This window comes from Vibrio splendidus 12E03, assembly GCF_000272105.2.
Taxonomy (GTDB): Bacteria; Pseudomonadota; Gammaproteobacteria; order Enterobacterales; family Vibrionaceae; genus Vibrio; species Vibrio splendidus_I.
Window position 1 is genome coordinate 1 of record NZ_AJZD02000360.1, and the last position, 84,588, is coordinate 84,588.

An 84,588-nucleotide genomic window follows, 5' to 3' on the forward strand; every position below is an offset into this window, starting at 1 on the left:
ACCGACTCGAAACCATTATCTGACTCTATTATTCGCGCGCGTACCATTTATCATTACAACAAGACAATATGTTAATTTTCAATGGTTAATCAATTTTATAAAACCTTGGCATATATCTCATATTTGAATAAATGCCATAGAGTTATAACTCCAATGTCATAACTCTTGACTACGTTATTCTAGACATCAATCAATAAGGATAACGTAAACGATGAAAACTCAATGGACTTGGTTAGCTGCACTTGTGGCATCCACATCAATCGCTTCGACCTCTGCCATAGCAGACACTGACGTGTATCTCACCAATAACACCAATCAAGTAATGACCATTCAAGCCAACCACAGCGGTACCGACCTGCTTCAACTCGGTGATGAGTGGCAACAGCATGTTGAACAGATTGGTCCTTGGGAGACGAAGAAGCTGATCAGTTTTAACCGCTGGACTGGTGTGAAATCTGGGAAGACCTATGAGTTTGACACTGTGGTATCGAACGCTGTGGGTGAGAGTGTCACGCTCAACCAAACCATGAAGGGACATTGGTATAACTCGACACTGCAACATGGTTTGAGTGCCGCAGACGTCAACCTAACGTTGCATGACGACCGTAATATTCATCGCAGCACCACCGATGCGTTCGGGGTCAATGCAGAGCTAGCACTTAAAGCCGATTCTACGGCGCGTTATGATGATATTTATTACACCATCACCCCGTCAAAAGTGGATGAACAACCAGAGCCGGATGCCAATACACTGAAAGTCATGACTTACAACATCTGGGCGCTGCCTGCTATCGCGTCGCATATTGGTGACCGCTACGATCTTCTCCCTCAATATGTAAAAGGCTACGACGTGTTGGCGCTTCAAGAAGTGTTTGCTAACGGCAGAGATGAATTCTTGCGTGAACTTGCGAAAGAGTATCCTTATCAAACTAAAATGCTCGATAAAGATGGGATTAACATATACGACGGTGGTGTGATCATTGTCAGCCGCTACCCTATCGTTAACGAAGCTCAGTATGTTTTCCCTGATTGTACGGGCACTGATTGCTTTGCAGATAAAGGCGTTAACTACGCGGAAGTGATCAAGAATGGTCAGGCTTACCATGTTTTCGGTACCCACACGGCATCATTCGATACGGACACCGCTCGTGATTACCGACAACGTCAATTCAAGCAGATGCGTGCACTAGCTCAGTCTCTGAATATCCCGGCATCAGAAACTGTGGTTTACAGCGGTGATTTCAACGTGAACAAGCTCAAGTTCCCAGGCGACTACCAACAGATGTTTGCTAACCTGCAGGCTGATGAACCAACATACTCAGGTTACACCGCTTCTACCTTTGACCCACGCATCAACAACTTTGCGGGTGAGCCTATGTCGGGTGGCGAGAACGTTGAGTATCTCGATTATGTGGTAGTGAGCTCAGAGTATGCAGCTAAAGCGCATAACGACAATCGCGTGGATGTCCCAAGATCAACAAGCAGTGAGTTATGGAAACACTACAACCTTTCAGACCACTTCCCTGTTAGCGCCGTGATCAAGTAACTCGGTGAACCAATAATGCATCGAGTTATATTAATCCTAATGCTCGTCTTAACGGCGAGCATTATTGGCTATTCGTGGTCATCAAAAACGAACGAAACAGCGCTATCTTCTGCTCAACACACAGAACCTAAGCCGCGTGTTTCTACGACAACCGATGACGATAATTTCACACCAACTGCAACCACCAGTTCGGGAAATTCAGCATCGCACAGCAATCAAGCCCAAGCTAGAGCACTGGACGGGAAAATTCTTGCTGAAAACTTGAGCGAACTTGAAGGTAAAGCTTTATTCGATGAACTCGATGGATTCTGGGCGCTTTGCCAACAACGCGATGACTGCACTGAGCAACTAGCACGATTGAAATCAGAGTTGCCGAGCATATGGTTTGAGTTACTGAGCGACTATCCGCAGCTATCAGCCGACTGGCAATTAGCCCAAAGTACCATCCCACTTGAATCCATAGAGACTCTTGAAGATCGTGTTGCCCTATTCAAACAATCTGCACAGCAAGTATGGGTAGAGTTGACCCACCAGCTATTCGCCGATCAGTTTGCGCATCTGGATTTTACGCTTGACGCCAACACCCTTGAAGAGAATGAAGCGAGCCAGTTTTTGGCCAACTATCAAGATTTGCTTAGTGAATGGCAAAACAATACGGGCACGTTGAACGCCGAAACACAGCTTCAAAAATATGAACTGGCAGTATCTTTGATACCCAGCAGCTATAGCCCTGCTGAAGTAGCATCAGTCAAAGCCGACCTCCAAGATGCCTACTTAGATGAAGCGCAGGCCAGCAACATTGCCTCGCGAGAACAACAAGTCGCACAACAGCAACAAACCGTGATGAGTTATCACGAGCAACTGGATCAGCTCAAAGCGACCTTAGACTCTCAGCGTTCCTCAAGTTATGCCACTTGGACTCAACAAGATTGGGACAGTTACTATCAGCAGCAAGTATCCGATTTCAGGGAGCAATTTTTTAGCCAGTAACGTTTTAACTTAAACCGTCACGAAACTGCGCAGGTGTTTTATTGAGCCAACCTTTAAACGCCCTTCTGAAGTTTGCGGGGTCGCTATAACCGAGCCTTTCACCGATGTCATCGATACTCATGGTTGTGCCGAGTAACAGCTCTTTGGCCAGTTCCACTCGAACTTCGGTCAGCAACACTTGATAACTGGAATCATGAGTGATCAGCTCTCGCCTGAGTGTACGAGAGCTACAACCAAACTCATCCGCGAGTTGTTCTATAGTCGGGAAACTGCCTGCGGTTTGATAAAAGATCGTTTTGATTTGGTTAGTCAGCAGATGCTCAGAGTCCAACGTTTCGACTATCGACTGACAAGACGCAAGATAGCGCTTCAGTGTCGCGGCATCATGAGTCAATAAGGTTTGCGACACAACCGATACATCAAAACGCAGTTCACAATGGTTTTGTTCAAAAATCACAGGACACTGGAAACGGTCGTCATAGAGCTTGGCGTAATTGGGGCGAGCATAAGGCAAAGCCAAAGTGTGAATATCCAACTCATGGCCAGTCAGTTCTTTGAACAAAGAGACGATTGAACTCAAGAAATACTCACTACAGAAAGGGAGCAGCTCGCCCACTTCCAAGGTGTTCTCAATCTGAATCACTGCTTGCTCGGAATCTAGGAACAATTTAACCGAGAAGATAGGACCATTCAGGCGCAAATACTTGAAGCCCGACTTAATGGCCTCCCCGACATTTTGACTGGTCGATAGCGCATAACCCAACACACCAAATTGGCTCAAACTAGCGTATTTTCCCAGCCAAAGTCCTAAGCCATCGTGAGGGAAGCTCTGATTCGCCGCACTAAACAACGCAAGCTTATCAGCGTAAGTCAACTTTCCATTCGGATCTCGCCAATCCATGTTCGGCAAACCCACATCATTGAGTAGCCTTTCAATATCAACGCCTCGTTGCTCTAGCGTATTCAACAGCAGCGCGATATCTAAAGTGCCCAACTGATGCCGATGTTCGGTCGGCTTATACTCCGCGATAATCTCCAATCGTCTCTCCTTATATCGAGCCCATTCCCATCAACATGACTACTCACCTTCAACAGCACATGCTGACAAAATCGTGATTGGTAACGCGCTCTTGTCCGAATATGACCTCCCAATTCTACGCGACTCATCGCACAATGGCTTTAGTTGTTAAAATAATGTGAACCATCGCAATGATAAAAACAAACCCAGCCCCACACAGTTTGATTGATTCTAATGGTCAGCCGATCATTGGGCATTTCGATGGCATCCCCAAGCACCTGAACATCCAGAACTTTGACTACCGAAACTCGATGGATTCAAAAGCGAACCCTTGGCAGAAGCTCTTCCACTATAAGCAATTCCAGTTTGTCAGCATCGTCTCCGACACGCACATTATCGGCGTAGCTATCGCGGATATTCGCTATTTGGGCTCGGCATTTTGTTATCTGTACGATATTGAAAACAACCATCTAGAAGAGTCATCTTGGTTGAGGCCATTAGGGTTTGATAAACAAGTTACCGCTTCGCCATTTGACGGCACGACAAACATTGCAGGCCAAAGCATCACCTTTAATATTGAAGGCGGGCAATGGCAAGTTCGCTTGAATACCAAACTCATCAAGGCCGATATCGCTTTAGAGCCTAAAGCCGACAGCTTGCCCTTGGCGATGTGCAGCCCAACGGGTTATTCAGGTTGGACTTACACCCAAAAGCACAATGCTTTGCGCATCAGCGGTGAAATCCAAATCAAGGGAGAATCACTCGTTCTCGAACAAGCTCGTGCTGGTTATGACTTTTCAGCGGGCTACATGAGACGTGAAACCAGTTGGCGCTGGGCAAGCATCAATACGCAATCCAATGGCACAGGTATTGGCCTAAACCTCGCGGCGGGCGTTAATGAAACCGGAGGCTGCGAAAACGTGTTATGGGTAAATGGAACCAGACACTTGCTTAACCCGGTACAGTTTACGTTCAGTCGCCAAAACACGAACTTGCCTTGGCAGATAACATCACAAGATGGACGTATAAACCTGACCTTCACGCCCTTAAATAACCGCAGCGAAAAGCTCAATTTATGGCTGTTAAAGAGTAACTTTCGTCAGTTCATTGGTCACTTTTCTGGCTCGATTGAAGACAACAATGGAGTGATACATCAACTCGATGGTGTTCTTGGCCTAACAGAAGATCACTTTGCTCGCTGGTAGCGAAACTCTGCTGACTGAATTTCAGGCGCTCAAGTCTAAGTAAACTTGATACTAAGAACGCGTATGGTGTCTCAACAAGGATAAAACATGAATATCGACGCATTAATCAATCACCCAGAATGGCTACTGCTAGTATTAGCGCCCTTATTCATGGTGTGCATGTTGGCTGAGTATTTTATCGGTCAGAAACAAGGTCGACTGCCAGATAATTCTAGCTATAAGCTTTCAGAAGTAATGTGTAACTTCACGCTTGCAGGAATGCATCAACTCTCCGATTTACTCACCGGGTTATTGGTCGTTCAGCTGTATATCTGGATGTTTGGTTGGCGTTTAATGGACATTGAAATGGGCGTGCTGAGTTTTGTTGTATTGATGGTGTTACAAGACTTTTTCTATTATTGGTTCCATAGAGCAAGCCATCGTATTCGCTGGATGTGGGCGGCACACGTAGCACACCACAGTTCAGAAAGCATGAACTTCAGTACGGCTTTCCGTCAAAGCTTAATGTATCCACTTGCGGGTATGTGGTTGTTTTGGGTACCGTTAGTCATCATAGGTTTTGACCCTAAATGGGTGATCTTTGTGGTGCTTCTGAATCTAGGTTTGCAGTTCTTCGTCCATACACAATGGATACGAAGCTTGGGGCCACTTGAATACATCTTTAACACCCCTTCGCATCATCGAGTACATCACGGTCAAAACCCGCAATACATCGATAAGAACTACGCCGGTGTTTTGATCATTTGGGATAAGTTGTTTGGTACGTTCGAGCCTGAAGTTGAAACCGTGCGTTACGGCGTCACTAAACCAGTAAACAGTTTTAACCCGATAGTCGTCACCTTTCAAGAATGGAAGGCTATATTCAAAGATTTAAAGAACCGAGAACTAACCATAAAACAAAAAGTACAGCTGATACTTTCACCTCCATCTGATTAGGTGAGAGATTATGATTACTAAGAAATAGCCACGATTAGATTCAAAAGCATACCCATTGACTCGATTGAATAGTAAAGCACCGTTTTCCGACAATTTATTTGTGATCTGGGTTGCGCGCGTACCGCATACTATCAGATACTGAACAAAACTAACCTTCAGCCACAGTAAACGTTCCGCGCTTGCTGTTCAGGAAATTCAATGAGTTCAGATAATCAGTCGACCTACTTCTTTTTCGATTACGAAACGTGGGGCGTTAGCCCAGCAAAAGACCGTCCGAGTCAATTTGCGGGTGTTCGTACCGACCAAGATTTCAATGTTATTGGAGAGCCTCTCGTTATCTATTGCCAACCTCCTGCTGATTACCTCCCTGCGCCTGAAGCTGCACTGATCACCCGTATCACACCACAAAAAGCGGCTTCACAAGGTCTTCCTGAGCCGGAGTTTATTGCTAAGATCCATGCTGAGTTAGCCAAACCAAACACCACAAGCCTTGGCTACAACAGTATTCGATTCGATGACGAAGTAACGCGTTACACCTGTTACCGAAACTTCATCGACCCATATGCGTGGAGTTGGCAGAACGGTAACTCACGTTGGGATCTATTAGATGTAATGCGCGCTGTTCACGCCCTGCGTCCTGAAGGCATTGTTTGGCCAGAGAACGAAGAAGGTTATCCAAGCTTCAAACTGGAACACCTATCTGTGGCAAACGGCATTGAACACGAAAACGCGCACGATGCGATGGCCGATGTTATTGCGACCATCGAGTTAGCGAAGAAGCTGAAAGCTGCACAACCTAAGATGTTCGATTACCTCTACAACATGCGTCATAAGCGTAAGCTGAATGACCTGGTTGATATTGTAAACATGACACCATTGATGCACGTTTCGGGCATGTTTGGCCGTGACTGCAACTACACAAGCTGGATTGTGCCTATGGCTTGGCACCCAACCAATCAAAATGCCGTTATCGCGGTTGATTTAGCCAAAGATCCAAGCCCACTGTTAGAACTGGATGCTGATGAACTCAGAGAAAGGCTCTACACCAAACGCAGTGATCTGGGTGAAGACGAGCTGCCCGTACCAATCAAATTGGTTCAACTGAACAAGTGCCCTATTCTTGCTCCAGCCAAAACGCTGACGGCTGAAAATGCCGAAACCATCGGTATCGATCGCCAACAATGCTTGAAGAACTTGGCACTGCTGCGCGAACATCCAGAGATCCGCGAAAAACTGATCGGCCTGTACTCACAAGAACGCGAGTACGAAAAGAGTGATGATGTTGATACACACCTTTACGACGGTTTCTTTTCACCTGCTGATAAAACAGCGATGAACATCATTCGTGAAACTGACCCGAACAACTTGGCAGCTTTGGATATCACCTTCAGTGACGAACGAATTAAACCGTTACTGTTCCGTTACCGTGCACGTAACTTCCCATGGACGCTCGACGAAGCTGAGCAATTGAAATGGGCGAACCATTGTCGTGAGTTTTATGAGTGCCGTTTAGAAGAGTACATGCTCAACCTTGAAAACCTCGCACACGAGCATGAAAGCGACGAGAAGAAAATGGCTATCTTGAAGGCGGTTTATCAGTACGTAGAAAAGTTAGCTAGCTAATTCCATTATCAAGAGACGTAACACTTTGAAAGAAAGATTGCTCCAACTGGTTTACTGCTTAATCTCCTTCACCTTAATCATAGGTGCACTTACAGCAGGTAACGCGTTACAACACTTTTTGGATACCTCAATCCCAGGCAGTATTTTTGGCATGTTGATTCTGTTTGCCGCCATGGTGATTGGTATTGTTCCTTCGCACTGGGTACAACCCGGTGCAAGCTTGATTATCCGCCTAATGATCTTACTGTTTGTTCCGATCAGTGTTGGGTTGATGGATCACTTCGACATGCTCATCGCGAACGCATTGCCAATTATGGCGAGCGCCGTTGGTGGCACGTTGCTGGTGTTGGTGTCCTTATCATGGTTTTTAGACCGCTTGCTTTCGAGAGGTAACTGATCATGTGGATTCTACTCACCATCGTGGTATTCCTGTTTGCTCGCTGGGTAAGTCAAAAAGTAAACTCACCGCTGTGTAATCCCCTGCTGATCAGCATTGGTATCATCATTCCGATACTCACGTTCTTCAAAGTACCGTTTGAGACTTACTATGCAGACAACACCTGGATTACCTACATGCTGCAACCTGCGGTTGTTGCCCTTGCTTATCCGCTTTACGAACAGCTACCTCAAATCAGAGCCAACTGGCGCATCATCACCTTTGCTTGCACGCTAGGTAGTGTGATGTCGATGACAACGACAGCATTAATCGCAGTGGCTTTTAAAGCGGACTTAACTTTGATTGCGAGTTTATTAGGTAAGTCAGTCACCACGCCAATTGCTATGGAAGTGTCGAGCCATTTAGGTGGTGAAGCAGCAATTGCGGCAATACTAGTATTGATTGTCGGTCTGTTTGGGGCAATTTTTGCTTACCCAATCTACAATCTCATTGGTATTAAGAGCCCTATCGCGCGTGGTTTAACCATGGGTACCGTGTCTCACGCTTTAGGTACTGCGACCTGTGCTGAAAAGAATCAGGAAGATGCTGCATTCAGTTCGTTGGCATTGGTTCTTTGTGGGGTTATCACCTCAATCATTGCACCGAGTATATTTTCGCTCGTGGTTTGGTTCTATTCTTAACCACTTTGATTACAGTTTATACGCGATCTAATCGATGAGTTGGTAAATAGCTAAACTCACTGGTTCGCGACTTTTAAGCGTTACAGATATCAATAAGCCCAAGCATAACCTGATTATTTCAGTGATAGCTTGGGCTTTTTTCTCTCATTTATTCATCAATACGTGACAAACCAAACTCAATTTCAAGCAATAAGTGCGATATCAATGGTAGTTTTTGCTCTTGCAATCGATTTCATCTGTGACCTCACTCTAATTATGCAAGACAATGTAACAACAACAACTCATTAGTGATCAAAGTCACAGAAAATTCCTGAGCATTGCATAGAATTAAAGCCTAAGGTCAATTAAGGATTCAACATGAACAGTCGTATTACCCTGGCGCTGGAAAGTGCTCCAACAGCAATCAAAGCACTTTTGAGTGACATCGTATTAGCAGACAACTTTGACGCGACATTGTCTCCAGAACAATTTGCTAGCCTACTACAAGTAAGTGGTTTAGCGGATGACGAGCTACGTATTGCGCTACTTCCTTTTGCCGCAGCGTATTCTTACGCTCCGTTATCTGACTTTTATGTTGGTGCAATCGTGCGTGGTTTGTCTGGTACTCTGTATTTTGGTGCAAACCTTGAAATCGCTGGTGCTCAACTTGGCCAAACAGTACACGCAGAGCAATCTGCAATCAGCCATGCTTGGATGAAAGGCGAACAAGGTATCTCAGATATCACGATCAACTTCAGCCCTTGTGGTCACTGTCGTCAATTCATGAACGAACTGACAACAGCAAAAGAACTTAAAGTTCAGCTGCCACAACGTGATGAAATGTCTCTGCAAGAGTACCTACCAGACTCATTCGGCCCTGCTGATTTAGGTGTGACAACTGGCCTAATGACAAAGCTTGATCATAAGTACACGACCGAAGAAACAACGCCTATTGTTGTCGAAGCGCTAGCAGCACTAAACCGCAGCCATGCTCCTTACACCAAAAACCTAAGTGGTGTTTCGCTACAACTGACGTCAGGTGAAATTTTTACGGGTGCTTACGCTGAAAACGCAGCGTTCAACCCGAGCCTACCACCTCTGCAAGTCGCGTTAATTCAACTTAAACTGGCTGGCTTCGATTTCGAACAAATTGAAAGTGCTGCTTTGGTTGAAATCGCGGAAGGTAGCATCAGTCACCTAGCGGATACGCAATCTACATTAGAAGCGATTAATCCCGACATTCCAGTGACTTACTTAGCAATCTAAGTACATATAATTAACAAAAATTTAAATAAGCAGCCCTAATTAACAGGGCTGCTTTTTTTATGCCTGTAATTAACGCAACAACGTGCGCAAACGTTTGCTTTTGTCATTGAAATAAGTATGATCACCCCGTTTTCAATCAATCGTTCAAAAGATCGGAAGGAATTTCTATGTTTGGTACTGCTACTCGTGAAAATGCTACTCGTGTACTTCTATTAGGTTCAGGTGAACTCGGCAAAGAAGTTGCTATCGAGTGCCAACGTTTAGGTTTGGAAGTTATTGCTTGTGACCGTTATGCAGACGCACCAGCGATGCAAGTTGCGCATCGTAGCCATGTATTAGACATGTTAGACGGCGATGCACTTCAAGCGATCATTGAACTAGAAAAGCCAGATTATGTGGTTCCTGAAATTGAAGCTATTGCCACCAGCAAACTGGTAGAACTAGAAGCGCAAGGCTTAAATGTCGTTCCAACTGCGAATGCGACCAAGCTAACGATGAACCGCGAAGGTATCCGTCGCCTAGCTGCAGAAGAGCTAAAACTGAGCACTTCTCCTTACCGCTTTGCAGATACCTTTGAAGATTTCTCAGCAGCCGTTGAATTTGTTGGTATGCCTTGCGTTATTAAGCCAGTAATGAGCTCTTCAGGTAAAGGCCAAAGCGTCATCAAAACAGAAGAAGACATTCAGAAGTCTTGGGACTACGCACAAGAAGGCGGTCGTACTGGCGCGGGTCGTGTAATCGTTGAAGGCTTCATCGACTTTGATTACGAAATTACGTTACTTACCGTTCGCGCTGTTGATGGTGTGCATTTCTGTGCGCCTATCGGTCACCGCCAAGAAGACGGTGATTACCGCGAGTCATGGCAGCCACAAGTGATGTCAGACAACGCACTTAAAGCCGCGCAATACACGGCAGAGCAAGTGGTTAACGCTCTAGGTGGTCACGGTATCTTTGGCGTCGAACTGTTTGTTAAAGGCGATCACGTTATCTTTAACGAAGTATCCCCTCGCCCACACGATACTGGCTTAGTGACATTGATGTCTCAAGACTCATCTGAATTCGCACTGCACGTACGCGCCTTTACCGGTATGCCGATCAAATCCATCACGCAATACGGCCCGTGTGCTTCAGCGGTTATCCTTGGCCAAGGCACTTCAACCAACATTCGTTTTGAAGGTCTTACAGAGGCGCTAGACGCACCACAAACACAAGTTCGCCTGTTTGGTAAGCCTGATATCGATGGCCGCCGTCGTCTAGGTGTGGCGCTTACTCGTCGCAGCAGCACTGAGACAGCGATTGAAGATGCAATTGAGAGCGCGTCAAAAGTAAAAGTGATTTACTAACCTGCTATTCAATTCTGAACAATCACGAGTTCAAATCCGAACCATAAAAAAGACGGGCTATCGAGCCCGTCTTTTTGTTGGTGTTATCTGTTGGCTTAACTAAGCAGACTGAACTTAAGCGTCTGACTCAATCAAATACACTTCTTCACAGAAGCGAGACAAACCTTTCTTCGCAATCTTGGGATGTTCATCGTCCGCTATATCTTGATTCAACAATGTGATTTTGTATCCAGCGAACAACTGAGTGATCTCTAGTTTAGGCACGCTAAACGGAGGGCCCACCATCTCGCTTTGGTCATAATCTAGAGTCACCAGAAGGATCTTACCACCCGGTTTCAGCAGTTGTTTTAAACGCTCTACATACTGCACTCGCATCTCTTCAGGCAATGCGACTAAAGACGCGCGATCATAAATGGTATCGACAGGCTGGATTGGCGCTGTAAAGTAATCGCCCGTGTAGATGTTCAGTTCATCGAATTGGTAGAGCTCGTGCTGACCGCTAATTTGAGTCACAGTCGGGGTGTAAAGGTGCTCTGCAAAAAATGCGCGAACCGCAATCTGGCTTAACTCGACACCTTGAACATCCTCATGCTTTGAAGCTAGCCAAATCAGATCTTCACTTTTGCCACAAAGTGGAACAAACACACTCTTCTCGTAGCTAGGCTCAGTCTTTTCCCAAAATTTAATCAGAAGTGGGTTTACATCTTCGAGGTGGAAACCAATTTGGTTGGCTGCCCATTTATTGTGCCAAAATTCAGGATTATTCATCTTTCGTTCATGTTAAACAGTCATAATGCAAGGGTACAGTATAGAGAAGTAAGAGCAACCTTAGCTTGGTTTAAAGTACCAAATTGGTTTCGATAAAATCAGAAACTGGCTAAGTTCAAAGTTCTGATAATTGCGGAACTAACGCTTGGATTATTTGTCTATATCTTCACATTTTAAAGCAATATTAAACGTTAGAGTTGGTTTCTGTCTTAGCTAGCCCCATTTAATATGTAGTGAGTTTAGTTAAGCTGTTTTTACTCTTGTGCGTTACTGGTTACCCCTTTTGACTACCCGTTTTTTGTAACCTTGTATTTTGGAGTTTGAATGAGTGTATTTCTCCGTACGACGGCCCTAATGCTTCTAGTATTGAGCCGAGCGCCTGCATTCGCAGCAGCACCTGTTTCAACAAGTTCAACTGATCAAACGCGCACTCCTGCGCAAAACCAAGTTTCATCAAATGTATTCCGCCATAGCCTAAGCGGCTTGTATGGCATTAAAGCATTCGACTCACGTCCGACTCAACCTTATACCGACTTCGATATTCTGTACAGCAAAGCGCATCAAGGCCAAGCTGAACTAGAAACTATCTGTAAAAGCACAGCCCTACTCACCAATTCTGAAGCGCTCTTTGCTGGCGTTAAATCTCAAGCTCGTGCAGAAGAAAAAATCGCTCTTGAGCTTGATGGTGACGTAACAAAAATTACCGACTTAGCCCGTGCAACTATCATCGCGAACGATGTAGAGAGCTTGGTTGAAGTTTACGAAGCGCTAAGCCGCGAAGCAGACGTTGTTAAGCTGAAGAACAAGTTTAAATCACCAGCTGACTCTGGCTACCGTGACCTTAACTTATTGGTTCGCTTACCTAAAACCAACATCATTGCAGAGGTTCAACTTCACTTAAAAGCGATTGCTGATGTGAAAAGTGGCCCTGAGCACGAGCTGTACGAAATTATCCAAGGTATTGAGCGTCACGCAATTGCAGAACATCGCCCCATCAACGATATCGAAGCGGCACAAATTAATAGCCTAAGACGCCAATCTTTAGAGCTTTACCAACAAGCATGGCAACCGTACATTACAACGCACATTAAAGCGGCTTAACTGACTAAGCTATCATAAACAAGAACGACAAAGGGCTGCATAATCGCAGCCCTTTTTAGTATTTGTTGAGTAGCCTCTACACTTCCTATCCCAAATAATCAGATCGTTTAAATTTAGATCTCAGTCTCTTTTCTCCGTCGAACATTTCTGTTTCTATGGCGAATAAGCTTCTGACAAGAAAAGGAATTACGTCAATGCAGAATAACAAATCCATGCTTTCAATCGCGCTACTTGCTGCGTTTTCTGCACACGCTAGTGCTGACGAATGCGGAAAGATGACCATTGCAGACATGAACTGGAACTCGGCGAGCCTTATTGCTCGTGTCGACCAATTCATTTTGAATAACGGCTATGGCTGTGAAGCGGATTTGATCCCCGGTGATAGCGTCCCTACAGGCACGTCAATGATTGAAAAAGGTCAACCTGATGTTGCGCCAGAGCTTTGGACTAATGGCATCAAAGAAGCGTTGGATAAGGGCGTTACGGATATGCGTCTACGTTACGCAGGCAAGTCTTTGGTCAACGGCGGTGAAGAAGGTTTCTGGGTACCAAACTACCTTGTTGAACAGTACCCAGAGCTTACAACCATTGAAGGTGTCATCAAACACGCTGAGTTATTCGAACACCCAGAAGACGATGAAAAGTTCGCATTCTATAGCTGCCCGGCAGGATGGACATGTCAGATAACTTCCGAACACTTGTTTAATGCGATGGGTTTAGATAAACATGGATTTGAAATGGTGGATCCGGGTTCAGGTGCTGCACTGGCAGGAACCATTGCCAAAGCTTATGAACGTGGGAAACCATGGTTTGGTTACTATTGGTCACCAACACCTGTGTTGGGTAAATACGATATGGTGAAGGTTGATTTCGGAAGTGGTACCGACATTCAAGAGTTCCGTAACTGTACGACACAACCCGATTGTGAATCTCCTAAAGTGACCATGTATCCACCAGCACCGGTTCACACAATCACCACAGAAGCCTTTGCTAATAACGAACCTCTTGCCTACCAATACTTTGAAAAGCGTGGTTTTACCAATAAACAAATGAGTGAGTTGCTGGCCTGGATGGAAGACAACCAAGCCGACGCCGAAGAAGCCATGTATTACTTTCTAGAAAGCTCACCACAGGTATGGAAGCCTTGGGTGTCTGAAGACATCGCAAGTAAGGTTCAACAAGCCCTTTAGAGTGAAGATTCAAAGTCAGAGGCCTAGCCTCTGTTTTCGCATCTAAAGCAAGTTCTTACAGGACAGTAAATAGATGGAGTTTGAGAAAGGTTACTAAAAGTTAAAGAAATGCGTTTAGCTTAAACTCTATGCAGATACAAAAAGACCACGCTAGGCGTGGTCTATTGCTTGGCTACTTCTCGATTTTAATATTTTCGACACGGGCCTTTAGTTTTTGTCCCGGTCTAAAAGTAACAACACGTCGAGCAGAAATTGGAATGTCTTCACCAGTTTTCGGGTTACGACCAGGTCGCTCGTTTTTCTCGCGAAGATCAAAATTACCAAAACCAGACAGTTTTACCTGTTCGCCATTTTCGAGCGCCTTACGAACTTCTTCGAAAAACACTTCCACCGTTTCCTTGGCATCCCGCTTGCTGTATCCGAGTGTCTCAAACAGGTTCTCAGCCAAATCGGCCTTCGTGAGTGCCATAAAACTTTCCTCAAAGCTATGTTAAACATTGCTACCATCGCCAGTAGCGCCAAAGCATTTACCCTATTCAATCAATGAGATAAGGTCATTTACAAGGAAAGTGTATGCCAAGCTTCTGATTTTCGCCAACTTTTTTATCTTAACTATTTAATTATTCTTTCAAATCAGAAAGATAACTCGCTTCAAATTTCACATATATAGCTAAAAACCATCTACTCAACAGTAACTAAATGGAGTTATATTCCACACAAGCAACCCTTAATAGAATTTAAAACTTTAGCGAACTAAATAATAATTTTTGAGACTTTTCTCCGATACCCAATAAAATCAGCCACTTGATTTGATATGAGACTCAAAAGAGGTTACTAAATAAGCGTTATTAAATATAAGATTTGTATCATTTCAGAATTTAATTCGAATTCACTTATAAAAGCCTATGTTCTTTTGGGGTTTTCGATTACAACTTAACAGAGGATGGCTTGACGGAATCAGAACTCGATGAGTGTATCGAAACCAGAATAGAAATGATCGGTCTAGAAATAGACGATTATCTTGAGAGCCAGTTACTTGCGTGTATGGTTAGTTGATTGCTTAGGGCGGGTTGACCTTTCGTGGTTAAATTTTGTTCGGATGGGGACGCCTAGTCAAAAGCGTTTTAATCGCAGCGAGGGGAGATTTGCCTAATCACTCTAAGTAAATCTCCCCCAACAAAGAGTAAAACGCTTTTTGCGGGGGCGCCCAGCTCGAACCCTTCGGGCAGCGTTTGCTGGTCACTTCTTCGACATAGAATAAGACCTCACAAGTGCGAGGTCTTATTTGTCATTCAAAGCTACTCATGCAATATCAGCTTTCTTCAATCATTTTTGTTCAGCAAGTGTTTGTGTCGCTTTGGTATCCGTTACATTCGCAGGTTTCACAATCAAACCAATCCCGACAAGAAACAGTATTGATGCAACAACCTGAGCCACAGACAGCACCTCATCATACATAAAGTAACCGCTAATCAATGCGAAGATAGGCACTAACAAGGTTAACGGCGCGGTCGTGCTTAAAGGGTATTGGATTAGCAGCTTATTCCATACCCAATAACCAAATAGCGTGGTTGGGTAAGCCTGAAACAGCACCGCAATCGTCGTGTTCCAATCCCATTGTTCGATGCCCTGCCAGATAATTTGGTCACCATGTAACATCACAACAAACAACACCAACGGCACTGGCGCAAACAGCATTCCCCACACATTGAATGCAAAAGCCTGTTTAGTTTTAGACGCCTTAACAATCACGCCCATCAAGGTCCAACTGCACGCCGCAATCATAATCAAGATCACGCCATTAACGGTGACATTGCCCGTTGCTGCAGATACCAATACCGCCAACGCACACATGGCTAGCATCGCACCCAATAATTTACGAACGGAAGCACTCTCCTTGAACACCCACACGCCAACCGCCATGCCGATTAATACGTTGGTTGAAAGCAAGACCGATGAAAGCCCAGACGATAAACCAGATGTGATCGACCATGAAGCCATACCCCAGATACCCACACCGAACACAAAGCCATAACTGACTAAGTAGCGCCAAGCGACATTAGGTCTCGCTACAAAACATATCACCGGAATCACCGCTAGCGAGAAACGCGCGGCGGTTGCTAACAACGGATGAACATTAGTCACACCCATTTTGATCATCGAGAAGTTGAATCCCCAAATCGCCATGACGAATACCGCTAACAACAAATCATTTCTTTTCATACTGACCCCTCCTTTGTTTCGAATGAGTATCCCTTGAACAATAAAACCAGTACAGATACAATTTTTACAATTAAAACCAGTACAGTTAATAACGGTCGTGACAATGAGTATCTACAGAAAGCTAGCCAATCAGTTTATCGATGAGATAGAAACAGGCAAAAGACCGGAAGGCGGACGCATGCCTTCGCTACGTCAATTGGCCAAGCAACAAGCCATCAGCATGTCGACCGTGGTGAGCTGTTACCAAGAACTGGAATCACAAGGCTGGATACATTCTCGACCGCAAGCAGGGTATTTTGTCTCGCCTCACAAGCCGTCTCACTCAACGCCTGAGTGGGCACAGTTTGAAAGTAAGATATCGAGTGTTAAGCAAACCTCTTCGACCCACAACTCAATCAACGGGCCGTTAGGGGTTTCGAGTACCACCAATGATGAGCAGTCGATCGTAGAATTGGAACGAAGTTTTCGTCGCACTATCAAACGGATGGGAAGTAGGCTCAACCATTACCCAGATACACAAGGTGAGCCGATCTTGCGACAGGCATTATCCACTCACTTTGCCAAGCTCGATGTGCACTTTTCACCTGAAGAGATGGTGATCACCACTGGATGTATGTCGGCGATTAAAGCTGCACTTGAATCGTGTACCAAAGAAGGCGACACCATTGCGATTAGCTCGCCTTGTTTCAACGGTATTCTGGAATTGCTCGGACAAATGTCGCGACAAATCATCGAGATCCCGTCTCTAGATGATGGTGTCGACTTGCAACAACTGGAAGCGCATTTGAAGAATAAACGAGTGGATGCCGCGATCTTTTGTACCTCTCATATGAACCCTCAAGGGATCAACATGTCGGCTAGTCAAAAGCAAAAGCTTGCTGAATTAGCGAATCACTATCGAGTGCCGATCATTGAAGATGATGTGTATCTGGAACTGTCCTACTCCTCACACACGCCGCTGCCAGCAAAATACTCCGACAAAGGCGGCTATGTATTATGGTGTGGATCGGTATCGAAAAGCCTCTCACCGAGCTACCGATTAGGATGGTGCTTACCGGGTAGGTACATAGACGAGTACAAGGCTCAGTTTTCTGCTGCGAGTTATGGCGTTGCCCTGCCCACTCAGCTTGCGGTTGCTGACTTTATCGAATCAGGCCAATACGCTAAACACATTCGAAGAAGGTGTGCTCAAATCCTTTCATTACGCCAGCAATATCTAAGCTATTTGGCTCAGCATCTTCCTCAAGATGTGAAGATAAGTAACCCACAAGGTGGCATGGTGCTTTGGTTACAAATACCCAACTTGAACCAATCAACCTTTGCTCAGGCAGTTGCCGACCAGAACATTGATATCAGACTTGGACACCTGTTCAGCACTCTCGACCTTTACAGCAATTGCTTACGCATCAATATTGGTTACTCGTTAGAGGGGAAAGCCAAGCAGCAATTAGACGACTTAATAGAACTGATTCACATTCATAGGTAATACGTGCTAATTCATAGGTAATACGTGCTAGTTAATAAACAAAGCTAGCACACCGTAGCTTTTCATAATCGACCTTTTCATAGCCATTCGAGCACCGAATTTTAATAGCCTTTTATCATAAAAAAGAAGGCTATTATTCCCATCTAAACTAGGTTAAAGCCCCGAACCGTAAGGAAATTCACTCGCCTCAAAACCCTTAAATACTGAGTTTGCAAGCACGCACAAAATTATGCAACTTGGCCAATGACACCTCACTTTTAATCGTCAATATACAACCGTCAGCGCTGGCGTTATCCTGTATTTGAAGAGAACTATTATGAGTGATAAAACCAAAAAAAAACCATTACCTTCCTTTATTGAAGAACGCTTGAACTTCTATATTCAAGACCTGATTACCCAGAACCAAAGTCAGAAACACTTGGTGTTGGGTAAACGTCCACCGTGCAACGCCGTTGTCATGCAGAGCAATGATTACCTAGCCCTGTCGCACAACAAGCAGATCCAACAAGCTCACCAAGCGGCGATCAGTGAAAACGATGACAACGTGGTGATGTCGGCCATTTTCCTACAAGATGAAGAGTCTAAACCAGCGTTTGAAACCGAACTCGCAAGCTATGTGGGTATGGAAAGTTGTTTGCTTTCTCAATCTGGCTGGGCGGCCAACATTGGGTTACTTCAAACTATCTGTCCGCCAGCTACGCCTGTGTATATCGACTTTTTTGCACACATGTCGCTGTGGGAAGGTATTCGCGCGGCTGGTGCAATAGCCCATCCATTTATGCATAACAATATGAATCACCTGCGCAAACAGCTAGAGCGCCACGGCTCAGGCGTTATTGTGGTCGATTCGATTTACAGCACAATCGGCACCATCGCCCCACTACGCGACATCTACGAAATGGCGCAAGAGTTTGATTGTGCCGTTGTCGTTGATGAATCGCATTCACTGGGTACGCATGGAGAAAATGGTGCTGGCTTAGTTCACGCATTGGGCCTCACTAACCAAGTCGACTTTATTACCGTTAGCTTGGCTAAAACCTTTGCCTATCGTGCAGGTGCTATCCTTGGGCCAAAGCAGCTTTCAGAAACCTTACCTTTTGTCGCGTATCCAGCTATTTTCAGCTCGACCGTGTTACCACAAGAGGTGGTTCGTTTAGAGAAAACATTAGAGGTAATAAAAGGTTCAGAAGACAAACGAGAAGCCTTATTCAAAAGCGCTAAATCGCTTACTACTGGCCTCAAACGGATTGGCTTTAACATCCGCAGCGAGTCTCAAATAGTGGCACTAGAGTGTGGTAGTGAAACAAACACCGAGCGAGTGCGCGACTTCCTAGAACAACGTGATGTGTTCGGTGCAGTATTCTGCCGCCCTGCGACTGGCAAGAACAAAAACATCATCCGTTTTTCAGTGAATGCCGACATGACACCAAGAGACATTGACCATGTGCTCACGGTTTGTCACGAAGCGTACCATCACCCCGAATTAGAGTTCGTGTAACCTTGTTCAAACCATATTTATAACCAACACCAACGGCAGGACTGAATGGACGCTATCATGTCGCGATACAAAAAGAGCCCAGCCATTCGCTGAGCTCTTTCTTGTATCTATGTCTACCCAATGGCCGTGAACTTCAGACGATTACATCCGCTAAATCCAGTGAGCAATTTTATCGAATAGTCGGTTTTTGTCGGCAGGTTTAACAATAAAGTCCGACATACCTGACGATTCCATCTTTTCCAAGGTAACGGGAGAACTGTCACCCGTGTGAGCAATAATCGGCACCGAAGAGTATTCTTTGTCGGCACTTCGAATACAGCGAGAAGCTTCAACACCGTCCATGATTGGCATTTCAATATCCATTAAGATCAAGTCGATATCGTCAGTATCAAGCGCATCTAAGGCTTGTTGGCCGTCTTCTTTCTGCACAACATCAAAGCCCTGTTTTTCCAATAACATTGCCGTAAATCGGCGTAGAGACTCGTTGTCATCGACCACCATGATCGTACGTTTAGTGGTGGCCTCTAGCGGTTTTACAGCAATCGATGGCATCACATAGTTGGAGTCAAACAGTAAACGATCAATGGTCGCTTTGGTATTCAGTAGCCAAACTTGCGTTTCCACCCAAATAGGCTCGAAAGAGATGTTACGCACACGCTTGATAGGATGACGTTCATACAAGTAAATGATTCGCGCCTCAGTAAACGAAAGTAACGATTCAATCTTATCGAGGCAATTGGCTCTTAAATCCAAGCTCTCCATATCAACGAAAATCAAGTCGAACTCAAACTGATATTCCTTATTCTGTAGCGCTGACGCCACATCCAAAATCTCTAGGTCAAAACCCATAAAGCGAGAGGTTTCAGTCATTTTCCTGGAAAGCACTGTCTGATCACTGATCATCAGCACCGTCTTGAGTTTAGTCAGTTCGCTCTTGATTTCCTCTACCGAATTGGAAGTCAAAGATGGGAAAATCATCGTGAACTGTGTCCATTGATCCACTTCAGACTGGCATTTAATCTCACCACCAAACGAGCGCATGACCTTCTGACAAAATGGCAAACCTAAACCGTAATTACCCGACTGGCCTGTGGTGTAAAAGTCTTGGAAAATACGACGAATGATATCGCTCGAAATACCAGAGCCGTTATCCGTCACCATTATCTGGTTCGTCACTTCATCACTGAACATGGTGACATGAATATGAAAATCTTCAGGGCTACGATGATGGAACGCATTCTTGAACAGATTATACATGACGTATTTCAACAAGGTGTCGCTACCCAAGAACTCAAAGTTACTCTGCACATCCAAGGAGATTGCTGACTTATCAGCAGAGCGCTTGTAATTGAAACTGTCTATCGCATCCTCAACCACCGCTTGCGCTGAATGCTTCTTAAACGTAGATCGAGAGACTCGGTTTTCATCAATTGAAGTCAGTAACAGATCTATCGTTTCGTTTCCGGAATGAATGATCTCCATCGCTTCATCGCCCACTTCACGTAGCTGAATCACTTCCTCATTGCTTAACGCATATTGCCCTTTTTGATCGCCACTTTTAGGGTTCGGCAATATGGACTGCATGACATCAATAGAGGTAAGTAAACCGCTTAGAGGGTTTCGCATCTCATGGGCGATACCTGCACCAAAAGACTTCGCCAATGACACCTTGTTTTCATGTTCCACCTGATTGCGGAAGTAGAACAAGTTGCCGAATAAGTAGATAAACAAAAAGATTGGCACATGCGTCCAATCCATTGTGAGTTCGAGGTAGAAGCCTTGTGCAATCCAAGCGCACAAGGTAGCAATCCCAATACCTGCAAAGGTTTGTGCAAACATCACTCTCGTCACGTGCACTAATAAAATATGGAGGAAAATAGCCGACATGAATGACATAACCCAAACGTTGGACCAATTATTCATTAACAGCATGTAGAAGAAGAAACCGGGCAAACAGATAGTTACAGCAACTTGATAATAAGCCGGAAGGTATTTTCGCCATTCAAATGGGACGCGATTGCGAAATATAATGCCAAAGAACAATACCGAGCAAAACAGGCGGAGTGCCAAGTTTTCGTAGGGTTGCGGAAACAAAAACTCCCACACAATGTAGTAAATTGGAAAACCGACAAAGCCCATCCAACCCACGAGGGTTAGATTCGGTTCTGCGTACTGGTAAACTTTACGAATCGCGTTCATACGAAATACTTTGTTCTCTAAGCCCTGACGTTTATTAATTCTATGATTTAGTTTTTATACTTATATTTTGGCACCGATTATATTACACATCACCTCCGAGCAGTGAGGTTTCAATCAAATAACCAACGGATTCGTTTTTATTATTAAGCTTAGATGAATAAAGTCTCAGTTTTATAGTTTAATTCAGACACTAAACCTGAGTTCCTGAGACTTGTCCGCTAGCGCCTGCACCAATTACCCCTCTTACTTACTGTTATGTCACTGTTACTCGATGCATTTTTCTTGGAGTATCACCGTAATCTATCACTGCGTAATGTTGCGTTACCCTGTTATCCCAGATCGCCATTGAGCCGTTGTCCCATTTGAAACGAACTTGAAACTCAGGGCGTCTCGCAATTTCAAACAGTTGGCTGAGTAAAACATCACTCTCTTGACGAGGCAGTTCGTTGATATAGCGAGTAAACTGCTCATTGATATACAGCGTTTCCTTACCCGTTTCAGGATGAACTTGAACAACCGGGTGAACCACTGGCGGATTATCCTGTGCTGTTTTAAGCAAGGATTTGTGCCAATCAAGCTCAATGTCTTCTGACTCTATACCTTCAAAGGCCACCAGCGAATGAGTCGCCGATAAGCCTCTCAACTTAGCTTTCATATCTTCATTTAGAGATTCAAAAACCGCCGTCATAGAACACCAGATCGTGTCACCACCGACGCTTGGAATGTGTTGAGCATGCAACAGGGAAGCTTTCGACGGCAAGCTGCGCCACGTTAAGTCGGTATGCCAATAACTTTCCATTGGCGCATTGCCTAGGGTTGTTTCAATCACACTCACCTGAGGCGCACTTTCCACGCGAGGGAAGAAAGGATGTGCAGGTTCTAACGTTCCAAAGCGTTCTGCAATCATCAAGTGTTGTTCTGGAGACAAAGTCTGCCCGTCGAGAAAGATCACTTGATGGGTTAGAAGCGCCTGATACACCTTATCGAGTTCATCAGCACTGCATGTAGAAATGTCTAATTCGTGGATGCGAGCTCCGATGTGAGGAGTAATGGGTTCTATTTTCAACATACTTTCGCTTATTGATGATATTGAGTTGCGGGACGGATCTGGCTACTAACAGTAAACCGGATAAATGCAGATTTTCTTTCCCACTTGAAATAGAAAATCGTCTCTCCGAAACAAAAAAAGAGCCCCTAAGCTGGAGCTCTTTTCGTTTTTTGATACTTCCTGTATCCATAGACAAGTCCAATCTGTAGTACTTTCACTGAAAGCCAGATCATCGATATCTCCAGTTGTGTATCACTAATAAATCTAGCATACAATCTTCAGACTGTTCTGCGACACAACCGAGATAATCAACTCTAGTGCCAAACCATCTCGCCACTCAGCACTTTCGCGCCAAGTTCTAAATCACCTTCCGTAGCCTCAAATTTCGAGTAGGCTTTCTTCATATAATCACTGATCTCGACCGATGTTGAATTACTTTTGCTCACCAATGCTTTTTCAATATCAGCCACATAATCCTGCGTGAACTGAACTGCATTTATCCCAGTTGGCATTTCACCTAAATAGTGACCCGGAATTACAACCTCTGGCTCAAGTGCTTTCATACGATCCAACGATTGTGACCACTGGCTACGAATCTCTTTCGATGCGGCATCTGCCATCCATACATGCACACCGCTATACACCGACACGCCACCAAATACAGTCTTTTCAGACGGAACCCAAAGGTAAGCTTGGTGTGTATTTATCTCTTTCACTTCGATGGTTTCACCTTCGATGCTTAATGTTGAGCCGTTCATCACGGTTGGAACAATCACCTTAGAGGGCGCATTGCCTGCTAATTTAGGCCCCCAGTATTCAAGCTTTGCATCTTTGGTGCGTTTGATATGTGCGACAACAGCTTCACTGGCAACGACCTTAACGTTAGGAAATGCCGAAACTATCGGTTCCAAACCAAAGTAGTAATCTGGGTCGCCGCTGCTGATGTAAACCATCGATAATTTTTTGCCTGTGGCTTTGATTTGCTCCACCAACTTTTGCCCGTCTGCGACACTAAATTGCGCATCAAACAGAATCACTTCTTTCTCACCCGAAACCAATACCGAGCTTGCGGGGAATATCGCGTTCTCGCCGGGGTTATAGTGAGTGATATTCAGATCCGCAGCTAAAGCAACACTTGATGCCAGCACCGTTCCTAGGCTTATGGTTCCTAAAAGCATGCTTTTTGATAACAGGTTTTTCGATAATGTATTCATGGCTTTATTCCGGTATTTGGAGTTGAACACCTGCCAACTCGCTGAATGTCCAAATATCTTATTTGATTGTTTTTAGATGAAATAGACATCAAATTGACTTTAACTGTTGCAGTTTTCGGACATATACTGAGGTCGGTTCAATTCTCTAGGCAATAAAACAATGGATAAACTCGAGGCAATGAATGTCTTTGTCACCATAGTGGAGCGTGGTAGTTTGAGCGCAGCTGCAGAGCACCTTGATCTCTCACGAACAAAGGTCACTCGTTATTTGGGTGAGTTAGAAACATGGATGGACACACGCTTGCTTCACAGAACAACACGAAGCTTAAGTTTAACCAGCGCAGGTAAAGAAACACTTGAGGTCGCCAGAGAACTTTTGGCTCTGGAAGCATCCCTAACTGGAATCAGAAACCAAAACCGAGAGCATTTAAAAGGTCAGCTGCGTATTACCGCGAGCTACTCGATTGTCGATAGCTTCTTGATGGACGTGATCGGTCGCTTCATCGATAAATGGCCAGAGGTCTCGATTGACATAGTTTCTACCGATCAAACGGTCAATCTTGTTGAGTCACGCATCGATTTAGCCATTCGCATAACCAACGAACTGACACCCAATATTGTCGCGAAGCAGATCGGTGAATGCCGCTCCGTGATTTGCGCATCGCCTCAATATCTAAAAGAGAACGGCACACCCACAGAAGCCCAAGATCTAGCGCACCACAACTGTTTATCGTTCAGTTACTTTGGCAAAACCGCTTGGACGTTCAATGGCCCCAATGGGCTGGAATCAGTCCCAATTAAAGGGAACATCAGTGCAAACACTTCAGAGGTTCTGCTTTCTGCCACACTCAAAGGCAACGGGATCTGCTTACTACCCTTTCCTTCGGTCGAAGGCTTAATTCAAGACGGATTGTTGGTTCCTCTGCTCTCCGAATGGAAACCTAAAACGCTGGGTGTACATACGATTTATGGAACGCGTAAGCAAGTCACTCCACTGTTAAGAGCCTTTATCGATCACCTATCAAGTGAGATGGAACAGTCGACAAGCTGGTAGAAGTACGATGCCGTCAATAAAGAGGAAAACTTGCTATTAGTAAAACTGATGCAGAATTAAAATCATTAATTTTACTTAACTGTCAGTTGCTTCTATCGTGACTGCATACATCATCGATTAGCTTATTAACGCAGGGAAACTGACTATGACTGCCATTACCGATCTAGACCTCCTACTGAAATCCATGTCACCAGAATTAATCGACGGTAACTATGTTTTTTGCACTGTCGACGGAGCGCTAGCAGACTATGTTCAGCTCAATCCAATCTCGACTTTTCGTGAAAAAGAAGGTTTAACACTGGTTCTGGAAGAAGACGTTGCGACCAAAGCTCAGCTAAACTTCGACGCTGTGTTTAGCCTGATCACTTTATCGGTACATTCGAGCCTTGAAGCGGTTGGATTGACGGCAGCGTTTGCGACAAAGCTTGGCTCATACGGCATTAGCGCTAACGTTGTTGCAGGCTACTATCACGACCACATTTTCGTTCAAAAAGACAAAGCAGAAGCTGCAATGAGTGCGCTGAAAGAGTTTTCAAAAACTGATTAATTAAGAGTTCGATTACTCACAAATACAAAAAAAGCGACGTAATCTACGTCACTTTGACTTATTGCTTACCGCGCACTCACTGATCAGGCATCAGCGAGTGAAACAGTTAAGCAAGCTTAAAAGTGGCCACTTTGTCGCTTAAACCCGCGGCTTGGCTTTTAAGTTCGTTTGACTCAGTTAAGCTGTCCTGTGCCCCCACAACCAAGTGGTCAGTAACATCTTTAATGGTCGTAATGTTTTGGGTAATTTCACCCGTCACGTGTGTTTGCTCTTCAGCTGCGGTCGCGATTTGAGTCGCCATATCGCTGATCAAAGCCACCGCCGTGTTGATCTCTTCAAGCGCATGCGAAGCTCTGTCGGCATCTTCTACTGAATGTATCGCCAGTTTAGAACTGCTTTCCATCAGCTCAACCGCTTGAGCTGTCGTGCGCTGTAGGATATCAATCGTTGATTTGATCTCTTCTGTTGAAGAGTGAGTGCGCTGCGAAAGCACACGTACTTCATCCGCTACCACAGCAAAGCCACGACCTTGTTCGCCAGCACGAGCCGCTTCAATCGCAGCATTCAAAGCAAGTAAGTTGGTTTGCTCTGCAATGCCTTGAATCGTTGCGAGTACAGTCGAGATCTCTTGAGCATGCTTGTTTAGCTCGCTAATCACACTACCTGCTTCGTTCACTTCATTGGCTAGGTTATTGATTGAACCTTTGGTATCCACAACCAGAGCGTGACCGCTGTTAGTGCTTGTCGCTGAATCTTGCGCCGCTTTTGCTGTTTGCTCGGCATGCGATGCGATCTCTTGCGTGGCGCTCGCCATTTCAGTTACGGCCGTCGCGACCATAGTGATTTCTTGCTGCTGATGATTAAGCTCATCCACCGAACGGTTCGCACGCTGAGCACTTTGCTCTGACTGACTGTTTAGCTGCTCTGACTGACCACGGATATGGCCAATCAACTGCTGTAAACTTCCAACAAAGGTATTGAAGTTATGAGCCAACTCACCCACTTCATCTTGGTTTTCAACATGAATGCGTTGAGTTAAATCACCACTACCATTCGCGATTTGCGCCAGTGCTTGAGATACGTGGTTCAACGGACGGAAGAGAATCGTACACAGCAGGTTAAACAGTATGGTACATACGATCACCACAAGTAGCGTCACCAACACTTGACCAATCACTGCATCAAATAGTGGCGCAACCAATGAGTCATGGTTAACAACGCTCACAGTAATCAGGCTCGTTCCATCAATCGCACGTGCGTACAGAACATAGTCGCTGCCGTTCAACTCGATAGAAGTGTCTTTACCGCTAGTCAGCGCCTTTTGTACATCCGCAAAATCTAACCCAAGTGAGCTGATGTTTTTGTTCAGTAACTTGGTGTCAGGGTGCGTATAAACCGTGCCCTTATTGGTCGCGATGAACATGTAACCTTCACCAGGAAGAATCACTTGCTCTAGGCTATTAAGAATGTCGGTAATTTCTACATCAGCACCCAACACAACTTGTTGACCATGTAATTGCATGGCAGTACCCAGCGACACAACATTCGCCCCAGTTGCAGCTGCAACCGTTGGATTATCCATGAATACCTTACTTGGGTTCGCAACCGCATTGGTGTACCAACCCCATAAACGGGGATCATCATTGCCCGGTGGCAGTACTACTCCGTTCGCGTTCTTTTGCGACCCATCAGGAAATGCCAAGAAGACATTATCAAAAGAGGCTGAGTCACGAACCTGTTTTAGATGAGTCACCAAGCTTTCTTGTTTGGATTCTTTCGAAAGAGAAGTAAGCGCACGCTCTTTGGATAAGATCCAATCCGATACATATTGATTGTACGAAGTCGATGCGCCCTCTAAGCGCTGTTCAACTTCAATATCCAACCTTTGCAGTGAAGCACGAAAAGACAATGCCTCGACCAAAATTCCCCCCAGGATAATGGCCATACTGGCTGAAATCGCCAGTTTATTTTTAAGCGAGAGTTTCTTGAACATAGGAAACCTATAATTTGGAAGTAAAGAACCGTGGCGAACAAGTTGGTTGCCAAAGCGGTTTGCAAGCGGGATATATTTTACGCTTTAAAATAAATTAAGAAACCGATGAGGAACTGAAATATTGATATATGTGAGTAAGTGCACGCATCATATCCATTGATTTAGAGAATGGTGAACTCTAAGTTTTGAATTCATACACTAATTGAGGTCGGCTGATGGGTGTCTTTATTTGGGAGTAACAACGGCATAGATCGCCCTATACCGTTAGCTCATTAGGAAGTTATTTAAATGAGTTGAACGTCTGAATAGAAACAGGTTGCGGACTAAATAGTCAAAAGTTGATCAACCAAAGTCCAACGTTAACAGCAATCGTGTCTCGTCAGATGAAGTGACTGGTGAACGGTGAACAAGACCTCTATTCTCATTGCCACTCCAACGCTCTCCTTTTAATAACGCAACATCACCACTGGTCATTTTCTGGATGTCAGATTCGTCGTTGTACAGGCCTGAAACAGAATCAGGCTGTCCGTTACTTCCACGACCAAGCTTAGAACGGTCGACTAAGTCGTTTGGCAACCATTGAGTCGCAACACCATGATAAGTTGTCACCAAGCGGCAAGGCACTTGATCAAAATGGAAACGTGGGCACATCGCTTTGTTCAAAACCGCTAAACGCAACCCGACTTCTTCAAGATCGAACAAACAACAGAACATATCCACCAGCTCTGCCATGTTTTCTAATAACGCTTTAGAAGCGGTTCCATCGGTGGCAAATTCCAATTTATCGAGAGCATTTTCAGGTGACACGCTAACAGACTTACTAAAGTTTGGATTCAATGCGATAAATTCACTGATTGCCGTCCTTAAGCCTTCATCAAACTGTCGCTGCCATACCGCTATATTAATATCGCTTTGGTAGATATCCGCTAATACCGTTGGCTGCTCAGAAGCACTAAAGCTTGGCTTGTGATTCGCCGGATCCTGAATACTCACAGCTGAACTAATGTTGAGTGGCTGGTTGCTATTGGTTGCCAACGGCTTGGTTAACACGGCATTCATTACGTCGTCTCCTTGATACATGCTCATCGCTTCCCTTTTACCAACAAAATAATTATTCTTGGCAAGAGTGATTTCTAGTTATGTTATAACATAACTAGAAATAAACAAATCACTTCGTCGATCATGATTACAGTAATACTGCAACGCCCTTCTTTGCCTGCGGTAATTTTTCGAATGCTGAACTAAGCTTCTATCAATTACTCTTTCCAAAAAGTCATTTTAAAAACGTACGACTCAACAACGTTAACCTGTGAATTCATCAATCTGGTGACAACTTATGAAAAAACTAATCTCTACATTCGGCCTCTTATGCGCCGTTATCTCCGCTCAATCTTTCGCGGAGTCGGGCTACACATTAGATCCGAAGTTATCGAACATCACATTCGCGACCATTAAAAAGCAGTTTGTTGTCGAGCCTGCATCCATCAAGTCAATGTCTGGAGGGCTTACCGAAGAGGGTCAGTTTTCAATAGTATTGGACTTGAAAAGCGTGAGCACCGGAGTCGCTATTCGTGACCAGAGACTCAATGAACTCTACTTTGAATCGATGATTTTTCCTGAAGTGAAGATCTCTGGGAAGGTTGAACCGTAGATGCTATCTGGTGATCCAAAAAGAACAACAGTAGCAGCGGAAGTTACTTTACACGGCGTAACCAAAACGATCGACTTCCCAGTTGTCGTGGTTCCATCCTCAGGTTTTGTCATGGTTAGCTCAGCCTCGACAATCATCGTCAATGGCGCTGATTTCGGGATATCGACAGAGAATTTAAACAAACTTTCAGCAACCGTGGGGGGATTAGCGATTGCCGACAAAATTCCCTTAAGCTTCAATCTACTTTTTGACCAGTAATGGTTTATATCTCTCCTTTTGGACCACCTCATTTCACATTCATCAATCGTTTAAGAATGGTGAATGTGAGTAACATACCGATCCATACGAGAAACTCGCCTGCTTCAGGCTAAGGTTTGAATCGACTTAACCGACTCCTCCGTTCGATTCCCCTAAACAGGTCGATAGACACCTTTCACAAAGCGTAAAATTGAGCATTAGTTAAGCTCTGAGATATCGTTGATGTCACATGTCGTTACACAGCATGACACCTTAGGGCTTTACATCTTGGGCGAGGTAAACAACAATCCCTGAGAATAAATCCATAACCTAATGTATTTAGAAATTATGAGTAGCACAGAAAACAAAAAATCGAGTCCTCTTTTTGAAGTCGTGTTTAACGTCTTCCTCCCTTCATTCATCTTAATGAAGTTCAGTGGAGAAGAGCACCTTGGAACAGGCTTAGCACTGCTTGTCGCCCTTGCCTTCCCTATTGCTTACGGTGGCATGGAGTTAATCCGTAATAAGAAGTTCAACTTTATCGCAGCGCTTGGCTTTGTCAGCGTGCTATTAACCGGCGGTATTGGTTTCTTTGAGCTAGACACTCGTTGGTTAGCACTAAAAGAGGCATTAATCCCCGGTCTAATTGGTTTGGCGGTTCTTGGCTCAACCTTCACCCGCTACCCGTTTATCCAGAAAGTTATCTTCACACCGGCCCTGTTAAATATCTCTCTTATTGAAGAGCGCCTAAAGCAGTTCGGTAACCAAGCAAAGTTTGATCGTTGTCTAATGACATCGAACTACCTATTCGCAAGTACCTTCGCTTTCTCTTCTGCGATGAACTATTTCCTAGCGACTTGGATTGTGACAAGCCCTGCCGGCACTGCAGCCTTTAATGAAGAGTTGGGCAAACTCACGCTATACAGCTACCCAGCCATAGCTATCCCTAGCATGCTGATGATGTTAGGTATTTTCTATTACATTTGGCGCCAAGTTCGCGCTATGACTTCGCTAGAAACAGAACAAATCTTTATTACTAAGTAGTTCTCGTTACGTTAGCTTTAAATACAGAACCGCTTCAAATACTAGATTTTTTTAAACGCTATAAAGCCCAGCCCTGTCGCTGGGCTTTATAGTTTTTGCTATCTAAATTCATGAACTCAATCGGCGCACGTTTGATTGATACTCTCAATCAACCAAGACATTCACCGCCACTTATCCGTCGTGAACTCAACTAACTCGCTTTAAATCCATAATAATCAATGAATTCCATTGATTGAGCCGACAGATGCTTTTATAGTCAATTCTGTTGGTTACTTTACAAAGCTCTACCCAACCACTGACAATATTTCAGTTGCCGTTGATAAGATCGCATAAGCTAGGTGCTAAAGGTAGACGCCAGCCGTACTCAATAAGGAATATAGATTATGAACAAATCTCAATTAGTTGAACACATCGCGACTTCTGCAGACATCTCAAAAGACCAAGCAGGCACGGCGCTCAATGCGCTTGTTGAAGGTATCTCTACTTCGCTTGCTAACGGTGATGACGTATCGATCCTTGGATTTGGTAGCTTTAAAGTTAACTCTCGTGCCGCTCGAACTGGTCGCAACCCGCGTACCGGAGAAGAGATTCAAATTGCAGCGTCAAAAACGCCAGCATTTAAAGCAGGCAAAGCACTGAAAGAGACGTGCAACCTGTAATACAAAAAATACAAGGAAGGTTACGATGACGACTAAGGAAAAAGCGAAAACGAGCCGAAGCAAAAAAGCAGGTAAGTCGACTAAAGCGCAAGCCGAAACACCTAAGACTCGTCAACGCATTGAAGAGCTTCTCGAACAGCGTGAATTGGCCAAACTGTTAGAGCTATAGTTTATATAAGAACTAAAGTTTAGGTTTGAGCAAAGTGATAGTTTGTTATCGTTCTAATGCCACTGCAGATTTGTAGTGGCATTTTTGGTTTAGAAACAGATTCCTAAAGTAAATACCAATCGCGACCTACGCCTTCTATCTACTCAAACACAAACACATCTGCCCAAAATCTGAGCTCTAAGTAACTGATTAAGTTACATAGCTATACATATCCATACTTACCCAAATCGCCTTTTTCACTATCATCATTTTCTTGTTATTGGTGAGATTATTGGAAGGGTTCGTGACACGACTGTGTTCGAGCAATCCTTCTTCTTTGAGGTGATTATGAATGTCGTTCGCATGGGGATTGAAGCAAATACCCATAAAAATAAGGGTAAGTACAAAGCGATACTTAAGTTTACTATTCGAGCCCTGTTTTATTATTCAGCCACTCGAAAAATGAGTGATAATTTCAACTCTGAAGAGAGAAAGTTGTTATTTATCAAGCAACCCAACTTCCTTTCTAAATTTGTCACTCCCTACTTATGCACTGGCTTTAGCAATAAAGAAAAGATAGAAATCTTATCCAAGCACTACGACTGGTTTGAAGAAACCTTCGCAACAGAAGCTAGACACCAAATCTATAATGAAAGACTCAATCTTTTAAAACTAGAGATAGATGACAACGTTTATCTGGTTAATCTCAGCTTTGAAAGAAACGCGAGAAAAGAAGGTGAACTGACAATTTCATTGACCAATTCTCTACTCGAAAAAATGTATTGCATCTCGTTCACTGTTTTCGACAACAGCATCTACATCGGTGGTATTCAAGGTGGGGCCAATGACAATGGATTTAGCCGCACATTCACAAAAGCTTTCTACGGTTTAAGACCTAAATCCTTCATGGTAGAAACACTAAGACTGTTAGCCATTAACTTAGGTATCAACAATATCTATGCGGTAAAAGAGTCTGGTCATGTGTCGAACTCATTACGCTACGGCAAGAAAAACAAAGACATCAGCCTTAAGTACGATAGTTTGTGGGAGGAGCACGATGGACAGGTGCATAATGACTATTTTTATCGTCTACCAACCAACCCCAACAGAAAAGATCTTGAGGCTCTAAAACGCCAAAAGCGCAAGTTGTATCGCGAGCGTTACGCTTGGTTAGACCAATATGAACTAGATCTAAAGAACGTAATCAGTCAGCACATCCATGATCCTATTCATTATGCTCATGACAGTTAATTTGGCTAACCTTTACTCGACTCGCTAACGCGTATTACCTTTACTAGCGTGCTTTAGTCTAATCACAACCCTTGGACCAAACGCTCAATCCCGAGGTGATAGCTTCAAATTAATATTAGACAATGCTAATTTACATCTTTATAGTATCTAGGTATTTCGAAACTACTCAATCGCCGGCGACCAGCCAGTACTGATCATTAAGAAGATACAAGCTCTATGCTCGGCAATTTGTATAGTTAAACTTAGAGACAGTAATAGGTAAACGTATGACTAAAATTGTAATCATCGGTGGCGTAGCTGGAGGTGCTTCAGCTGCTGCACGCGCTCGTCGTCTTAGTGAAGAAGCCGAAATCATAATGTTTGAACGAGGACCATTCGTCTCTTTTGCCAACTGTGGATTGCCATACCACATAGGTGGCGATATCGAAGATAGAAGCAAGCTTCTGTTACAAACACCTGAAAGCTTCTTAGCTCGCTTCAACGTTGACGCACGAGTAATGAACGAAGTTACCTCTATTGATCGCACCAATAAAACCGTTACAGTCAAAAATCTTGTTGATGGTAATCACTACAGCGAGAGTTACGACTTCTTATTACTCAGCCCTGGAGCCGGTGCCGTCGTTCCTCCCATCTCAGGAATCGATAACCCCCTCACCCATTCACTACGCAATATTCCAGATATGGACCGCATCATCGAAACAATCCAAATGAATAAACCTGAGCACGCGACAGTTGTTGGCGGTGGCTTTATCGGCTTGGAAATGATGGAAGCGTTTCATCAGCTTGGGATCAAGACTTCGTTGATTGAGATGGCTGACCAAGTAATGACGCCTGTAGACCGGGAAATGGCCGGCTTTGCCCATGCGGAGATTCGTGACAAAGGCATCGACCTAAAACTCGGCGTCGCGCTTGAGTCTGTGAAATATATACCTAACGAACACATCGCCAGTTTTGATTCAGGCGAGAGCGAGAAGCACCAACACATAGAGGGTGAATTAGAATTAACACTTAATAATGGCGAGTCATTAACTACTGATATCTTAATCATGGCTATCGGTGTGCGTCCTGAGACTAAGTTAGCAAAAGAAGCAGGACTTCAAATTGGCGAACTAGGTGGTATCTACACCAATGAAATGATGCAGACTAGCGATCCTAGCATCTACGCTGTGGGGGATGTGGTCGAAGAAAAAGACTTTGTCACAGGTGCACAAACTCTAGTTCCGCTTGCTGGCCCTGCTAACCGTCAAGGTCGTATGGCTGCCGACAACATGCTCGGACGCAATGAAATCTATCAAGGTACACAGGGCACAGCTATCTGTAAGATTTTTGACCTAGCCGTTGCCTCAACAGGGAAAAACGAAAAACAGTTGAAGCGTGAAGGCGTCGACTATGAAAAAGTCTATGTGCATACCGCAAGCCACGCTAGCTACTATCCTGGCGCTGAGATTGTCTCATTCAAGATGTTATTCGCCCCTAAGACAGGGAAAATACTAGGTGCGCAAGCCGTCGGTAAAGATGGCGTTGATAAACGCATTGATGTTATGGCAGTAGCTCAACGTGCAGGTATGACCGTTGATCAGCTTCAACACCTTGAATTAACCTATGCACCACCTTACGGGAGTGCCAAGGACGTGATTAACCAAGCCGCATTTGTTGCCAACAATATTATTAAAGGTGACGCGACACCTATTCATTTCGATGAGATTGCAACATTAAGCGACAACCAACTCCTACTCGATGTTCGTAACCCTGGCGAACTAGAAAATGGTGGCTTTATTGAAGGCGCAATCAACATTCCTGTCGACCAACTGCGTGATCGAATGAGTGAGCTCCCAGCAGACAAAGAGATTGTAATCTACTGCCAAGTCGGGTTACGTGGTAACGTGGCTTATCGCCAACTCGTCAACAACGGCTTTAAAGCACGCAACTTAATCGGTGGTTATAGAACGCTCATGTATGCAAGAGCTTAAGGATTAATACTTAGTCGCCGGTAATGGTGCGCGGACACTTACGGGCTAGTTGCTAGTTGCTAGTTGCTGAGAGAAAGTCGCTCATATATAGATGCGAGTAGTTAATAGTAAACATTGAAAAACCGAGCTTGGCATTTAAGTAAGTGCCAAGCTCTTTTATTATTCGTAGGAGTCAATAAAAGCTTGCAGTGCTCGCTGATCGACAATTTCTAACCCTTGATCTCCTTTTCTGATGAACCCCTTGTCTAGTAGGTCTTTAACCGCTCTTCGATACACTCTGCTCGATGTACCAAATCGTTCTGCTTCTTGATTCACTTTATCGAAACCGCCTAACACAGTGTTAGTCTCGCTTTGAACCAATAAATCATAGGCAATATTGTAGGTAATTGAGTGTAAAAGACGGTTAGTATAAATACCCATAGAGTCTTGATAATCTTCCGCTAATGCAGAGGCAAAGAAGAACATCATCTCCGGATTTTCATGTAGTGCTTCTGCTAATCTCTGAATGCAAATAACATCAACTTGCATGTGTTCATCAGCCACTACGTTCCACTGACAAGGGGTCTGCGTGAAAAACTCCATCTCACCGAAGATATGGTAATCACAATTCACTTCGCCCAATTGAAAGCGTCGCCCATTAGCCGCGGAAATACTCATAGAGACTCTTCCTGCGGGCACGACATAAAGATACTGAAGCTGCTCACCTTGACGTAGGATTTCATCATTTTGATTGAAGTAACGAGAGTTAACTTGGTGTTGGTAGATGAGATCTCTAAATTCAGAGCTTTTTTGTTCTAAGTAGTTTTTAAAGCGTCCGCTTGAGTATGGTGCAATCTTCATACTTACTCTCTCATTACATTACTGCTGTTTATATTCAAACGATTGTAACCACTTAAACCACAGGAGAGAACACAATAAAAAAGCGACGGTCTCCCATCGCTTTTATTGTTGTTTTTCGCCAGAACCTTATTGTGCAATTAATGCTTCCAGTGCCGCTAAAGATGCTAGCCGCTCTCCTTGCATCATTGCCTCTGCCTCATCGACATATTGCCCAACGCCCTCTTTTACATCTTGTTCATACAAGACAACATTGTTCAAGATAGAAGCTACATTAAGCCCTCTCAAGCGTCCAACGGTAAACAGCGCGGATGTTTCCATGTCTGCACCTAAAATGCCTTTGCCATTCCAGTACTGACAAAGCGCCTGTTCATCATCGGTATAAAAACTGTCGTGTGAGCGTACCGTGCCCAAATAGTAAGGTGTTATTTGCTGCTGCAAGAACTTGTCTAGCTCTTTAAGCAGAGAGAAGCTTGCATAAGCGGGATACGACGGTTTAACGTAAGCCGCAGACCCCCCCTCATCACGAACCGCGCCCTCTGCAATAATTAGCTCACCAAGCCCGATATGTGACTGCATTGCGCCTGCAGACCCTACTCGGACAATATGAGTCACACCACAAAACTTAAGCTCTTCTACCGCAATGATCATTGAAGGTGCGCCAATGCCAGTGCTACAAACCGATATCGCTTTCCCTTGATAGACACCCGTGAAGATTCGATACTCTCGGTTCTCAGAAACCAACTCTGCCTCTTCAAGTAAGCTCGCGATACGATTCGCTCTATCAGGCTCACCACAAACAATGACCAACGAAGCAATTTGCGTTTCATCAACGCCGATATGAGGTTGCTTTGCCATCTTCACTCCTAAGAAGCCGTTGCTTGAGTGAGTGATTTATCACTGTTTCGTTTTGCAGTTCGCGCCCACTCACGAGTACCATTTGCCGCAATAAACATTAAGATTGCGTATTGAACAGACATTGCGTAAACGCCCTGCGTTGCATAAATACCAACACTAATAATGTTAATCACAATCCACAGTATCCAGTTTTCAACATACTTACGTGTCATAAGAACTTGAGCAACAATAGATAGAATGGTCATCGTTGCATCCCAGAATGGGAACGCATCCGGTTCAAGCACTGGCTCCGCTAAATCCGCACCAAATAGATTCAGGCTATCTACCGCGATGTTTGCTAGCGCAAAGAAGAATGGGTCGATGTACATAGTTAACAAAGCAATAGAAATCGCACACGCTACGGCCGTTGCTACTAGTTTATTTTGGCTCAACCAACGAACTTCTAGCGTTTCACCTTGCTCATTAGGACGTGTCCATGCGTACCAACCGTAAATGTTGGCGCAAAAGAAAAAGAGTTGTAGAAGTAACAGTCCGTATAACTGAATTTGGAAAAAGATAACCGCGAATAAGGTGACATTCAGCAATCCGAACAGGTAGTTAATGGTTTTTTCTTGGCTTGCAAACCAAATACACAACAAACCAAACACGGTGCCGAATGCTTCAATCCAGCTCATTGCGTAGCCATCCCCTATTGGGATATTGACTAGAGTATTGTTGATATCAAGTAGGGCGAATAGGTCCATAGGGATGTCCTTTATTATTTGATTTTTGTAGCACCTATCTTATTGCGCCGATAGAAACAAAGAGGAGGACATTTGTCCCCCCTAGAATGCATGCGATCATAAATCAGAATATTAATCCGGAAAATCAATTTCACGGGAAGGTGTCATAGCCCTACCACAGTCTCGAACTCGAAACTCCAGCACCAGAACAGCCCCCCTTCCAAAAACGAAATTTTAGCTTACTGGCTTAACGCCGATATCGCGTTGACGATACCATTTGAGAAGCGCATGCTTTTATTTCGAGCAGAATAGTTGTCTAGGGTGTTAACCGTGTAATCGCCCCATAACTCGTTCTGTCCAACGTACTCAATTGAATGGCAGGTCACATGAATAAAATTATTATGTTAGTAATGGGGCTGCTTTTTACCAGTCGATTGTTTGCCAGTATTGTTCCGCATGTTGGTCAGCTTGAGCATGATGCGCCTATTCTCCTTCGCTCGGCATTGATTGTGGGTGTTGCGGCTTACGCGGTTTGGAGTGCATTCAAATACTTCAAAAAGACCAAGGCCTCAGGTTCAGATCAACTGTAACGGCGAAAGTCCAAAAGCTTTTGAATAAACCTCTAATTTCGATTACTGATCCGCGAAATAATCGACCAAGATTTTACGCCACTTTCGTGACTCACGAATCTTCAACAGGGCGCGGTTAATCTCTTCTTCGTACACGTTATTTTCAGTGATGATAAAGCCATAATTCTGCTTTTCTAGCTGATACGGCAACACTTCCAGATCTTCAAACTGCCCGCTTATTCTGCCATTACCAATCATATATTTGAGCACCACATCATCGGCAACAATCGCTTCTACTTCACCGTCCTCTAAAGCCGCCAGAAGCCTTGGCATATCGACGTAACTCTTGTGTCGAATACCGAAGCTTGTGAGCATCAAAGAAGACGTCGTTGCAACCTTTGCACCCACCTCCACATTTGCAAGATCATTCACACCTTCAATATAGGAATAGCCTCGGCTGAGAGTCAATTTACTTGCTAAAACAGCGGTAATACTGGCAATAAACAGCATACTAAACACACCAATGAACACCGTGGCAATTCGTCCAGTTAAGCTCTTAAACTCAAAGTAATTGAAAGGGCCTCGTGTGATAAAAAGTAAGCCCATAATAAAGCTTTCCAACAAACGTCCCGTTCGGCTTTTCATCGAGTAGAGCTTTTCATTCTCGCCATGCTCCAATAAGTAGAAAAACGCGCCAATTACGCCAGAGATAAAGACGACGGCACCAATGATCAACCACAGCGCGGGATTGAAGAAAATGGCATGTAAGGTTTGAAGGTAGCCCTGTTTTTTAACTGCAATAGCGAGGTGAGTTTCGTAAAAAGAGTGAGAAAAGTCAGCAAATAACTCTCGCTCTGGGGTGATTGAAATACAAGATACACCGACATCAATTTGCTCGGTTTCAATCGAATTGAGTAAGTCATCTAAGCGGTGAGTCTCTAGCGTGTACTCAACGCTCATCTCTTTGGCGATCTGCTCCCAGAGCTCGACACTAAGACCACTCCACTCGCCTTCCATAGAGCTGATGACAAAAGGAGGACATGGATAAACGCCGACTTTAAGCGGGGCGGAAGAAGCATAGCTACTGAAGAATGGAAAAAGTAAAACGATTGATAGAGCACAATATTGGAATGTCGATTTGAAGAATTTTGGCATCAGCAGCCCTCCCAAAAAAGGCAGTGATGAATTGAATCGAGTGCGGGGAACTCGCTCTAATGAACGGATTCAAGCGTGCTCAGGAAGCTCAAAGATGGATAGTGAATTCAATACTGCCTTACTAGTTTTTTCGTTATTACATTAACTATAGAAAACCTCTATTTATTGTGCAAAACAGCGGAATCAACAAACTAGCACCATCCAAGCTGTCGCTCGATAACTAGGGTGATGACATGAACTGACTTTGTGCCGACGAACATAACTTTCCGCACTGCGTAATTTGGCTTTCTAGGAAGTAGATATTACGTCTGCTTTTGACCCATTGGGCGCAAACTTCCAGTTCTTGACCAATCAAAATCGGATGGTGAAAACGAGACGTTAAACTCACCGTCATCGCTTTGATACTGTTCTGAAATAGACAATGCAGCATCGCGCTATCATGCAGTGTGGTGACTATGCCACCCTGCATAATGCCATCGTAGCCCTCAGCTTTATCTGTTGGTACAATCTTGGCCTTGGTTTTATATTTAACTACTGCCTCATGCTTAGTTAAAGTCTCATGCTCGCCAACAGCTTCAAAACAAATGGCGCTGTCGTTGAAAAAACCTTGGCTGCACACTTGGCAACGCCGATGATTGTGTGGAATGAAAACCTTCATACTTACCTTTACCCATAGATTGCTAGAGATTGATATGGCTCGACCAAAAAAACATCGCCAGTTGTGTACCCGTACGGCTTACTCTTGTTTTAAGCCCAATGGTGTTCCTATGGACGAGCTTCATAAAGAAGAATTGCTATTAGAAGAGTTAGAAGCCTTACGCTTGGCTGATCAAGAAGGATTGAGCCAGCTTGAAGCCGCCGAGCAGATGCAGGTGTCTCGCCAAACGTTCGGCAACATCATCAAGCGTGCAAGAGCCAAAGTCGCCAAGTGCATCGTCAACGGCCATGCGTTGGTGATTCAAGGCAGTTAATTCACGTGTTAGCCAGAAGTTATTTAACTCAGCGAGCGAGAACTCTTGATACTTAGCTTGATGGCTCAGTAATCTGATATAACTTTCGGCTTTGCCCTTCACACACATCCTTGCAATTGCATTCGCGCTCAATGTCTAACTGTGCGAGTCCTCCACAACTGCCTTTGATTGGCTTGCGCGAAAAAATCACGCCTATCGCCATCAGTGTAACGACTCCGACAAACCCCAATAGCGTCAACAAAAAGGTCATTTACGGAACCCTCGAATAGCGCCTAACTGATTAGGCTGTGCCATTAAAATCGAAGCTTGTTTTTTGTGCCCTTTCTCGCCGCACATTTTATTGCTACACCCGCTATTTCGCGACTCGCGACCATAATCGAGGTCGGTTACTTCTTGTAGATTGCTAAAATCCAGAGTGGTAACTTCGGCTTTTCCTTTAGATTTAAAAACGCGAACATCATGATTGAACAAGTGCGACAGCATTTTCTTCCCGATGTGACGAACCACAACAGCTTTCACATCATAAGATTTAACTACGGACATCCATTGCTTCTTCTTATTGCACGGGCTGTCTGACTCAACCAAAGGAATAAGATGCTTTATTTGTTGTTGCTCATCGACAATCGCGATCTGTGGAGAACGGGCAAAATGGTTGCCGACATGAAGGTCACGACAAGGTATTGCGTATAACATAGTAACTTCCTGTTATTGATGATCAGAAGTTCAGCATACGCCCCGTTATTGGCATATGCCAACAACTATCATGTGAAAAATAAGATTTACTGGATCGATAGCTAAGATCACAAGCACCCAAACTTACCGTCATCTTCAGCCTATCTCAGTTACCTTTCAAATAACCATATATACTAGGGGGTAGTATTTTATGCTTGGGGTATTTTTTTGCGTTGTTAATGCCTGTTATCAAGAGCCAAGCTCAAACCCATTACAAAAAGGCCTCGCACAACCGAGAGCTTAATCGACTATTCAACGTCACACACTAGTCTGAATAATGTCGAATCAGGGACCAATCAAAGATGTTTATAGGAAAAATAGGTTGGATTGAAAATCAAGAATTACAGTCGGCTTCAATGTAAACAAGCTTATAATTTGAAGTGAACAACGCATCGAGTTGTTATAGTATAACATCACACTAAATTACCATCATTTCTCATGAAAGAGCCATTTATTCTAATCGATGTCATCAATCGCCTCTCCACACGCTATGTAAGCCGTTTCTCGACATGCTTTCGCTCTCTCAAGGGCTTGACTGTTGGCCTAGCATTATTGTGTTTTTCGCCAAATCTATATGCCCACCCTCACTCTTGGATAGAGATGAAAACTCATATTGAGGGAGAGAATGGCATGATCACCGGTCTCTCTATGGAGTGGTCTTTTGATGCAATGACCTCGATGTACATGTTGGATGGAGAAGACGTCTCTACCGATACAGAAACTGAAACATTCAAAAAGCTCGCTGCGTCTGTAATCGAAAACATGATGTACGAGCACTACTTCACGTATTTTTATGATGGTGAAGAGCCCATCAAATATCAGGTGGTTGAGAACGCAAAGTTTGAGCGTGATAAAGCCAAGATGGTTCTAACATTTGACCTACCACTTTCTAAACCTAAGCCAGTGACACGAGACTCGCTTCGCGTATTGATTTTTGACCCTAGTTACTTTGTCGACATGTCGTGGCTATCCAATAGAGACGTGACATTGTCACTTAAACTAGCGAGACAATGTCAGTTGGAACTAATCGAGCCCAACCCGACGCCAGAACAGATGAGTTATGCGATGTCTTTACCTGTCGATGCAGATCCAGATAACACGTTAGGCCAACTGTTTACTCAATCGGTCAAGCTTCATTGTGCGGCAGTTCCTACACCCTAATAAAGCAACTCTTTACCGCCATGACGTAAGCCTCTCAATTCATTTAGAGAAAAATATCTGATATAGGTTCTTGTGAAATGCAGACAAATCAAATTAAAACAAACTATTACCTTATTAGCGCCGGAGCTTTATTGCTTGTTGCTGTCGGTGCATATCAACTGTGGTCTATGTGGCCATCGTTAGTTATCTCTAGCATCCAATGGCAAAGAGAAATCAATTCAGAGCTTGCAGACCTACTCTATGAAGCTAAGTCCAACCCTTGGGGTGCAGGCAGTTACCTTATCGGGTTCAGCTTTATCTATGGCATGCTTCATTCTCTGGGGCCTGGGCATGGCAAAGTTATCGTGTCTACTTACTTAGCGACTCACCCAACCAAAGCCAAGGCGAGTTTAGTGCTGACAATCGTATCTGCATTTTTACAAGCATTAGTCGCAATCTTATTAGTAAGCGTGTTGCTATGGGGCTTTAGCGCTTCTATGCGAATGGTGAATGACAAAGCAAATATGTTTGTTTCATTAAGCTTTGCCTTAGTCTCGGTCGTCGGCGCGCTTATATGTTGGAAGACTTTGAAAATTATCTATACCACGTTTCGCAAACCTAAACTGAAAGTGAAAGCGATCACCACATTAGCTGCCGATACGTCTTCGCCAATTACAGTCCAATCCCCCATGGCGCTTCGCTCATCAGTACCAGCTGGTTCAATGATGTTGACCCCATCAAACGCATTACAACCTGCAGAACACACTCATTCCGACCATTCACATGCCAACTGTGGGTGCGGCCACCAGCATGTTGCCGATGCAGACTCAATCAACAAAGCCTCAACGCTCCGAGAATATGCGGGAATCATCGTGACGATAGGCGTGAGACCATGTACTGGCGCGATTATGGTTCTGCTTTTCGCAAACATGATTGGTCTATATTGGATGGGTGTTGGCAGTGCTTTTGCCATGGCGACTGGTACTGCTTTCACAACCTCGGCGATTGCTATAATGACACTAACAGGCAAGAACTTGGTAAAACGCTATTTGGCAGCAGGTAACAAGAATAACAGTGCTTCACTAAAAGCCGCAGGTCATTATTTACAGCTATTCGGTGGTGTTTTACTTGTCTTAATTGGCTTGTTGCTAATGAGTGGACAAGACAGCGGTATGTCGCCTGTTTTCACTATGTAGCGAACGATGTAATAACAAACCTCAGTTTATTGCGACCTTTACCATTTTTACTAAAAAACACTAGCCCTTATCTCTCAAATCTGAATTGACAGCCACATAATTTCTACTAACCTAACTTTGCACTGCCAGTTAGGTTAGTAGTCAGCCATTCAGAACAGCGCGCTCTATGTAGTTCTGTAACAAACCTACATCCAACTTTGATTTTCCTATTCTTAGCTACTCTTTCATAAACTAACTTAGATTGTTCTAACAATATTAGAGCACTATCCCCCTCCTTTTGAAAATAAGGACATAACTTCCGCAATCCAGAAACTGCGATCGCACTCTTCCTATTTTGAAAAAAATAGAGCAGCAGTTTTATCAATTGAGTAACAAGCCGAAATTATACCCAATAAATTTCACATCAAACTCCAAACCTTTACCTTACAACTACAGATAGAGCTTTCTTCAACCAAATTCTTGGATAACCTATACTCAAAGGTAGACAAATGAAACTATACATTCCGAGCGCCACGCTCAGTGTTTTGTTACTTTCTCCGAGTTTCGCGAGTGCCGAAGATATACCTGATTCATACGAATTGCGTAATTTTTCGATGCGCTCACAAAGCTCTGGGATAGCCCCACCGCAAGAAGAACTCGGCGTTTATGTTGTGAATTCGGGTCCTGGTCTGGATACCGGTTGTACCTATGCTTCTGGCGGACCTCTACTTATCTCTTTACCTGTTCCTATGGTCGTCAGCCCCAACGTTTTACAAAGTGACGGGAGAATTGCTCCGAGTAAACTGGGCGATATGCAGCAAAAAGGCGTTATCGGTTCTAACGCAAGGATCAGCATGCCGGTCTTCGACATAGACTCCAATGCCAACGTCAGTAATATTGCTCCAGAAATAGATATCGTATCTTTTAACGGAAAGTCTTTAGGTACGCTGCAAGGCGCTGATAACCGTTGGACGGATACTAACCTTCAAGTCGATATCAGTGATATCAAGTTCGGCCAAAACAATAAGATTCGCGTCGATATTGATACTGGCAATACGGGAGACAACTGGTGTATGTCTGTCGATTGGGTCTCAATCGAGTTTGATGTTGCCATTCCTGTGATTCTTGCTCATGGCATTGCTGCACAATCAGACACTTGGGATGATGATACGGCTCCAGGCGTGCTTTCTACACTTGATGACTATGGCATTCGTTATACTCGTTTCTCTGCTGACAAAAATGGAACCACAGCGACTAACGCTAATATCTTGAACAACAAAATTCAGGGTTTTCTCGATGAGTTGCAATCCGACAAAGCTCACGTCATTGCACACAGTAAAGGCGGGCTAGATACCCAAAACCTCAAAGCACTTAGCCCTTCCTTTGAGATAACCTCCCTTTCTACTTTCTCCACACCTCACCTTGGTAGCGTCGCAGCAGATTTGTCGGTGATAAAAATGGACCACTACGCAGATATCTACAGTAACGTCAGTACCAATCCAAATAATTACGCTGGCAAGTACATGCAACTCCCAAATATTCCGTTTGCGGGTCCTAAAATGCCTGGTATCCGTGATCTAACAACGGATACAGCATCAAGCGCGATCCAAATGCGTACTCGCGGCAATATTGCAAATACATTTTCTATTGGGGCAAATGCAGATCTCAACCAAGACGGTGTTATTGAGAAAGATCCTGACATCGTTGGCCTATTCCCATGGGGATCGCGTTGGGCAGGCGTTACCGCTTGGCAGGCGCTAAGAAGCTTTAGTTCTGCGGCCTACCTCGATACTCAAACTCAATCGGTCACAATGCCAAGTGGGTATGGACCACAAGCTCATCCAATCACCATAGTCAGTTACCAAGCCATTCAAACAGTACCGCAAGAAAATGATGTTGTTGTAACCTTGGCAAGCGCTAACCCAAGTTATACCAATGCATTGGGTAACGTATTGGCTAACCACTCAACAATGAAAACGGGACAAAACGTTGAACGTTTTCTACAACAAATTATTTCAATGCGCTAAGGAGTGGCCACAATGAAATTCATCAAGCAATTAGTGATGGTGTTCAGTCTTTTCTGTACCTTCATCACACCGGCTATCGCCAGTAATGCAATACCCGTTGGGATGAGTACAAGCACGACACTATCTCAACCAGTGACTAGTAACGATAACGAAGTCACAATGCTATTTACCATCGACAAAGCGGAAGCCCTAAAAGCAGAAATCATCGTGCCGTTGGATGATGCAACCGTATATTTAGTAAAGCCTAACGGGCAAGTCGCAACATCATCCAATGATGTGCAAGCGAACATACTTTCAGGTGACACACAAAGTCCGCCGCTACCGGGCAGCTATTTATTTTTGCCTGAAGTAACTAACCCTGAACCTGGCGAATGGAAGATCGTCGTTGATTTTCCAAACCCAAGTTACAACACAGTAATTATTGCTCAGGTTGCGATCCAATCCCCTATTGCGTTTGGCATGGCGATAGCTGCAAACCAATTTGTGGTCGGTGAACCAGTTCCCGTTTCTGCATTACTGACAAACAAAGGGAATCCAATCACAGGTGCCCAAACCAGCGCAGTGATCATTGATGAAGCTGGAATAAAAACACGCCTGACGCTTAAAGATGAGGGTGTCAATTTCGATGCTATTGCTAAAGATGGTGTCTACAGCAATATTTTCGTTCCACCCGCTGAAGGGGATTATCTAATTGAAGGCATAACGTCTTTTGAAGAATATGGAACAACTATCACTCGCCAGACAAGTAAAAAAATCCACGTACTACCCTCTGACATTGAATTTGTCAGCCTCTCACTCGCTCCACTGTTTTCCTCTGAAGGCTGTGTTATTGCCTTAGAGCAGCGCTTGGAACTTGATGTTAAATCCGCGGGGGATTTTGCCATTCATGGTTACCTCACCGATGGAATTGACGAGCTGAACACAAGCAAACGTCTGCAACTCAAACCTGCGAAGCAAATCGTCAATCTACAGTACTCAACTGAAGATATTTTTGGCGCGTTTGATTCAGCGTCTACTTTGACCTCCAACCCGACGATCATCTACGCAATCACTCAAGATGACATACGAATTTCAGCTCCTCGAATTCAGTTTGAAGAATTTATTGATTTAGCATCTTTTGAGCGTTGCCGCGAACCGATTGAAGTCACGGGGAGTTTAGTCACCACACCGACTATGTCGCAAGATGGAACCTACATTGATTCGCTGAGTTTTGAGTTTCCTATCCATGTTATGCGCAGTGGAACTTACACAGGTTCGGTAAATATCGTTGGTGCAGCCGGAGAGTATTTAGAGCTAGTGAGTTTCCAAGAACCGCTTGAGGCTGGCGAAAACACCATCAAGTTTACCGTTCCTTGTGACACGTTTAAGCAAGCCGATGGTCCTTATGAACTGAACGCACTGCTAATCTACAGTGGCGTTGACTCCTATCGACAAGGAGTTCTCGGTCAAACTCCACCATACCAAGCCTCTGATTTCAGTCCGCCAGTGAATGTGACCCTCCCCTCTAACCTATTCGGTTTGGAAAGAGAAAACTGGCAAGCAACCCCGGCAACACAAGTCACGCAACATCGTGTCGGTGGTTACTTAAGAGCGGGGGCTTCAATCCCATACGACTACGAAACACTAGCGAGTTTTGACTTAAGTGAGGTTCGAGGGAAAATTAAACAGGCAACGCTTATTGTTGATTTCGGAGATTCAACTCTTCAATTTCCATTCTACAATGTAACTGCGCATATCGTTAATCAAACTTGGTCTCCAAACACACTGGATTACGACACGTTCTGTGAGTCTTTTACAATATGTGCAGCATGGAGTAATCCACTCACTACATTCAACAACGTAGAAGCAGGTCAAACGCTTAGGTTTACCAACTCTAAACTATTAGAAGCATTAAATGAGAAGAGAGTGTCTGGGTTGAACAAACTAGATATTGCTCTTACCTCTTCTCCCTATGAAAGAAGTTTCTTCATTAACGTTAAGCAGGTGTCATTATTCATCGAGTACTGATCCTAAAACTGAAATAGAATAAGGCCATGCCCAAGGTATCGCTTTGGGCATGGCTTCTCAGAGTGAACAGTGATGAACTTTGCAAGCTTCATATGTTTATTCTGTTAGAGCAGACTATGCCAGCCCCTCAACAGTAGTGATAAAACACGCTAATCACTATAGACTCCATCAACCAACAAAATGAGATCGAAGTTTTATCCAAAAAGGCCAGTAGTCCCAACAACCGGGTGACTCCACAGATCTATCCATCCCATCACCAATTTTTTAGGTGACTTTAAAGATGCCCCTACACTAGTCTGATAGCTAAAGTTAGAATAGACCCGTTAAGTATCATCGATTTACAAAACAGAGCCAAAATATCTAAATAAAAACAGTGAGAAGCGATACAATAATCAAGTTGCAAAATTGCAGCGTGGGACACCTGCCCACTGACAGCCCATTCACAGAGAACCATAAAGTAGCCTCACATGTCTAAAGAACCCGGTTTCACCACAGAATACACCCTCGACAAGACGTTTTTTGCAGAGTGTTATGATCAAACTAGCCTTCCGACTCAGTTTCCAAAAGCCTATCTAAAGGGAATATTATTTCTTATTTTTGGTGTGGTTCTACTAGAGTTTGAACTATTACCTAATGGCTACGTTGGTTGGTTCTTCATTGTTTTGAGTGTGATTGAAGCATTCAGTGTGTACTGCAAAAGAACTTGGTGGTTGTGGAGACAAAAAATCAGCTCAGGCGCTGGCAGTAAAATAGTCTTTCAAGGTGATGCTAACGGAGTAAGTTACAAAAACCACAAAGCGACCAACACCATCGCGTGGAGTGACATCGACCAACTTGAGCAGACCGATCTTGGTTTTATCCTGCATATCGGTAAACAACGCCAATATGTGAGTAAATCTTGTTTAACTGATGAAGCCATTGCCTTCATGATTGAACAACACGAAGCTTCCAACGCTCCTAAAACGCCCTAAGCAAACTAATACCAATAAATGCCTGCCAATTTGGCAGGCATTTTTCTATCACCGATGGCAAGTGAATGGAATAATCGGATAACACCAATGACTACCGTATATCAAATCAGTGACTGTCACCTTTCAGATGAATCCAGCTACGAGAACTTGCGTAAAGCCTTGGAACACGTCGCTAACGATCCAACCTGTGAGACCATTTTCCTGACCGGTGATATCTGCTGTAACCCCAAACCGGGTGACTACGTTCGATTGGAAGCCTTCATTAGGCAACACCTTAACGATAAGTCTATTTACGCGATTGCGGGCAACCATGACGACTCTGCCTTAATGCGTACTGAGCTAAAAGGCTCGACGATTCTCCTCGCCGATAAAGCGATTATCAATGGACAAGAATTCGTATTTCTGGACTCTAGCGACAAGCCGCTTGATAGCCGACATCCATTAGGTTCAGGGCGTATTAATAACCGTGGAATAGCTCGTCTAAAAGAGCAACTGAGAAAGGCCGATGCTCCCATTGTTGTTGTCCACCACCCTATCATTCCCGTCGGTTCTGAGTGGATGAAAGCGATCCGTTTGGAAAACGATGCCGAGGTAATGAAGGTGCTTCGCAAGTATCGCGTGCGAGACGTTATTTGTGGTCACGGCCATGATGGGATAACAGTTACACAACAAGGCGTAACCCAATATATGGCACCTTCAACCGCCTATGGGTTTGACCACTCTATCAATGAATACAATCGCAGCGAAAAGGTAGGATTGAGTCGAATTCGTTTGTCGGCTAATTCAATCGATTATCAGGCTGTGTATTTTTAACATTGAACTGAGTTCAAAAGAATGGAACCCAATGTAAATGATGAATCCAACATTTACAGAGAATATAAATCACCATCAAACTCCAGACATTAGAGTAAAAACTCATTTGAGAGCATTCAAACTAAAATGTTAGCGTGATGTTACAAACACAAACATCGGGCGCGACATGCAGCAAATAAAACTCTTAAACCGCGCTACCTTTGCAGGATTTGCAGCAACATTAGTTGGGAATGGCATTGGCCGCTTTGCCTACATTGCCTTGATGCCAGTGCTCATACAGAGCGGATGGTTCTCAAGTGAAGATGCCTCAACCCTTGGCGCTGCAACGCTGATCGACTATATCTTTGGAGCTCCCACTTCAAGCTTTCTACAGCGATACTATTCAACCGGTACACTCATACGTGCCTCTCTGTTATTGAGCAGCTTTAGTTATCTTGGTTGCGCCTTAAAGTCTGCCCCCTTCGAATGGTTTTTAACACTGAGAACCATTGCTGGAATATCAGGAGCCATTCTTATGGTGCTCGCTCCCCCGATGATCGCTAGCCTTCACCCAAAAGAGATGAAAGCGAGAATCAGTGGCGTCGTATTTTCAGGGATTGGGCTTGGTGCCATGATCTCAGGAACGATCATACCTCTTCTGATCTATCAAAGTGTGGAAAGCGCATGGTTAGGGATGGGAGTCATCGCTTTTCTAGCAACGGTTCTGACATGGAAAACATGGAGTCTTGAGGCTAAACAGAGTCATTGTGCAATGAGCCCAGCTTCATTTAAGGACTTATCTAAGCGTAAACGTACGAGTATTCGATTTGTACTTTTAGCCTATACCTTTAGCGCAATTGGTTACTTACCTCATACCCTTTTTTGGGTCGACTATATTGTTCGTGAGTTAGGGATGAGTTTTACAAGTGGCGGCTTTTATTGGGCCGTATTTGGCATCGGAGCGGCGATTGGACCGATAGTGACAGGAGTATTGGGTGATAAGGTTGGGCTCAAAAAAGCGCTATTAGCTGCCTTTATTTGTAAGGCGATTGGCGTTGCACTTCCGTTAATGAACACAGGTGAAGTTGCACTTTTTGTTTCGTCGCTACTCGTCGGTATGTTCACTCCGGGTATCGTAACACTCGTATCAACTTACACTTTAGAACTCGTTGGAACACAGCTCCATACGAAATCTTGGGGAGCCATGACAATGGGTTTTGCTATTTCCCAAGGCGTGGTTGGCTTTGTTATGGCTCATTACGCACCACAGTTAAGCAGCTATAACATCCTATTTATGGTCAGTACGAGTGCACTAATCTTGTCGATAGTCTGCATTGCCTTTACATCAACCAAACAGCAATCATTAAACACTGCTCAAACAAATTCTTAGCAAAGGAATCGCTCATGAAACTGTACTTAAATGATACCTCACCATTCTCACGAGCGGTGTTGGCCACTGCCTATCTGTGCAATGCGCCACTTAAACTTGAATGGGTCGATCCATGGCAAACACCCCAAGCATTAGTCACAATCAATCCATTTAGTACCATCCCGGTTCTTGAAACTCATGAGGGTATTGCGCTCACCGAGAGCTTGATGATCTGCGAGTTTCTATTGCAGGCTTACCCAACTAAGATACTCACAGCAACCAACACTAGTGATAGTAAGCGCATGTCGTTATTGGGGATGAGTAAAACCCTCATGGAAGTAGCCTTTCGTTGCGCTGCATTGAGCCGCTTTGACGCTGAAAAAAATGTGCTGACAGTTAGAGCAAAGGAAGGTATTCAAAGAAGCGTTCAAGCACTTATCGAGCAACTGAATAACACTCATGATTTACTGCAGCCCGATTTCTCGACGTTGTACCTGCACGTTGCATTAGATTACGTTCTGTTCAGGCACGCGAGTTTACTCTCAGTTAGAGAAGTAGATACCCTCTCCACCGCCTTACAAAGTTCCCCTTTCACAGACACACTCGCAAAGTTAAGCCTAGAAGCGCTTTCCAATAAACCAAGCTTTAGCGAGCTATACCAATAGAAGAGGCTTGCAGCGATTCAATTTATCAATCTGTGATTGAAACCAGCACAATCAGGAGGTTTGGCGTTACACTGAACGAGACATAATAAGTAAAGAGGGCCTATGACGTTTTCTCCTGCCATTCTGCGTAAAATCTGGTACTCCCCTTCGATTAACTTAGGGCTTCGCGCCACCAGTGCCATTGTGTTGTTTCTTGGTTTAGGGGTGTTGTCGAATCACCTCAACATCGCAATGACCGCGCTAATGACTATGCCAGCGGCTTTAATTAGCGGTCTTGATGCAGCAGGCCCAAGGCGGTGGACACGTTTTTCGATTACCGCAACCGCTTGGGGAATCACTTTAGCCGTCAGTTACGTCCTGTTGAACAGTGGGCTTCCTTTATGGTTAACCTACGGCGCAATGGGTGCCTTACTTGCCAGTGCGGCGGTCAACGGTCCATTCTGGGCACGGCTAGGCATGTCCAGCCTCTTAATTGCTGTCGTTACCCTATCACTTCATAATTCCAACACAGCGCTAAGCTTGTACCCAATGCTGGTACTTGGCCCTCTTACTTTTGCTCTATTTAGCTGGCTTTGGTTTGCCCTGTGGAAACACTATGCGCTTCGCGTGTGTTTATCTGCGATTTACGAGACGTTGGCAGACTACATCCAATATCGCCAAGCTTTCTTATTAGGTGGCGAAAATGAAGCGCCCAAAAGACGCATCAAATACCAGCTCATCGAGTTGCTCCAACAGGCGCTTCAGTCCGAATCTTTTCGCTCTAAACACGAAGATGCAAACTCGCTCCGACAAGCCCTATTTCTCGCGCTCGATACATTTGAAGTGATACTCAGCAGCCATACAAGTAACCCGGATTTATTGAGCCAGTTTCAATCAAGTAAGGAAAAGCGTGACTTGTTATTGGTTTGGAGCCAACATTGTCAGCAAAGGCTAAGACACAAAGCCAAACAGCTTTTGCACAACACGAATGAAGAGATGAAGCACTTAAGCTCATTAGAACAAGAAGCCGATGACTTGATTGAAGCGGTAAAGCTTGAAGAGCAACCCCGCTTTCGCTATTGGGCATACGCAGTGAAGCACATTTCTCGTCGTATTGAGCTTAACGAACCCGCCTATGAACGCTCTTTTGAAGTGCAGCCGTTCGAATTGTCGTTTCGTCTGCCAAGCCGAGGCAATCCGATTTGGCGTCATGTTACCCGTGTTGGTTTGATGTTCGCGCTTGGTGCTGGAATTGCCGAATACTTTGAGTTGATTCGCCCTGACTGGGTGTTGATTTCGATGTTAATGGTGATTCAACCAAGCTTCTTGGCGACACGCAGTAAAACTTGGCAACGCTGTTTAGGCACGGCACTTGGTGTCCTGTTTGCGACTTCCTTGATTCATATTGGCGTGCCAACGACCGCGATGTATACGCTGATGGTCATCCTCTTACCCGTCGCGATGCTTAATATCATGCGGAATTACTCGCTAGCAATTGGTTGTATTACCGCGCTATTGATTTTGATTTATCAGACGATGGCGCATCAAGGGCTCGATTTTGCCGCGCCACGCTTGATCGACAACATCGTGGGGGGCGCCATTGTCCTACTCGGTTATGGTTTGTTATGGCCGCAATGGAGAGGCAAAGAGATCCACAACCAAGCGTTAACGGCTCTGAACAGTTCAAAAAGCTTGTTTGTGTATTGCTATGAACAACTGCAAGTCGACCCTGAACAACGCGACCACATGGACTTAACCAAGCAACGTGCTGCCATGCTCACCGCCGAAAGCGACCTAGAACTCATCTATAACGAAATGCAACAAGAGCCAAGACACACTCGCGCCGATCCCCATTATTATGAAGATATGCTGAGTCACTATCGATTATTGAGCCATTATCTTTGCCTGCTGATTCCACTCATCAGAACAGGCACGCAATACCAAGGAACTCAACAAGTCGAACACTTAATTCATGATGCGATGAACGCATTGGTCAATACCATTCGTGATAACCACGTCCATGAGCTACCCGCGCTAACCAATAAAACAGATACCGACCACCTCTCCTCCACAACAAGTCAACGCTCAGTAGAAGAAATCATTTGGTTGGCATTGATGACGATAAAACAAATGCACGATTTAGTTAGGCGCAATCTGGAAAGCTGAATTCAAGACTTAAATACCAATAACGAATCAGATTTCGCTCTGTATTTTTAGAGCGAAGTGTTTGGCACGCTTTGAGGAACAGGCTTGTTAAAAAATGGCCGACACATATTTGCTCCAGAACAAGTTAGATTAAATATCTATACACAATTTAAGGATCATTAAACACGGAAATTTCCGATTCTGATTCAACACATTTGCTATCATCTTGTGCTGATACATGTTAGCGCTGCGATTTGAATCCGCGTGGAACTTAGAGGTTGTAGTCAAATTGACCAGACATCACATAAGAAAGTTCAAGCTCGGCTCTATATCGAACATCTTCATCATTTATCCCAAATTCTCTAATCTCTTTAAGTACGGGAAACGACATGGCAGTTAGCACTTCTGATAGACTATCTCTATCAGGTTGAGATCCTAACAAATTTTTAATTTTCTCACTGAAGAACTCAGGGTGTCTTTTCAGAATTTCTCTGATTATCAGATGCTTGGTGGATTTGTGAGGGTGGTAATGTGCAATGTCACTAGTGTATGGGGTGTATACGACATTACCACCACGACCAGATAAAGGACGCGGAACAGGTGGAGATGAAAGACGTTGTTGGATAATTCGATTAGGTTCCTTAATGTCTACTTCGTAAGTATGATTACTATATGAAAACTCGCAAAAATATGGTTCTTTAATCCTATCGTCTGAATCTCGAGTTTGGATTGTAGATACCTTTCTACAACATTTTTCAGAAATATTAATAGAGTATTTTTTGCATGCCTTAATGTTTCAAATCCGTAATCTTAAAAGGCTTAGAAGATGTATGAAGAAGTTTGGGTGAAGCCACAACAACACTAGTCCAACGCTTAATCTCTTTCGCTATCCAATTGTTATCCTCTAGCTTCCCTCGATGAAAACTCAAAATAACGTCAAACCCGTCAAGCGGATCCTCTTTAGGGCTCATACTCGTATCACAACATAATGAAATAGATGGATATTGAGTACAAAACGAAACGACGGCTTGGGCCAAGTCAGGTGAGTCTGGCATTAAAACATTGAGTTGCCCTATGACTTCACGAGAGTGTTGTGTCACCTCCTCAAGAGCATCATTGAGTTTATCCAACAATGGCTGAGTTCGTAGATAGAGGTGGTCCCCTGCTTCTGTCGAAGAAATTCGGCGAGTCGTTCTATCAAAAAGTCGAGCATCCAGCTGCTCTTCTAGCAACGCGATATGACGACTGACGTTTGAGGTCGGCAAACACAGAAACTCCGCAGCTCTCTTAAAGCTATTGTTCTCATAGACACAGTGAAAACTTTTTAGCCATTGTTGATCAACCTTCTCAAGCATTCCCATTAATCCCACCCAGTTGGATTATAAAGCCAATATTAGCCACTTTATTACCAGAAACAGGCTTATACAATACTCATCATTAAAAGTGAACTGGATAAGGTTTCCAATGAGTTGGTTAGAAAAGCTATTAGATAAGAAAAATATAATCAGTACGCGTAAAGCGAATATTCCAGAAGGCGTATGGACAAAATGCCCCTCTTGCGACCAGATTCTGTACCGGATAGCCCTTAAAGAAAATCTGGAGGTGTGTCCAAAATGCGATCACCACATGAGGATGTCGGCACGCTGTCGCTTAGAAAGTTTTTTAGATAACGGTGAGCGAACTGAGATTGGCAAACAACACGAGCCGCAAGATTTGCTCAGTTTCAAAGACAATAAACGCTACACAGAGCGCCTTGCCCTAGCCCAAAAAAGTACAGGTGAGAAAGATGCAATAGTCGCGATGCAGGGAGAGTTGTTAGGGATGCCTGTTGTGGCGTGCGCTTTCGAATTTTCTTTTATGGCTGGCTCAATGGGTGCCGTTGTGGGCGCTCGCTTTGTTGATGCTGTAAATACAGCCATCGAGGCTAACTGTGGATTGGTATGCTTTTCGGCTTGTGGTGGAGCGCGCATGCAAGAATCGCTCATGGCTCTAATGCAAATGGCAAAAACAAGTGCTGCTTTAATGCGACTATCAGATGCAAAGCTCCCTTATATCTCCGTATTGACCGATCAAACTTTTGGCGGTGTATCGGCAAGTATTGCGATGTTAGGTGATATAAATATCGGTGAACCCAAAGCGAGAATTGGTTTTGCCGGGCGTCGTGTAATTGAGCAAACAGTACGAGAAAAGCTACCTGAAGATTTTCAGCAGAGCGAGTTCCTATTAGAGCATGGTGCTTTAGACATGATTGTTGATAGACGTGAGATGCGCGCCCGAGTAGCTAAGCTAATCGCAATGATGACCAACACTCAGATTCAAGTTGATCATTAAAAACCTCCCCCTCTAGCTCCCCCTCAAATGACCAACAACGACCTCTTTAGATTAAGGACCGAGGGGGAGAACATTCTTTATCGCTGAACATCTGGCCGTACTTGTAACGTTCGCATTCAGTTCCCCCCCTTTCCTTCCCTACGATCAATAAGAGATTGAGAATACGAACCGCACCCAGTACATTCCTTTAAATTACTGTATTTTCACTAGCTTCTTATAGTTAAAATACCGTATGGTACAAACCATAAAATTATTAAGACTTGTGGCCTTTGCCACAGAGACTCTCCATTTAAAGCGAAAAGACTTACTATGAATTTTGATATCAATGCACTGAAACACCACCAACTGGTCGAAGATGGTCAATTAGAAGGGTGTTACATTCACCAGCCTGTGCAAGGCAGTCAGCCAGATGATAAAGCGGTTTTAGTAGAACGCCAAGCGCTGGAAAGCCTGGGATATAAGGTGGTTCAGGTTAAAGCGAAAGGCGTAACAACTACGTTTGCCGAAGCTATGCTAGAGCTTGCGAAGAAAACAGGCCACCAGCCAAAATAGTAAGCGAGTGGATAGAGGGAGTTATAACGTTCGCTAACGTTAGTCGTTTATCTATCCATATTCGCTGTTCTCAATAAACACCGTTCCGAATTTGCACAATAGAACTACGAAAACTTCAGTCTAAAATTACCCAACTTTTTTAATGGTTGTAGTATCTATTGATGCATAACAATTGTGGAACTAATTTAATGAGAGCACCATTTCAGGTATTGATATTCCCTTACAAATTTGAGTTGGCAGACCCAATATTCTTGATTGGTCGTCGAGCTGATAATGGAGAGTGGCAGGCAATTTCTGGTGGCGGTGAAAACCGAGAGTCTTTTCTCGATGCTGCGATAAGAGAATTATATGAAGAAACCTCGTTAACAGGTATTGATTGGGTCCAACTAGACTCTATGTGTATGTTGCCTAGAGTGTTTTATTCTGGTCATGAAAAATGGAACACCCATCCTTATGTGATACCAGAATACTCATTCTCAGTGAAGGTTTCGGGTGAACCACAGTTATCTTCAGAGCACTCTATGTTTCGTTGGTGTAAGGCCTCTGAAGCGAGGGAGCTTCTAAAGTATGATTCAAATCGAATAGCGTTATGGGAGTTATCTGAACGACTTAAGTTCCATCCTATAAAGAGTTAGAATCGAATTGATGTAAATTCAATTTCTAATGCCTTGAATAAGAGAAACAAACTGCTTTTTGTTATCTTTCAAGCTCCCGAAATATTGCTTATCTAATTCTTCGATTAACGTCAAAGCCATTTCTGTCAAAGATTCTCCAGTCTGTGTAAGTTTAAGAGAAAATTACGTGAATCTTGAGTAGCACTACCTTTGACAACTCGTTTCTTTAACACCAAGCCTTTCATTGATTTGGATATGGTTACCTTATCTAAACCGGTAGTTAATACTATTCCCACTTATATTGTTTTTTTCGATCTCTTTACACCATAGCACTGAAGTGTGTATTGCAAACTGAGTATGATTAAGAGCCTTAAGTATCTATAGTGCCTCAGAGTGCCATTTGGTGTAATTCGCCCAAAATTGTAGCCCTATGCTTTGCGACTAAAGGTCGGGGCTAGCCTGAAGTTTAACTCTATGTACAACATCGGTGAACTCACATTTATTCTGATTCATTCGAACAGCAATACCCGTACCAAAAATCATTTAAAAACATTCAAGGCGGACATATTTAATATTTACGTCACGTGAATTTAAATAACAAAAATATCAGTTTGATTATTTATAACCTCTAAGTACTTAATAGGGGTAACATACTTATAATATTTTGTTACAATCCTGTCGAAAATAATCACCATGAAAACCAATACGTTATAAACCCACTCAGTTTATTCGCCTCACAAATAACTTCTCGAGTTACACATATAGGTATTTTATGTTTGGAATGAAAAAAATAAAATTAGAAAATGCATCACTCAAACAAGAGTTAGCCGAACTAAAAAAGAAGCATGACGCTGATATTAATGCCCTCGAAAATCAACTCCAAAAGTCTCAAAAACTTGTTCAATCGACACATGAAGAACGCCACAACAGTAATGAAATGATGTCTAATTGTTTGAAAGGTGGAGATATGCTCAAAACCATTCAAAAAGAGATGGTTGAAAGTGCCAAATCTATGGCTCATGAGAACCTAGAACTTCAGCAATTAGATGATATGTTTAAGCAGACTCATCAAGCATTAGTCCGTTTAGATAACCGAGCAATTAATATCGGTACTCAAGCATCTCAAAGCATTGAATCTGTAACTATATTAGATAACACTGCTGGTGCTATATCTAACCTTGTATCAACCATTCAAGAGATTTCTGACCAAACGAACTTACTGGCACTAAATGCTGCTATCGAGGCCGCGCGCGCGGGTGAAGCAGGACGCGGGTTTGCTGTCGTCGCCGATGAAGTAAGAACCCTTGCAGGTAAAGCCAGCGAAGCCAGTGAAAAAATTGATTCATTGGTGAAACAAGTTTTGACTCAAGTAAATGCGATTAAAACCTCTATCGATGAAAACCAAGTTTGTGCAGAAGAAGTTTCAGCATCTTCTGCACAAATTAGCTCAATTGTTAATGAAGTAGTCGTGAAGTCGGAAAACATGAAGCAAGTTATACATATTGCTTCCACTCGCGCTTTCTTAGATTCGGTGAAGCTCGATCACGCCATTTGGAAAAATAACACCTATCGTTTACTACAAAGCGGTGCATTTAGTGAAACGATCAACACTCACTCAGAGTGTCGTTTAGGTCAGTGGTATTATCGTGGTGATGGCAAGGCTTACAACCACCTGAGAAGTTATCAATTGCTTGAAGAACCTCATAAACAGGTGCATGACAATGGTCGTAAAGCAATGAATCAAGCGGCATCTGAGGACATTGAAGGAACAATTAGATCAGTTAAAGCTATGGAAGACGCAAGTATACAAGTTGTCTTTCAAATCGATCGTTTAATGAATGAAATCATAGAAACTGAATCAAAGTAGCGTTTAGTTTCACTTATTCCATACATTCGACTTGGTTAGTGCAATACCACTAACCAACTTCTACCTAAGAGTTTATTCGAAACAGATTTATTGCCACTCTCCAAAACCCAAAAGGCCTCGCAAACGCGCGGCCTTAGTTTTTCTATCTAGTGATTATAACTGCACTCTAACGGTTACAGCTACCCTACTTCACTGACTTTTCTTGCTAACCTTTATTGCCAGCTTAGCTTACTGACCTAAGTTACTGAGTAAGCTGACTGAACTTCGGCAAGCTCGTAACAAACCTCTGATGTACATCCATATAGGTTTGCATATAGATTTCATCGATACTGTTACCACTAGGGAAACTCGATGAGAAGTCGGCGTGTTTGCGGTCGATTGACAATTTGGCTGCCTCGATAATGTGAGCAATGAACATTCGAGGATCTTCCAAGCCGATAGAGATACGCATTGTGGTCGGTTTGATGCCTGCTTCATTGAGCGCCTCGTCGCTGAGTTCAGAATGCGTAGTCAGTGCCGGGCACAGTGCCACCGTGTTGGTTTGCCCTAAGCTCACTTGCATGCCGATTGCTGGCTCAAGCATGTCGAAGAACTGTTTAAACCCATCTCGATTGATTGGTGCACGGTCGCCGTTGCCTTCCATATCTATAGTAAACAGCGCTGCTGGTAATCCTAAGTACATGTTGTTCTGGCAGTGTTCATAGTTATCACTGTCTGGCAAAGCTGGGCACGACACATTGATGTCTGGGTGAGCATCGAAGATCTTCGCGAGAGTCAGTGTGTTAATGGTTTTCTGTACCACACGCATCTCATACGTTTTCATGCCGTTAAGCACTTCAAACGCTTTGTCTGCATCTAAGAATGCGCCTTTAATGTAATACACATTCCAAAACAGCGTTTCGTTCCATGGAATAGTGACCTCATCGCCGTTAGGTTTGTTACAGGTGACCTCTTCTCCTTTTGGCACAAACATGGTCTCGTTACGACCGATGACTACCCCAGCCGTTGTGGTGCCGGAACCCGCCAGTTCTTTGGTGTAAGAGTGAATAACATAATCTGGCCTTTCCATAACATCATCGCGTTTTAGTACTGGATGCAGCAATGGTGTGCCGACTGTCGAGTCAACAATCACATCCCAACCGCGAACGTGACCAGCTTTGCTGATACTCGCAACATCCAACACGTATCCATGCGGGTTACACGGTGACTCTAGGTAAACGTAGATTTTCTTACCCGCTGCGAGGCGATCAGCGTATTTAACGGCAACCTCATCAAGTCGAGTCGCAAACTCATCACCTGAGTAACCATCCACCCACTCTACCGCGACATTTAGGTTAGACGGTTTCCCAAACCAATCTTCCAACAACTGGTAAGAACCGCCATAGATATTACGTGAAGCCAAGACTATGTCTTCATGCCCAAGTAAATGGCTCAACAACCCATCAATGGCCGCCATACCCGAATTAAAGTTCCATGCGAGGTATTCGTTGGCTCTAGAACCTGCCTCAATATCAACCATATGGTTAGCCAGTGAAATCGATGTTGGGTTAAGCAGTCGAGAATAAATATCGTGCAGCGGCTCTTTACCGTTGAACGCATCTTCAATCCATTCTGTACAGGCAAATAAATACGTGGCGGTGCGCGTAATAACCGGGCTTGCCGAGAAGATAGCCGCCACATTATCGAAGATAGGATACGCACCTTTAGACGCAAAGTTACCATTATTGGTGGCAATAGATTGGTAAGTGGCACGCATCGGATTTTGTAGGTTATCGAGGATCTTAGCGATCTGGAATGACAAGAAACGTTTAGCGTTAAACCAAGCGATCCGGTCGCTCTTGTCGAGTTCTGAAAGTCCATCAACGGTCAATGCCCAAAGGTCGTGAGTCTTGGTATTGGCTTGGTACAGTGTCGTCGCCAGTTCAATCAGCGTGACGCCGTAATCACTGTTTGGGTCGATACCAAAGTGCTTTGCCTGTTCAATGGCAAGCGCTTCTGCTTGTTCGTGTTTGGTCGTTTTACGCAGCGGGCTAAGTTGAGTTGAAGTATTCATAATTCCTAAATCATTCCATGCTTGTTGTTCCTCCTTTAATTCTAGTTTTGCAACGATGTTAAAAATTGCTATTTGCGAAGTAAGACATAAACTTTGAGCAATAATATTACCAAACTAAACTCAATATTGATGGAATATGCCAATGGACGAGATCGACAAGAAAATACTGGCTGAACTACAAAGCAACGCTCGGCTCACCAATCAAGAGTTGGCCGATCGCGTGTCGCTATCGCCCTCTCCTTGTTTGCGTCGAGTTCGCTCATTAGAGAAACAAGGGATTATTCGCGGCTATCACGCCAGTGTCGACCAAGAAGCATGCGGCTTGCCTGTGAATGTGTTTGTGTTGGTGAAACTTGAAAAGCCAACTGAAGAGAATATGCGAGACTTTGAACAACACATTGAAGTGATTGACGAGGTGTTAGAGTGCTTTCTGATGACGGGCAATCACGACTACCTATTACATGTCGTCAGTGAATCACTCAAAAGCTACGAGCAGTTTATCCGCAAACACTTAACTCGCCTGCCTAATATTGCGTCTATTGAATCCAGCTTCGCCTTCGGTCAGGTAAAAACAAAGACCAAGCTGCCAGTGAGGTAAATACGGGGCGCAGTTGTTTGATCTGAGAAGTCGTTTAGCCTTTTGCTTGAGTCCTTGCTAAGAGTTGCGTCACTTCAAAGGTTATTTGGTCTACAACCGCTTTCACAAACGCGGCTCTGTCATGCCCAGACAATTCTAAGGCGGTTCCAAGATTAGGGACAGCCCAGTGGAGCCTGTTTGGTATGTGTGAACAAACCACGTTTACGCATTCAACAAACAAGTCACACTGCTCATTACTTACTTTATCACACAGTGTAATCACGTAATCGAAGTTTTCATTTGTCCTTTTGTATTCAAAAACAGTTTTGCTTTCGGTCTTTATCGATACACTAAGTAAGTTAGATAACTCATCTAAGATAACTTGGGGTGTTTCTCCCGGCTCAAACCCTGAACAAGTTGCTTGTAACATCCCATTAGATTCCTGCTCAACAATTGCTTTAGCGATAGATGCTCTTACACCTTTTTTAACGCAAACAAATAGAATATTGATAGGAGTTGTATTCATATCAAAAAAACCTACAGATGAATAATCGTATTTTAAACATAGGCATTTTTAGCATTTTTTCAACAAGATAAATACGTTAGACACAAGAAAACTTAAGCGTCTAGCTCGTGGCTGCTGTCGTGTGGTGAGTTTGACCTGTGATTTAGAGTTTAAGTAATATCTCAGAGAGTCCGTTAGTGACTAAATTAGACAAACTATCCCCATTCTGTCTAAGTATTCGACGAACTTAATTAATCCGCTCTCAAAGTAGATATCTATCCTATATTTTTATATAAGCTAGAAAAATAACATGGAAGTCATTTAAGCATGACCAAGCTTTCTTCAACTAGCCCTACAGATAGGTTTGGGGGTGTCGACATTCTGGTATTAAATACACCTAGCGGCTTAATATCAATCTAACCTCTTAACACCAATCTAACCTCTTAATATCAATCTAGCTTTGCTTCTAACAAACCTATTGACCCGATCGCATAAATAGATAACATAGACATCTAGATGCCTACATGTCTTTTGGTTAATTAAATGGAGTTATCATGAACAGCTACAAAAAAATCACAGCATCCCTGTTGGCATTAGCTTTCGTATTCGGCGTAACAGGATGTGGAAAAAAAGACGAGGCTGTTATCAAGATTGGGGCGACAGTTGGCCCACATGCACAAGTTGTACAAGCTGTTGCCAAAGAAGCAGCAAAGCAAGGTATCAACATTGAACTCGTCGAATTCTCAGACTACATCACCCCTAACGCAGCACTGGACGATGGAAGTATCCAACTGAACAGTTACCAGCATCAGCCATTTCTCGATAACTTTAATGCCAATCACGATAGCAAATTAGTTTCTATCGGACGTTCAATTTTGATGCGTATGGGCGTTTACTCGAACAAGCACACTTCGCTAGACTCTATCCCCGATAACGCACGAATCGCGATTCCAAACGACCCAACGAATGGCGGGCGCGGACTATTGCTACTTGAAAATGCAGGGCTGATTTCATTAAAAGACAACGCTGGTTTCAACGCTTCATTAAACGATATTGTTGATAACCCGAAGAACATTCGATTTGTTGAAGTGGATGCCGCGCAGCTACCCCGCTCTCTTGACGATGTAGACGCAGCTGCAATCACCATGAACTATGTGATGTCTGCTGGACTGGACCCTAAGAAACAAGGCATTTACTTAGAGAAAAAAGACGCACCTTTAGCTGTGATGGTTGTGGCGGCGCGAGAAGAAGACAAAAATAACGAAACGTATAAAAAGATCATTTCAATTTACCACTCACAAGAGATCAATGACTTTTTAAACAGCACTTTCAAAGGCACCATAGAAGCCGCAAATTAAGCTAAGTAAATCATTTCAGATTTGGTGTTGCCTGCTACCCATTAAGCAACGCCAAATTCGAGTGACGAGTTCATCGACGACTCATTCCAACCCTCTTTTCTGGTTAGAGAGCAAAGCTTAAGTTACTTAAATCGAGGTTGAAAACCGTATCATCAGAGCGGATTATGTAAGTATGATATTCAATTAAATCTGGGTTCTTGGCATGAAAAAAGAAGTGATACTGTTTGATATAATCGAAACGGTTTTAAATTTGGAGTCATTACAGCCTAAATTTAAAGCGGCATTCGGCAGTGAGGATGCACTATCGCTTTGGTTCTCAAAGCTTTTGCACACTTCAACGGTTTGCATCGCAACAAACGTAAAGTCTACTTTTTCTGAACTAGCGAATGCAGCGCTCGACGCTATTGCACAAAGGTACAAGTGTGATTTAACGGCGGAAAGCAAAGGTGCCTTGTTAACTTCTTTTGCCAATCTACCACCTCACACTGATATCAAAGAGTCTTTACTTAAATTGCGTGAGAACGGCTTTAAAACCGTCGCTTTTTCTAACTCATCCCTCGACCTCATCACTTCTCAAATCAAGAACTCGGGTTTAGAAGACTATTTCGACACTGTCATTTCCGTTGAAGAAACAGCCAGTTTCAAACCCAATTCAGATGTGTATCAATTTGCAGCAGAAACGTTAAAAGAGCCTGTCGAAAACCTTCGTCTTGTCGCTACTCACGATTGGGACACTCATGGTGCGTTATCTGCTGGCTTACAAGCAGCCTATATAGACCGCACTGGAATTGAATATCATCCCTTGTATTTGAAGCCGGAGATTAGCTGCAGAACAATGGATGGTGTGGTCGAACAAATCATTAAGCACAATTTAGAAAAGTAACACCTCAAGAGGCTTTTGCTACTCCCGCTCGATACAAACAAAAAGGCTTCGCACACGCGAGGCCTTAATTCTATCTACAGAGCAATTAACTCGCCTACCCAATATAGCTTCTATCGAACCCAGCTTCGCCTTCGGTCAGGTAAAAACAAAGACCAAATTGCCAGTGAGATAGATGAAGTTCGCTTTTGCTCGGGGTTTATGGGGCACTAGAAACTGCTCTTCATCATCCCTGAACTGCACCAACAAATATTTAGCCCCATTCCGCATTAACGTAATTACTCCGTGGAAGATCGAGCTACTGGAATTTCAGTACTTTTTCTCAAAGTAAACTGACGACGTCGAGTTGCAAGTTGGTGATGTTGTAGTTGATGTTGTAGTTGTAAAGAACATGCTCCGATTTGATCCAATATGAAAAATAACGTTTAACGGTGTTTTACACTTTCAATTCTCTATGTCGACTCTAGTCCCACAAATCAACTATTTGCACGATCCCTAATATACACCTCACTAATATATTGAAGAATGAGGTACAATTACGTCTATATTTGATAAATAAGACCAAAACCAACGTTATGGTTAAACTCCAGTGAAAACAATTAGTAATAGGTATCTGATGCGTTTCATAACTTGTTTTGCTTTAACTTTTTCTATTTTTTTGTCAGCACAGAGTTTTGCTGAAGAGCTAAAAATTTTTACGTGGGAAGACTATATCTCTGACACTCTGATAGAAGAGTTTGAAGAACGGTACGGTCATACCGTTTCTCAAGTTTATTTTGAAAATGAAATGCTGCGTGATGCTGTGGTGTACTCTGGCAAAGCCCTAGCCTATGATTTGTTTATCATTGACGGGCAAACCATTGGTGAACTGGGCAGAGCAAGCATTTTAGGCGATTTATCTAATACTTTGAAGGAAGGTAATTCAAACTTTACTGAGGTATCTCGCAGAGCTTGCGGGGGCATTGGAATCCCGTACTCTAACGGTACCATGGGGGTCGCATTTCGGTCTTCAAAAGTCGCCGAAGGTATAACCTCTTGGATGGACGTTTTCGACTACGCATTAAAACACCCTCAAACGGTTGTGATTCCTGATGACGATGTAGATACCATTGCAATCGCATTATTGGCGTTAGGATTCGATCCTATGACCGAAAATGAAGTCGAATTGACACAAGCGTACAAACTGTTGATGAAAGTCCGTGAACAGCTATTAGTAATAAGAGCGGCTATTGGCTACGCTCTAGATAAAAAATCTGGCTCTAAAATGGAAGTTGCCGTTATCTATTCAGGAGAAAAAGAACAAATAGCGTCGGATACAGAGCAAGATGATTGGATCTATACCATTCCCCAAGAAGGTACTTTGATGTGGCATGAATGCTTTAGTGTCCATAAAGACAGGCCTATTAGCAAAGCGTCAATAGAGTTCCTTAACTTTATTAACACACCTGAAAGATCGGCATTAAATGCTGAAGAGATGTGGTTCGCAAGTTCGAACAGAAACGTCTTAGACTTAGCATCTGATGATTATCTGTTAGATGAAGAGTTGTTCCCAACGGGATTAGCCAGCGGTTCATCGTTTACCTATAAGACACTAAGCAAAGAAGCTTCAGACCTGAGAAGCCAAATACTCTTTGTTATTCATAACCAAAGATATAAAACAAAAAAATGAAACTGTCGCTAAAGATTAATTATATTCTGCTTCCTGTTATGGTAGTAATTTTCTCCATCGCCGGAGTGTTTTCGTATACCAGTCAAAAAATGCAACTGAACTCGTCGCTATCGGAACAATTACAAACTGAACTTACTCATATCTCTCATGAGCTTAATGAAGCGCTTAGAGAGCTCGATTCTGCGACTAGAATGAGTCTAGAGAACTACTACATTCAAAAGTATCTTATTGAAATATATGATGATACCGCTCAGTATTACACGGAGAAAGAGCTAACGGGTTATATTAATCAATTAAAGCTCAATCACAGTACGATCGAGAGCTTTGCTCTAGTGGATATTAATGGCAAAGAGCTTATCTACTTTAATACGTCGGATCCATTTACAAAATACGCTGCTGATACGGTTGTGACAGATCACCTTGCTGCGATTCAACAAGCATTAGATTTGAAAGGTGTGGCGCACGTTAACGCCTCTACCTACAAACTGTACGATAGTGTTGAAGGCCCTGAATTTTTAGTTGTAAAGACATTTACACCTGAGCAGAGTTTTACTGTCCCAACCTTTTCTTATGGACAGACGTTACTTACTGCAGTGGTTCGCTCTAAGGTTAGGCACTACGATGAATTTCAAGAATCTGTGAAAAGTAAGCTTGGTCCCGATGCTCAACTAATACTTAAACCTAATGCTACTTCGCATTCGCTGGGGAACGAAGAACAGATAGAAGATATTACCCTGCCAGGTTATGAATTGGGTTTTCAGTTAATACATAACTTATGGTCTATCAAGGTTTGCCTATCTCAAATACACCTTAATGAGTTGTATAAACCCTTTCAACTTCTTTACGCTGTTATTGTTTTGTCAGTAACTGCTGTCACTTTCTTACTACTAAAGTGGCTTATCGTAAAACAAATCATTAAGCCAGTGGAGAGACTGACTAAGAAAGTAGAGTCCGTAAATCATAATGACTTAGTCTACATAGAGCGTTCCAAAAGTAACGACGAAGTCTCCATCCTTACCAATAAGTACATTAATTTGATTACTGATCTCGATGATCTGGCAAAAAGAGACTCTCTGACGGGCTTACCAAATAGGAAAAAATTCAATCTAGATATCACGCGTATAATGAGTAACTGCACCGAAACAGATACAAAGTGCGCCGTTATCTACTTTGATATTGATAACTTTAAACACGTAAATGACAAGTACGGACATCATGTTGGTGACCACTTATTCGTAGTGTTTGCAGAACGCCTTGTCGAGAGCTTTGTTGATTTTGAGTGGGGAAATCTAACTATCTCTGAGCTTGAGTTCGCCAGGCTATCTGGGGATGAGTTTGCCATCATAGTTGGTGGATTGGACGACTTAGATATACTTACCGAATTTGCCCATCGAATTCTCTCTCTCTTTGAGGACGGCTTCGAGGTGGATGGTACTCAATTTGATATTGGGGTCAGTGTCGGTATTTCCGTTTACCCTGATGATGCTAGCTCTGTCACCGAACTGGTTAACAATGCTGATTCAGCGATGTATGCCTGCAAAAATGTCGCGGGAAGAAACCATTATCAATTCTACTCAAAAGAGATGGATAGAGAAATAAAGCGTCATACTCAAATTAATGAAGACTTGAAAGAGGCGATTAAATCTAACGGGTTCTATCTAACCTATATGCCAGTTTATGATATCGAAAAAGGTAAGATAAAAGGTGCAGAAGTTCTAATCCGTACAAGCCACGAGGCTCTTCTTTCCTACGGGCCAGCGGATTTTATACCTGTAGCAGAATCGTCAGGCTTAATTAAACATATTGATTATTGGGTTTTTGAAAATGCTCTGCAAAAGCTGTCCGTCTGGATAAAAGAGCTGAATTTTGATGGTACATTAGCGATTAACTTCTCATCTTGGCAGCTCCATAATTCCGACTTTGTCAATGTACTTTCTGGGTTACTGACGCGCTATGAGATTCCAGCTCACATGATTGAAATGGAAATCACTGAAACCTGCTTTATACCCGGAGATGAACAGAATATTGAGAGACTTAAGGCGTTGAAACAACTCGGAGTGAAGGTTTCTCTTGACGATTTTGGTACCGGCTATACAGCCTTTAGCCAACTGATAAATTATCCTATCGATACGCTTAAGATCGACCGTATGTTTGTCAACGCAATTGACTCTGAATCAACAGACAAACAGCTTATTGAAGTGATCATTGAAATGGCCAAAATTTATGATCTCAATATCATTGCAGAAGGCGTAGAAACAGTGAGTCAATTAGATTACGTTCGAAACAAAGGATGCCAGGAAGTACAGGGGTTCTTACTATCTAAGCCCTTAAAAGAAGATGATTTTATCGCGGCATGGAAGAGAGGGAGTTTGCCTGAATACAGTTAAATATGTGACACCATAGAATATGGTCTAGTTCTGCGCCTTGGAATGACACATCGCTTTGCCCGCTCGATTGATGACTGTATGTCGTGGCCTGATTAATCTAACCTCCTGATTAGAATTGTTGTCATGAGCTTTGACATGGGTAACGATAAAAAGCCAGATGCACCTCTATTTGAGGCGAGCCAACTTCAGTAAAGCGGTGTTTTCGATGCTATAACTAATCCGTATTCTATTAACTTAGCAAAACCACTGACAAAATAGTTATCCAATACCTTCATAGGCTGAGTTTTTACTCGTGGCACTTTCTAGCTCACAGGTGCCCTTTTTTCGGGCTCAAAACGGGAAAAACTTGTAACAGAACCGTATTTTTCTTTTGTCTTCCTACCTTATTCCTACCTTTAAGAGGATGCATTGCTGATCTTCATCGCGAGTTGGACGTATAGGCTGATTAAAAGGAAGGAAAACTATGGCCACTGTCTATGTCAGCATCGGAAGCAACATTAACCGCGAACATCACGTCACAGAGTCTCTCAAAGCATTGCATGACCGCTTTGCACCGCTGCACATTTCCAAATTCTACGATTGCGAGCCTGTCGGTTTCAAAGGGGATAACTTCCTCAACCTCGTCGTTGGGTTCGAATGTAACCTGCCTGTCGCAGAGCTGGTTAAGGTTCTGCATCAAATCGAATTAGAGAACGACCGCAAGCGTCAGACCAAAGCCTATGCTTCACGCACGATGGATATCGACATCCTTCTTTATGGTAATCAAGTGGGCGTTATCGATGGCGTAGAGCTGCCTAGAGGCGAAATCACCGAGTACGCTTTTGTGCTCAGGCCATTAGTCGATATTGCTGCGCAAGAACGCCACCCCACTCTAGACATCTCATATCAGCAACTCTGGGAAAACTTCGATCAGTTGAGCCAGAAAACCGAACCCATCCCTTTCGAGCTTAATTTTACTTAGCCTTCACATGACTGCAGAAAGAACAACTGAACTCTTAATCGCCTGAACTTTACTGATCTTTTCTTAAAACAAGCACGTAACTGACTTCACTTTCTAAGGAATGGACACTGTTATGAACCACAACGCCATTATCACCATTACAAACCTGAGACTAAGAACCTTCATCGGCTTCAACGAAGAGGAAAAGTCTAAGCAGCAAGACATCGTCATCAATGCCGAAATCCACTATCCCGCCAACAACCTTTGTCTATCTGATGATGTAGACAACGCGCTCAACTACAAAAACATCTGCAAGAAGATCATTCAACACGTCGAATCCGGAAGGTTTCTGCTTTTGGAAAAGTTGACCAGCGATGTACTCGGTATCTGTATCGATCATCCATGGGTGAAATACGCTCAAGTGAGAATCGACAAGCCTCACGCGCTACGTTTTGCCGACTCTGTTTCGCTCACTCTGAGCTATGAAGCAGACACCGACAAGAATTCATAAGGAGAGAGTCATGCTGAATACAGAAGCCGAAAAAGTAAGAGAAGCTTTGCTCGCAAAAGGACTTGAAACCCCAATGACAGCGAGCGAAATGACCCCCGACCAAAAGTACAACCGCATCAAAGGACTCTTAACGGAAGTGGTCAGTACGCTTGGATTGGATTTAACGGATGATAGCCTTGCCGAAACACCCCATCGCATTGCGAAGATGTACGTACACGAGATCTTTTCAGGGCTCGATTACAACAACTTTCCCAAAATCAGCGTTATAGACAACAAAATGTCCGTTGATGAGATGGTTAAGGTGTCGGATATCGACTTAACATCGACGTGTGAACATCACTTCATCACCATCGATGGTTTAGCGGAAGTGGCCTACATCCCTGAAAACAAGATTCTTGGACTGTCTAAAATCAATCGTATCGTTCGATTTTTTGCTCAGCGTCCTCAGGTACAAGAACGCCTTACTCAGCAAATCTTGGTCGCGATACAGACTCTCGTTGAAACAGAAAACGTGGCTGTGACGATTAAAGCAACCCACTATTGCGTTAAATCCAGAGGTGTTATGGATGCAAACTCTGAAACCTCTACAACCGCGCTTGGTGGGATCTTCAAAACTAACCCTCAAACCAGAGCTGAGTTTTTACGATGAGTGAAACGATACTAATAACTGGCGTGGGAAAGCGACTCGGCTTCGCACTGGCGGAGCAACTTTTAGCGGATGGATACAAAGTGGTTGGCACTTACCGAAGCGACTACCCTCAACTGCAATTACTGCGCGACAGTGGAGCCGACTTGCAGCAGGTAGATTTTTATCAACAAAGCAGCTTAGAGGGCTTTCTTCATTACGTGGGTCAAGAATATAAGACACTTCGAGCCATCATACATAACGCTTCTGACTGGAAGCCGGAGAACAAGAAAAACCCCAGTGAAAATGCATCCCAAATCATGCATCAGATGATGACGATTCACGCTACCGTGCCTTATTTGTTCAATTTAACACTCAAAGACCAACTGATGTCTGGCGATAAAACGTCAGACATCATCCACATCAGTGATTACGTTGCGGAAAAAGGCAGTAAAAAGCACATCGCTTACGCGGCCAGCAAAGCTGCGCTCAACAACCTAACGTTGTCATTTTCAGCAATGCTGGCTCCCAAGGTCAAAGTAAATACCCTCTCCCCAGCCATGATTAAGTTCAATGAACATGACGATGAGGCATACAAAACTAAAGCGCTGCAGAAAGCTCTGATCCCTACAGAAGCGGGCTTTGAGGAAATAATAGACGGCATCAAGTATGTTTTGGCCAGTCACTACATGACAGGAAGAACCTTACACCTTGATGGCGGTAGGCATTTAAAGTGAAGCTCTTGAATTGTCGGCTTACGGTAGCATCGCAAACGTATAAACCTGATTGACTGAGCACAATCCAACATAAGGCTAAATACTATGCCGTGTCAGGAGGAACTGAACCAGGCAAATTTCCAACATGAAAAGGGCCGAGTTAGAGTTAGAGTTAGAGTTAGAGTTAGAGTTAGAACACTCCACTAAAAGCAAAAAGGCCTCGCAATCGAGACCTTAGTTTTATTTAAAAACTACCGCATTATCTCGTTGATTTAGCTGTTTTGTCATGGCAACTCATTGATATTGATACCTTGTCAGTAATTTCGTGTTTTGGTTAGATGCCAACCGTTACCATGCCTGCACTTATAAACATCTAACGCAATGCCTTGCTCTTCGTAAATTATACTTGCTCTGATTTTCGCTTCCTTGCTTGTTAAGTACGAATTTTTATACTCATTGGTAGCAGATGTACACTTGCTACACTTTTGACTGGGAGTCATTCTGCATTTTGGCGATAAATGCCAGTAATTGCACCTTTGACATTTATACGGTGCTAACTCATTGTCATAAACATTCTTGGAGTATTCAGCTGCGCTTTGTGCTTCAAACTCCGTGTAATAAAATCTTAAAGGTTTGCCGGATACTTTCCCTAAGCACGTTTCACTTTTCATGCCAGCACCTCACCACGAATGTTGGATGGGTTTCCAGCATAGTAACGAGACTTAAAACGATTACAATTGAAGTTTATTTGGTTCAATGCAGTCTCTACGCCCACATCAGTAATGCGTTCACTGTAACTATAACGACCAGACATACCTTTAGAGTTTTGATAAAAACGTCCGTTTGGGTCAACCATCAAGTATGATTCAGTCATTGTATTGTTTGATTCAGCTGAGATTGGTAAGCCTTTGCCTGAATGTCGTTCAACAAAACTACTAAATTGTTCATCTGAAACTAGCAAGTCACTCCTACCAGTCGGCATGACTTGAAGAACTTTCCATTTATCTAACGATATGCTGGAGATTAGCTGAGAAAAGTCTTCTTCCCAATTTAGAGCATTTACAACGGTGTTTATTTTGGTCTTTAAACCTTTTTGGGTGCGCGATAGATGTTGGATTGCGAGCTTAAGTTCATCTATGTTTAACGAATTGCCTTTTCTATCAATACGACCTAACTCTCTTCTTACTGGATGTTGTTGACTATCGAAGCTGATACCAACCATATCTAAAGTATTAAGAGGTAACTCAAAACGGCTTCTTAGCAGGAGGTAGCTGCCGTTAGTGATGATTGAAGTTTTGAATCCTTTTTGTTTTGCCATTACTAAGGCCGTAGAGAACGAACTACCTAGCATCATTGGCTCACCGCCAGCGAAATTTAAACGTACATCTTGGTAACCAAGAATTCTTTTGATCTCTGGGTCATCATGAATGAAATAGTTAGCTAACTTGTCGAGCAGTTTTTCAATTGCATCCAATGATTGATGCAGTTCATTGGGTCTTCCCCACTTAGCAAAGCAATAGGTACAGTTATAGTTGCACGCCTCTGTTATGTGCCAGTTGATTACGAGTTCATTTAACTGACTAGAGGTCGTTTCGTTCGTTGTGTTAATAACAAGGTGGTTTTCTGTAGACATACGTATACTCCTTGACAGGCCTACTCTTGTAGGCCGTAAAGTTTTTACATGGCGGACGGTAAGCGTCAGAGTAGGAGCATCGGGCTCCAGTACACCAAGATTGGATGAATGAATTAAATGTAGTTTATGGGTTGCGCATTAAGTTGCGTCTCGCTTTGAGGGCGCCCTCATGGTTTATTACCATACCAAGTTTTTGTCGTTGGCAGATAAGTAGCCACCATTCAGCTGCAATAATGCCTCGCTTCAAATCAGGAATAGTAGAATTCTTTTTTGTTCTTCTGCGGACTGCTTTGTAACATTCACTTGCGATTGCACGTACATCAGGATCAGGATCTGATTGTTTGATGAAATACACTGCCTTATGAACTTGACCGTTAAGGTCAACCCCTAATTCAGTTAATGCTTTTAAGTACCCTTGTCGCCAAACTGAAGACTGCTCAACTATTTGTTCAACTGTGTATTGTTTATCTCTCGCTTTTTCACCTTTACGAAGGCGTAAACGACTTAGGCAGAACTCTGCTAACTCATTAGTGCATGTGACATAAGGTTCCATCAAAGCTTTCAAACGGCTTTCAGCTGGTTCGGTCAACTTAATATCTAGGTGTTTCTCAAACAATCGAGTAGCAAGATCACTTACTGGAATATACCATTGAGTTAAATTACTTTGGTTCAATGAGTTTCCCAAAGAAATCGATTCATCAGATAGCGGTAGAGTATAGGAGCGCATTAGTAACAACCTATGACGAAAGGATTTGTTAGGATGTAAACGATCAAGCTCTACTAGTAGTTGTTTGAGCTGGTTATCATGCCTTTTCTGCTCTTCAGGCTGACATGCTCTGGTTACTTCTTTTCTTAAAATACCTATACTTTTATCGATATATGGAAGCAAGTTATGCTCGCGTAAACAACGAGTGGCGGTGATTGTCCATTCCGGGATTAACGTTTTAAGAAAGTCGTCTGTTTCTGGAAGCTGGCTAAACAGCCCGCGCCACCATTCAGAACAGGCACTGATAAACTCGGATGATTCTCCCCTTCTTGCAGGAGAAGTAGCAGATAAAACATGAAGTTGTTCACTAGCTTCTAACGTAGTCAGGTTTGCTAAGAAAAGAGCTTTCCAAACACCAAAGAAAGATTCACACACCCATTTCTCAGAGCTATTAGACAATTCTGGCAACCGTTGTTTATTGTTCAAAATACGGTCAAAATCTTGCTGGATTGACCATTGGATCCATGCTTCTAATTGTTCACGAGTTAACTGAGAACATAAATCCTCGAGCTCTTTTTTCAGACGAATATCAAACTTATCGTGTTCGTATGTTTTCCAGTCAATATCGCTCTGAATATGATGGTAGATATCACTAAAATATCGGTCTATGTGGTTAGCCCACTCTTTCGCTTCTAGACCTTCAACATTGTCTGCGTTAAAATTAAGAATTAGAACCTTCTTAAGATCTCGCTTTATGGTGCTGAACCAGTTAGTTAGAGAGCTTTTGACCTCTTCGTCATCAAAGTCTTTCTGCCAAACTAGTGACTCAAGCTGTTCCCATGGGGTGCCCCAAAAAAAACTAGATAAGTCAAAAGAAATTCGTCCCATTTCAGCATCATATTTGATCCATACTCGTAAGAATTCTAGGCCTAGTTGGATTGATTGAGCGTGTTCGCAAGGGAAGCTAGAATCATCGTTTGATGAAGCTAGTGATAGTAATCCATTAACTAAGGTCGAGTCGTCTGTACGATATTTTAAACAGTCAAACGGCGGTGCGATAAAGTGGAAGCAATCCCAAAGAAAGCGCATTCTCTCGTTTTCATTTAGAGAGCTAAATGTTTCATCACTAAAGAACTCTTTGGTGAAAAAAAGATCATCACCATAGTGATTTCGAACAAACCAAGCATATGAGTGAAGATGTTTTTCTATCCCCGCCTTATAGAAACCGTAAGGAGAGGTTGGAAAATATGCGCTTGCCACATCAGTCAAAAACTTGAAAAGTAATGACTCTCTATAAGATTCGTCAACACGAAATGGCTGTAACTGAAAACGTATGTTTACGTTTTGGCAAAACGCTAGCGCTACGCATTTTTCTGGTTCAGAGTTCTGCTCGTTAGCAGTAGTCAACGCTTCTTCAAGACGTGAAGAGTTGTAAAAAATATCAATCCAGTTTTCTGAAAAGTGTTTAATCAATAACGTTCGAAAATTGCCTTGAACTTCAAATTCGTCAAGTGCTTGCACGAAACGTTCGACGGGATCTTTTTTTTCATCGAGGGAGCGATTGCCAAATGGCGCATCTATCCTGCACATAGTTTTCTCCAATAAGAATGGGAGTTAGGTTTCACATATAGAATTAACCGGAGCAGTGTCCGGGTTTGCAGCTGAAACCTCCCGTGCAATAGAGGGGAGCGGAAAAGTGAGTAACGTACTCGATAGCCGACTGCAATTTAGTCATATTCACCATAAATCGTATTGTGCTGCATTGTCAATAGCTTAGGTCCTTTAATATCTATACGTGTTACCTTGGTTTGAAGTGAGGGAAAGGGGTGAGTTTGTACTTCGATTCCAAAAAGCTTGTTGCAAGTTATGAGTTAAACCCTTACTCCTTTCCCATATCGAAAAAAAGCCTCGCAAACACGAGGCCTTAGTTTTATCGAACAATTACAACCACCCTACTTCACTTACTTAACTGCTTTCATTAACGTTTCGTTGAGCTGCACTAGTTGCTCTAGCATTAGGAAGCTAGAAGCTAGAAGCTACTATGACCTAGAAACTGCTAAAAGAGTGAGGAAGGCGTTTTTCTTCGTCCCAGCCGGATAACTCAATATTGGTCAATGACTTTCGCTTCTCATTACACAGTGAAGCGAGATTGATGATAGGCAGTTGGCTGCGAAACTGCGCGGTAAGTATCACCTTTTTACTTTCACTAAGGCTTTTTCGACATTGCGCCAAAATCGCTTCAGTATCGAGTTGACGTGCGTTCTCGATAATGTCGATATCAGTATTATCTTGATAGCAATCTATCAGCCAAGATACTGCTGACACTTCTATGCTGGTGAGCAAGATGACATCTTTTGTTGTGACCAATTCTTTGAGTTCAGATAGTTTGAGTTCAGTTTCCATAAATACTCTCATTCAGCAGCAAATACATTAAAGTCGATTGCCCAGTTTAGCCTGTGCCAAATGATAGCCTCTGTCTATCATCTCTTGTGAGCGATCAAACTCTAAAGTGCCACAGGCATTACGTGGGATCTCAAGCGTAATATCGGCGGGATAAGCGGCCAGTTTCTGGCGAGCAATGGTCGATTGCATCGCATCAAACGCTTGGTTGGCAATGTCGTAGGCAGCAAAATTGAAGCTCATTTTGCTTTTTACACTGCTACCTAGATTATCGATAAAGTGAACCACCCTCTCATGCAGATTGCTCTCTTTTGTAGGTAGGGAAACCGGTATCACTTCCTGTTGAAGCATCTCAGGTTCACCACCTAAGTTCACAGCCAGAGTAAAGTCTGTCTTATCACTAAACGTAGGCGCAATCGGTACGGGATTGAGTACTCCGCCATCAATCAGCACTTCACCATTGATGACATGAGGTGTGAAGAACAGTGGCAAAGAGATGGAGGCGCGAATGGCATCAAACAGAGAACCTGATTGCAGCCAAACCTCTTTTTCATCGGCGACGTTGGCAGCAACTGCGGTATAAGGGATAGGCAGATCTTCAATTGAAATCTCGCCGATCAATCCACGCAGTGTGTCGATGATCTTGTCCCCTTTGAAGATACCACTCGATTGCCATGAAAAGTCCAACATCATAGCCATATCCGATTGGTCGATACTGGTGACCCACTCTTCAAATTCATCCAACTTACCCGCAGCGTAGACACCACCGATAAGTGCGCCAATTGAACAGCCAGAGATGGATTTTATCTGATAGCCATGCTCGATTAACCAACGGATGATTCCAACGTGAACCAAGCCTCTTGCGCCACCACTGCCAAGTACCAATGAGACCGTTTTTGCCATCGTATTAATCCTTTAGTTTTTAATTCTAGGGGAGCTAACTCGCCGATTTACCAATTCGCGGATCTCAACTCACTGAGTCACTCTCAGTCCATACGGGTAATGAAGGTTTGCTCGTCATCCACAAAAGCCACATAGTCGCCGTGATAGATAAACACCCGACCACGCCCTTCCACTATACACGCTAGCTGTGGGTTCAAATCTTCTTCAAGATTTTCACTTTGATACGTGCCGGTATCGGTGATCACACCGCGGAGTTTAGGCAAAAATCCATAGCTACGCTTGGCTTGATCAATCAGGCTCAATTCACTGGTAGTAGAGAAGTAAGCTGGGATAGGACCAGCATCTTCGATAAACATCGGTTTCAGTTCTTCAAAAGCTGTAATCACCAGCCAGTCGATGCCGTTTACGTGATGGATAAACATTGTTTATAAATACCTAGTTTCTCGATAGTTCTGATGCGGAGATTCTAACACTATCAGGGGCCAAACGTAGGAGAAATTGAGTTACTAGAGGCAATCCCTACCCCTGCTTATTACCCAATATATCCAGCATAAAACTGGAAAAGATGTTCACCATCAAATCACACAAAGAATGCAGCCAAACGTAAGTCGTTGGACTTTTTTCTGGGTCTTTAGAGTCGAACTATTTGTTGTTGAAAGTGACTTTGTTGTTCCTGAGATTAAGAGCCTACAAATAAACAGACACATACAATCTACAGCGTCTAATACTCGTCGGCTTGCTCTACGACTAATGTCTAACTAACTGAGACTATTTGTTTTTTTGGGTTTGGTATAAGGTACCAACAACTAAATGTTAATAAGTTTTTAATGATAAGTTGACGCATTGTTTTCACTTTTGCGTGAGTCAACAACGTTTGTTGGAATAACACACCTCAGAGTGTGAACGAAAGGAATCAAAATGAGCAGTACTTTAGAGTCCGTAAATATACCAAGAGAAAAGCCTCAAACCATTGAGAACGAGCTCTCCTATGAACAACAACACAAACCAAGTTCAGAGTTTCAATCCCGAGAACAGTATCTAGAGCACGAATTACAAATCATGTCGCCTAAGCGCTGGCGTCCAAATTTACCGTTTAAAGATTACCGATTTGAAATAGAAGACACCATCCCAGCCATGGCCGCGACCATTGGTAAAGTTGTTATGGTAGGCGCGATTGCTGCTACCTTTGCGGGGGCTCTCGGATTAAATGAAGACTTCATTCTAGAAAACGTTCGTTATGAACTCCTTATCGCCTCTGTTTTCATTATTATTTTCTCTGGCTTCCTATTGCCGACCGCGAACCTCGCAGGTACACACGGCCCACTCATCCCTTTAATTCCCATTGTCGTTGCAGCAGGCGGACACCCTATGGCCTTTGGGTTACTGATTGGTGCTTTTGGCCTCATCTTAGCCATCAGTAAAGGTGGCAGTATGTTGGCCAACCTCACCAGTAAAGGCGTGTGTGGCGGCTTATTACTCTACCTCGGCTTTGTTGGAACCGCCTCTCAAGTGAAAAAGCTGTTCGCTTGGGCTGAAGGAATCGGCATGAGCCACATCGCGTTTGTCGTGATCTTTTGCACCATTATCTTGTACGCACTATTGGAACACTTCCGCAAACGTTGGTTAGCAGTACCTCTTAGCTGCTTATTGGGTGGTACGATTGCATTTGCCATGGGTGCCCCATTTGCTTTCCACACCGAGCCAGGCTTACCTAACATGAACCCTATGTATTGGTGGGGCGAAGATACAGGTTGGATGCTAGGCCTACCGACGATTGAACACTTCATGGTGGTATTGCCGTTTGCTATTTTAGCCGTGGCGATGTGGTCGCCAGATTTCTTAGGGCATCAAGTATTCCAAAAGATCAGCTACCCAGAACGTACCGAAAAAGTACACATGAACATTGACGACACCATGACCACGGCTTCAATTCGTCAAACGTTCGGTTCTCTGTTCGGTGGTACTAATTTTACGTCTTCATGGGGTACTTATATCGTACCGGCGGCGATTGCTAAACGCCCTATTCCTGCTGGCGCTTTGCTAACGGCTCTGTTCTGTATCATCGCCGCGGTTTGGGGCTACCCAATGGATTTAGCTATCTGGCAACCTGTATTGTGTGTAGCACTGATTGTTGGGGTATTTGTGCCATTGCTAGAAGCTGGAATGGAAATGACGCGTGAAGGGAAAACCACCCAATCGGCAGCGATTGTTGTATTTTCTTCAGCGCTCGTTAACCCTGCATTTGGTTGGGCTCTCACCATGCTGTTGGATAACTTAGGCTTAGTCGGTTGTAAAGAACGTAGTAGTGAGCTGAGTAAAATGAGCCGCTGGGTGTTGCCTGGCACTATGTTTATTGTGCTAAGTGGCGTAATGGCGTTGGTTGGCCTTCTACCGGGGATTCCAGCGATTATCCCGAGCTTTCGTTAACCTCGATTAATATTGAGTTTTAGTCGGAACACAAAAAGGCCTCGCAATCGCGAGGCCTTAGTTTTATCTAAGTTTCAATGAACGAGCAGCGAAGCAATTTACGATGGTAAAACCAAATCAACTAGAGAGCCATTCATCCAATACTGCAATAAACTTGGGGTTAATGAGATAACCGATGGAAGCATGTGGATTGCTTTTTCCGTTGCGAATATTGAGATTGTAAATGGGGTGAATATCTTTCATTCCGCCGGGTATCAGATCCAGTTCGAGCATATCCTTAAAGTCATTTCTAATTTTGTTGTCATGAGAGATAAAATCATCTTCTGCCGATATGTTTATCCATTGCTGAATGTTTAAAGGGTACTTCTTCTCATCTTTTAAACGGCTCCCTTTTAGCCGATCTTTTACGTTTTCATCGCCTAACGGTGACCCGAGCGTGAGCAATAAGTCGACCTTCTTATCCGCACCATAGTCGTGTCTATACTCTCCGTAATGAGACAATTTCCATAACACGTCATAACTGATCATCGAGCCGAGACTGTGCGATACAATCATCACATCATCTTGATTATCAAGCGCTTCCTTCAGTTCAACCATTAGCCTATGCCTGACATCGCTACCAAAATAGGTATCTTCATTCCAATAATGCGCCATGTCAGGCGCGACCTTCGTTATGAGTGTCTCAGCCACACCTAGCTTTCCAAATATTGATGAAAAAGTATCTGCTAACGCCTCTTTCAGAAAACCAATTTTAGATACCTTGTTATACGTTGTTTTATTGAACTGGCTTGTCTTGTACTTTTTGAGTTCAGACAACGCTTGCTGTCGACTTGCAGGGTCTTCCGTTGGCTTCTCTAACAATGTGTTTGATAGTTCACCGTAATAGACAAACCGTTTATCGACATCTTTAAAGGCTTGTAATGAACTTGAGCCTCCACAATCTCGCTGCAAGCCATGCTCTATAGCATCGTACCAGAGTGCTTGAAGGGGAGCTTTATCGGGCTTTTGAGCGCGACCATGAATGAATATTATTTTCTTAGCCATAGCAGGACGTCCTAAACACATAGTTAAAGTGATTATCAGCAGAAAGCACCACTAGATTCGGTCAGCCCTTACCAATAACAGTGGTGCTGATTACATATCTAGGGTGGTTGATAGAGCATTTATATAACTATGAGCCGGTAGTTTAAGGACCATAAACGAATGAAAGACGCGGGTATGACTCGCAAATTGAAATGAATGTAGCTAGCAAAAGCTCCAACTAACAAAAAGGCCTCGCACACGCGAGGCCTTGGTTTTATCTATCTAACGGGTACAACCATCCTTTAACAACTACAGCGCCCTACTTCACTGACTTCACCGCTTTCATCAAGGTTATGTTGAACTGCTGTGGTTGCTCAAGCATTGGGAAGTGGCCGGAGTCTTCAATGTAGTAAATGCTGTAATCCTTAATGTGTTTTTTGTTCGCTTCTGAGTCCGTTGGCCATAGACGAGCGTTGACCAATATTACTGGCACATTCACGTTCTCATACACGCGGTGGGCTTCACCTGTCACGTATTGGCCCAGATAATGGCGGAACTGGTTTATCGCGATAGCTGGCGGTGCTGATGCCATGTCTTGCGTTACCCAGTAAAGTAAATCCGCGTCTACGTCTTTTGGCAGCGAGTCTTTCACGAACATAGTAATGCCCGCTTGGAAGTCTGCTTCAAATGGTTTAGTCATTGTATCTAGGTCGCTTTGTGAAACCGCTAGTGCGACGTTTTGCGATGTATCGACACCAATAACGCCCTTCACTCTTTTCGGCATCAGTTTAGCGGCTTCGGCAATCACACCACCCGCCATGGAATGACCAACTAAGATTACAGATTCGAGTTGTTCTTTCTCGGTTACCGCTTTGATGTCTTCAGCGAACGCAACCATGGTGTACTCTTCACGGTTGAACGATGAGTTACCGTGCCCTGCTAAGTCCATGGTGATCACTTGATACTGCTTTGAAAACTCACTCACTTGTTTTTGCCAAAGCCTTCTGTCTAAGCTCCAACCGTGAATGAAGATCAGCGCCGTTTCACCACTCCCACTTCTGCCATACGCAATTTGCTCACCATCGTGAGATATCGCGATACCGTACTTAACCGTTGAATCATGAGCCATGGCATTAAAGCTACCAAGCGCCATGAATACCAAAAGTGTGATGTTTAGAATTAAACGTTTCATAGTGTCTCTCTACTTACTTTGGAGGGAACACAGAAAGCGCCCCTCTCAATCAATATAGTTACTATAAAGTGTGAAGTTGTAGACAGGTCAAGGGTCACATTTAAGAATGGCGCACTAAATTAGATTTAAAAACACTGTATTTTTCGACGCCCCCCCAACATGAAGTTCTCAAACCAACTATTTACATATTTATCAGTAACTTAAATCCCACAAAAAAAGTGTTATTTTTAACTTTACCTTATGAGGATCAGTTAACGCGGAGTATTATACCATCCAAATAAGACATTGATTTCGAGGCTATATGCACATCACCAAGTTAAACCTAGTCAACTACCGTAATTTCAAGAACGTTAAGCTTCATTTTCACAAAGGTATCAACACAGTAATTGGTGAGAATGCATCAGGTAAGACTAACTTATTCCGAGCAATGAGATTACTACTTGATAACTCAATGCCTCGTTCGTCTACCAAACTGTCTGAGGATGATTTCTGTAGGTCGCTAGGTCCTTGGAAAGGACATTGGATTATTATAAGTTGTGAGTTTAGCGATATTTCTAGTGATGAAGCTAGTCAATCCCTGTTTCTCCATGGTAACGGAAATATCGACGGCGAAAGCGAGGTGGTAACCAAAGCTACTTATAACCTAATATTCAGGCCTAAAGCTCATATACGCCAAGCTCTTTCAATACTACCCCCAGGTGATGCTACAGCACTAGAAGAGTGTTTAAGCGATGTTTCGATAGAAGACTATGAAACGGTATTAACTGGAAAAAGCACAGCTAACTTTGCTGATCCGGAGGAATATAAATCTATTGTTGGTGACTTTGATGCTATCGTTTTTCCAAGTGAATTAAACAACCCAGGTGTTGGTGTACGTTTACCATATATCCTTAATATGCCTAATGAGGTTTCTTTTACTTTCATTAAAGCACTCAGAGACGTGGTTTCTGATTTCCACAATAATAGAACTAACCCTTTGTTAACACTGCTAAAAAATAAGTCAGGAGAGATCTCCCCTGAAGACTTTCAACCAATAGCTGAGTTGATCGGAACATTAAATGATAATATTGAAGGTTTGCCTGACGTCTGTGATATTAGAGATGACATCACATCGACGGTAGGTGACACAGTTGGGGATACCTACTCACCAAACTCTATTTCTATTCGCTCAAGCTTAACTGATGATTCAGACCAATTATTCCAGTCCCTCAAGCTTTTTGTTGCAGAGTCCAACGATGTGCATGAAGGTGCTATTCATGAAATGAGTTTAGGTGGCGCGAATCTTTTATACCTCACTTTGAAACTTCTAGAGTTCAAATATCAGAAAGCTAATCAGTCTATCGCTAACTTTTTGTTGATTGAGGAGCCAGAAGCTCATATCCATACTCATATACAAAAGTCATTATTCGATAATATTAACTACGATAATACTCAAATCATATACTCCACTCATTCGTCACATATCTCTGAAGTTAGTAATATCAAAAATATGAACATTATTGGAGTTGTTGAAGGTAATTGTGAGGTCTTCCAGCCTGCTACGGGTCTTAGTGATCCGCAATGTGGGTTTGTTCAACGCTATCTGGATGCGATTCGCAGCAATCTATTGTTTGCGCGAAGTGTCATTTTGGTTGAAGGAGATGCGGAAGAAATCCTGATTCCAGTTCTGTTCAAAAAGGTAACAGGCCTAAGCTTAGATGAAATGGGCATTAGTCTTGTTAATATAAGAAGCACTGGGTTTGAAAATATTGCGATGCTCTTTAGTGACGAACGTATTAAGAAGCGTTGTAGTATCATCACTGATCTCGATGACACGTTTTTTGATACGACAATCCGCAACACTGATAGTGTTCCTTTAAAGAAAAAAAAGAAAAAAGCTCAAGGCTCTAAAGAATCAGGACAAAGCAGAAAAACAGCGCTTGATACATTCTGTACAGGTAATCAATGGTTAAAGCCTTTCTACGCAGATCATACCTTCGAAGTTGATTTCATTAAATCCTCGAATAGTTCCTATCTAAAGAAAATAGTCAATGATGTTTATGTTGATCCTGCCACAAGAGTTACAGCTAAAGGTGAACTATCTAACGCAGACATCGCTATATCGGGTGTTAGAGCATTAACAATGGCAAATCATCAAGGTAAGGGCTGGTTTGCTATTACTCTTGGCAACGCTATTAACTTTAAAGTGGTAATTCCAAAGTATATTTTTGAAGCAATAAAATTTGCTCATGGTGAATTTAAGCCTGAACTTGTTTTGAAGGTACTATCTCATCGATATCAAAGAATTGTTGAGCATGTTGCTGAAGGTACAATGAATATGAGAGCAGCTGAAGCAGCTGGTAATTTGGTTCTCAAAACAAAGTGGGAAACATACCTAGCACCTTATGAAACAGGAATTGAAATATTTTCTCCTAAATGGGAAGCATTCGATTTACTGATTGATGATATAGATGACATAAAAGCTGAGTTTATTGCTGACTTCCCGACAGAAAATAATCACTTCTTAGAAAGGATTTAATGATGTTCGTATGGGATAGAGATGATCTTAATGATGAGCAAGTCGATGCTATTCGGCAACCGGGTAACGTATTCCTTGAAGCATGCCCGGGCAGTGGTAAGACTCGTACATTAACGTACAAAATAGCTCTCGAATTGTCGAATTTGACTGATACAAAAAAGTGGATCGTCGCAATAACATATACGAATCGAGCGGCTGATGAGATTCGTGAAAGAATAGAGTTACTAGGCGTTGGGACTTCACAACTATGGATAGGAACAATTCACGCGTTTTGTTTAGAGTGGATAATAAAGCCTTACGGTATATACCATTACAAACTTCAAAATGGCTTCAAGGTAATTAACTCATATGACAGTGAAGAGCTAATTACCAATATTTGTACTGGATTGCGACCTCGATATAAGATCACCTATTATCAGTGTTCGCATTTTTATACCCCAAGAGGCATCAATATCACAGGGAATGGTGGGAGTCTAGCTAACAGTGTTTTGGAGGCTTATCATCAACACCTAGCCGAGAACCATCAGATAGACTTTGAACAGATATTATACTTTTCGTATGAGCTTTTGAGCAATAAGGTGGCTATACCAAAGATATTATCAAATCTGTTTGCTTACGTTTTTATAGATGAATATCAAGATACTAAAGAGATACAGTACTCAATTGTAGCAAGTATAATGAGAGCTAATCCGAGTAAGGTGAACACCTTTATAGTTGGTGACCCAAACCAAGCTATATATACGTCATTGGGTGGCTATGCTATATCCCATACAGAACTTGAATCTTTAACTGAAGCTACTTTTACCCCAATGTCTTTGGATAAGAATTATCGAAGCTCCAGCAGAATTATCGAATACTATCGAAATTATAATGTCAGTCCGAGTGCAACTAGTGCAACTAGTGCAGAAGGTAGCGAGAAAGATTATCAGAGTACAATAACCTATGATCAAATTACTCACAAAGATGATTTAGTAGAACAGGTAAGCCGATATATTGAACACAATATTGACAACTGCAATATTAAAGAGAGTGAAATTTGCGTCATCGCCCCTTGGTGGACGCATTTAGCCGCGTTGACTCGAAACCTAGTACATCGATTACCTCAATATAGTTTTGACGGACCTGGTTTGGTTCCGTTTTCTAGAGACATTGAGAACTTTTGGTACAAGCTTACGAGAATCATTCTCACTGAACCTTCCCCTAGTATGTACGTAAAGCGTCTAAGATGGGCATCTGAAATTTTATATGATTTAGAAATAGCAATGGTGGACATCGAATCTATCACCTCCAAAGATCTTCTTAAATCTCTTAATTCTATTTCAATTGATAGGGAAGATGGAATTGCTTATCTTCGTACTTTCTTTGATGAGCTATTCGATATTTTAGGAATTGACTATTCTCTTTATCCAATGCTTCAAGAGCACTATGAATCTTTCTTCAGTAGTACAGAAGATCGAATAAGTAGACTCCGTAGAGATAGCGAGGAATTTGCGACAGACATAGACGCTTTTCGTAGAGCATTTAAGCCGAGAAGTGGAATAAAAGTGTCAACAATACATGGGGTAAAAGGTGGTGAATATGACGCAGTTATATCTTTCGGCCTACTTGAAGGGTTAGTGCCTAACTTCAATGATTCTTCTGAAGAAAGTGCTAAGAAGCTTCTTTATGTTATAGGCTCAAGGGCTAGGAAAAATCTACACTTGATCTCTGAAAAAGGGAGAATGACTGGCTTTCATCCAAACCAAACTGAGCGCACTTCCACAGAAGTACTTCGATGCATCACATATAGTTATGTGCATATTTCGGAGAATTCCGATCAGTCA

The 84,588-nt window shown here is 43.3% G+C and carries 72 protein-coding genes and 4 pseudogenes; 50 read left to right on the plus strand and 26 right to left on the minus strand.

The window, feature by feature from the left end; all coding sequences use genetic code 11:
- Positions 1 to 211 precede the first annotated feature (211 nt).
- The gene (locus A142_RS23745) at positions 212 to 1,546 is read left to right on the plus strand and encodes a sphingomyelin phosphodiesterase (protein WP_019825995.1); all 1,335 of its coding nucleotides are present in this window, start codon (positions 212 to 214) and stop codon (positions 1,544 to 1,546) included.
- Positions 1,547 to 1,585: 39 nt separating this feature from the next.
- Positions 1,586 to 2,536: a hypothetical protein gene (locus A142_RS23750; protein ID WP_029405696.1), complete on the plus strand. Its 951-nt coding sequence runs from the start codon at positions 1,586 to 1,588 to the stop codon at positions 2,534 to 2,536.
- Between the two features lie 4 nt (positions 2,537 to 2,540).
- On the opposite strand, the gene A142_RS23755 is transcribed toward A142_RS23750, so the two are convergent.
- The gene (locus A142_RS23755) at positions 2,541 to 3,575 is read right to left on the minus strand and encodes an AraC family transcriptional regulator (protein ID WP_019825997.1); all 1,035 of its coding nucleotides are present in this window, start codon (positions 3,573 to 3,575) and stop codon (positions 2,541 to 2,543) included.
- Positions 3,576 to 3,745: 170 nt separating this feature from the next.
- Between A142_RS23755 and A142_RS23760 the strand changes: the two genes are divergently transcribed.
- The 7 genes from A142_RS23760 (at position 3,746) to purT (ending at position 10,983) form a co-directional block, all read left to right on the plus strand.
- The gene (locus A142_RS23760) at positions 3,746 to 4,759 is read left to right on the plus strand and encodes a DUF2804 domain-containing protein (RefSeq protein ID WP_019825998.1); all 1,014 of its coding nucleotides are present in this window, start codon (positions 3,746 to 3,748) and stop codon (positions 4,757 to 4,759) included.
- Positions 4,760 to 4,846: 87 nt separating this feature from the next.
- Positions 4,847 to 5,695 (plus strand): sterol desaturase family protein, encoded by an 849-nt coding sequence (locus A142_RS23765; protein ID WP_019825999.1) that lies wholly within the window; start codon positions 4,847 to 4,849, stop codon positions 5,693 to 5,695.
- Positions 5,696 to 5,893: 198 nt separating this feature from the next.
- On the plus strand, positions 5,894 to 7,318 hold the full coding sequence (gene sbcB, locus A142_RS23770) for an exodeoxyribonuclease I (protein ID WP_019826000.1): 1,425 nt from the start codon (positions 5,894 to 5,896) through the stop codon (positions 7,316 to 7,318).
- A 25-nt stretch (positions 7,319 to 7,343) separates the two neighbouring features.
- Positions 7,344 to 7,715: a CidA/LrgA family protein gene (locus tag A142_RS23775; protein ID WP_019826001.1), complete on the plus strand. Its 372-nt coding sequence runs from the start codon at positions 7,344 to 7,346 to the stop codon at positions 7,713 to 7,715.
- A gap of 2 nt (positions 7,716 to 7,717) precedes the next feature.
- Positions 7,718 to 8,395, plus strand: coding sequence for an LrgB family protein (locus tag A142_RS23780; RefSeq protein WP_004734865.1), 678 nt, complete (start codon positions 7,718 to 7,720; stop codon positions 8,393 to 8,395).
- Positions 8,396 to 8,752: 357 nt separating this feature from the next.
- Positions 8,753 to 9,640 carry a cytidine deaminase gene (gene cdd / locus A142_RS23785; protein WP_019826002.1) on the plus strand — a complete coding sequence of 296 codons (888 nt, stop codon included), beginning with the start codon at positions 8,753 to 8,755 and terminating at the stop codon, positions 9,638 to 9,640.
- Positions 9,641 to 9,807: 167 nt separating this feature from the next.
- Positions 9,808 to 10,983: a formate-dependent phosphoribosylglycinamide formyltransferase gene (purT, locus tag A142_RS23790; protein ID WP_019826003.1), complete on the plus strand. Its 1,176-nt coding sequence runs from the start codon at positions 9,808 to 9,810 to the stop codon at positions 10,981 to 10,983.
- Positions 10,984 to 11,097: 114 nt separating this feature from the next.
- Here purT and A142_RS23795 read toward each other — a convergent pair whose 3' ends face one another.
- Positions 11,098 to 11,751 carry a thiopurine S-methyltransferase gene (locus A142_RS23795; RefSeq protein WP_019826004.1) on the minus strand — a complete coding sequence of 218 codons (654 nt, stop codon included), beginning with the start codon at positions 11,749 to 11,751 and terminating at the stop codon, positions 11,098 to 11,100.
- A 324-nt stretch (positions 11,752 to 12,075) separates the two neighbouring features.
- Between A142_RS23795 and A142_RS23800 the strand changes: the two genes are divergently transcribed.
- Both A142_RS23800 and A142_RS23805 read left to right on the plus strand, forming a co-directional pair.
- Positions 12,076 to 12,852 carry a RelA/SpoT domain-containing protein gene (locus A142_RS23800; protein ID WP_017059130.1) on the plus strand — a complete coding sequence of 259 codons (777 nt, stop codon included), beginning with the start codon at positions 12,076 to 12,078 and terminating at the stop codon, positions 12,850 to 12,852.
- A gap of 194 nt (positions 12,853 to 13,046) precedes the next feature.
- Entirely contained in the window at positions 13,047 to 14,042 is a 996-nt protein-coding gene (locus tag A142_RS23805) for an ABC transporter substrate-binding protein (protein WP_019826005.1), read from the plus strand.
- 172 nt (positions 14,043 to 14,214) lie between these two features.
- Here A142_RS23805 and ihfA read toward each other — a convergent pair whose 3' ends face one another.
- Entirely contained in the window at positions 14,215 to 14,511 is a 297-nt protein-coding gene (gene ihfA / locus A142_RS23810; RefSeq protein ID WP_004734853.1) for an integration host factor subunit alpha, read from the minus strand.
- Positions 14,512 to 14,957: 446 nt separating this feature from the next.
- Here ihfA and A142_RS25525 point away from each other — a divergent pair.
- Positions 14,958 to 15,098: pseudogene (locus A142_RS25525) on the plus strand (GTP-binding protein); the annotation flags it as partial.
- Positions 15,099 to 15,368: 270 nt separating this feature from the next.
- Here the strand turns inward: A142_RS25525 and A142_RS23815 are convergent.
- On the minus strand, positions 15,369 to 16,265 hold the full coding sequence (locus A142_RS23815) for an EamA family transporter (protein ID WP_019826007.1): 897 nt from the start codon (positions 16,263 to 16,265) through the stop codon (positions 15,369 to 15,371).
- Between the two features lie 103 nt (positions 16,266 to 16,368).
- Here A142_RS23815 and A142_RS23820 point away from each other — a divergent pair, with 103 nt between their 5' ends.
- Together A142_RS23820 and cqsA are read left to right on the plus strand one after the other, a co-directional pair.
- Positions 16,369 to 17,751, plus strand: coding sequence for a PLP-dependent aminotransferase family protein (locus tag A142_RS23820; protein ID WP_019826009.1), 1,383 nt, complete (start codon positions 16,369 to 16,371; stop codon positions 17,749 to 17,751).
- Positions 17,752 to 18,067: 316 nt separating this feature from the next.
- Complete coding sequence (cqsA, locus tag A142_RS23825) at positions 18,068 to 19,249, plus strand: alpha-hydroxyketone-type quorum-sensing autoinducer synthase (protein WP_019826010.1); 1,182 nt, start codon at positions 18,068 to 18,070, stop codon at positions 19,247 to 19,249.
- A 150-nt stretch (positions 19,250 to 19,399) separates the two neighbouring features.
- Here the strand turns inward: cqsA and A142_RS23830 are convergent, their stop codons facing one another.
- The 3 genes from A142_RS23830 to A142_RS23840 all read right to left on the minus strand — a co-directional run bounded on the left by A142_RS23830 (position 19,400) and on the right by A142_RS23840 (position 23,710).
- Entirely contained in the window at positions 19,400 to 21,448 is a 2,049-nt protein-coding gene (locus tag A142_RS23830; RefSeq protein WP_019826013.1) for an ATP-binding response regulator, read from the minus strand.
- A 253-nt stretch (positions 21,449 to 21,701) separates the two neighbouring features.
- Positions 21,702 to 22,517: a TauD/TfdA dioxygenase family protein gene (locus A142_RS23835; protein ID WP_019826015.1), complete on the minus strand. Its 816-nt coding sequence runs from the start codon at positions 22,515 to 22,517 to the stop codon at positions 21,702 to 21,704.
- A gap of 293 nt (positions 22,518 to 22,810) precedes the next feature.
- A complete protein-coding gene (locus tag A142_RS23840; RefSeq protein WP_019826017.1) occupies positions 22,811 to 23,710 on the minus strand; it encodes a Vmh family MBL fold metallo-hydrolase in 900 nt (299 codons plus the stop codon).
- 160 nt (positions 23,711 to 23,870) lie between these two features.
- On the opposite strand from A142_RS23840, the gene A142_RS23845 reads away from it, so the two are divergent.
- Together A142_RS23845 and A142_RS23850 are read left to right on the plus strand one after the other, a co-directional pair.
- Positions 23,871 to 24,764: a LysR family transcriptional regulator gene (locus A142_RS23845; protein WP_019826018.1), complete on the plus strand. Its 894-nt coding sequence runs from the start codon at positions 23,871 to 23,873 to the stop codon at positions 24,762 to 24,764.
- 145 nt (positions 24,765 to 24,909) lie between these two features.
- On the plus strand, positions 24,910 to 25,311 hold the full coding sequence (locus A142_RS23850) for an ACT domain-containing protein (RefSeq protein WP_019826021.1): 402 nt from the start codon (positions 24,910 to 24,912) through the stop codon (positions 25,309 to 25,311).
- Between the two features lie 106 nt (positions 25,312 to 25,417).
- Here A142_RS23850 and A142_RS23855 read toward each other — a convergent pair whose 3' ends face one another.
- Positions 25,418 to 27,304 (minus strand): methyl-accepting chemotaxis protein, encoded by a 1,887-nt coding sequence (locus A142_RS23855; protein WP_019826023.1) that lies wholly within the window; start codon positions 27,302 to 27,304, stop codon positions 25,418 to 25,420.
- A 342-nt stretch (positions 27,305 to 27,646) separates the two neighbouring features.
- Positions 27,647 to 28,363, minus strand: coding sequence for a DUF1826 domain-containing protein (locus A142_RS23860; protein WP_029405698.1), 717 nt, complete (start codon positions 28,361 to 28,363; stop codon positions 27,647 to 27,649).
- 277 nt (positions 28,364 to 28,640) lie between these two features.
- Between A142_RS23860 and A142_RS24900 the strand changes: the two are divergent.
- The 6 genes and pseudogenes from A142_RS24900 to A142_RS23885 all read left to right on the plus strand — a co-directional run bounded on the left by A142_RS24900 (position 28,641) and on the right by A142_RS23885 (position 34,264).
- A pseudogene (locus A142_RS24900) lies at positions 28,641 to 29,213 on the plus strand (YceI family protein).
- A 327-nt stretch (positions 29,214 to 29,540) separates the two neighbouring features.
- The gene (locus A142_RS23870; protein WP_019826031.1) at positions 29,541 to 30,236 is read left to right on the plus strand and encodes a VC0807 family protein; all 696 of its coding nucleotides are present in this window, start codon (positions 29,541 to 29,543) and stop codon (positions 30,234 to 30,236) included.
- Positions 30,237 to 30,619: 383 nt separating this feature from the next.
- Complete coding sequence (locus tag A142_RS23875; RefSeq protein ID WP_017059113.1) at positions 30,620 to 30,895, plus strand: HU family DNA-binding protein; 276 nt, start codon at positions 30,620 to 30,622, stop codon at positions 30,893 to 30,895.
- Between the two features lie 25 nt (positions 30,896 to 30,920).
- A complete protein-coding gene (locus tag A142_RS25265; RefSeq protein WP_019826034.1) occupies positions 30,921 to 31,064 on the plus strand; it encodes a hypothetical protein in 144 nt (47 codons plus the stop codon).
- Between the two features lie 327 nt (positions 31,065 to 31,391).
- Entirely contained in the window at positions 31,392 to 32,294 is a 903-nt protein-coding gene (locus tag A142_RS23880; RefSeq protein ID WP_019826037.1) for a VirK/YbjX family protein, read from the plus strand.
- A gap of 266 nt (positions 32,295 to 32,560) precedes the next feature.
- The gene (locus A142_RS23885) at positions 32,561 to 34,264 is read left to right on the plus strand and encodes an FAD-dependent oxidoreductase (protein WP_019826039.1); all 1,704 of its coding nucleotides are present in this window, start codon (positions 32,561 to 32,563) and stop codon (positions 34,262 to 34,264) included.
- 159 nt (positions 34,265 to 34,423) lie between these two features.
- Here A142_RS23885 and A142_RS23890 read toward each other — a convergent pair whose 3' ends face one another.
- From A142_RS23890 to pnuC, 3 genes are all read right to left on the minus strand, one after another.
- Complete coding sequence (locus tag A142_RS23890) at positions 34,424 to 35,104, minus strand: Crp/Fnr family transcriptional regulator (protein ID WP_019826041.1); 681 nt, start codon at positions 35,102 to 35,104, stop codon at positions 34,424 to 34,426.
- A 126-nt stretch (positions 35,105 to 35,230) separates the two neighbouring features.
- Complete coding sequence (locus tag A142_RS23895) at positions 35,231 to 35,959, minus strand: nucleoside phosphorylase (protein ID WP_019826044.1); 729 nt, start codon at positions 35,957 to 35,959, stop codon at positions 35,231 to 35,233.
- An 8-nt stretch (positions 35,960 to 35,967) separates the two neighbouring features.
- Positions 35,968 to 36,702, minus strand: coding sequence for a nicotinamide riboside transporter PnuC (gene pnuC, locus A142_RS23900; protein WP_017069647.1), 735 nt, complete (start codon positions 36,700 to 36,702; stop codon positions 35,968 to 35,970).
- A gap of 365 nt (positions 36,703 to 37,067) precedes the next feature.
- On the opposite strand from pnuC, the gene A142_RS23905 reads away from it, so the two are divergent.
- Entirely contained in the window at positions 37,068 to 37,271 is a 204-nt protein-coding gene (locus A142_RS23905) for a hypothetical protein (protein WP_017065471.1), read from the plus strand.
- 42 nt (positions 37,272 to 37,313) lie between these two features.
- Here the strand turns inward: A142_RS23905 and A142_RS23910 are convergent, their stop codons facing one another.
- On the minus strand, positions 37,314 to 38,405 hold the full coding sequence (locus A142_RS23910; RefSeq protein WP_019826045.1) for a transporter substrate-binding domain-containing protein: 1,092 nt from the start codon (positions 38,403 to 38,405) through the stop codon (positions 37,314 to 37,316).
- Positions 38,406 to 38,625: 220 nt separating this feature from the next.
- Positions 38,626 to 39,063, minus strand: a complete 438-nt coding sequence (locus A142_RS23915) for a PaaI family thioesterase (protein WP_019826046.1) — start codon at positions 39,061 to 39,063, stop codon at positions 38,626 to 38,628.
- 34 nt (positions 39,064 to 39,097) lie between these two features.
- On the opposite strand from A142_RS23915, the gene A142_RS23920 reads away from it, so the two are divergent.
- The gene (locus A142_RS23920; RefSeq protein ID WP_019826047.1) at positions 39,098 to 39,376 is read left to right on the plus strand and encodes a DUF134 domain-containing protein; all 279 of its coding nucleotides are present in this window, start codon (positions 39,098 to 39,100) and stop codon (positions 39,374 to 39,376) included.
- A 52-nt stretch (positions 39,377 to 39,428) separates the two neighbouring features.
- On the opposite strand, the gene nqrM is transcribed toward A142_RS23920, so the two are convergent.
- On the minus strand, positions 39,429 to 39,626 hold the full coding sequence (gene nqrM, locus A142_RS24635) for a (Na+)-NQR maturation NqrM (RefSeq protein ID WP_009846971.1): 198 nt from the start codon (positions 39,624 to 39,626) through the stop codon (positions 39,429 to 39,431).
- Positions 39,623 to 40,069 (minus strand): NifB/NifX family molybdenum-iron cluster-binding protein, encoded by a 447-nt coding sequence (locus A142_RS23925; RefSeq protein WP_019826048.1) that lies wholly within the window; start codon positions 40,067 to 40,069, stop codon positions 39,623 to 39,625. The genes nqrM and A142_RS23925 overlap by 4 nt, the downstream gene beginning before the upstream one ends.
- 477 nt (positions 40,070 to 40,546) lie before the next feature.
- Between A142_RS23925 and A142_RS23930 the strand changes: the two genes are divergently transcribed.
- The 9 genes from A142_RS23930 (at position 40,547) to A142_RS23970 (ending at position 52,399) form a co-directional block, all read left to right on the plus strand.
- Entirely contained in the window at positions 40,547 to 41,269 is a 723-nt protein-coding gene (locus A142_RS23930) for a DUF1007 family protein (RefSeq protein ID WP_029405700.1), read from the plus strand.
- A 77-nt stretch (positions 41,270 to 41,346) separates the two neighbouring features.
- Positions 41,347 to 42,444, plus strand: coding sequence for a nickel/cobalt transporter (locus tag A142_RS23935; protein WP_019826050.1), 1,098 nt, complete (start codon positions 41,347 to 41,349; stop codon positions 42,442 to 42,444).
- Positions 42,445 to 42,932: 488 nt separating this feature from the next.
- Positions 42,933 to 44,450: an esterase/lipase family protein gene (locus tag A142_RS23940; RefSeq protein WP_019826051.1), complete on the plus strand. Its 1,518-nt coding sequence runs from the start codon at positions 42,933 to 42,935 to the stop codon at positions 44,448 to 44,450.
- 12 nt (positions 44,451 to 44,462) lie between these two features.
- Positions 44,463 to 46,457 (plus strand): choice-of-anchor X domain-containing protein, encoded by a 1,995-nt coding sequence (locus A142_RS23945; protein WP_019826052.1) that lies wholly within the window; start codon positions 44,463 to 44,465, stop codon positions 46,455 to 46,457.
- A 467-nt stretch (positions 46,458 to 46,924) separates the two neighbouring features.
- Complete coding sequence (locus A142_RS23950) at positions 46,925 to 47,428, plus strand: YcxB family protein (protein ID WP_019826053.1); 504 nt, start codon at positions 46,925 to 46,927, stop codon at positions 47,426 to 47,428.
- Positions 47,429 to 47,515: 87 nt separating this feature from the next.
- A complete protein-coding gene (locus A142_RS23955) occupies positions 47,516 to 48,241 on the plus strand; it encodes a metallophosphoesterase family protein (protein ID WP_019826054.1) in 726 nt (241 codons plus the stop codon).
- 166 nt (positions 48,242 to 48,407) lie between these two features.
- Positions 48,408 to 49,610: a YbfB/YjiJ family MFS transporter gene (locus tag A142_RS23960; RefSeq protein WP_019826055.1), complete on the plus strand. Its 1,203-nt coding sequence runs from the start codon at positions 48,408 to 48,410 to the stop codon at positions 49,608 to 49,610.
- A 14-nt stretch (positions 49,611 to 49,624) separates the two neighbouring features.
- Positions 49,625 to 50,254, plus strand: a complete 630-nt coding sequence (locus A142_RS23965) for a glutathione S-transferase family protein (RefSeq protein WP_019826057.1) — start codon at positions 49,625 to 49,627, stop codon at positions 50,252 to 50,254.
- Positions 50,255 to 50,356: 102 nt separating this feature from the next.
- The gene (locus A142_RS23970) at positions 50,357 to 52,399 is read left to right on the plus strand and encodes an FUSC family protein (RefSeq protein ID WP_019826060.1); all 2,043 of its coding nucleotides are present in this window, start codon (positions 50,357 to 50,359) and stop codon (positions 52,397 to 52,399) included.
- Between the two features lie 770 nt (positions 52,400 to 53,169).
- On the opposite strand, the pseudogene A142_RS23975 reads toward A142_RS23970, so the two are convergent.
- Positions 53,170 to 53,739: pseudogene (locus A142_RS23975) on the minus strand (LysR family transcriptional regulator); the annotation flags it as partial.
- Positions 53,740 to 53,842: 103 nt separating this feature from the next.
- Here A142_RS23975 and accD point away from each other — a divergent pair.
- The 4 genes from accD to A142_RS23995 all read left to right on the plus strand — a co-directional run bounded on the left by accD (position 53,843) and on the right by A142_RS23995 (position 57,742).
- Entirely contained in the window at positions 53,843 to 54,709 is an 867-nt protein-coding gene (accD, locus tag A142_RS23980; RefSeq protein WP_019826064.1) for an acetyl-CoA carboxylase, carboxyltransferase subunit beta, read from the plus strand.
- Between the two features lie 309 nt (positions 54,710 to 55,018).
- Positions 55,019 to 55,261, plus strand: a complete 243-nt coding sequence (locus A142_RS23985; protein ID WP_019826066.1) for a hypothetical protein — start codon at positions 55,019 to 55,021, stop codon at positions 55,259 to 55,261.
- A 188-nt stretch (positions 55,262 to 55,449) separates the two neighbouring features.
- The gene (locus A142_RS23990) at positions 55,450 to 55,896 is read left to right on the plus strand and encodes an NUDIX hydrolase (RefSeq protein ID WP_019826068.1); all 447 of its coding nucleotides are present in this window, start codon (positions 55,450 to 55,452) and stop codon (positions 55,894 to 55,896) included.
- 751 nt (positions 55,897 to 56,647) lie between these two features.
- The gene (locus A142_RS23995; RefSeq protein ID WP_019826072.1) at positions 56,648 to 57,742 is read left to right on the plus strand and encodes a methyl-accepting chemotaxis protein; all 1,095 of its coding nucleotides are present in this window, start codon (positions 56,648 to 56,650) and stop codon (positions 57,740 to 57,742) included.
- A gap of 241 nt (positions 57,743 to 57,983) precedes the next feature.
- Here A142_RS23995 and A142_RS24000 read toward each other — a convergent pair whose 3' ends face one another.
- The gene (locus A142_RS24000) at positions 57,984 to 59,795 is read right to left on the minus strand and encodes a PLP-dependent transferase (RefSeq protein WP_019826074.1); all 1,812 of its coding nucleotides are present in this window, start codon (positions 59,793 to 59,795) and stop codon (positions 57,984 to 57,986) included.
- Between the two features lie 142 nt (positions 59,796 to 59,937).
- On the opposite strand from A142_RS24000, the gene A142_RS24005 reads away from it, so the two are divergent.
- Positions 59,938 to 60,393, plus strand: a complete 456-nt coding sequence (locus A142_RS24005; protein WP_019826076.1) for an Lrp/AsnC family transcriptional regulator — start codon at positions 59,938 to 59,940, stop codon at positions 60,391 to 60,393.
- A gap of 34 nt (positions 60,394 to 60,427) precedes the next feature.
- On the opposite strand, the gene A142_RS24010 is transcribed toward A142_RS24005, so the two are convergent.
- On the minus strand, positions 60,428 to 60,898 hold the full coding sequence (locus A142_RS24010; protein WP_019826078.1) for a hypothetical protein: 471 nt from the start codon (positions 60,896 to 60,898) through the stop codon (positions 60,428 to 60,430).
- 533 nt (positions 60,899 to 61,431) lie between these two features.
- On the opposite strand from A142_RS24010, the gene A142_RS24015 reads away from it, so the two are divergent.
- From A142_RS24015 to folM, 9 genes and pseudogenes are all read left to right on the plus strand, one after another.
- Entirely contained in the window at positions 61,432 to 62,235 is an 804-nt protein-coding gene (locus A142_RS24015; protein WP_019826081.1) for a MetQ/NlpA family ABC transporter substrate-binding protein, read from the plus strand.
- Positions 62,236 to 62,437: 202 nt separating this feature from the next.
- Positions 62,438 to 63,118, plus strand: coding sequence for a haloacid dehalogenase type II (locus A142_RS24020; protein ID WP_019826083.1), 681 nt, complete (start codon positions 62,438 to 62,440; stop codon positions 63,116 to 63,118).
- Positions 63,119 to 63,194: 76 nt separating this feature from the next.
- A pseudogene (locus A142_RS25530) lies at positions 63,195 to 63,290 on the plus strand (Lrp/AsnC family transcriptional regulator); the annotation flags it as partial.
- A gap of 441 nt (positions 63,291 to 63,731) precedes the next feature.
- Complete coding sequence (locus A142_RS24025; RefSeq protein ID WP_019826087.1) at positions 63,732 to 64,784, plus strand: polyamine ABC transporter substrate-binding protein; 1,053 nt, start codon at positions 63,732 to 63,734, stop codon at positions 64,782 to 64,784.
- Positions 64,781 to 67,171: a putative bifunctional diguanylate cyclase/phosphodiesterase gene (locus A142_RS24030; protein WP_019826090.1), complete on the plus strand. Its 2,391-nt coding sequence runs from the start codon at positions 64,781 to 64,783 to the stop codon at positions 67,169 to 67,171. Before A142_RS24025 ends, A142_RS24030 begins: the two co-directional genes overlap by 4 nt.
- Positions 67,172 to 67,634: 463 nt before the next feature.
- Positions 67,635 to 68,132 (plus strand): 2-amino-4-hydroxy-6-hydroxymethyldihydropteridine diphosphokinase, encoded by a 498-nt coding sequence (folK, locus tag A142_RS24035; protein WP_029405701.1) that lies wholly within the window; start codon positions 67,635 to 67,637, stop codon positions 68,130 to 68,132.
- A gap of 112 nt (positions 68,133 to 68,244) precedes the next feature.
- Positions 68,245 to 68,622: a dihydroneopterin triphosphate 2'-epimerase gene (gene folX, locus A142_RS24040; RefSeq protein WP_019826091.1), complete on the plus strand. Its 378-nt coding sequence runs from the start codon at positions 68,245 to 68,247 to the stop codon at positions 68,620 to 68,622.
- A gap of 10 nt (positions 68,623 to 68,632) precedes the next feature.
- Positions 68,633 to 69,271 (plus strand): GTP cyclohydrolase I FolE, encoded by a 639-nt coding sequence (folE, locus tag A142_RS24045; protein WP_017632788.1) that lies wholly within the window; start codon positions 68,633 to 68,635, stop codon positions 69,269 to 69,271.
- Positions 69,268 to 69,984 carry a dihydromonapterin reductase gene (gene folM, locus A142_RS24050; protein ID WP_019826095.1) on the plus strand — a complete coding sequence of 239 codons (717 nt, stop codon included), beginning with the start codon at positions 69,268 to 69,270 and terminating at the stop codon, positions 69,982 to 69,984. The genes folE and folM overlap by 4 nt, the downstream gene beginning before the upstream one ends.
- A 646-nt stretch (positions 69,985 to 70,630) precedes the next feature.
- On the opposite strand, the gene A142_RS24060 is transcribed toward folM, so the two are convergent.
- The 5 genes from A142_RS24060 to A142_RS24080 form a co-directional block, all read right to left on the minus strand.
- On the minus strand, positions 70,631 to 71,596 hold the full coding sequence (locus tag A142_RS24060; RefSeq protein WP_019826099.1) for a viperin family antiviral radical SAM protein: 966 nt from the start codon (positions 71,594 to 71,596) through the stop codon (positions 70,631 to 70,633).
- A 124-nt stretch (positions 71,597 to 71,720) separates the two neighbouring features.
- Complete coding sequence (locus tag A142_RS24065) at positions 71,721 to 73,892, minus strand: hypothetical protein (RefSeq protein ID WP_019826100.1); 2,172 nt, start codon at positions 73,890 to 73,892, stop codon at positions 71,721 to 71,723.
- A gap of 456 nt (positions 73,893 to 74,348) precedes the next feature.
- Positions 74,349 to 74,717: a hypothetical protein gene (locus A142_RS24070; protein WP_019826101.1), complete on the minus strand. Its 369-nt coding sequence runs from the start codon at positions 74,715 to 74,717 to the stop codon at positions 74,349 to 74,351.
- Positions 74,718 to 74,732: 15 nt separating this feature from the next.
- Positions 74,733 to 75,605: a patatin-like phospholipase family protein gene (locus A142_RS24075; RefSeq protein ID WP_019826102.1), complete on the minus strand. Its 873-nt coding sequence runs from the start codon at positions 75,603 to 75,605 to the stop codon at positions 74,733 to 74,735.
- A gap of 83 nt (positions 75,606 to 75,688) precedes the next feature.
- A complete protein-coding gene (locus A142_RS24080; RefSeq protein WP_004734781.1) occupies positions 75,689 to 76,027 on the minus strand; it encodes a hypothetical protein in 339 nt (112 codons plus the stop codon).
- A gap of 496 nt (positions 76,028 to 76,523) precedes the next feature.
- Between A142_RS24080 and A142_RS24085 the strand changes: the two genes are divergently transcribed.
- Positions 76,524 to 78,032: a DUF3360 domain-containing protein gene (locus tag A142_RS24085; RefSeq protein WP_019826103.1), complete on the plus strand. Its 1,509-nt coding sequence runs from the start codon at positions 76,524 to 76,526 to the stop codon at positions 78,030 to 78,032.
- A 117-nt stretch (positions 78,033 to 78,149) separates the two neighbouring features.
- Here A142_RS24085 and A142_RS24090 read toward each other — a convergent pair whose 3' ends face one another.
- A complete protein-coding gene (locus A142_RS24090; protein ID WP_029405702.1) occupies positions 78,150 to 79,076 on the minus strand; it encodes a hypothetical protein in 927 nt (308 codons plus the stop codon).
- Positions 79,077 to 79,374: 298 nt separating this feature from the next.
- The gene (locus A142_RS24095) at positions 79,375 to 80,247 is read right to left on the minus strand and encodes an alpha/beta fold hydrolase (RefSeq protein WP_019826105.1); all 873 of its coding nucleotides are present in this window, start codon (positions 80,245 to 80,247) and stop codon (positions 79,375 to 79,377) included.
- A gap of 301 nt (positions 80,248 to 80,548) precedes the next feature.
- Between A142_RS24095 and A142_RS24100 the strand changes: the two genes are divergently transcribed.
- Together A142_RS24100 and A142_RS24105 are read left to right on the plus strand one after the other, a co-directional pair.
- On the plus strand, positions 80,549 to 82,765 hold the full coding sequence (locus A142_RS24100) for an AAA family ATPase (protein ID WP_019826106.1): 2,217 nt from the start codon (positions 80,549 to 80,551) through the stop codon (positions 82,763 to 82,765).
- A 2-nt stretch (positions 82,766 to 82,767) separates the two neighbouring features.
- A partial coding sequence (locus A142_RS24105) for a UvrD-helicase domain-containing protein (RefSeq protein WP_069591582.1) occupies positions 82,768 to 84,588 on the plus strand: 1,821 nt, incomplete at its 3' end.

Excerpts from the sequence above, each read along its gene's own strand:
- A142_RS24060 (WP_019826099.1), bottom strand. The coding sequence starts at position 71,596 with ATGTCTACAGAAAACCACCTTGTTATTAACACAACGAACGAAACGACC.
- A142_RS23970 (WP_019826060.1), top strand. The coding sequence starts at position 50,357 with ATGACGTTTTCTCCTGCCATTCTGCGTAAAATCTGGTACTCCCCTTCG.
- A142_RS23840 (WP_019826017.1), bottom strand. The coding sequence starts at position 23,710 with ATGAATACATTATCGAAAAACCTGTTATCAAAAAGCATGCTTTTAGGA.
- folX (WP_019826091.1), top strand. The coding sequence starts at position 68,245 with ATGAACCACAACGCCATTATCACCATTACAAACCTGAGACTAAGAACC.
- A142_RS24065 (WP_019826100.1), bottom strand. The coding sequence starts at position 73,892 with ATGTGCAGGATAGATGCGCCATTTGGCAATCGCTCCCTCGATGAAAAA.
- folE (WP_017632788.1), top strand. The coding sequence starts at position 68,633 with ATGCTGAATACAGAAGCCGAAAAAGTAAGAGAAGCTTTGCTCGCAAAA.
- A142_RS25265 (WP_019826034.1), top strand. The coding sequence starts at position 30,921 with ATGACGACTAAGGAAAAAGCGAAAACGAGCCGAAGCAAAAAAGCAGGT.
- A142_RS23780 (WP_004734865.1), top strand. The coding sequence starts at position 7,718 with ATGTGGATTCTACTCACCATCGTGGTATTCCTGTTTGCTCGCTGGGTA.
- A142_RS23910 (WP_019826045.1), bottom strand. The coding sequence starts at position 38,405 with ATGCCAAAATTCTTCAAATCGACATTCCAATATTGTGCTCTATCAATC.
- A142_RS23995 (WP_019826072.1), top strand. The coding sequence starts at position 56,648 with ATGTTTGGAATGAAAAAAATAAAATTAGAAAATGCATCACTCAAACAA.
- A142_RS23800 (WP_017059130.1), top strand. The coding sequence starts at position 12,076 with ATGAGTGTATTTCTCCGTACGACGGCCCTAATGCTTCTAGTATTGAGC.
- A142_RS23845 (WP_019826018.1), top strand. The coding sequence starts at position 23,871 with ATGGATAAACTCGAGGCAATGAATGTCTTTGTCACCATAGTGGAGCGT.
- accD (WP_019826064.1), top strand. The coding sequence starts at position 53,843 with ATGAGTTGGTTAGAAAAGCTATTAGATAAGAAAAATATAATCAGTACG.
- A142_RS23950 (WP_019826053.1), top strand. The coding sequence starts at position 46,925 with ATGTCTAAAGAACCCGGTTTCACCACAGAATACACCCTCGACAAGACG.
- A142_RS24085 (WP_019826103.1), top strand. The coding sequence starts at position 76,524 with ATGAGCAGTACTTTAGAGTCCGTAAATATACCAAGAGAAAAGCCTCAA.
- A142_RS23745 (WP_019825995.1), top strand. The coding sequence starts at position 212 with ATGAAAACTCAATGGACTTGGTTAGCTGCACTTGTGGCATCCACATCA.
- A142_RS23795 (WP_019826004.1), bottom strand. The coding sequence starts at position 11,751 with ATGAATAATCCTGAATTTTGGCACAATAAATGGGCAGCCAACCAAATT.
- A142_RS23930 (WP_029405700.1), top strand. The coding sequence starts at position 40,547 with ATGAAAGAGCCATTTATTCTAATCGATGTCATCAATCGCCTCTCCACA.
- A142_RS23925 (WP_019826048.1), bottom strand. The coding sequence starts at position 40,069 with ATGTTATACGCAATACCTTGTCGTGACCTTCATGTCGGCAACCATTTT.
- A142_RS24100 (WP_019826106.1), top strand. The coding sequence starts at position 80,549 with ATGCACATCACCAAGTTAAACCTAGTCAACTACCGTAATTTCAAGAAC.
- A142_RS23890 (WP_019826041.1), bottom strand. The coding sequence starts at position 35,104 with ATGAAGATTGCACCATACTCAAGCGGACGCTTTAAAAACTACTTAGAA.
- A142_RS24095 (WP_019826105.1), bottom strand. The coding sequence starts at position 80,247 with ATGAAACGTTTAATTCTAAACATCACACTTTTGGTATTCATGGCGCTT.
- A142_RS23850 (WP_019826021.1), top strand. The coding sequence starts at position 24,910 with ATGACTGCCATTACCGATCTAGACCTCCTACTGAAATCCATGTCACCA.
- A142_RS23830 (WP_019826013.1), bottom strand. The coding sequence starts at position 21,448 with ATGAACGCGATTCGTAAAGTTTACCAGTACGCAGAACCGAATCTAACC.
- A142_RS23870 (WP_019826031.1), top strand. The coding sequence starts at position 29,541 with ATGAGTAGCACAGAAAACAAAAAATCGAGTCCTCTTTTTGAAGTCGTG.
- A142_RS24070 (WP_019826101.1), bottom strand. The coding sequence starts at position 74,717 with ATGAGAGTATTTATGGAAACTGAACTCAAACTATCTGAACTCAAAGAA.
- A142_RS23920 (WP_019826047.1), top strand. The coding sequence starts at position 39,098 with ATGGCTCGACCAAAAAAACATCGCCAGTTGTGTACCCGTACGGCTTAC.
- folK (WP_029405701.1), top strand. The coding sequence starts at position 67,635 with ATGGCCACTGTCTATGTCAGCATCGGAAGCAACATTAACCGCGAACAT.
- nqrM (WP_009846971.1), bottom strand. The coding sequence starts at position 39,626 with ATGACCTTTTTGTTGACGCTATTGGGGTTTGTCGGAGTCGTTACACTG.
- A142_RS23960 (WP_019826055.1), top strand. The coding sequence starts at position 48,408 with ATGCAGCAAATAAAACTCTTAAACCGCGCTACCTTTGCAGGATTTGCA.
- A142_RS23875 (WP_017059113.1), top strand. The coding sequence starts at position 30,620 with ATGAACAAATCTCAATTAGTTGAACACATCGCGACTTCTGCAGACATC.
- A142_RS23955 (WP_019826054.1), top strand. The coding sequence starts at position 47,516 with ATGACTACCGTATATCAAATCAGTGACTGTCACCTTTCAGATGAATCC.
- A142_RS23885 (WP_019826039.1), top strand. The coding sequence starts at position 32,561 with ATGACTAAAATTGTAATCATCGGTGGCGTAGCTGGAGGTGCTTCAGCT.
- pnuC (WP_017069647.1), bottom strand. The coding sequence starts at position 36,702 with ATGGACCTATTCGCCCTACTTGATATCAACAATACTCTAGTCAATATC.
- A142_RS23945 (WP_019826052.1), top strand. The coding sequence starts at position 44,463 with ATGAAATTCATCAAGCAATTAGTGATGGTGTTCAGTCTTTTCTGTACC.
- cqsA (WP_019826010.1), top strand. The coding sequence starts at position 18,068 with ATGAGTGATAAAACCAAAAAAAAACCATTACCTTCCTTTATTGAAGAA.
- A142_RS23805 (WP_019826005.1), top strand. The coding sequence starts at position 13,047 with ATGCAGAATAACAAATCCATGCTTTCAATCGCGCTACTTGCTGCGTTT.
- A142_RS23935 (WP_019826050.1), top strand. The coding sequence starts at position 41,347 with ATGCAGACAAATCAAATTAAAACAAACTATTACCTTATTAGCGCCGGA.
- A142_RS23905 (WP_017065471.1), top strand. The coding sequence starts at position 37,068 with ATGAATAAAATTATTATGTTAGTAATGGGGCTGCTTTTTACCAGTCGA.
- A142_RS23915 (WP_019826046.1), bottom strand. The coding sequence starts at position 39,063 with ATGAAGGTTTTCATTCCACACAATCATCGGCGTTGCCAAGTGTGCAGC.
- A142_RS23820 (WP_019826009.1), top strand. The coding sequence starts at position 16,369 with ATGAGTATCTACAGAAAGCTAGCCAATCAGTTTATCGATGAGATAGAA.
- A142_RS24090 (WP_029405702.1), bottom strand. The coding sequence starts at position 79,076 with ATGGCTAAGAAAATAATATTCATTCATGGTCGCGCTCAAAAGCCCGAT.
- A142_RS23815 (WP_019826007.1), bottom strand. The coding sequence starts at position 16,265 with ATGAAAAGAAATGATTTGTTGTTAGCGGTATTCGTCATGGCGATTTGG.
- A142_RS24015 (WP_019826081.1), top strand. The coding sequence starts at position 61,432 with ATGAACAGCTACAAAAAAATCACAGCATCCCTGTTGGCATTAGCTTTC.
- A142_RS23880 (WP_019826037.1), top strand. The coding sequence starts at position 31,392 with ATGAATGTCGTTCGCATGGGGATTGAAGCAAATACCCATAAAAATAAG.
- A142_RS24020 (WP_019826083.1), top strand. The coding sequence starts at position 62,438 with ATGAAAAAAGAAGTGATACTGTTTGATATAATCGAAACGGTTTTAAAT.
- A142_RS24080 (WP_004734781.1), bottom strand. The coding sequence starts at position 76,027 with ATGTTTATCCATCACGTAAACGGCATCGACTGGCTGGTGATTACAGCT.
- A142_RS24025 (WP_019826087.1), top strand. The coding sequence starts at position 63,732 with ATGCGTTTCATAACTTGTTTTGCTTTAACTTTTTCTATTTTTTTGTCA.
- sbcB (WP_019826000.1), top strand. The coding sequence starts at position 5,894 with ATGAGTTCAGATAATCAGTCGACCTACTTCTTTTTCGATTACGAAACG.
- A142_RS24000 (WP_019826074.1), bottom strand. The coding sequence starts at position 59,795 with ATGAATACTTCAACTCAACTTAGCCCGCTGCGTAAAACGACCAAACAC.
- A142_RS23750 (WP_029405696.1), top strand. The coding sequence starts at position 1,586 with ATGCTCGTCTTAACGGCGAGCATTATTGGCTATTCGTGGTCATCAAAA.
- A142_RS24010 (WP_019826078.1), bottom strand. The coding sequence starts at position 60,898 with ATGAATACAACTCCTATCAATATTCTATTTGTTTGCGTTAAAAAAGGT.
- cdd (WP_019826002.1), top strand. The coding sequence starts at position 8,753 with ATGAACAGTCGTATTACCCTGGCGCTGGAAAGTGCTCCAACAGCAATC.
- A142_RS23855 (WP_019826023.1), bottom strand. The coding sequence starts at position 27,304 with ATGTTCAAGAAACTCTCGCTTAAAAATAAACTGGCGATTTCAGCCAGT.
- A142_RS23760 (WP_019825998.1), top strand. The coding sequence starts at position 3,746 with ATGATAAAAACAAACCCAGCCCCACACAGTTTGATTGATTCTAATGGT.
- A142_RS23965 (WP_019826057.1), top strand. The coding sequence starts at position 49,625 with ATGAAACTGTACTTAAATGATACCTCACCATTCTCACGAGCGGTGTTG.
- A142_RS23860 (WP_029405698.1), bottom strand. The coding sequence starts at position 28,363 with ATGAATGCCGTGTTAACCAAGCCGTTGGCAACCAATAGCAACCAGCCA.
- A142_RS23895 (WP_019826044.1), bottom strand. The coding sequence starts at position 35,959 with ATGGCAAAGCAACCTCATATCGGCGTTGATGAAACGCAAATTGCTTCG.
- folM (WP_019826095.1), top strand. The coding sequence starts at position 69,268 with ATGAGTGAAACGATACTAATAACTGGCGTGGGAAAGCGACTCGGCTTC.
- purT (WP_019826003.1), top strand. The coding sequence starts at position 9,808 with ATGTTTGGTACTGCTACTCGTGAAAATGCTACTCGTGTACTTCTATTA.
- A142_RS23990 (WP_019826068.1), top strand. The coding sequence starts at position 55,450 with ATGAGAGCACCATTTCAGGTATTGATATTCCCTTACAAATTTGAGTTG.
- A142_RS23765 (WP_019825999.1), top strand. The coding sequence starts at position 4,847 with ATGAATATCGACGCATTAATCAATCACCCAGAATGGCTACTGCTAGTA.
- A142_RS24075 (WP_019826102.1), bottom strand. The coding sequence starts at position 75,605 with ATGGCAAAAACGGTCTCATTGGTACTTGGCAGTGGTGGCGCAAGAGGC.
- ihfA (WP_004734853.1), bottom strand. The coding sequence starts at position 14,511 with ATGGCACTCACGAAGGCCGATTTGGCTGAGAACCTGTTTGAGACACTC.
- A142_RS23985 (WP_019826066.1), top strand. The coding sequence starts at position 55,019 with ATGAATTTTGATATCAATGCACTGAAACACCACCAACTGGTCGAAGAT.
- A142_RS24030 (WP_019826090.1), top strand. The coding sequence starts at position 64,781 with ATGAAACTGTCGCTAAAGATTAATTATATTCTGCTTCCTGTTATGGTA.
- A142_RS23940 (WP_019826051.1), top strand. The coding sequence starts at position 42,933 with ATGAAACTATACATTCCGAGCGCCACGCTCAGTGTTTTGTTACTTTCT.
- A142_RS24005 (WP_019826076.1), top strand. The coding sequence starts at position 59,938 with ATGGACGAGATCGACAAGAAAATACTGGCTGAACTACAAAGCAACGCT.
- A142_RS23835 (WP_019826015.1), bottom strand. The coding sequence starts at position 22,517 with ATGTTGAAAATAGAACCCATTACTCCTCACATCGGAGCTCGCATCCAC.